The organism is Pseudomonas sp. GW822-FHT02D10, assembly GCF_058802345.1.
In genome coordinates this window covers 115,344-230,686 of record NZ_JBXAOB010000006.1, presented here as the reverse complement: position 1 = coordinate 230,686, position 115,343 = coordinate 115,344, and the positions used below count along the sequence as shown (strand labels likewise).

At 53.8% G+C, this 115,343-nt stretch carries 94 protein-coding genes, 1 tRNA gene and 11 pseudogenes (2 of these 106 cut by a window edge); 51 read left to right on the top strand and 55 right to left on the bottom strand.

What is annotated here, in order from left to right; genetic code table 11:
- Positions 1-1,350, bottom strand: partial view of a polysaccharide biosynthesis tyrosine autokinase gene (locus tag AC1RPZ_RS12620; protein WP_493137345.1) — the 5' portion only. It extends 879 nt beyond the left edge of the window; the window shows 1,350 of its 2,229 coding nt (coding positions 1-1,350); it begins with the start codon at positions 1,348-1,350; its stop codon lies beyond the left edge, outside the window.
- Positions 1,351-1,393: 43 nt separating this feature from the next.
- Entirely contained in the window at positions 1,394-1,834 is a 441-nt protein-coding gene (locus AC1RPZ_RS12615; RefSeq protein ID WP_493137343.1) for a low molecular weight protein-tyrosine-phosphatase, read from the bottom strand.
- A gap of 499 nt (positions 1,835-2,333) precedes the next feature.
- Here AC1RPZ_RS12615 and galU point away from each other — a divergent pair, with 499 nt between their 5' ends.
- The gene (galU, locus tag AC1RPZ_RS12610; RefSeq protein WP_493137341.1) at positions 2,334-3,167 is read left to right on the top strand and encodes a UTP--glucose-1-phosphate uridylyltransferase GalU; all 834 of its coding nucleotides are present in this window, start codon (positions 2,334-2,336) and stop codon (positions 3,165-3,167) included.
- Positions 3,168-3,239: 72 nt separating this feature from the next.
- Positions 3,240-3,758, top strand: a complete 519-nt coding sequence (locus tag AC1RPZ_RS12605) for a hypothetical protein (protein WP_493137340.1) — start codon at positions 3,240-3,242, stop codon at positions 3,756-3,758.
- 275 nt (positions 3,759-4,033) lie between these two features.
- Here the strand turns inward: AC1RPZ_RS12605 and AC1RPZ_RS12600 are convergent, their stop codons facing one another.
- Together AC1RPZ_RS12600 and AC1RPZ_RS12595 are read right to left on the bottom strand one after the other, a co-directional pair.
- Positions 4,034-4,795 (bottom strand): SGNH/GDSL hydrolase family protein, encoded by a 762-nt coding sequence (locus AC1RPZ_RS12600; protein ID WP_493137339.1) that lies wholly within the window; start codon positions 4,793-4,795, stop codon positions 4,034-4,036.
- Positions 4,792-5,865 carry an acyltransferase family protein gene (locus AC1RPZ_RS12595; protein WP_493137337.1) on the bottom strand — a complete coding sequence of 358 codons (1,074 nt, stop codon included), beginning with the start codon at positions 5,863-5,865 and terminating at the stop codon, positions 4,792-4,794. The genes AC1RPZ_RS12600 and AC1RPZ_RS12595 overlap by 4 nt, the downstream gene beginning before the upstream one ends.
- A gap of 1,376 nt (positions 5,866-7,241) precedes the next feature.
- Between AC1RPZ_RS12595 and AC1RPZ_RS12590 the strand changes: the two genes are divergently transcribed.
- Both AC1RPZ_RS12590 and AC1RPZ_RS12585 read left to right on the top strand, forming a co-directional pair.
- Entirely contained in the window at positions 7,242-8,321 is a 1,080-nt protein-coding gene (locus tag AC1RPZ_RS12590; protein WP_493137336.1) for an O-antigen ligase family protein, read from the top strand.
- 41 nt (positions 8,322-8,362) lie between these two features.
- Positions 8,363-9,409 carry a glycoside hydrolase family 99-like domain-containing protein gene (locus AC1RPZ_RS12585; RefSeq protein WP_493137335.1) on the top strand — a complete coding sequence of 349 codons (1,047 nt, stop codon included), beginning with the start codon at positions 8,363-8,365 and terminating at the stop codon, positions 9,407-9,409.
- A gap of 171 nt (positions 9,410-9,580) precedes the next feature.
- Here the strand turns inward: AC1RPZ_RS12585 and AC1RPZ_RS12580 are convergent.
- A pseudogene (locus AC1RPZ_RS12580) lies at positions 9,581-9,664 on the bottom strand (hypothetical protein); the annotation flags it as partial.
- Between the two features lie 707 nt (positions 9,665-10,371).
- Here AC1RPZ_RS12580 and AC1RPZ_RS12575 point away from each other — a divergent pair.
- A pseudogene (locus AC1RPZ_RS12575) lies at positions 10,372-11,329 on the top strand (IS481 family transposase).
- A gap of 55 nt (positions 11,330-11,384) precedes the next feature.
- Here AC1RPZ_RS12575 and AC1RPZ_RS12570 read toward each other — a convergent pair.
- From AC1RPZ_RS12570 to AC1RPZ_RS12560, 3 genes are all read right to left on the bottom strand, one after another.
- Positions 11,385-12,476, bottom strand: coding sequence for an acyltransferase family protein (locus AC1RPZ_RS12570; protein WP_493137334.1), 1,092 nt, complete (start codon positions 12,474-12,476; stop codon positions 11,385-11,387).
- An 804-nt stretch (positions 12,477-13,280) separates the two neighbouring features.
- Positions 13,281-13,910, bottom strand: coding sequence for a hypothetical protein (locus tag AC1RPZ_RS12565; protein ID WP_493137333.1), 630 nt, complete (start codon positions 13,908-13,910; stop codon positions 13,281-13,283).
- Between the two features lie 102 nt (positions 13,911-14,012).
- Positions 14,013-14,381: a hypothetical protein gene (locus AC1RPZ_RS12560; RefSeq protein WP_493137332.1), complete on the bottom strand. Its 369-nt coding sequence runs from the start codon at positions 14,379-14,381 to the stop codon at positions 14,013-14,015.
- A 631-nt stretch (positions 14,382-15,012) separates the two neighbouring features.
- Here AC1RPZ_RS12560 and bcsQ point away from each other — a divergent pair.
- Genes bcsQ through AC1RPZ_RS12515 form a run of 9 tightly spaced genes read left to right on the top strand, consistent with a single transcriptional unit; the run spans position 15,013 to position 29,416 of the window.
- Positions 15,013-15,861 (top strand): cellulose biosynthesis protein BcsQ, encoded by an 849-nt coding sequence (bcsQ, locus tag AC1RPZ_RS12555; RefSeq protein WP_493137331.1) that lies wholly within the window; start codon positions 15,013-15,015, stop codon positions 15,859-15,861.
- Complete coding sequence (gene bcsA, locus AC1RPZ_RS12550; RefSeq protein WP_493137330.1) at positions 15,858-18,089, top strand: UDP-forming cellulose synthase catalytic subunit; 2,232 nt, start codon at positions 15,858-15,860, stop codon at positions 18,087-18,089. Before bcsQ ends, bcsA begins: the two co-directional genes overlap by 4 nt.
- Positions 18,086-20,389, top strand: coding sequence for a cellulose biosynthesis cyclic di-GMP-binding regulatory protein BcsB (gene bcsB, locus AC1RPZ_RS12545; RefSeq protein WP_493137329.1), 2,304 nt, complete (start codon positions 18,086-18,088; stop codon positions 20,387-20,389). Before bcsA ends, bcsB begins: the two co-directional genes overlap by 4 nt.
- 7 nt (positions 20,390-20,396) lie before the next feature.
- Positions 20,397-21,638, top strand: a complete 1,242-nt coding sequence (gene bcsZ / locus AC1RPZ_RS12540; RefSeq protein ID WP_493137328.1) for a cellulose synthase complex periplasmic endoglucanase BcsZ — start codon at positions 20,397-20,399, stop codon at positions 21,636-21,638.
- Complete coding sequence (locus AC1RPZ_RS12535; protein WP_493137327.1) at positions 21,614-25,477, top strand: cellulose biosynthesis protein BcsC; 3,864 nt, start codon at positions 21,614-21,616, stop codon at positions 25,475-25,477. The genes bcsZ and AC1RPZ_RS12535 overlap by 25 nt, the downstream gene beginning before the upstream one ends.
- A gap of 17 nt (positions 25,478-25,494) precedes the next feature.
- Positions 25,495-26,163, top strand: a complete 669-nt coding sequence (locus AC1RPZ_RS12530) for an SGNH/GDSL hydrolase family protein (RefSeq protein ID WP_493137326.1) — start codon at positions 25,495-25,497, stop codon at positions 26,161-26,163.
- Positions 26,160-26,834 carry an alginate O-acetyltransferase AlgF gene (locus AC1RPZ_RS12525; protein ID WP_493137325.1) on the top strand — a complete coding sequence of 225 codons (675 nt, stop codon included), beginning with the start codon at positions 26,160-26,162 and terminating at the stop codon, positions 26,832-26,834. Before AC1RPZ_RS12530 ends, AC1RPZ_RS12525 begins: the two co-directional genes overlap by 4 nt.
- Before the next feature lie 18 nt (positions 26,835-26,852).
- Positions 26,853-28,262, top strand: coding sequence for an MBOAT family O-acyltransferase (locus tag AC1RPZ_RS12520; RefSeq protein WP_493137324.1), 1,410 nt, complete (start codon positions 26,853-26,855; stop codon positions 28,260-28,262).
- Entirely contained in the window at positions 28,262-29,416 is a 1,155-nt protein-coding gene (locus tag AC1RPZ_RS12515) for an alginate O-acetyltransferase AlgX-related protein (protein ID WP_493137323.1), read from the top strand. The genes AC1RPZ_RS12520 and AC1RPZ_RS12515 overlap by 1 nt, the downstream gene beginning before the upstream one ends.
- 39 nt (positions 29,417-29,455) lie before the next feature.
- Here AC1RPZ_RS12515 and AC1RPZ_RS12510 read toward each other — a convergent pair.
- Positions 29,456-29,650, bottom strand: a pseudogene (locus tag AC1RPZ_RS12510) (MFS transporter); the annotation flags it as partial.
- Positions 29,651-30,612: 962 nt separating this feature from the next.
- Here AC1RPZ_RS12510 and AC1RPZ_RS12505 point away from each other — a divergent pair.
- A pseudogene (locus AC1RPZ_RS12505) lies at positions 30,613-31,114 on the top strand (tyrosine-type recombinase/integrase); the annotation flags it as partial.
- A 352-nt stretch (positions 31,115-31,466) separates the two neighbouring features.
- Positions 31,467-31,675 (top strand): annotated as a pseudogene (locus AC1RPZ_RS12500) (site-specific integrase); the annotation flags it as partial.
- A 2-nt stretch (positions 31,676-31,677) separates the two neighbouring features.
- On the opposite strand, the gene AC1RPZ_RS12495 reads toward AC1RPZ_RS12500, so the two are convergent.
- The 4 genes from AC1RPZ_RS12495 to AC1RPZ_RS12480 all read right to left on the bottom strand — a co-directional run bounded on the left by AC1RPZ_RS12495 (position 31,678) and on the right by AC1RPZ_RS12480 (position 38,285).
- Positions 31,678-32,529, bottom strand: a complete 852-nt coding sequence (locus tag AC1RPZ_RS12495; RefSeq protein ID WP_493137322.1) for an SDR family oxidoreductase — start codon at positions 32,527-32,529, stop codon at positions 31,678-31,680.
- A gap of 155 nt (positions 32,530-32,684) precedes the next feature.
- The gene (gene fabF, locus AC1RPZ_RS12490; protein ID WP_493137321.1) at positions 32,685-33,983 is read right to left on the bottom strand and encodes a beta-ketoacyl-ACP synthase II; all 1,299 of its coding nucleotides are present in this window, start codon (positions 33,981-33,983) and stop codon (positions 32,685-32,687) included.
- A gap of 46 nt (positions 33,984-34,029) precedes the next feature.
- Entirely contained in the window at positions 34,030-37,179 is a 3,150-nt protein-coding gene (locus AC1RPZ_RS12485) for an efflux RND transporter permease subunit (RefSeq protein ID WP_493137319.1), read from the bottom strand.
- The gene (locus tag AC1RPZ_RS12480) at positions 37,176-38,285 is read right to left on the bottom strand and encodes an efflux RND transporter periplasmic adaptor subunit (RefSeq protein ID WP_493137318.1); all 1,110 of its coding nucleotides are present in this window, start codon (positions 38,283-38,285) and stop codon (positions 37,176-37,178) included. Before AC1RPZ_RS12480 ends, AC1RPZ_RS12485 begins: the two co-directional genes overlap by 4 nt.
- Positions 38,286-38,505: 220 nt before the next feature.
- Between AC1RPZ_RS12480 and AC1RPZ_RS12475 the strand changes: the two genes are divergently transcribed.
- Complete coding sequence (locus AC1RPZ_RS12475; protein ID WP_493137316.1) at positions 38,506-39,966, top strand: efflux transporter outer membrane subunit; 1,461 nt, start codon at positions 38,506-38,508, stop codon at positions 39,964-39,966.
- A 44-nt stretch (positions 39,967-40,010) separates the two neighbouring features.
- Positions 40,011-40,796, top strand: coding sequence for an SDR family NAD(P)-dependent oxidoreductase (locus AC1RPZ_RS12470; RefSeq protein WP_493137315.1), 786 nt, complete (start codon positions 40,011-40,013; stop codon positions 40,794-40,796).
- Positions 40,797-40,907: 111 nt separating this feature from the next.
- Here the strand turns inward: AC1RPZ_RS12470 and AC1RPZ_RS12465 are convergent, their stop codons facing one another.
- The 3 genes from AC1RPZ_RS12465 to AC1RPZ_RS12455 form a co-directional block, all read right to left on the bottom strand.
- Positions 40,908-42,179 (bottom strand): OmpP1/FadL family transporter, encoded by a 1,272-nt coding sequence (locus AC1RPZ_RS12465; protein ID WP_493137314.1) that lies wholly within the window; start codon positions 42,177-42,179, stop codon positions 40,908-40,910.
- Positions 42,180-42,375: 196 nt separating this feature from the next.
- A complete protein-coding gene (locus tag AC1RPZ_RS12460) occupies positions 42,376-42,996 on the bottom strand; it encodes a TetR/AcrR family transcriptional regulator (protein ID WP_493137313.1) in 621 nt (206 codons plus the stop codon).
- A gap of 136 nt (positions 42,997-43,132) precedes the next feature.
- Complete coding sequence (locus AC1RPZ_RS12455) at positions 43,133-43,540, bottom strand: winged helix-turn-helix transcriptional regulator (protein ID WP_493137311.1); 408 nt, start codon at positions 43,538-43,540, stop codon at positions 43,133-43,135.
- A gap of 101 nt (positions 43,541-43,641) precedes the next feature.
- Here AC1RPZ_RS12455 and AC1RPZ_RS12450 point away from each other — a divergent pair, with 101 nt between their 5' ends.
- Positions 43,642-44,391: an NADPH-dependent F420 reductase gene (locus AC1RPZ_RS12450; protein ID WP_493137310.1), complete on the top strand. Its 750-nt coding sequence runs from the start codon at positions 43,642-43,644 to the stop codon at positions 44,389-44,391.
- A gap of 368 nt (positions 44,392-44,759) precedes the next feature.
- Here AC1RPZ_RS12450 and AC1RPZ_RS12445 read toward each other — a convergent pair.
- The 9 genes from AC1RPZ_RS12445 to thrS form a co-directional block, all read right to left on the bottom strand.
- Positions 44,760-44,836: transfer RNA gene (locus AC1RPZ_RS12445), tRNA-Pro, on the bottom strand.
- Positions 44,837-44,925: 89 nt separating this feature from the next.
- Positions 44,926-45,282, bottom strand: a complete 357-nt coding sequence (locus tag AC1RPZ_RS12440) for a MerR family transcriptional regulator (protein ID WP_003179985.1) — start codon at positions 45,280-45,282, stop codon at positions 44,926-44,928.
- Positions 45,263-45,565 (bottom strand): integration host factor subunit alpha, encoded by a 303-nt coding sequence (gene ihfA / locus AC1RPZ_RS12435; RefSeq protein ID WP_002553164.1) that lies wholly within the window; start codon positions 45,563-45,565, stop codon positions 45,263-45,265. Before ihfA ends, AC1RPZ_RS12440 begins: the two co-directional genes overlap by 20 nt.
- 3 nt (positions 45,566-45,568) lie before the next feature.
- Positions 45,569-47,947 (bottom strand): phenylalanine--tRNA ligase subunit beta, encoded by a 2,379-nt coding sequence (pheT, locus tag AC1RPZ_RS12430; RefSeq protein ID WP_493137309.1) that lies wholly within the window; start codon positions 47,945-47,947, stop codon positions 45,569-45,571.
- 26 nt (positions 47,948-47,973) lie between these two features.
- Positions 47,974-48,990 carry a phenylalanine--tRNA ligase subunit alpha gene (gene pheS / locus AC1RPZ_RS12425; RefSeq protein ID WP_007905876.1) on the bottom strand — a complete coding sequence of 339 codons (1,017 nt, stop codon included), beginning with the start codon at positions 48,988-48,990 and terminating at the stop codon, positions 47,974-47,976.
- 109 nt (positions 48,991-49,099) lie between these two features.
- Positions 49,100-49,456, bottom strand: a complete 357-nt coding sequence (gene rplT, locus AC1RPZ_RS12420; protein ID WP_007905879.1) for a 50S ribosomal protein L20 — start codon at positions 49,454-49,456, stop codon at positions 49,100-49,102.
- 27 nt (positions 49,457-49,483) lie between these two features.
- The gene (rpmI, locus tag AC1RPZ_RS12415; RefSeq protein ID WP_008145659.1) at positions 49,484-49,678 is read right to left on the bottom strand and encodes a 50S ribosomal protein L35; all 195 of its coding nucleotides are present in this window, start codon (positions 49,676-49,678) and stop codon (positions 49,484-49,486) included.
- Positions 49,679-49,738: 60 nt separating this feature from the next.
- Positions 49,739-50,290: a translation initiation factor IF-3 gene (infC, locus tag AC1RPZ_RS12410; RefSeq protein WP_173860028.1), complete on the bottom strand. Its 552-nt coding sequence runs from the start codon at positions 50,288-50,290 to the stop codon at positions 49,739-49,741.
- Entirely contained in the window at positions 50,290-52,212 is a 1,923-nt protein-coding gene (thrS, locus tag AC1RPZ_RS12405; RefSeq protein ID WP_493137308.1) for a threonine--tRNA ligase, read from the bottom strand. The genes infC and thrS overlap by 1 nt, the downstream gene beginning before the upstream one ends.
- A 385-nt stretch (positions 52,213-52,597) precedes the next feature.
- Here thrS and AC1RPZ_RS12400 point away from each other — a divergent pair, with 385 nt between their 5' ends.
- Together AC1RPZ_RS12400 and AC1RPZ_RS12395 are read left to right on the top strand one after the other, a co-directional pair.
- Positions 52,598-52,897, top strand: coding sequence for a hypothetical protein (locus AC1RPZ_RS12400; protein WP_493137307.1), 300 nt, complete (start codon positions 52,598-52,600; stop codon positions 52,895-52,897).
- Positions 52,898-53,190: 293 nt separating this feature from the next.
- Complete coding sequence (locus AC1RPZ_RS12395; protein ID WP_003179963.1) at positions 53,191-53,403, top strand: cold-shock protein; 213 nt, start codon at positions 53,191-53,193, stop codon at positions 53,401-53,403.
- Positions 53,404-53,475: 72 nt separating this feature from the next.
- Here AC1RPZ_RS12395 and AC1RPZ_RS12390 read toward each other — a convergent pair whose 3' ends face one another.
- A complete protein-coding gene (locus tag AC1RPZ_RS12390) occupies positions 53,476-53,790 on the bottom strand; it encodes an I78 family peptidase inhibitor (protein WP_493137306.1) in 315 nt (104 codons plus the stop codon).
- A 163-nt stretch (positions 53,791-53,953) separates the two neighbouring features.
- Complete coding sequence (locus tag AC1RPZ_RS12385) at positions 53,954-54,259, bottom strand: hypothetical protein (protein ID WP_054598288.1); 306 nt, start codon at positions 54,257-54,259, stop codon at positions 53,954-53,956.
- Positions 54,260-54,387: 128 nt separating this feature from the next.
- Here AC1RPZ_RS12385 and AC1RPZ_RS12380 point away from each other — a divergent pair, with 128 nt between their 5' ends.
- On the top strand, positions 54,388-54,600 hold the full coding sequence (locus AC1RPZ_RS12380) for a hypothetical protein (protein WP_493137305.1): 213 nt from the start codon (positions 54,388-54,390) through the stop codon (positions 54,598-54,600).
- Positions 54,601-54,633: 33 nt separating this feature from the next.
- Here AC1RPZ_RS12380 and AC1RPZ_RS12375 read toward each other — a convergent pair whose 3' ends face one another.
- From AC1RPZ_RS12375 to AC1RPZ_RS12340, 8 genes are all read right to left on the bottom strand, one after another.
- Complete coding sequence (locus AC1RPZ_RS12375; protein ID WP_493137304.1) at positions 54,634-55,662, bottom strand: nucleoside hydrolase; 1,029 nt, start codon at positions 55,660-55,662, stop codon at positions 54,634-54,636.
- A gap of 60 nt (positions 55,663-55,722) precedes the next feature.
- Positions 55,723-56,127: a D-ribose pyranase gene (gene rbsD / locus AC1RPZ_RS12370; RefSeq protein ID WP_493137302.1), complete on the bottom strand. Its 405-nt coding sequence runs from the start codon at positions 56,125-56,127 to the stop codon at positions 55,723-55,725.
- Entirely contained in the window at positions 56,124-57,041 is a 918-nt protein-coding gene (rbsK, locus tag AC1RPZ_RS12365; protein WP_493137301.1) for a ribokinase, read from the bottom strand. Before rbsK ends, rbsD begins: the two co-directional genes overlap by 4 nt.
- A 23-nt stretch (positions 57,042-57,064) precedes the next feature.
- The gene (locus AC1RPZ_RS12360) at positions 57,065-58,084 is read right to left on the bottom strand and encodes a LacI family DNA-binding transcriptional regulator (protein ID WP_493137300.1); all 1,020 of its coding nucleotides are present in this window, start codon (positions 58,082-58,084) and stop codon (positions 57,065-57,067) included.
- 3 nt (positions 58,085-58,087) lie between these two features.
- On the bottom strand, positions 58,088-59,065 hold the full coding sequence (locus AC1RPZ_RS12355; protein WP_493137299.1) for an ABC transporter permease: 978 nt from the start codon (positions 59,063-59,065) through the stop codon (positions 58,088-58,090).
- A complete protein-coding gene (locus tag AC1RPZ_RS12350; RefSeq protein ID WP_493137297.1) occupies positions 59,062-60,615 on the bottom strand; it encodes a sugar ABC transporter ATP-binding protein in 1,554 nt (517 codons plus the stop codon). Before AC1RPZ_RS12350 ends, AC1RPZ_RS12355 begins: the two co-directional genes overlap by 4 nt.
- A 57-nt stretch (positions 60,616-60,672) precedes the next feature.
- Complete coding sequence (locus tag AC1RPZ_RS12345) at positions 60,673-61,626, bottom strand: sugar ABC transporter substrate-binding protein (protein ID WP_493137296.1); 954 nt, start codon at positions 61,624-61,626, stop codon at positions 60,673-60,675.
- A 232-nt stretch (positions 61,627-61,858) separates the two neighbouring features.
- Complete coding sequence (locus AC1RPZ_RS12340) at positions 61,859-62,314, bottom strand: hypothetical protein (RefSeq protein ID WP_493137294.1); 456 nt, start codon at positions 62,312-62,314, stop codon at positions 61,859-61,861.
- A 349-nt stretch (positions 62,315-62,663) separates the two neighbouring features.
- Here AC1RPZ_RS12340 and AC1RPZ_RS12335 point away from each other — a divergent pair.
- The 13 genes and pseudogenes from AC1RPZ_RS12335 to AC1RPZ_RS12275 all read left to right on the top strand — a co-directional run.
- Positions 62,664-63,269, top strand: a pseudogene (locus AC1RPZ_RS12335) (asparaginase); the annotation flags it as partial.
- A 92-nt stretch (positions 63,270-63,361) separates the two neighbouring features.
- Positions 63,362-64,519 (top strand): tyrosine-type recombinase/integrase, encoded by a 1,158-nt coding sequence (locus tag AC1RPZ_RS12330; RefSeq protein ID WP_493137293.1) that lies wholly within the window; start codon positions 63,362-63,364, stop codon positions 64,517-64,519.
- Positions 64,512-66,632, top strand: coding sequence for a hypothetical protein (locus AC1RPZ_RS12325; RefSeq protein WP_493137292.1), 2,121 nt, complete (start codon positions 64,512-64,514; stop codon positions 66,630-66,632). The genes AC1RPZ_RS12330 and AC1RPZ_RS12325 overlap by 8 nt, the downstream gene beginning before the upstream one ends.
- Before the next feature lie 9 nt (positions 66,633-66,641).
- Positions 66,642-68,546, top strand: a complete 1,905-nt coding sequence (locus AC1RPZ_RS12320) for a site-specific integrase (RefSeq protein ID WP_493137291.1) — start codon at positions 66,642-66,644, stop codon at positions 68,544-68,546.
- Between the two features lie 2 nt (positions 68,547-68,548).
- Positions 68,549-69,115: a hypothetical protein gene (locus AC1RPZ_RS12315; protein ID WP_493137290.1), complete on the top strand. Its 567-nt coding sequence runs from the start codon at positions 68,549-68,551 to the stop codon at positions 69,113-69,115.
- A gap of 642 nt (positions 69,116-69,757) precedes the next feature.
- Positions 69,758-70,408, top strand: coding sequence for a hypothetical protein (locus AC1RPZ_RS12310; RefSeq protein WP_493137288.1), 651 nt, complete (start codon positions 69,758-69,760; stop codon positions 70,406-70,408).
- A 633-nt stretch (positions 70,409-71,041) separates the two neighbouring features.
- Positions 71,042-72,166, top strand: a complete 1,125-nt coding sequence (locus AC1RPZ_RS12305) for a ParA family protein (RefSeq protein ID WP_493137287.1) — start codon at positions 71,042-71,044, stop codon at positions 72,164-72,166.
- Positions 72,167-72,574: 408 nt separating this feature from the next.
- Complete coding sequence (locus tag AC1RPZ_RS12300; RefSeq protein WP_493137286.1) at positions 72,575-73,528, top strand: hypothetical protein; 954 nt, start codon at positions 72,575-72,577, stop codon at positions 73,526-73,528.
- Positions 73,528-73,971 (top strand): hypothetical protein, encoded by a 444-nt coding sequence (locus AC1RPZ_RS12295; protein WP_493137285.1) that lies wholly within the window; start codon positions 73,528-73,530, stop codon positions 73,969-73,971. Before AC1RPZ_RS12300 ends, AC1RPZ_RS12295 begins: the two co-directional genes overlap by 1 nt.
- A gap of 2 nt (positions 73,972-73,973) precedes the next feature.
- Positions 73,974-76,112: a hypothetical protein gene (locus tag AC1RPZ_RS12290; RefSeq protein ID WP_493137284.1), complete on the top strand. Its 2,139-nt coding sequence runs from the start codon at positions 73,974-73,976 to the stop codon at positions 76,110-76,112.
- Positions 76,096-76,479 carry a hypothetical protein gene (locus AC1RPZ_RS12285; protein ID WP_493137283.1) on the top strand — a complete coding sequence of 128 codons (384 nt, stop codon included), beginning with the start codon at positions 76,096-76,098 and terminating at the stop codon, positions 76,477-76,479. The genes AC1RPZ_RS12290 and AC1RPZ_RS12285 overlap by 17 nt, the downstream gene beginning before the upstream one ends.
- 39 nt (positions 76,480-76,518) lie before the next feature.
- Positions 76,519-76,710, top strand: coding sequence for an antitoxin Xre/MbcA/ParS toxin-binding domain-containing protein (locus AC1RPZ_RS12280; protein ID WP_493137282.1), 192 nt, complete (start codon positions 76,519-76,521; stop codon positions 76,708-76,710).
- 37 nt (positions 76,711-76,747) lie between these two features.
- Positions 76,748-76,894 carry a hypothetical protein gene (locus tag AC1RPZ_RS12275; RefSeq protein ID WP_493137484.1) on the top strand — a complete coding sequence of 49 codons (147 nt, stop codon included), beginning with the start codon at positions 76,748-76,750 and terminating at the stop codon, positions 76,892-76,894.
- On the opposite strand, the pseudogene AC1RPZ_RS12270 reads toward AC1RPZ_RS12275, so the two are convergent.
- Positions 76,870-77,184, bottom strand: a pseudogene (locus AC1RPZ_RS12270) (5'-nucleotidase); the annotation flags it as partial. The gene AC1RPZ_RS12275 and the pseudogene AC1RPZ_RS12270 sit on opposite strands and share 25 nt — an antisense overlap.
- Before the next feature lie 196 nt (positions 77,185-77,380).
- Between AC1RPZ_RS12270 and AC1RPZ_RS12265 the strand changes: the two are divergent.
- The 5 genes from AC1RPZ_RS12265 to AC1RPZ_RS12245 all read left to right on the top strand — a co-directional run bounded on the left by AC1RPZ_RS12265 (position 77,381) and on the right by AC1RPZ_RS12245 (position 82,071).
- Positions 77,381-77,842, top strand: a complete 462-nt coding sequence (locus tag AC1RPZ_RS12265; RefSeq protein WP_493137281.1) for a hypothetical protein — start codon at positions 77,381-77,383, stop codon at positions 77,840-77,842.
- A gap of 18 nt (positions 77,843-77,860) precedes the next feature.
- Entirely contained in the window at positions 77,861-78,097 is a 237-nt protein-coding gene (locus AC1RPZ_RS12260) for a hypothetical protein (RefSeq protein ID WP_493137280.1), read from the top strand.
- A gap of 284 nt (positions 78,098-78,381) precedes the next feature.
- Positions 78,382-79,587, top strand: a complete 1,206-nt coding sequence (locus AC1RPZ_RS12255) for an ABC-three component system protein (protein WP_493137279.1) — start codon at positions 78,382-78,384, stop codon at positions 79,585-79,587.
- A complete protein-coding gene (locus AC1RPZ_RS12250; RefSeq protein ID WP_493137278.1) occupies positions 79,584-80,090 on the top strand; it encodes a three component ABC system middle component in 507 nt (168 codons plus the stop codon). Before AC1RPZ_RS12255 ends, AC1RPZ_RS12250 begins: the two co-directional genes overlap by 4 nt.
- A complete protein-coding gene (locus AC1RPZ_RS12245; protein WP_493137277.1) occupies positions 80,074-82,071 on the top strand; it encodes a DUF3732 domain-containing protein in 1,998 nt (665 codons plus the stop codon). The genes AC1RPZ_RS12250 and AC1RPZ_RS12245 overlap by 17 nt, the downstream gene beginning before the upstream one ends.
- 390 nt (positions 82,072-82,461) lie before the next feature.
- Here AC1RPZ_RS12245 and AC1RPZ_RS12240 read toward each other — a convergent pair whose 3' ends face one another.
- Positions 82,462-83,343: a hypothetical protein gene (locus AC1RPZ_RS12240; RefSeq protein WP_493137276.1), complete on the bottom strand. Its 882-nt coding sequence runs from the start codon at positions 83,341-83,343 to the stop codon at positions 82,462-82,464.
- Between the two features lie 88 nt (positions 83,344-83,431).
- Between AC1RPZ_RS12240 and AC1RPZ_RS12235 the strand changes: the two genes are divergently transcribed.
- Together AC1RPZ_RS12235 and AC1RPZ_RS12230 are read left to right on the top strand one after the other, a co-directional pair.
- On the top strand, positions 83,432-84,520 hold the full coding sequence (locus AC1RPZ_RS12235) for a helix-turn-helix transcriptional regulator (protein ID WP_493137275.1): 1,089 nt from the start codon (positions 83,432-83,434) through the stop codon (positions 84,518-84,520).
- A 124-nt stretch (positions 84,521-84,644) separates the two neighbouring features.
- Complete coding sequence (locus tag AC1RPZ_RS12230) at positions 84,645-84,827, top strand: hypothetical protein (RefSeq protein ID WP_493137274.1); 183 nt, start codon at positions 84,645-84,647, stop codon at positions 84,825-84,827.
- A gap of 116 nt (positions 84,828-84,943) precedes the next feature.
- On the opposite strand, the gene AC1RPZ_RS12225 is transcribed toward AC1RPZ_RS12230, so the two are convergent.
- The 3 genes from AC1RPZ_RS12225 to AC1RPZ_RS12215 are packed head-to-tail and all read right to left on the bottom strand — an operon-like array spanning position 84,944 to position 88,052.
- Positions 84,944-86,230 carry a DNA-processing protein DprA gene (locus AC1RPZ_RS12225; RefSeq protein WP_493137273.1) on the bottom strand — a complete coding sequence of 429 codons (1,287 nt, stop codon included), beginning with the start codon at positions 86,228-86,230 and terminating at the stop codon, positions 84,944-84,946.
- Positions 86,194-87,450: an HAD family hydrolase gene (locus AC1RPZ_RS12220; protein ID WP_493137272.1), complete on the bottom strand. Its 1,257-nt coding sequence runs from the start codon at positions 87,448-87,450 to the stop codon at positions 86,194-86,196. Before AC1RPZ_RS12220 ends, AC1RPZ_RS12225 begins: the two co-directional genes overlap by 37 nt.
- A gap of 35 nt (positions 87,451-87,485) precedes the next feature.
- Positions 87,486-88,052: a reverse transcriptase domain-containing protein gene (locus AC1RPZ_RS12215; RefSeq protein ID WP_493137476.1), complete on the bottom strand. Its 567-nt coding sequence runs from the start codon at positions 88,050-88,052 to the stop codon at positions 87,486-87,488.
- A 643-nt stretch (positions 88,053-88,695) separates the two neighbouring features.
- Between AC1RPZ_RS12215 and AC1RPZ_RS12210 the strand changes: the two genes are divergently transcribed.
- On the top strand, positions 88,696-88,905 hold the full coding sequence (locus AC1RPZ_RS12210; protein WP_493137271.1) for a hypothetical protein: 210 nt from the start codon (positions 88,696-88,698) through the stop codon (positions 88,903-88,905).
- 291 nt (positions 88,906-89,196) lie between these two features.
- On the opposite strand, the pseudogene AC1RPZ_RS12205 reads toward AC1RPZ_RS12210, so the two are convergent.
- The 8 genes and pseudogenes from AC1RPZ_RS12205 to AC1RPZ_RS12170 all read right to left on the bottom strand — a co-directional run.
- Positions 89,197-89,715 (bottom strand): annotated as a pseudogene (locus AC1RPZ_RS12205) (methyl-accepting chemotaxis protein); the annotation flags it as partial.
- A 339-nt stretch (positions 89,716-90,054) separates the two neighbouring features.
- Positions 90,055-90,255, bottom strand: a pseudogene (locus AC1RPZ_RS12200) (HAMP domain-containing protein); the annotation flags it as partial.
- A gap of 1,313 nt (positions 90,256-91,568) precedes the next feature.
- Positions 91,569-92,333: a hydroxypyruvate isomerase family protein gene (locus tag AC1RPZ_RS12195; RefSeq protein WP_493137270.1), complete on the bottom strand. Its 765-nt coding sequence runs from the start codon at positions 92,331-92,333 to the stop codon at positions 91,569-91,571.
- Between the two features lie 80 nt (positions 92,334-92,413).
- Positions 92,414-94,816, bottom strand: a complete 2,403-nt coding sequence (locus AC1RPZ_RS12190; RefSeq protein ID WP_493137269.1) for an efflux RND transporter permease subunit — start codon at positions 94,814-94,816, stop codon at positions 92,414-92,416.
- The gene (locus AC1RPZ_RS12185) at positions 94,813-95,937 is read right to left on the bottom strand and encodes a WD40/YVTN/BNR-like repeat-containing protein (RefSeq protein WP_493137268.1); all 1,125 of its coding nucleotides are present in this window, start codon (positions 95,935-95,937) and stop codon (positions 94,813-94,815) included. The genes AC1RPZ_RS12190 and AC1RPZ_RS12185 overlap by 4 nt, the downstream gene beginning before the upstream one ends.
- 88 nt (positions 95,938-96,025) lie before the next feature.
- On the bottom strand, positions 96,026-97,378 hold the full coding sequence (locus AC1RPZ_RS12180) for a DUF1329 domain-containing protein (protein WP_247255591.1): 1,353 nt from the start codon (positions 97,376-97,378) through the stop codon (positions 96,026-96,028).
- Between the two features lie 23 nt (positions 97,379-97,401).
- Positions 97,402-99,054 (bottom strand): DUF1302 domain-containing protein, encoded by a 1,653-nt coding sequence (locus AC1RPZ_RS12175; protein WP_493137267.1) that lies wholly within the window; start codon positions 99,052-99,054, stop codon positions 97,402-97,404.
- A 107-nt stretch (positions 99,055-99,161) separates the two neighbouring features.
- The gene (locus tag AC1RPZ_RS12170; RefSeq protein ID WP_493137266.1) at positions 99,162-99,578 is read right to left on the bottom strand and encodes a GlcG/HbpS family heme-binding protein; all 417 of its coding nucleotides are present in this window, start codon (positions 99,576-99,578) and stop codon (positions 99,162-99,164) included.
- A 436-nt stretch (positions 99,579-100,014) separates the two neighbouring features.
- Here AC1RPZ_RS12170 and AC1RPZ_RS12165 point away from each other — a divergent pair, with 436 nt between their 5' ends.
- Complete coding sequence (locus tag AC1RPZ_RS12165) at positions 100,015-100,701, top strand: GntR family transcriptional regulator (protein WP_116264904.1); 687 nt, start codon at positions 100,015-100,017, stop codon at positions 100,699-100,701.
- Between the two features lie 139 nt (positions 100,702-100,840).
- On the opposite strand, the gene AC1RPZ_RS12160 is transcribed toward AC1RPZ_RS12165, so the two are convergent.
- From AC1RPZ_RS12160 to AC1RPZ_RS12150, 3 genes are all read right to left on the bottom strand, one after another.
- Entirely contained in the window at positions 100,841-102,478 is a 1,638-nt protein-coding gene (locus AC1RPZ_RS12160) for a bifunctional 3-(3-hydroxy-phenyl)propionate/3-hydroxycinnamic acid hydroxylase (protein ID WP_493137265.1), read from the bottom strand.
- A 124-nt stretch (positions 102,479-102,602) separates the two neighbouring features.
- The gene (locus AC1RPZ_RS12155; RefSeq protein ID WP_223545249.1) at positions 102,603-103,163 is read right to left on the bottom strand and encodes a VOC family protein; all 561 of its coding nucleotides are present in this window, start codon (positions 103,161-103,163) and stop codon (positions 102,603-102,605) included.
- A gap of 40 nt (positions 103,164-103,203) precedes the next feature.
- Positions 103,204-104,055 carry a fumarylacetoacetate hydrolase family protein gene (locus tag AC1RPZ_RS12150; RefSeq protein WP_493137264.1) on the bottom strand — a complete coding sequence of 284 codons (852 nt, stop codon included), beginning with the start codon at positions 104,053-104,055 and terminating at the stop codon, positions 103,204-103,206.
- Between the two features lie 126 nt (positions 104,056-104,181).
- On the opposite strand from AC1RPZ_RS12150, the gene AC1RPZ_RS12145 reads away from it, so the two are divergent.
- The 4 genes from AC1RPZ_RS12145 to AC1RPZ_RS12130 all read left to right on the top strand — a co-directional run bounded on the left by AC1RPZ_RS12145 (position 104,182) and on the right by AC1RPZ_RS12130 (position 107,188).
- Complete coding sequence (locus tag AC1RPZ_RS12145; RefSeq protein WP_493137263.1) at positions 104,182-104,763, top strand: amino acid synthesis family protein; 582 nt, start codon at positions 104,182-104,184, stop codon at positions 104,761-104,763.
- A gap of 69 nt (positions 104,764-104,832) precedes the next feature.
- A complete protein-coding gene (locus AC1RPZ_RS12140) occupies positions 104,833-105,948 on the top strand; it encodes an alcohol dehydrogenase catalytic domain-containing protein (RefSeq protein ID WP_493137262.1) in 1,116 nt (371 codons plus the stop codon).
- Between the two features lie 86 nt (positions 105,949-106,034).
- Entirely contained in the window at positions 106,035-106,586 is a 552-nt protein-coding gene (locus AC1RPZ_RS12135) for a cupin domain-containing protein (RefSeq protein ID WP_493137261.1), read from the top strand.
- A 35-nt stretch (positions 106,587-106,621) separates the two neighbouring features.
- On the top strand, positions 106,622-107,188 hold the full coding sequence (locus AC1RPZ_RS12130) for an NADPH-dependent FMN reductase (protein WP_493137260.1): 567 nt from the start codon (positions 106,622-106,624) through the stop codon (positions 107,186-107,188).
- A 353-nt stretch (positions 107,189-107,541) separates the two neighbouring features.
- Here AC1RPZ_RS12130 and AC1RPZ_RS12125 read toward each other — a convergent pair whose 3' ends face one another.
- From AC1RPZ_RS12125 to pdxR, 4 genes and pseudogenes are all read right to left on the bottom strand, one after another.
- On the bottom strand, positions 107,542-107,919 hold the full coding sequence (locus tag AC1RPZ_RS12125) for a UvrD-helicase domain-containing protein (protein ID WP_493137259.1): 378 nt from the start codon (positions 107,917-107,919) through the stop codon (positions 107,542-107,544).
- A 220-nt stretch (positions 107,920-108,139) separates the two neighbouring features.
- Positions 108,140-108,682, bottom strand: a pseudogene (locus AC1RPZ_RS12120) (methyl-accepting chemotaxis protein); the annotation flags it as partial.
- A 315-nt stretch (positions 108,683-108,997) separates the two neighbouring features.
- Positions 108,998-109,966 (bottom strand): annotated as a pseudogene (locus AC1RPZ_RS12115) (PDC sensor domain-containing protein); the annotation flags it as partial.
- An 837-nt stretch (positions 109,967-110,803) separates the two neighbouring features.
- Positions 110,804-112,303, bottom strand: a complete 1,500-nt coding sequence (gene pdxR, locus AC1RPZ_RS12110) for a MocR-like pyridoxine biosynthesis transcription factor PdxR (RefSeq protein WP_493137258.1) — start codon at positions 112,301-112,303, stop codon at positions 110,804-110,806.
- Positions 112,304-112,412: 109 nt separating this feature from the next.
- On the opposite strand from pdxR, the gene AC1RPZ_RS12105 reads away from it, so the two are divergent.
- The 3 genes in view from AC1RPZ_RS12105 to AC1RPZ_RS12095 are tightly spaced (at most 40 nt apart) and all read left to right on the top strand, a layout consistent with a single transcriptional unit that may run on beyond the window.
- Positions 112,413-113,861 carry a gamma-aminobutyraldehyde dehydrogenase gene (locus AC1RPZ_RS12105; RefSeq protein ID WP_493137257.1) on the top strand — a complete coding sequence of 483 codons (1,449 nt, stop codon included), beginning with the start codon at positions 112,413-112,415 and terminating at the stop codon, positions 113,859-113,861.
- A 40-nt stretch (positions 113,862-113,901) separates the two neighbouring features.
- Positions 113,902-115,035 carry a phosphotransferase gene (locus tag AC1RPZ_RS12100; RefSeq protein WP_493137256.1) on the top strand — a complete coding sequence of 378 codons (1,134 nt, stop codon included), beginning with the start codon at positions 113,902-113,904 and terminating at the stop codon, positions 115,033-115,035.
- On the top strand, positions 115,032-115,343 hold the 5' portion of the coding sequence (locus AC1RPZ_RS12095; protein WP_493137255.1) for a hypothetical protein. Its footprint extends 129 nt past the window's final position; 312 of the gene's 441 nt are visible here — the first part of the coding sequence; the start codon lies at positions 115,032-115,034; the stop codon falls past the right edge of the window. Before AC1RPZ_RS12100 ends, AC1RPZ_RS12095 begins: the two co-directional genes overlap by 4 nt.

The window sequence follows — 115,343 nt, the reverse complement described above, 5'->3', positions numbered from 1 at the left end:
CAAGGTCGCCACCAACACTATCAGTATTTTTTTAGGTTTGACTGGCTTGGTTCGATCAACATCTGCGCTATCGATCAATCGTACGTTACCGACTGTACCAGCACGCATAACGTCCAGTTCTTGCGATCGATTCAATAACTGGGTGTATATTTCTGTTCCCACTCGAACGTCACGGGTCAAACTTAGCAGTTCCTGCTGGGTTGACGGAAGGCTTTGTACTTTCTTTGCTAATCCATTTTGTTTGTTAGTCAGTTCCCCAAGCTGGGTCATCAGTGCTCTGTACGCCGGATGCTCATGGGTGAATTTCCGATCCATCTCAGCTTGTTTCAATTTAAGCTCGGATATATTCGTATCAAGCGAAACAATCTGGTCAAGAATAGCCTTGGTTTCCAAGGTAATGTCTACTGACTTGCTACGCGTCTGGTAGGCATTGAGCGCATCTTCAGATTTTTCTAGATCTTTGCGGACTTTAGGTAGCTGTTCATTCAAGAAGCCGAGACTTTTGGCCGCTTCGGCAGACGTACGTTCAATATTTTGACGAACATAAATATCGGCAATCTCGTTTAATGTCTTAATCGCCAAGTCAGGATCTTCACTTTCTAGCGAAAGGCCAATGATTCCGGACTCTTTACCTTTCTCGGAAATATCCAGGGCATCTTGATAGTCAAGAATACTCGTTAGGCGCGGATTACATACAATGACGAACTTAGTCCCCGGATTCGCCCGAATGCCTTCTATCTTTACGCTGACGTCATTATTCGAGTAAAGGTCGCCGACTTTACTTTCAGCTATTTTGTCACCGTCCTCATTCAGGACCGTATAACTGCCATCATCCCCCACTATGAGTGCCAACTTGGTACCGAGCAGAGCGTCAGGCAGTTGTAATTTTGATATTTTCAGAGACTCGCCGCCCCAAGCAAAACCACTGAGAGGGAGCAATGGATCAGCCACGGTGTCAGGATTCTTTTTGGCATAACGTCGTGCTATAAAACGCCCAACTATTGGGAAGTAATTTGGCCGCACGGTAATATTCAAACTTAAGCTATCAATCGCCTCTCCAATAATCGAACGCGATTTTATAAGTTCGATTTCTGTAACGGACGGAGACTCCTTGCCCAGAATACTGCTGATATCCGAGAAGCCCAACAAGTCATTCTTCTTGGCCTCCACTTGCACCAATGCATTCGCTTGATATACAGGGGTCGCCAATATCGCATAGGAAGCGCCCACGACCATAAAGGCCCCGGTAATCGCAGCAATCAACGATTTGTGGTCGACTACCGCGCCAAAAAGCCCCAGCAGATCCATCTCGTCATTATCAATATCTTGGGTTATCTGCGATTGCTGCATAATTCGATTTCTTTGTCATTTCTGCTATTTTGGGGAATGGCTATCAGCGTTCGAGACGCAGCGCCCATGCGTGTACGGCTTCTTTAATCAAAGTATAGGCATGCACAAAAGCCGGTTTTCCTTGACGGTAAGGGTCACTAATTTCACGGTCATCTTGCCATTTACCCAGCAGAAAAATTTTGCCCCGTGCCTCGGGTGCAATATTGAGCACAACATTCAGTTGATGTTGCTCCATAACCAGAATCAGGTCTGACTCATTGACGGACTGCGGGGTTAGTTGAGTGGCTTTGTGATCTCTTGGGACGTGACCATGTTCCTCGAGAACGAGACGCGCTGTCGGCTCAATGGGGCTGTCAACCAACGCGGCAAGACCGGCAGAGCTGACCTCGGCTTTGGAGCGAACAAGCGCTTCGCGCAGTAAATTTTCTGCGGTAGGGCTGCGGCAAATGTTACCTATGCAAACGATCAAAATTTTTTCTAACATGGCACCCTCCCCATCTCGTCAACATTGGCGGTGATGAAGCATATGCCAAATACACTCAGACTCTTCCCCGGCACCCAATAGTGCTCTATCCATCTCTCATGCCTATGATTGTCTCGGGTGTGAAGCGCGATCACCTTCATCTTCCAGGAACTCGATGCTCATGAGAGCAGCGCGAGGCTCTACGATGTTGAAAATCTTAACTGCGAACACACGACAACATCAATCTTTAAATACCGAACGAGTATTTATTGCCACACTCTGCAAATTCAATCTACCCATAAAGTCAGACATAAAATAACATTTTATAAATATTCAGACGTAAAATAGCATTTGTGGCTTTCCGCATGCTGCACAGCATAGATTATGGTATCTGTTACACGCATTCAGAATCAGATATAAAATTCGAAGTAAGCAGCGCTACGCAATGCAACAGCATTAGAGCGCCTTCATTTTTTTGCGATTATTAACAACTCTATATCGTGTTTTCAAAGGACGTCCCATGATCCGTAAATGCCTGTTCCCTGCTGCTGGCTATGGCACTCGCTTTCTGCCTGCCACAAAGGCCATGCCCAAGGAAATGCTGCCTGTTGTGAATAAACCTCTGATCCAGTACGCCGTAGAGGAAGCACGGGACGCGGGTCTTCAGCATATGGCTATTGTGACCGGTCGTGGCAAACGGGCATTAGAGGATCACTTCGATATCAGTTACGAACTGGAACATCAGATTCGCGGTAGCGAAAAGGAGAAGTTTCTGACGGGCACCCGCGAGTTGATGGAGGCTTGCACCTTCTCTTACACCCGTCAGGTGGAGATGAAGGGGCTTGGGCATGCCATCCTCTCCGGTCAGCCGTTGATTGGTGATGAGCCGTTTGCGGTGGTACTGGCTGACGACCTGTGTTTGAACCTTGAAGGCGATGGCGTGCTGGCTCAGATGATCGCTCTCTATAAGCAGTTCCGTTGTTCGATCGTGGCGATCCAGGAAGTACCCCATGATCAGACGCACAAATACGGGGTCATTGCCGGCGAGCAGATTCACGATGGCATTTATCGGGTCAGCAGCATGGTTGAAAAGCCAAAGCCGGAAGACGCGCCGTCCAATTTGGCCATTATTGGCCGTTATATTCTGACGCCCGATATCTTTGACTTGATTGCCGACACGGCGCCCGGCAAAGGTGGTGAAATCCAGATCACCGATGCGTTGATGAAACAGGCACAAAGTGGCTTAGTGTTGGCTTACAAATTCAAAGGTCATCGTTTTGACTGCGGCGACGCGGAAGGTTATGTCGACGCAACCAATTTCTGCTTTGAGCACTTGTATCAGAACGGCCTGTAGATTGACTATCACCGCTCTTGGGCGCCGCTTCTCGAAGCGGCCGTGAGCTCTATTCTGCGATGGCATACCACTATGAACACTTCCAAATCATCGATCGATGAGACCCATGACTCACTGGGCCCTTTTGCACTGGATGAGGACGGCGCTTTCCGTACAAGCGGTCATTATTCCGAGAGGCTCATACACGGCAATATCGTTTTGGGACAGGCGTTCAGCAAGGGAAATAGCGGCTTGATGGCCTGGTTAGAGACATCCGAGCGCCCTCCCTCGCCAGAATCCCCACAACCGAGGTTGTTGGTGGAACGCATTGGACTATTTCCTTCTTCCGGGGAAATTCGACGCGCGGTCATCCATCCTTTTTCCATCCTGGCGCACCTCAAGGATCTGTACATCAATGAAGCGTTAGACGTGGACGAGAGCAACGGTCTGAACCTGACGTTCACCGAGTGGCGCGTCAAGATAAGCCTCTCAATAACTGAGCCGGTCATCCTGTTAAATGTTGAAAGCCGTGGTGATGTTGCACTGATGCATTCGAAAACTGCGGAACTACTGAAGGAAATTGAAAAACGGAATAGTTGCGAGCACTATTAAGCACCGGTTTCCTCCGTATAGGAACTAATACACTGCAAACGAAATAAAATAACTATCGACTCCTTCCTTCGAGTCGTTAATTATGTATAAAGAAAGATGCCCTACAATTGTTTTCACACAAGGTGGCCTTACAGAGAGAACCGCGCCATGAGCTTTCGAATTGCCGAAAAAAACGTTTGCGATCCATAAATTCCACCTTCTAAGTAGTGGGCTTTATGTTTACCGTGGCATCCCGGGCATGCAGTTACAGGGCTGCAGGAGTTCGTAGCCTTCTACTAAGGATTCACGTGTTTATATAGCGCAAACAGCCGTTCAGCATACAGGCTCTGACCATAATCATTGGGGTGCCAGCGCACACCCTCCGAAGTACCAGCGCCATGGGCCGCTGGAATAGCCGCGATATCGGCAACCGAGGCGTAAGGCACCCGCTCTTCTGCGGCCACCGCCGCCATCGCCCGGTCTACGGCTCCGGTCCAGCCGTTGTAGTGGCCGGCACTATCCTGAAGGGTTAATGACCAAGGCCCTACGGCAATGACACTTGGCTGACTGGGCATGGCCCTGACTGCTTCGATCAGTTTCTTGTAATCCTCATGCAGGCGCTGAGCACCTTGGGCTGGGTCCTCGTGTTCACCCAGTTGAATGACCACGAGGTTCGGCTCGGTGGAGGCTACTGTATCAAGAGCCTGGAGCCGCTGCGCGACCGCCCCGCTGCCCCCGGCAGTGTGATAGCACGTGACCGTCGGCTGGCCCCGGGCAAGACTGATTTTTCGACTCAAAAGACTCGCGTAGTCACTTTGCCGGGAAGAGGCGGCCATACCGCTCAAATGAGACCAGCCCAGATGCTGAATGGTCCAATCGTTGAAGCCGTGCAAGGTGATACTGTCGCCTATGAACAATATCCGATAGGCCTGCCCGTCATCGGGGCCACAGTCCAATACGGGGTCCAGCTGGGACGGTGGTGTAGCGGCCTGAAGCGAGGCGCAGACAAATAGCGTACAGCCAATGAGGCCACGCAAGCATCTTGCAAAGTCATTCATTCAAACCCCTTGACCTGTTTTTTCATACCCGCCGAACCGTTGAAGTATTGCTTGACGTAGCGATTCAGCCTTTCCGTTAGTGGACTCTCCACGAACCTGTACATGAATGCACCCACTCCGATTGCAATCGCAATGCTGCCAAGCACTGAAAGTAAAGGATAGATCAGCCCAACGCGTTTGAATAACACAGGCGATACGGGAGCGGTCAAAGGATGGAACAGGTAAATTGAGTAGGACGCTGCTCCAAGGAACACTAACCAACGGGAAACAGAAAGACGCAGCGTCTTTTCTAGACTGGCACAGCCATACACGGCCAGAAAGGACGCGATACCGTAGGTGATGCTGTTTCCGTACTCGGGAAACCGCGGAAAGAAGAGATAACACAGCGATATCATGACAACAGCGATAGCGCTGTTCCTGCCCATCAGCATACCCCGCTGCAGCAACCGGGCAGTGATCATTCCCCAGAGGAAATTCAGCACGATGGGATCAGCATAAAATGCCAGCGCGGTATGCCATGCATCGGTTTTGAAAATGGAGGCAATCGCCAAGCCGACCAGCAAAGGAGCTGTGAACTTGATGGCATCGATCCGGACCAACAAGGATAAGGTGAAGATTGCGTAGAAAAGCATCTCGAACAGCAAGGTCCAGCCCACAGCGAGGAGCGGACGGATTTCGCCATCGACGTTAACAGCCGGGACGAAGAAGTAGGATTTGACAATGTAGGCCCAATCCACCTGAGCATGTAAAACCAGCCCGGCTGCGCCCAGCAGGGTCACCAGCTTAATGGTGGTGGCGAACCAATAGAGAGGGGCGATGCGAACAATCCGTCGGATCGAGAAAAGCTTCCACGCTCCCTCAACTCCCTGCAGCTTTTGCGCAGCGACCATCATTACGAAGCCACTGATTACAAAAAAAAGTGGCACGCCATTGGCGCCCAGGTTGTAGCTGAGGGTATCAGGGTCGAGGCGCTCCTTGGAGTAGAAAGCGGAGTGGCAAATAACAACACCCAATGCGGCAATGAAGCGCAGCACCTGGATCAATTCATATTTGCCAGTCGTTACGCTCATCATTTGACTTCTTCTCACTGCCATATTAGAACCTCAAGATATCTCTCTGCTGCCTGGCCGAATGAGTTTGCCTTTGACGAATCACGCAACTCCAGGCAAAAGGGCTGGCCCAAATATGCAGCATGAAGCGGTCCGACGCCCCCGCCCACTGGAATCAACCGACACTTTATAACAACGTTACGACAGATCGGTACCAACCTGGAAAATGCCATTTTATATCAATGTAAAATCATGGAGAAAAATTTACAAAGTTGCAAATAATTAAAATGATTGAACATACACACCCACGAACTTGGCGCCTCACCTAACGTAGCGCAAGCCCATTAGCACAGGCATTGGGGCTGCAATGATGATCTACGATGCAAACGGAATAAGCCTGAAGCGAAACCTAACAATGCCTTCCGCACTGGAAGTGCGCTTCACACTCAATTTATCCAACGCACAACCATGCAGTTAAAAATACTCCTGCTCACACTACTTTCATGCCTGACACTTATTACGATATGCCTCCCGCTCCCCCTTGCCCCTAAGGCCCCGTCCCATGATCGGAACCAGCGCACCGACTGCCTTTGAGGCAAACGATATGCATCGCCCTAATCACCAGCGACAATTTAAACTCGACAAAAAATAACAATCAACCAAGCTAATTATTAGCGAAAATCAAGACCTTATAGCTCACTAACAAGCCTCCAAGTGACTGAAATACCCCGACGCCACCTGACAACGCATCCCTTGCGTTATTTTGGCGTTATAAATATCCACTTGAACCATCAAAAATATTTCTATATTTTCTACTGAGATCATGGTTCCTAAGCCCTATTACCATAACCAGCCCTATAGGAATAACGACTTTGCCCTACCATTCCTGATCAGCTAGGTTAGAGATATTTGCTCGCCATCGCTATTGCCATCAGTAAAATGGTAAGAACCCTAGAACCCAGCATTTTTAACCATAAAAACCTACAAACATATAAACTATCCTTCGACGCAAACTCGCAGCCAACTTCATAAACCCTCAAGAGCTTCGCAGTTAAATGTTATATTTGTTAGCCTTTATGGGCCTTGCACTGATATTATATTTCTTTCGCACATCAGTACTATTAATACCAATTTGGACCACCTTAACCCCTAAGGCACTCCTATTGCTTGATACCCCCTCAATACCTGCAATTAGCATATACAAATTTTATTGCCTGGCACTCATACTTTCCTATTTTATACGAGTCATGTGCCACAGAAAAAGAAAAGTATATAAGAAGCCTTTCAGCAGAGCCTTCATGGCTTTGTTGGCCTCATCCATAATTTCAGTAATGCTAAACATAACATCCAACAACGCCGGCATTCTAACACTTACAGCCCTTTTCATAGAGGTTATAATGCCCACAACAATTTTTTGTCACTATCTCAGCCAACTTCCCCCGCACAAACTAAACAGCCTAATTAAAAAGTATATTGTTTTTTACTGCATGCTAGCGCTTTACGGAACACTGTGCTACTTAATAGGGCACAATCCATATATTGACCTAATTCAATCAACGAATCACACCAACAGAATTCTAGCTCAAACTTATGAGGAAACACTTCGTGGAGCTCGAGCACAAGGTACAATATCACACCCAATCACTTATGGTGCGCTACTAGCGATCACATTACTCACGTACTACACTGTAAAACTAAATAATAAAAAAATGGCATTATTAGACTATATCAAAATCACCACTACAACAGCCATCATTGTATCTGGAATACTATTCACAAACTCCAGAAGCCCACTAATATTATTTATAGTACCCGTTGCTATATTTGCAACAATGCAAGGTTTCGTTAAAGCCTTCAAAAGCGTTATAGGAATAACCTTGGTTTTCGTGATTGCTTTTTCGGCATCTGAAGTAGTCAGAGACAAGGTATATTCCGTCGTTAATATTTTCAACCCTGAAGTTGGCGAAGACATGAAGGGTTCTGATTTGGCGATGCGCGGCGGACAACTGGCTGTAGCAACCAAATACTTCTTCACATCCCCAATATGGGGCCTCGGATTAGATGCAACAAGAAACATTATCTCATCAGGCAAAGAGCCAGACCTTTACAACTCTGAGAGCATCATATTTAGATTACTCATCGATCAAGGATCTCTTGGAATCATAAGCTATGCTTTATTCTTTACAGTCATATATAGAAAAACAGCACAACATATTTCAAATATAGCATCAAGGCGCATGTATTTAGGAACAATAATTGGATATATGATTTTCATCATATCTACCGGATTCGTAGACACATTACACAACACGATATTTATGCTATGTATTACTTACTATATATTTAAAGCGGATCACATTTCTTCCCGGCTTAGCCTGATAGCCAAAACAGCTCAGCTGGATAAGTCAGAAGAAAAACAATTGAATCAATTACCAATTGATTCAAGTTCAGGCTCATGGACACGCGCACAGCCTTAGCTAATTATTACAACTCTTCGAGTTACTTAGGGGATATAAATTTGAAATCTCTACTAATTGCGTCTCTGTGGGCGTCTACTTTACTAGCGGGGCCAGCTACAGCGGCTGATGTTGGCGTTTTTTACTACCCAGGCTGGAATAGACCAAATATTGATGGATGGGAAAAAATAAAATCTCACCCTGAAAGAGAACCCCTTCTAGGATGGTACAAAGAGGGCTCTGACAACATCACGAAAACGCAAATTATGTGGATGGAAAAATATGGAATTAATTTCATTGCATACGACTGGTATTGGGATAAAGGAACTGGAGTAAAGAACAGGACATATGCGATAGATTCTTTTATCCGCAGCTCACAACAGTCAACCGTAGAATTCTCCCTACTTTGGGCAAACCATACAGAAACGCCCGAAAGCTATGAGCAGTACGACGAGATCGTAGGTTATTGGATTGACCACTATTTCAAAAATAAAAACTACAAAACTATAGATGGAAAACCAGTGGTTTTTATTTTTTCCGCTGAAATGTTTGCCAAGGATTCACAAAAGTTTGGTGCGACCCCCAAAGAGCTTTTAAACAGAGCCAGATTAGCAGCACAAAAAGCAGGCTTGAAGGGTATCTATTTTGTTGGCTCAGCAGGCGCAGACAAGACTTCAATAACTCAAGAATTACCAGATCAAACATATGATGCCTTGAGCGCATATAACTACCAAAATTCGGCATCTCCAAACCTAGCAGAAAGGAAGCTCTCGACAAGCTATCAAGAGCTTTCCGATGGATATGCTCAGAACTGGAATTTTATCTTAGAAAACAGCAGGCTTCCGTATATTTTACCACTTACATCTGGATGGGATAAAACGCCTTGGGGAGGGAGTTCGGACCCTCTACACGATAAATCAAGCAGTACCCCCGAGCAATTTGCCGAACACTTAAAGCAGGCAAAACAATTAATTTCCAAAAAACCTGAAAAAACCTTGAATACCGTTGTCATCTGCTGCTGGAATGAATTCGGTGAAGGTTCTTATATTGAGCCCACCAAAAAATTTGGATTTAAATACCTTGAGCAAATCAAAAACATACTGAAGTAATTCACACAATCAACCTCTAAACATGAGATCAGAAATACGCTGTATGCTAAACGTATCTATCGAATGTTCTGGGGAGGCGAGTCAAAAGGCGCTACGCCATCGCGGGCGCCAATCAATCATTTTGGAGGCAGGCCAGTACATACGCCTGTATGCACCCTCAAGGTAGCACGATCACTTATGGTCCCAGACGGATATCGAAAATAGTTTTTCCCGTTTCGCCAGTGAGTTCGATGGCGGCTGTATTGCCCATGCTGGTGGAGCCGGGCACGCTCGCTCCCACTACCGGCACCACAAATACTTCTCGCGATATGCATCTGGCGAGCATCAGCAACAACATCACCCGATGCTTTTCATTATCAGCGAGATCAAGCGCTTTCTCCGTACTAAATTTGGTGTCGAGTCAGTCAGGGCCTGCTCAACAGCCTGCTGCTTTTTCAGTGCCTGGCGGGCCTGCGCTGCATCATAAGCGATCCATAAACCCCACTTCTTAGAAGGTGGGGTTTTAAATAAACCCCATTCAAACCTGCCCTCTTCTCGGCCTTTCTAGCTATAGTTAGAAGTTCTTTTGATGTAGCACAAAATTTTGCTGCTTCCTTAGTCAGCCTGTCCGGAGAAAATATAAAAATCATTGGCTTTTAAAAAATTTTTTGTATTTGAAGTGATGGACAATCCAGCAATTGACAATCTCGTCAAATTGCTCTCGACTTTCCGGGGTATTTTGATGGGCTGCCCACAATAGAGCAAACTCGAAATTTCACCACTAGAGAATTTAATCCAAAACTACCCAACAGTGGTTTTCTTTCCGGGTATAGTTTTATCTTTTCTCAGGCGACTATATTTTACCTATCCCAATCAGGTCATTAAAAACCTCCAGCGCCCGCGGAGTAAGCGGCAAAAGTGGTTAGGTGTTCAGTCTCGGAGAGTCATGGTGCATCCTTAACAATCGAGCAAGAGGGTGCATTATGGAAGGGCGTCTTCATGGTTCAGCCCGAACAACGCCGCGAATTCGAGCCGAGCTCCAAGCGTCGCAAGAGTCTAATCGCAAGCTTGCAGCCCGTTACAGACTGAACGTAAAAAACGTATCCAAATGGCGCCCGCGGTCAACAACCAAGGACTCGCGTATGGGGCCAGCCCTGCCGTGTAGCGCAAAACTGACACCGTCTGAAGAGGAAATGGTGGTTGAGTTCCGTCGACGGACAATGCTGCGGACGACATGTTGGGGCATCTTCATGAGTGCCTTCCCCAGTTAGCCGCAGCGCCTTGCATCGTTGCCTAGTGCGTCACGGGATCAGCCAGATCCCCAAGAACACCAACGTGACCAAACGCAACAAGTTCGCACCGACTGAGATGGGTTATCTGCACATCGACAGCTCTGAGCTGTCGCTGGAGAGTGGTAAACAACACATGTTCGTTGCCATCGACCGGGTGACCAACTTCACCTATGTCGCGCTTTTCGATGCCGCAACGAAACGCAACGGCGCAACGTTTTTGCGTCAGGCTATTGAAGCATTTCTGTACCGGATCCATACCGTCCTGACTGACAACGGCGCAGCGTTTACCGAGCAGCCAAGGTATCGAAGCGGCGCCACCAACCGCTTCGGGGGACACATCTTTGATCGTGTTTGCTACGAGCACAACATCAAACACCGTCTAACCAAACCTTACCATCCTTGGACCAACGGCCAAGTCGAACGAATGAATCGAACGATAAAAGAGGCGACGGTCAAGGCGTTTCATTACCCCGATTTTGATACTCTGAAGGCCCACGTATTGGCTTTCGTGATGGCCTACAACTTCGCTAGGCATCTAAAGGCTTTGCGATGGCGTCCCCCTTTCAAGGTGATCTGTGAGGCCTGGACTCAAAATCCAGGCTGCTTCACAATTAATCCGCACCATCTCATTCCGGGACCGAACACCTAGCGATAAGTAGGCGCATTAAGCAGTTAGCAAATTTCTCAAGGTTACACCGTGTACGTTATTCAGCATTATTGGGATGTAGCTTTCTCAATGCAACAGGCTTAGTTTCTTTGCTACCTGTAAGAATGAATGGCTTCTCAATTAACAGGAAGGTGGCTGTGGAAATTGCGGATACTGCGATTAACACGACTGGTAGCAAAGCTATATATGCCCATTGATTGGCTTTGTCGAAATCAAACAGATTAGTCGTGGAAAATATCAGATACAGAAATAGCCCGTGCGTTAAGTATACGCTGTAGCTTACCTCCCCTAGAGCTTTAAGGCCGCGACTCTTAAGTAATCCAAACAGATCGTTACCGAGGCAAATTATCGCAAACGACACCCCAAGCGTGATCATCTGGATTATTGAATACTCTTCATTGATCGTCATTGCGACTATTACGAAGAAGATCGCAACAACAGAAAGGAACCTGCTATTAATTCTGGTCAGCGCTAGAGGGTAGTGCACCTTTATAAGTACTGGCAAGAACCCTATAAAGAACAGCAAAAACAGCTTTAGCTTTATTATTCCAACGTATGTACCAGCGAGTGCAATCGCTACAATTGCCAGTGACATAAGGGTATATCGACCATACAGTCTTTGGTTGGTGACAGATGCTATCAAAGGTAGTAGTAAGTAAAAAATCCACTCGTAACCTAGTGTCCAATGGGCCCCTGCTGTCATGCGAATGCTTTCAGAGAAGCCATTGAATGATGAACCGATAAAAATCAACCATTTGAAAATCTCTTTGGCTAACTGGCTTGATTCAACGAATGTGAAATTCGTCTTGAACAAAGTAATCAAAAATACTGAAAGGATGACAAATATGTACAGCGGCATAATTCTTCGTATTCTTGATTTTAATAAACCCTGCCAGTTTGGATTTTTTTTGTAAGCTTTACCAAAGAACAGAAAACCCGTTATCATAAAAAATAGTGATACAGGAACTGCCCCCATATTGTTCAGGACATCACTTTCTGGACGCCCCCAAAACCCATTGATTTTCCAGTAGTAGGTCGCAATGAAGTGATGACAAACAACTGATGTCGCGAGTAGTCCGCGCATGGCATCGATTGGCGATGACCTTTCCAGCACTTGATTTGTGAGCATACTGGAATTTCTCAATACTCTCTCAAGCATCCAGATTGAGGCTGCGTAGAGCAATAGAGTGCATATTGTAATATTCATCATTCTATCATCATACTTAAATTTGGTTGTTCTGGGCGAGAACTGCTCGGCAGTTTAAAACCCAAACAACACTTAATTGTTTAGGGGCTAGCTTTTCTAGCTTCGTGCAAAATAGTCTATTTACCGAGTTAATGCACTTGTTTTGACCACCTTTTAGAGGCGGTATTATCACAACCGACCCACCCCCTCCAACAATACATCATGACTAAAAATAACAGTTATAATACCACGACTTACTGCCTACCTCAGTGGCGAACAAGTATAGAGAAAAGCTTAGTGCGTACATTATATCTCAGGGAACTAGAGTGCCGTTCTTGAAACAACCTTTTTGCGGTCTTGGCTACACTTTCTCTGTCATTCAGCACTCGAAGCACGGGGCAACGCCCAAAAAAACGGTCCTCAGTCCAGAAGAACAGATCGAACTAAACCGCCGAATGCACCTAAGTCATCATCAGACGGCGCAATGGCCGTCGCGCCCAATTGATCCTGCTAACCGCCCAGGACTGTTCACGGATAGCGTACGCTCGCTGGATCGGTTTCTCTCTTCCCGCAATCACCTGCTGGTATCCGCGATTTCAAGGTCTGCGGTAGTACCGCTTGCTCGACAAGCCAAGTTGGGGACACAAAACGTCCTTGCCGACTGACGCCAGGTGTCTTGTTCTTGAATGGATCGCTCAGCCGCAAATCGCGCCAGACTTAATGACGCTGTCGGTCATTCATACCGCGCTACAGCTGTGACGAAACCGGAGCCCCACGCCAATAGGGCTGCTTAACAGCCTTCTCTGCCCCCGAAAGAGACACCGCGAGAGCGTTCAAAAACCCCTCCGCGGTATATTTCGGAATGCTCGCACTCAATACAATAACCGCAAACCCCAGCACCACGGCCGGCAGGGGAATTTTGCTGATGTTCTTTTTCTCCAGCCTGTAAAGAAATACGCAGGCCGCCGCTGACCCCACAAGCGCTCCGGCAATGGCTTCTGACAAAGGATGGATAGCGACTCCGATATAATGGACGCTGAACCACCAGGTCGACAGCAGCCCCGCGCCCAGCGCGAGCCATCGAAGGCGGTGGTCTATCTGTCGAAACAGTAAACTCAGCACCACGGTCGATACCAGGCAGGCGTTCATCGCGTGGCCGCTGATAACGGCAATGTCCAGGCTTTCCAGGCCGATTCCCCAGCCCTTGAACAACACTTTGCTCAGGCCAACGACGAAATAGGCGGCGAGCAATACACCTAGCCATAAAAAGGCGACCTTTTTTGATGCTGTGCACCACAGCCAACCGGCGACGACCAGGGCTGCCGGGAGCATGACGGTGATGCCGGCGTATTGAGCGATGTACAGTTTTGACTCCAATCTACCTCCTCGAATACGTCCTGCAGTGCCGGACAGAGCCTGAACCTCCTCGCGTGTTCCAGGTGTTTACGACACTGAGAACGCGCTCGGTCAATATAACGCTCAGCGATCCAATAAGCACTTCAAACGGCCCTCTAGAACAGCCGCCGAATAACTCGCCACATCCATCGCCAGCGCTTCCTCCACCAGCGCCTCCAGCAAGGCAGCTTGCGCCTCGAAGCGCAGACTGCGCTCAAGCTTTCGCGCAGCGTGCATCTGATCAAATAACACATGAGTCACTTGATAAGGCGTGCTGATTTTCAGGCGTGCGAGCCAGATGGGAACTTTTTTTGCCGTTTTACGTTGCCGGTTATCCACGACGCCCGTCGTCTTCCCCGCAGAGGTGTTTTTTGAAACGGCCACTGTGTCTTCAAACACATCGGTCAATTTCTTTAATACATAGCCGAGAATCAAATCATCGAAGACTTCCAAAACTGACGCTCCTTCGCTTCGGAAATCATTTTTCCGCTAAATACACCCATTTCCTATCATCACATTACACCTCATACGATGTAGTTATTCGACGCATTCTAACATTCACATTTTTTCCGAATAACATAACGCCTTGATAACATTCGGATGAACGTTAACAACCGCCGCTGACCTTTTATAACAATCATTGACACCCAAACGCAGACATCCGAGATTAGTGGCACTCTGCCAACGTCAAGACGACGCATCAACTTATCAAGTTAATGAAATGCTGAGTTCCTGAGTTATTTCATTTCTGGTACGACGCATGAAATATGTAGACGATATTACGAAACTCTTTACACGTTTTGGCGCCAGCGCGGGAATCTATCAGGAAATACAACCGAACTATAAAATCTTTAAAGATGATCTGGTTACACCTACGGTGCCAGTGACCGAGCAAGAACAGGCAGTGGCATTGTCTCCCCTAACGCCCATTACCCCAGTGTTTCTGGTTGACGAGCCGACACCTCCCTTATTGATTGGCACGCCGGTCGAGCCTGCGAAGAGTGTCCTCATAACGCTACCTGCGCCGAAGTCCGCCCCCCTGACCGAATCACCTGCGGGTTCTGCAACGGGTGACCGTCAGCGATTGAGCGATCTGTTGCGCGAACTCAACCAGGTTCGTAGAGACGGCCTGCCAGAAGCTGCTCGCGAGCGGACCAAGGCGAAGGTCATCGTTATCGTTTCGGCGAACGGTGGGGTGGGTAAAAGCACCGTCGCAGCCGGTCTTGCGAAAACACTTCGATGCCCTGGCGGGCGAACCATCGCCATTGATCTGGACCCTCAGAGCGCCCTGTCCAGCCACTTGGGTATCACCAAACAGGTTCCTGGGCTGATCCAGCTGAAACAGCAGGACGCAGACTGGCGTACCCATTTTCTGCGGGGCTATGGCGACAGTGAGTGCCTGCCCTTCGGCACTGGCGACGTGAATGATCGTCGATTGCTCAAGCAGCTGATGATTGAAGATCCTGACTGGTTGAATCAGCACCTTGCGTCGATGAACCTTGGCGAAAACGACACCGTGATCCTGGATACCCCTTCGGGTGCGACCGTCTATTCGCAACAGGCACTCGATGCCGCCGATCTGGTGCTGGTGGTGACAGTGGCTGACGCGGCCTCCTACCTGGCACTGGACACCATGACACGGTGGCTGGAAACCAGCCGACGACATGCGCAACGGCACAGGTATGTGCTCAACCAACAGGATGACTTGCGTTCGTTCAGCCGGGACATGGACGTGCTGTTTCAGCGACGACTCAGGACTGACCTGATCGGTACGGTTCGTCTCGATCACCAGCTCAACGAATCGCTGGCCTATGGTCGAGACCCACTGCAGTACTCGCCCGACAGCATTGGCTGTCAGGACATTCTTTCGCTCTCACGCGCGGTCCATGCCCTGCTTTTCCCGAATGCCTGCGGCCAGCAGGTTACGCCATGACCGTACAGCTGAATCGGCTACCCGCAAATACGTGGTGGTTGCAGGTTCTACTGGATACTTTCCAGGCGCGCTTCAGTCGATGGCCCCTGCGCTGCCGTCAAGGCCTGAAGATCTCAGCCAGACTGATTGCGGGGTTATTTGTGCTGGGTATCCTCAGCGCGCCTCTGGATCTGTATTCCCAGGCAGCGTTTGCCGCAACCTGTTTCACCACCAGCCTGATCATCCGCAGGAAAGCCGGTCGCCTGGCGATCCTGACCCTGGTCACTCTCTCGCTGATCGCTTCGTTTCGCTACATGTACTGGCGCCTGACCGACACCCTGGGCTTCGACAACTGGCAGGATGCGGTATTTGGCTACGGGCTGGTGCTGGCGGAGCTTTATGCCTTGCTCGTCCTTGTGTTCGGCTATGTGCAGACCGCCTGGCCGCTGCACCGCACACCGCAGTTTCTGCAACAGGCGCCCGATCAATGGCCGACGGTAGACGTCTTCATTCCCACCTATAACGAAGCGTTGAGCATCGTGAAACTGGTGGTGCTCGCTGCCCAGGCCATCGACTGGCCCGAGGGCAAGCTGCAGGTGCACGTGCTCGACGACGGACGTCGGGAGGAGTTCAAGGTTTTCTGCGAGCAAATCGGCGTCAACTACATCACCCGCGACAACAATCAGCATGCCAAGGCCGGCAACCTCAACGAGGCGCTCAAAGTCACTGATGGCGAGTTTATCGCCATATTCGACGCCGACCACGTGCCCACCCGTTCCTTCCTGCAGATCACCATGGGCTGGTTTATCAAGGACTCGAACCTGGCGCTGCTGCAAACGCCTCACTTCTTCTATTCACCCGATCCGTTCGAAAAGAACCTCGATACCTTTCGCTCGGTACCCAATGAAGGTGAGCTGTTCTACGGCCTGGTGCAGGACGGCAATGACCTCTGGAACGCGACGTTTTTCTGTGGATCCTGCGCGGTCATCCGGCGTACTCACTTGCTGGAAGTCGGCGGTATCGCCACCGAAACCGTGACAGAGGATGCGCACACGGCGCTCAAGCTCAATCGCCGTGGTTTCAATACCGCCTACCTCGCCATTCCACAGGCAGCAGGGCTCGCCACCGAAAGCCTTTCCCGGCATATCAGCCAGCGCATACGCTGGGCGCGGGGCATGGCGCAGATTTTTCGGACCGACAATCCGCTGTTTGGCAAAGGACTGAATCTGGGGCAGCGCATCTGCTACCTCAACGCCATGATGCACTTTTTCTACAGCCTGCCTCGCCTGGTGTTCTTGACCGCTCCCTTGGCTTACCTGATTTTCGACGCGCAGATTTTCCATGCCTCGGCGTTGATGGTCACGGTCTATGTGCTGCCGCATATTTTCCATTCCAGCCTGACCAACTCCAGCATCCAGGGCCGCTTTCGTCATTCATTCTGGAACGAGGTGTATGAGTCGGTTTTGGCCTGGTACATCATGCGGCCGGTGCTGTCCGCCCTGATCAGCCCTTCGCTGGGTAAATTCAACGTGACCGACAAGGGCGGCACCATCGAGAAGGACTATTTCGACTGGAAACTCGCGCGGCCTTACATCGTCCTGCTGACCTTGAACATGATCGGCCTGGCGACCGGCCTGGTGAAACTGATAGGGAGCGATTCGGCCGAGGCCACGACCCTGATGATCAACCTGGCCTGGACCTTGTACAACATCATCATTGTCAGCACCACCGTGGCGGTGGCCAGTGAGTCCTCTCAAGTGCGCTCCGAACCCAGGGTGCCCGCTGATCTGCCCGTGCGCATCTATCGCGAAGACGGCACCTCGTTCGAGTGCACAACCCTGGATTTCTCACAGAACGGCGTGGGCTTGAAACTGCCACCGCAGGTTCAGCTCAGCACCCATGAGAAGCTGCGGTTCTGCATTCTGCGCACGCCCCCTTCAAGCCTCTTTCCCGCAACAACGGTATTCAGCAACGCCAGCATGGCGGGCGTGCGATTCGATGCCTTGTCCCTGCGCCAGCAAAGTGAACTGGTGCGACTGACATTTTCACGGGCCGACACCTGGGCCAACACCTGGGGTAACGGCCGCCTCGACGCTCCTTTGGCGGCGTTGCGGGAGGTCAGCAGCATTGGCTTACGCGCCATCCTCCAGTTGTTCGTTGCAACCCTAAAGGACGGCCAGGCGCTGCTGCGCAAACGCTCGGACGCTCCATCACCTATCGACTCCACCGCGGACACGCAACGATCTTGAAGCCTTCCACTCGCCGGACCTTTCTTCCTCGTCGCTCACTCATGCTGATCGCCTGCTCTCTACTGAGCTGGAACGACTATGCCTTGAGTGCTGCCGCCCAAATCAGCGCCACAGACCCGGCGGTGATGCCGGTTGCGCCGTTGTCCGGGACCGACGCCCCGACCAACAGCTACACCCGTACCCTCAAGGAGCTGGGCAAAAGCTACTCGATGAGCCTCAAGGGTGTGGAGGCAACGGACAGTGTGAACTTCAATGTGCGCGCCGATGAAGTCGTGACGTCAGCGGACGTCACGCTGCAGTACAGCTACTCCCCGGCGCTGTTGGCCGACCTTTCGCAGATCAACGTGCTGATCAACGATCAAGTGGCCGCCAGCCTGCCCCTCCCGAAGGAGGAGGCCGGTAAGTTGCAGACCCGGACCGTGCAGATTCCGCCGCAGATGATCACCGAATTCAACCGGCTCAGCCTGCAGTTCATCGGTCACTACACGATGCAATGCGAAGACCCTTTGCACTCCAGCCTTTGGGCCAGGATCGGCAACGAGAGCCAGTTGAGCCTCCGGGTGTCCTCGATTAAACAACCCAACGAGCTGTCCGCACTGCCGCTGCCGTTGTTTGATCGTCGGGACGCGTTGCCCTTGAAGCTGCCCTTCGTGTTCGATTCTAGCCCTGGCGGTCCGGAGCTTGAGGCCGCCGGCATCCTGTCTTCCTGGTTTGGCGCCCTGGCCAGCTACCGCGGCGCAACCTTCCCTGCCAGCCTCACGAGCCTGCCGGCCAAAGGCAACGCCGTGGTGTTTGTCAGCGGTAGCAAATCAACAACCTTGAGTGGCTTGCAGATCAAAGAGGCCACAGGGCCGACATTGACACTCGTGAGCAACCCGAATGATGCACAGGGCAAGCTGTTGATCGTTTCCGGGCACGATGGCGCCGACCTCAAGATCGCCGCGACAGCACTGGCCCTCGGCGGCTCAGCCTTTTCCGGGCAGAGCGTGGTGATCGACCGGATCGACTCGCTCAAGCCACGCCAACCGTACGACGCGCCAAACTGGCTGCCCTCCGATCGTCCGGTTCGTCTGGGTGAACTGGCCAAGCCTGCTGAACTCAATGCGTCGGGTTACAACCCTGGACAAATGACGGTTGCACTGCGCTTGCCACCCGACCTGTTCAACTGGCGTGAGCCAGGCGCGCAACTTGACCTGAAATACCGCTATACACCCCAACCGGTCTCCACCAATTCCTCGTTACTGGTCAACTTCAACGACACCTTTATCAAGTCGATCGAGCTGCCTTCGATCGAGAAACTCGGCAATAGCGACAGCCTGCTGGCAATGCTCAAAACCGACGACAGCCTGGCCCGCACGTCGCACATGCTGTTGCCGCTCAATTCGGTAGCGCTGCAATCGCGCCTACAATTTCGTTTCATGTATGACTACATCAAACAGGGCGAATGCCGCGACATCATCATCGACAACATGCGCGGTGTGATCGATCCGGATTCGACCCTGGACCTCAGCCAGTACGATCACTTCATGGCGATGCCTAACCTCGGGGTGTTCAAGGACAGTGGTTTCCCGTTCACTCGCATGGCTGACCTTTCTGAAACTTCGGTGATCCTGCCCAATGATCCGGGCGCTGCCGATCTGAGTGCCTACCTGACCCTTCTAGGCCGCTTCGGCGACTCCACCGGCTACCCGGCCACCGGCGTGAAGGTGGTCCACGCCGACCAGCTCGCCGAGCAACGCGACAGAGACTTGCTGGTGCTCGCCTCGGGCGACAATCAACCGCTGCTGGAGCAATGGCAAAACCTTCTGCCGGCCAGGGGCGAAAAGTCCGAGCAATATTTTGAATTGTCTGACCTGCCCTTGCGCCTGCGTAACTGGATCAGCCCGGATGCGAAAGCCAATCTGCGTGAAGCGCGCAACAGCTTCAGGTTTTCCGCTGAGGACGGCAGTGCTTATCTGACCGGATTCGAATCGCCGCTCAAGAGCGGGCGCAGTGTGGTGTTTATCGCCAGTGCAAGGCCCAGCGGCCTGGCCGATGTGACCGACGCCCTGCTCAGCAGCGAAGAAAACGCCCACGAGCTGCAAGGCAGCCTGGTGGTGGTCAGGGGCAAGCACGTCGAATCGCTGGTCGCCGAACAGGATTACTACGTCGGGCATTTGGGCCCATTGCGCCATCTGCAGTGGTACCTCTCGCAAAGTGTATTGGCGCTCATGCTGTCCACCCTCATCGGGGTCCTGCTGCTTGCCTCAATTGCCTACTTGACCCTGCGCCAAAGGGCCAAACGTCGTCTTGGCCATTAAGCCGCACATGCCTGCGTCGTCCACGAACGCCCGGGATGCTTCACCTCGTCAGTGCCTGCGCGGTAACGCGCGCAGGTTGAGCGCTGTGCTCACGCTCGCCCTGCTGGCACCTGCGATAGCCGCCGGAAAATCCTGTGAGACGCCGGCCTGGCCACTGTGGCAAACCTATGCAACGCGCTTCGTCCAAGCCGACGGCCGGGTTCTGGAATCCAGCCTGGAGAACAATCACAGCACCTCTGAAGGGCAGTCCTACGCCATGCTCTTCGCACTGATCGGCAACGATCAGCCACGCTTTGACATACTGTGGCGCTGGACCTTGGCCAACCTCGCCAGCTCCGCCATCACTACACGCCTGCCGGGCTGGTTATGGGGGCAAGGCACGGACGGTCAATGGCGCCTGCAAGACGCTAACTCGGCCGCCGACGCCGACCTGTGGTTCGCCTACGCCCTGCTCGAAGCGGCACGCCTGTGGCATCGGCCGGACTATCACGAAGACGCCCTGCAACTGATGGCGACGATCGAAGCGCAATTGGTCGTCAGTCTGCCTGGGCTGGGGTCGATGGTATTGCCTGGGCCGCAGGGCTTCGTCCAGCCGGATGATCTCTGGCGTCTGAATCCCAGCTACCTGCCACTGCCGCTGTTACGGCGGCTGGCCAAGGAAGCGCCGTCCGGGCCCTGGCAAGCGATTGCCGACAACACCGCGACGATGATTGGCCAATCAAGCCCTCAGGGTTTCATCCCTGACTGGGTCGGTTATCAAGGGACTTCAGCGCAATCGGGTGTCTTCGTGACCGACCCGATCAAGGGCGAAACGGGCAGTTACGACGCCATTCGCGTGTACCTCTGGCTGGGCATGAACGGCGCCACCGAGCCGTTGGCGGCGCCCCTGCTCAAACGGCTGGACGGTATGGCCCGCAGCACTGGGGCGACGGGTGTCCCCCCGGAAACAGTCCAGGTTCTCCAGGGCAGTGTTCAGGGTCAGAGCCCTTTCGGATTCTGGGCTGCATTGATTCCGTACCTTCAGGCCAAGGGGCAACCCAGGTTGGCCAATCAGCAACGACGCCGCGTGGAACACGCCTTGCGCGAGGCGCTGGCCAAACCTGATGCCAACGCTGGTCCGCCCCGTTACTACGACTTCATGCTCAGCCTGTTCGCACTCGGCTGGGCCGATAAACATTATCGATTCCGGGAAGACGGAACGCTGAAACTCTCCTGGGAGACCGCATGCACGCGCACCATCGCACGCTAGCCATCGCCGTCATAAGCGCATGGACGGCCTCTGCTGCCCACGCTCAAAGTCCGACGCCACAGACGTTACTCGTCGAGCAAGGGCATTACTGGCAGTTGCACAACAACCCTCAACGCGCGGCGGAAGTCTGGCAGAAAGTCCTGTTGCTGGACCCGGTCCAGGTTGACGCACTGTATGGCCTGGGCTTGATCGGCGTTCAGTCGGGCAAGCCACAACAGGCGCAGCAAAACCTCGCGCGCCTGCAGGCGATCCAGCCACCGCCTCGGCAGGCACTGCAATTGGCGCAGGACATCGCCCTGGCACAACCGCTGAACCAGCAACGTCTGGAAGAGGCTCGCCGCCTCGCCGATGCCGGCGAACGCGACAAGGCGACCACCGTGTTTCGCGCACTGTTCGATGGCCATCCACCTCAAGGCACGATCGGCCGCGAGTATTACAACAACCTTGCCTTCAATCAGGCTGACTGGTCTGAGGCGCGAAGCGGATTTCAGCGCCTGCAACGCGAAATGCCCAACGACTCGATCGTCGCGCTGTTTTACGCCAAGCATCTCGTACGCCATGAAGACAGCCGGGCCGAGGGCATTCACGCCTTGGCCGGGCTGACCCAGCGTACCGACATTGCCGGTGATGCCGATGAAAGCTGGCGCCTGGCGCTGACCTGGATCGGCCCGCCCAACGCCACGCAAATGCCGTTGTTCGAGACGTACCTCAAGACGCATCCGGATGACGTGGAGATCCGGGCGCAGATGAACAAGGGCAAGCAAAAGGTGGCAACAACGGGCAGCAAGCAATGGCAGCCGCCCGCTGAAGTGGCGCGCGGCCTGAAGGCACTCAAAGAAGGCGATCAGTCCACCGCCGAACAGGCCTTCCAGGCGCGCTTGAATACCCGACCCGATGATGCCGACGCGTTGGGTGGCCTCGGGGTTATCCGCCAGCAACAACACCGATTGGCCGAAGCGGAAAAGCTCCTGGGTCAGGCCACGCGACAGCGCGACGGCAGCCACTGGCAAGCAGCACTGAACGAAGTGCGCTACTGGTCTGCGTTGCAGCAGGCCCGTGACGCCCAGGCCAAAGGCCAGACAGCCCAGGCACAGGCCTTGGTGAACCAGGCGCTGCGTCTGACCCCAAACGGGGTGGACGCTCGCCTCGCCCTGGCCGATATTCAGACCAGCGCGGGCCAGCTCGATGACGCTCAGCGCAGCTATCGCCAGGTGCTGAGCCTGCGCCGCGACGACCCTCAAGCACAGGAAGGGCTGGTCAACGTTCTGCTCAAGAGCGGCAAGAGCGATGAAGCCCTGCAACTGATCAACACCCTGCCAGCCACCGGACAGGCAAAGATCGGCCAGTCAGGACGCCTGCAAGCCTTGCGCGCGACGCAACTGGCCGCGCTCGCCGAACAACGCAACGACCTGCCCGCTGCGCGCAACGCCTTGCAGGATGCGCTGCGCTACGAACCGGAGAACATCTGGACACGTTTCGCCCTGGCTCGCCTGAACCTGGCGATGAGCGAACCGCAAAAGGCTCGGGACCTGATCAACGCCATGCTCCAGGCCCACCCCGACAATGCCGATGCGCTGTACGTCAGCGCCTTGCTGTCGGTGCAGATGGGTGAGTGGAAAGCCGCACAGGCAACCCTGGGACGCTTGCGCCCCGACCAACGCACCCCGGACATGGAAGCGCTGGCCGCTGATGTCAGCCTCAACCTGCAACTCAGCCAGGCGATCGAATTGGGCAAGCGCGGACAACGCCAGGAAGCCCTGACCTTGCTGCAGCGCATTCAGCCGATGGCCAACAACAGTCCAGACCGCACGGCGAGTCTGGCCTCGGCCTATGTCGACATCGGCGACCCGACCCGTGCACTGACCCTCATGCGCGGCCAGTTGCAACAGACCACCGCGCCCTCGGCGGACTTCATCCTGCAATACGCCGCTGTCCTGCTTAAATCCAGAGAAGACGCACAGGTCAACGCGATTCTGCGCGACCTTCAGAACAGGCCCTTAAACGCGCCGGCTCGCAAGCGTTTCGACGACCTGCTCTATCTCTATCGCATCCGTCAGGCTGACCAGCTGCGTGAACGAGGCGATCTGGCCAGCGCCTACGACACGCTGGCGCCTGCACTGGCGCAACGTCCCGGTGACAGCGCTGGCGTCGCGGCCCTGGCACGGATGTACTCGGCCAACGGCGACACGGCAAAAGCCCTCGAACTCTACAAACCACTGTTACAGCACCAGCCAAACGACCCGCAACTGCTGCTGGGTGCTGCCGACGCGGCGGTGCTGGCACGTGACACTGCATTTGCCGAACAGGCACTGCAACAGCTGCTCAAGACTGAATCCGGCAACCCTCAAACATTGATGGAGGCCGCACGCCTCTACCAGAACATGGGCAAGACCGGCACAGCGGCCGATCTGCTGCGCAAAGCAGTGGCCATCGAACAGAGCGAGAAACGCAGAAGCCAGGGCGGCCAACTGGCAGGTTCGACGGTGGCGCCCAACCCCTTTGCGGGGGTGTCGGGTCAACGTGGCGAGGTCAGTCGCGACACCTTGCTGGCAGCGATCCCGCCACCGGCTCAGGAGATGCCGATCACCGTGAAGTCTCACGCCCCCCTTGGCATCGACGCGTTCCCAAGGCCGCAACAGGCGAGCAATCCATTCGAGTCGCAGCTGCCGCGAGCAGCACTGGTGAGTGAGGACATCAGCCCCGCGCAACTGGCGCTGAATAAAATCCTTCAGGAGCGCAGCCCATACGTCACCCAGGGCGCGAGCATTCGCAGCAACAACAGTGAGTCGGGACTGAGCAAACTGACCGATATTGAAACACCGCTGGAGATCAATATCCCGCTGGATGAAAGCCGCGTCGCCCTGCGCGTGACGCCCGTCTCGCTGAACGCCGGCAGTGCCAACACCGAGGCGCTGCAGCGTTTCGGTAGCGGTGCGCAGAGCGACGGCGCCGGTTCGCAAAAAGCCCAGGGTGTCGGCCTTGCCGTGGCCATTCAAAGGCCCGCAGATGGGCTCAAAGCCGATCTCGGCACCACCCCGCTCGGCTTCAAATACAGCACCGCCACGGGCGGCATCAGCGTTGATCGCCCCGTGAGCGATACCTCTAATGTCCGTTACGGCGTGAGCATTTCCCGGCGTCCGGTGACTGACAGCATCACCTCGTTTGCCGGTACCACAGACAAACGCAGCGGTCAGTCCTGGGGCGGCGTGAGCGCCAACGGCGGGCGTGGCCAGTTGAGCTATGACGACAACGAAGTCGGCGCCTATGGCTACGCCTCCTGGCACCAGCTCATGGGCAACCATGTCGAGTCCAACAACCGCAGTGAACTGGGCAGCGGTGTCTACTGGTACCTGCAAAATGCAGCGGACAGCAAGCTGACCGCCGGCCTGAGCATCACCGGCATAAGCTACGCCAACAATCAGGACTATTTCACCTACGGCCACGGTGGCTATTTCAGCCCGCAGACGTTCTTCGCCCTGAGCGTTCCGGTGACCTGGGCACAACGCACCGGGCGCTTGACCTATCAAGTCAAAACGTCGGTCGGCGTGCAGCATTTCGAGCAGGACAGCGCCGACTATTTCCCTACCGACAAAGCCCTGCAGGCGGCCTCGGGCAAGCGCTACGCAGGGCAAAACAAAACCGGGATCGGCTACAGCCTCGCAGGGGCGGCTGAATACAAGGTCGCTTCGAACTTCCTGCTGGGCGCCAGTCTGGGCCTGGACAACGCCCGCGACTACCAACAACTCAGCGGTGCTCTGTCTTTGCGCTACCAGTTCGAGGACATCAGCGGCCCCATGAACCTGCCGGTCAGCCCCTATACCTCGCCTTATTCCAACTGATCATTCTGGAGCTTTCGATGCCCACTTCTGCCCTTACCGGTCTGACTCTCCTTATCCTTGGGGAGAGCCACATGAGCCTCTCGGACCATTTGCTGGAGCCGCTGCACGACAACCTCACTCGCCAAGGCGCCCAGGTTCACTCCATCGGTGCCTGCGGCGCCAGCGCCAGCGACTGGCTGATCAGCAAAAAGGTCGACTGCGGTGCCGAGCGCAAAGGCAACGACAAGATCGTGATCAAGGGGCGCGAGGCAACCACCACACCGATCCAGGACCTGATCGCCGCCGACAAACCCGACCTGGTGGTACTGGTTATCGGCGACACCATGGCGTCCTATGACAAACCGGTGTTTCCAAAGGCCTGGGCATGGCAAAGCGTCACCAGCCTGGCCAAGGCCATCGCCGCCACTGGGACCCGTTGCGCCTGGGTTGGCCCGGCCTGGGGCAAGGCCGGTGGCATGTACCAGAAGAATGATGCCCGCACCCAGTTGATGTCCCAGTTTCTGGCCGCGAACGTGGCGCCTTGCACCTACATCGATTCGCTGACGTTCTCCAAACCCGGGCAGTGGATCACCACCGACGGGCAGCACTTCACCGTCGCCGGTTATCAAGCATGGGGCACTGCGATCGGCGGTGCATTGGTCAAACTGCCCGCCGACCGCGTCAGCAGCACAGGAGTCGGCAAATGACCCAATCAGCACGTGGCTGGGCGCTGCTCACGCTCTTGATGCTGAGCCTGCACGCCCAGGCCGCCGAGATTGCCCTGTACCCGACGGGCCCGGACCAGGACTCGGCCTTTCTGCGCTTTATCAACGCCGCCGACCGACCGCTGCAACTGCTGGCCGAAGGCTCTCGGGCAAGCCTCAGACTCGAAGGCCCGAATGCCGTGTCCGACTACCTGCCAGTGCCCGCCAACCAGCCGATCAAGGGCACCCTGGAACGCAACGGCAAAAGCCAGACGCTGGACATCCAGGTGGCGGCGGGCGAGTTCGCCAGCGTGATCGCATTGCCAGACAGCGCACAAGGTATCCGTCAGGTCGTCATCCGTGAGCAACCCGACGACTTCAATAGCCTGAGGGCCTCACTGGCGTTTATCAGCGTCGATCCAGGTTGCACCCAGGCCGGTTTGCGCGCAGCGGGGAAGAACGCCGACCTGTTCAAGGATGTGGCCAACGGCAGCGTGCAACGTCGAACGATCAACCCGGTCAGCCTTTCGGTTCAATTGGTCTGCGCCCAAACCGACGTCGGTGCCCCGCTCAACCTGGGCCAGCTCAAGGCCGGCGAGCGCTACAGCGTTGTGCTGCTGCCTGGCGCAAATGGCCCGTACCTGTTGCTCGCGACTGACGTCCTGGCGCACTAATCGGATCGCGCCACCATCATGGTTTTTGCCTCTCTCGAGTTTCTGACGTTGTTCCTGCCGCTGTTCTTGTGCAGCTATGCAGTGTGCCCAGCCGCCGGGCGCAACGTCACATTACTGATCGGCAGCTGGCTGTTCTATGGCTGGTTGAGCCCTCGGTTCCTCGCAGTGCACGTGGTGCTGACGATCACGGCGTGGGCCGGCGGCTTGCTGATTGACGCCTTGCGGGAAGAAGGTAAGGGCCGCGTGCGGCTACTCGCGACATTGATCGTGCTCAACACGGCGGTGCTGTGCTGGTACAAGTACGCCAACATCGTCGCCGGCACGTTGATCGATGCCGTCACCTGGTATGGCGCCATGCCGCTGGACTGGCAGCGGGTCATCATGCCGGCCGGGCTATCGTTTATCGTATTGCAGGCGATTTCCTATCTGGTGGATGTACACCGCCGCACCGTGCCGGTCGAACGCAGCTTCATTAATTACGCCACCTATATTTCGATGTTCGGCCACTCGGTCGCCGGCCCCATCATTCGCTATGACTGGGTTCGCCGTGAGCTGAATCAGCGTGACTTCAACCTGCAGAATTTCTCGCTGGGCGCACGCCGGTTCATGGTCGGGATGTGCATGAAGGTCCTGGTGGCCGACACCCTGTCGCCGGTGGTCGATGTGGCGTTCAATTTGCCGAACCCTGGCTTCGCCGACGCCTGGGTTGGCTGCCTTGCCTACTCCTTGCAACTGTTCTTCGACTTCGCCGGCTACAGCGCCATGGCCATTGGTCTGGGTTTGATGCTGGGCTTCAACTTTCCCGAGAACTTCGACCGTCCCTATCTGGCCAACAGCATTCAGGACTTCTGGCGTCGTTGGCACCTGTCACTGTCCAGCTGGTTACGTGACTATCTGTATATTCCGCTGGGCGGCAATCGCAAAGGCACCTGGAAAACCTATCGCAATCTGTTCCTGATCATGGCCATCGCCGGCCTCTGGCACGGTGGCGATAGCTGGAATTATCTGCTGTGGGGCTGTGCCCATGGCCTCGCGTTATGCGTTGATCGTGCCTGGAGCCGTTCCACCCTGCCCCCTGTACCGCCGGTGCTGTCCCATGGACTGACACTGCTGTTCGTATGCCTGGCCTGGACGCTGTTCCGCGCCCCCGACTTTCACAGCGCGCTGCGCTTGTATGCCGGACAATTCGGCCTGCAGGGCATCGCCCTTGGTGATGAACTTTCCGCGACCCTGCGCCCGATACACGGCCTTGCGGGCCTCCTCGGTGTGCTCGGTGTCGTCGCACCGCTGCTGCACCCTTACTGTGAGAAACGACTGGGCAGCCTGGAGCTCTACGCCGCCGCCCTTTGGCCCATCGCCGGTTTCATGCTGTCGTTCGCACTGATCGCCAGTCGCGAAACCGTACCTTTCCTGTACTTTCAATTCTGATGACGACCCCAGAGAACACCACTCCCTCCACTCAGCCAGATGATCTGGCTGCACGCAGCAGTCGGTTGGCAGGCGTTGTGCTGCTGATATTCCTGTTCGTCGGGCTGCTGTCCTCTGGCCGATTGATCGTTTCGGGGCAGATCTCGTTGTTACCCGATAAATTGCTGACCACGCAGATTTTTGACGGCGACATCACCCATTGGATCGCCAAGGAACTCTCGAAAGCTCACTTCCCCACCACTTTCGCCGAGCTGGAGCGCGGTGCCAGTTGGCTGCTGCTCAGCGACACGGGTCCAAGGGTTCGCTCGGGTTGTCCTGACTGGCTGTTTTTGGCCGATGAACTCGAGGTCAATCATCAAGCACAGCGCAATGCCGATGCCAAAGTCCAGGCCGTGATTGATCTGAAACAGCAGCTCTCCCGACGTGGAATCAGCCTGCTGGTCGTCATCGTTCCAGACAAGAGCCGCATCGCGTCTGCGCAACGTTGCTCATTGCACCGCCCAGCCTCTCTCGAAGGGCGCATCCAGGCCTGGACCTCGAAGCTGGATGTTGGGGGTGTGTCGAATCTGGACCTCACCGTTGCGCTAACCCCATTGGGGGCCAATGCCTACTTACGCACCGATACGCATTGGAGCGAGTTCGGCGCCGAGGCTGCGGCCAATGCCATCGCGCAGCGCCTGAAGCCCCTGGGCATCACTGCAATGCCACTCAGGTCGTTCAACGAAAGTCATGCCCTGCTCACGGTTCGGCCTGGCGATCTGGTCCATCTGGCGGGCATCGACTGGCTGCCGCTCAAATGGCAACCAGCGCCCGAAATGGTCTCCCAAACAACCATCAGCGAACTTCCCGTTGTGGCAGCCGACAGCCCTGACAACGAGGGAGATCTCTTTGGCGATGCCAACCTACCCAACACCGCGCTCATCGGGACCTCATTCTCGCGCAACTCCAACTTCGCGGGGTTCCTGCAGCAGGCACTGGGCGCCCCCGTGGGTAACTTCGCCAAAGACGGCGGAGCGTTCTCTGGCGCCGCAAACAGCTACCTCAACAACCCTGCCTTCAAAGAAACGCCGCCAAGACAAATCATCTGGGAGATCCCGGAGCGGGACTTGCAGTCGGCTTACACCGACCCCATTGCGTATCGCTCGTTGCACTAGGCCAGTCAGTTAAGCGCTGGGTGTCCTCAAAAGATCGCAGCCTGCGGCAGCGCCTACAAGTTTTGCGTACAGAGGCGTCGTGTCCGCTACTAGTGTTGCCAGAATTCCTTGACTGAAATCTATATGCAGCCCCCATAAGGCGACACCGAGTAGGACCACGTCGACGGACTCGGCATAGGCCAACACCACATCAGCAAGCATCAGCAGCACCAAACCGACACCGAGCAACGCTGTAATGAACTCAGTTGTACCGGGCCAGGTTTGAAAACGGAAGGAACGGAACAGCGGGGCAACACTCAACTGCCGCTGCAAGCGACCTTCTGGGCCGCGTGCTTCGGTATGCTGGTCGATCGCTTCGGGCATGCCGTGGATGATGAGTTACGAGGCGGATAGGCGCGCATATTCAGAATCCAGCACCACCTGATTGCTGTTGTTAACGAATGAAAGCCCGTAGCTCATTATGCAAACCTTATGACCATCAAACGCATGGTTCCGCGAGCGGCGAGACTGGAGGCAAACGTTCGGGTGACTGCGCCGTCGAGCTCGGTGATATCTGCGGTATTGAAATCAACTCTCTCGGCCAAACCGTTCGCCGTCTCGAGGGACTTACCGATGTCCAGCCAATGCACGGGATCAGGCGGCGGCGTGTTGATCGGCACAGGCTGAGTCGCCTGGTACAGGCGCTGGCCCAGCCGCACCATGTCCTCAGCGATGTAAGTCTTCTCCGGGTCGTACAGCAGGATGTCGTCCAGCTTGTCGAGCTGCTCCTGCAGGTCGTCGATCTTGCCGATCTTGTCCAGCAAATCCTTGCCGAGGTCGGTCTCATTAATCTGGCCACTAATCATGTCCAGTATCGGCCCAGCATCAGAGCTCGACTGCCCCATAACACTGATACCGATCGGATACCAAGGTCCGATGTTGCCGATCCGATCCACCAGGCGCGCCCAGAAAAAGAGGGTCACGCCAGCGCGTAGGCCCAGCATCGTGTAATCGCTTTGCGGGGATGACAGATCCGTCAGCTTGGTAGCCATCTCCAAGCTGGTGGTCGGGCTGTACCAAATCTCCGTCCGCTGGGTGTCCTCGGCGCCCGCCGGGAAACCCCACTTCAGGTAGATGCCGAAGATCAGCGGGCTCGCGTTCAAGTACGAGACTGCCGGGGGCAGTCCTTCCTTGCCTTTCAGATTCGTCAGGTTCAGTTCCTGATTCCGCCGGGGTTTGGCGGTCGGCATGATAAGGCGGGAGTTAAGAATGGTGATGAAAGGCTGGTAGTGCTGAACAGCGTGGCCATGTCCATCGTTGACGGTCAACGCGGGCGGCATCGGGATCTAGTCTTTCCATATGGGAAGCCAGACCAGTTTGGACCGACAGCAGTTCACCGGATGAATGAAACAGCCTGGAAGAAGGCCCGGGTGCGAGCAGCAGCAAAGTGGAAAGAAAGGCACCAGTCACCAGTCACCAGTACACCCCGGGGTCCGTTCGATCAGGGTTCACGACCTAAAACACACCTTTGGCAGAAGGCTGCGTGCAGCAGGTGTGACACTGGAAGACCGAAAGGCATTACTTGGACACAAGAACGGCAGCATTACGAGCCACTATTCTACCGCAGAGCTCGGGCAACTGATCGAAGCGGCCAACAAAGTGTCAGCCACCGACTCGCGAGGGCCGGCACTGACCAGACTCAGGAGAAAAACGGGATGATTCCCCGCAAAAGTCCCTACGCGTAAAAAAGCCGAACTGGCTAGAGTTCGGCTAAGTTACTGATAAATATGGTCGGGACGGAGTGATTCGAACACTCGCCCCCTAGCACCCCATCTCCTTTTTCATACTTCTTGAAAGCTTCCAACATCTTACTCTGGATTCTTCCAAGCTAGTGTTTACTTGAGCTCCAGCGGTGTTCTGCTCTACGAGAGTCCAGTAACGTCCATCAACAGCCGACGTTTTTGTGGGGGGAAAAGTAGGGGGAACTCATTTTATGGCCAAATTCACCATCAAAGAACTCGAGTCGCTGATTCCCAACGATGCCGCCCGAATCCTCCGGGAGGATGGCAGCGACTCAGAGTGGTGCTTTCCCAACAAGCAGGATGATGGGCATGTGGACATAAAGTGGTGAGCAAACAAGTGGGTGACCGCCAGGCCCAGTTCAAAAACCGCAAGGCCCTCTCCAGACGGCGTAAGGACAATATCCTGGTCCTTGCCGACGGCCAGAACGGCGACTCGACGCCACATGACCTGCGCCGTACGGGCGCGACCATGATGCAGCGTCAGAGCGCCTTTAGCGCACGTTCGACGCTGATAGCAAGCGGCGTGGTTGGCCTCCCGATAAGTTCAGCCAAGGCGCGCTCGTTGCCGTAGAGAGCCCCCAGGGAGGCGCTGACGTCATAGGAAGCCAATGCTGCGGCAAGCCCCTTCGGCAAGCCAACACCTTCGAGCGCGGCGGCGTAGTCGGCTACCGGGAGGTTGCGGTAAGGGATGTTCTTGCCGGTCTGCTTCGAGATTTCCGCCGCCAGATCAGCCAGCGTCCAAGAGGTATCGCCAACCAGTTCGTAGGTAGCGTTTTCATGGCCGTCAGCAGTCAACACCACTGCGGCGGCTTCGGCCAGATCCTCGCGTGTCGCTGACGAAATCCGGCCTTCGCCTGCACTACCGAACAGCGCGCCATTAGCCAGCGCCACACCAGCGAAACCTGTGTAGTTTTCTGTGTACCAACCATTGCGCAACAACGTGTAGGAAAGTCCGGACGCCTTGAGGGTAGCCTCGGTTGAGCGGTGCTCGTCGGCAAGTGCCAGCACGGACGAGTCAGCGTGCAACACGCTGGTATAGACAATGCGCTTGATGCCGACCCTCTTCGCCGCCGCAATGACGTTGGCGTGCTGCGCCGCGCGCTGACCGATTTCGCTGGAGGAGATCAACAGCAAGGTTTCCACTCCGGACAACGCCGCATCCAGCGTCTCGGTCTTGGAATAGTCGAACGCCCTTGCCGCAACGCCCAGCGCTTCTGCCTGTTCTGGCTTGCGCACCAGGGCAAGAATGCTGCTCGTGGCGGTTCGCTGCTTGAGGTTCTCGATGACGATGCGGCCCAGTTGGCCGGTGGCTCCAGTAACGGCAATGCTCATGAGGTCACTCCTTGGTGAACGGAAGGGTTGAAGAAATAGCCATGATCGACTGTAGGATTCAGGGTGCGTTGCGGGCAACGTAGGCCTCTGGCCGCTACTCATCGATTGCCTCCTGGTAGCGCCAGGTTTGATGGATCTAGTCCGTCATTTGAGCGTCACACTTCAGACTCAGACTCCCAACGGCGAAACAGCACGCTGGCGTTAACACCGCCGAAACCGAACCCATTTGAGAGCGCATGCGTGATCGACAACTGCCGAGCGTTGAGTGCGACCAGATCAAGGCCGCCGGCCGCCTCATCGGGATGATCGAGATTCAGCGTGGGCGGCACCACCTGGTCGCGAAGCGCTAGTACGGTGAACACCGCTTCAATGCCTCCGGCCGCTCCCAGCAGATGCCCGGTGGCGGACTTGGTCGAGCTGATCGCGACGCTAGAGTCGCTCCCGAATACCGAACGAATCGCTGCCAGTTCGCCTTTGTCACCGACCTGCGTGGAGGTCGCATGTGCATTGATATGCTGAACATCGGCAGGACTCACAGCCGCCTGGCGCAGTGCCTGTTCCATGGCGCGGCGTGCACCGCTGCCGTCCTCCGGACCCGCCGTCAAGTGATAGGCATCGGCGCTGGTGCCGTAACCGACCAGTTCCGCCAGTGGTTTGGCTCCACGAGCCAACGCATGCTCCAGTGACTCAATCACCAGTAACCCGGCACCTTCGGACATGACGAAGCCGTCACGGTCGCGATCAAAGGGACGTGAAGCCTGCTGTGGGTACTCGGCAAAGCCAGTTGATAGCGCGCGGGCCGCCGCAAAACAACCCAGGGTTACACGGTCTATCGCTGCTTCGGTACCGCCGCATATGGCGATATCCGCCTCACCACTTCTGATGATTCTGGCCGCATCGCCGATGGCTTGTACCCCAGCAGCACAGGCCGTTACCGGAGCGCCGAGCGGCCCTTTGAATCCGTTCCGAATGGATACGTGCCCGGCCGCCATGTTGGCGAGAAAAGACGGCGCAGTGAATGGCGACAATCGGCGAGGACCACGCGCATCGGTGGTGCGGACAGCGTCGGCGATCGCGCCAAAGCCACCCACGCCCGATGCAATGATCGTGGCGGTCCGCTCCTGGTCTGTGACATCTGTCGGATGCCAGCCTGCCTGCTCCAGAGCTTCGTGTGCTGCCACAAGTGCAAACTCGATGAAGCGATCCATCTTCTTGCGATCCTTGGCCGAGATGATGCGCTCCGGGTCGTAACCCGCGATGGCATCATCTTCTAGAGACGGCACCTGGCCGCCTACTGCAACGCCCGTACCCTCAGTAATATCGCCAGGCAGGTTACGGATGCCAGAACGCCCAGCCAGCAGTCTCTTCCAGACTTCTTCTACTCCGCACCCCAGAGGCCCGACAATTCCGACGCCCGTGACCACGATTCGCTTTTGACCTTCGAGATTAATCATTGAACCCTCTTCATTTTTCAGTCGACGCCCACGCTATGGCCTATGGCTAAAGCTTTGTGGTGAGGTGAACGGCGAGAGGACGGGATGGTGTCCTATCCACTAGGCTTGCTTGCTTATTCGCTGTTTCGGTTTGACCCGTATTGTCAGGACGGATCTTGAACCAGATGGCGTACATCGCCGGCAGGAACACCAGCGTCATGATGGTGCCGACGAACGTGCCTCCGATCAGCGTGTAGGCCAGCGTCCCCCAGAAGACGGAATGGGTCAGCGGGATGAACGCCAGGATTGCCGCGAGTGCTGTCAGCAGTACCGGGCGGGCACGCTGTACCGTGGCTTCGACCACTGCGTGAAACGGGTCCAAGCCTTCTTGGGCGTTGTGATGGATCTGCCCGATCAGAATCAGCGTATTGCGCATCAAAATGCCCGACAGCGCGATCAGACCGACCAGGGCGTTGATACCAAACGGCTGCTGGAAGATCAGCAGCGTTGGCACCACGCCAATCAATCCCAGCGGCGAGGTGAAGAACACCATGATCATTGCCGAGATAGAACGCACCTGGACAATGATGATCAGCAGCGTCAGGGCAATCATGATCGGAAACAACGGCAAAATCGCTTTACCGGCCTTCCCCGATTCCTCGATCGCACCCGCCTGCTCAATCCGGTACCCGCCAGGCAGCTTGTCTATGATCGGCTGCAGCTCCTTCATGATCACGTTCGAGACGTCCGGTGGCTGCAAGCCTTCGGCAATGTCGCCGCGTACGGTGATAGTCGGTGTGCGGTCACGGCGCCTAAGGATCGGATCCTCCATACGCACATCCACCTCTCCGACCTGGGACAGAGGGATACGCTGACCCGCCGCGCCCACCAATGTGAAGCCTTCAATCCGGGCGGGATCGAGCCGGATGTCACCCGCGGCGCGACCAACCACCTGCACCGAGCGAATATCCTCACGAACCGCCGTGATCGGCACTCCGGCCAGCAGGAATTGCAACTGCTGGGCGACTGCACTGGATGTCAGTCCAACCGCCTGCAAGCGATCCTGATCCAAGCTGAAATGCAGCGTCGGCGTCAGAGGGCCCCAGTCGCTGTTGACCGTCCTCATCATCGGGCTGGCTTGCATGACATCTTGTACACGACCCGCAAGCTCGCGCAGCTTCGTCGGGCCAGGCCCCATCACCCGGTAGGCCACCGGGAATGGCGAATACGGACCAAACACAATTTGAGATGCCCTGACTCGGGCCTCTGGGGCGAGGCCTGCAGCGACCGCTTCGCGAAGACGGAACTTGAGGGTTTCACGTGCCTCCTGACTGTCCGTCAGCACCACGATCTTGGCGAACGATGGATCGGGCAGTTCTGGCGCCATCGCCAGGAAGAAACGCGGCGCGCCCTGCCCAATATAGGCCGTGACGATTTTTGCCTCTTCCTGCTGTTGCAGCCAGGCCTCGACCTTTGCAGCAGTGGCACTGGTCTGCTCGATGGAGGTTCCGTAGGGCATTTGCACCTCGACCATCACCTCGGGACGGTCCGAGGTCGGGAAGAACTGCTTCTTCACCAGGCTCATGCCCAGAACTGCCACGAAAAACAGCGTGATAACCGTGCCGGCCACCAGCCATTTGCGAGCGATGACGCGTGTCAGAACCCGGCGGAAGCGGTTGTAACGGGGGGTGTTGTAGATAGCCGCATGCCCACCCTCGACCTTCTTGATGTCTGGCAACAACTTCACTCCCAGGTAAGGGGTGAAAGCCACCGCGACGACCCAGGAAGCGATCAGAGCAATGCCGACGATCCAGAACATGTTGCTGGTGTACTCGCCGGCAGTGGACTGGGCGAAACCGTTGGGCATGAAGCCAATCGCCGTTACCAGTGTACCGGAGAGCATCGGCGCGGCCGTATGACTCCAGGCATACGCGGAGGCTTTGATTCGGTCGTAGCCCTCTTCCATTTTCACTACCATCATTTCGATAGCAATGATCGCGTCGTCCACCAGCAGTCCCAGCGCCAGAATCAACGAGCCGAGGGTAATACGGTCAAAGTTCTTTCCGGTGGCCGCCATCACCACAAACACTATCGCCAGCGTCAACGGTACCGCCGCTGCGACCACGAGGCCTACCCGCCAGCCCATGCTGAGAAAGCAAACAAGCATCACCACAAGCAGCGCGACAAAAAATTTGACCATGAACTCGCCAACGGCCGAGTCAATGTTCACGGCTTGATCAGTGACCTTGGTCAGCGTCATGCCCAGTGGCATGCCTTCATTTATCTTCGTCGTTTCGCTGTCCAGCGCCTTGCCCAGGTCCAGGCCATTCCAGCCCTCGCGCATTATGACCCCCAGCAACAAGGCCTCTTCGCCGTTATTGCGCACCAGGAAGGTGGCAGGGTCTTCGTAGCCTCGTTCAACCGTCGCCACGTCCGAGAGCTTCAACGTGTGCCCCTGAATCGCCAGGGGCGTGTCACGAATTTTCTCCAATTTATCGAAAGCGCCATCCACCCGCAGGAAAACCTGCGGCCCGTTGGTTTCGATGGAACCGGCGGGTGTGAGCACGTTCTGGCTATTCAGCGCGGCGAAGATGTCCTGGGGAGAAACGCCCAAGGTGGCCAGTCGGTCATGGGAGAAGGACACAAAAATGCGCTCGGCTTGCTCACCGATGATGTTGACCTTCTTCACGCCCGGCACATGCAACAGTTGTTGGCGCAACGACTCAGCATTACGCACCAACAGTCGCTGCGGCTCGCCTTTGGCTTTGAGGGCGAAAAGCGCAAACGTCACGTCCGAATACTCGTCGTTGACCAATGGCCCGATCACACCCGCCGGTAGCTTGGTGGCTTCGTCGTCGAGCTTTTTGCGCGCCTGATAAAACTCTTCCTGCACCTGTGAGGGTGGCGTGCGGTCCAGCAACGACACCATGGTGAAAGCGAGACCGGGCCGCGTATAGGTTTCCGTGCGGTCGTACCATTTCAGTTCTTGCAGGCGTTTTTCAAGTGGCTCTGCTACCTGATCCTGCATCTCCTGCGCCGTGGCGCCCGGCCACGCGGTAATGACCGTCAACTGCTTGACCGTAAACGGAGGATCTTCCGCACGCCCCAGCTGGAAGAACGCCAGGGTGCCTGCAACGGCAATCAGGAAGATCAGAAACACCGTGATAGATCGCTCACGAACGGCGATCGCGGAAAGATTGAAGCGACCCTCGCTCATGGACGCCCCCCGGCAACTTTTTCGTCATCCTGTTGAGGCAATTTCACCTCTTCACCTTCGCGCAACAGATGTGCGCCTAACGCTACGATCTGCTCGCCGACTTTGAGGTCGCCCGCGACTCGCACTGTGTCGTCGCTCAAACCCAGGACTTGTACAGGTCGCCAGGCCACCTTCGCCGGTGTACCGGTGATGACCCACACGCCAGTGCCTTGGCCTGGGTCATAAACGGAAGCGATCGGTACTTGCAGCCCCTGCCCTTGCGTGACGCCTTCAGCGATCCGAAGCGTGACAGTCGAGCCTATCGGTGCATTGGCCAGCGCGCCCTCAAGCACATACCGCGCCTCGAAGGTGCGTGTCATGCGGTCGGCCGAGTCAGACAGCAGCCTCAGCTTCGCTGTAACAGCGTCCGTGGTATTGCCATAAAGCGTTGCCTGCGCAGTAGATCCTGCTGCGGGGCGCAACGTCTCGGGCAGGTGCACGATGGCTTCGCGCTGCCCTGCCCGCGCCAGTCGAACCACGGGCTGTCCCGGGCTGACAACTTGTCCGGGCTCGGCGAGCGTCTCCACCACCACGCCGTCGGAATCCGCAAGCAGCACCGCATAACCAGAAGCATTACGGGCAACGTCAGCCTGCGCTTCAGCGGCGCTAAGCTGCGCCTTTGCGGAATCAGCAGCGGCTTTGATCTGGTCGTAGGCCGATGCAGAAATAGCGCCAGCGGCGACCAGGTCGCGGTATCGCGCCTCGTCATCTGCTGTCTGCTTGGCTCGGGCCCGAGCGGCTATGACCGACTCTTGCTGTGCTCGCGCCTGCAATCCTAGGTCGATTGGGTCGAGGCGCATGAGTGGCTGACCACGTTTAACGGTCTGACCGGTGTCGACCAAGCGCTCAAGTATCTTGCCTGACACCCGAAAGCCCAGGTCGCCCTGCACACGGGCAGCCACCACGCCCGTGAAAGAACGTGAGGTGTCGGAGGAACCCTGAACCGTTCCAGGCCTTACCAGAGGAGCGTGCGTGCGTGGATCGTCAACGGTGGATGAGTCGCCACATGCCGTCAGGACGAGAGGCAACAAGCAAGCGGCAATGGGGAAAGGTCGAAGCCGGCGCATAGGTTCCCTTACTTAAACAAATAGGACAGGCGTCATATTCTCAGTCGAGTAACCATATCCGTCAATGGTCACTAATTATAAAGTGCTAAGTTCCTCAACCTCAGCAGTGGAATCGCCGAATACACTGAGCCCATTTCGAACTTGGCTGAACGAGCGTCGATTGACAGAAAGTGACCATAACGTAATATGGTCACAAGCATGCTCAATTGAAGGAACCTCAATGCCTCCCCTCCGTCCCGTTGCTCTCTTGGTGAGCGCCAGCTTGATGACAGGTTGCGCGGTCGGTCCGGACTATCACCGTCCGGACGCCCCGCTTTCGGACCGTTACTTGGGTCAGCCTTCTGTCGAACAGAGGCCTGGGGCGACGCCTGCCAGGCTTGTCGCCTGGTGGGAAGGCTTCGGTGATCCACTGCTAACCGACTTCGTCTCCAAGGCACTTGAGCAGAACCTGGATCTGGCGCAGGCGTCGGCGCGAGTAACGCAGGCACGGGCAGGACTAGGCGCCGCAAATGCCTCTTTATTACCCTCGGGAAACATCAGCGGCCAAGCCGCGCGTTCCTACCAGTCAATCGAGACCCCACTCGGCCAGGTGTTGAACTCAACGCTTGGCTATGATCGGTACGGAAGTTCCTACGAGGTCAACCTCGATGCTGGCTGGGAGGTGGACGTCTTTGGCGGACTGCGACGCGGACGCGAGGCTGCACTGGCCGAGTACCAGGCTTCCGAGGCAGGTGTCGCTGCCACACGACTGGCCATCGCCGCGCAGACCGCCGATATCTACATCACTATCCGCGGATTGCAGACCCGGTTGGACATTGCGAACCGACAAGTCAAAACGCAGCAGGAGCTACTAGAGAAAGTCCAATTGCTCTACAGCAAGGGCCTCGCCGCCAACTATCAGGTTCGTCAGACTGAGGGGGCACTATCGCAGGTCCAAGCGACAGTACCGGCCCTGCAGACCGGCCTGGATGCTGCCATGAATGCACTGGATGTCATGCTCGGCACGCCGCCAGGCACTCACCGCACGCAATTGGCAAATATGGGGAACATTCCTGTAGCGCCGCAGATAAAGGCCACGGGAACGCCGGCCGATCTGCTGCGCCGCAGGCCAGATCTCATTGTTGCTGAGCGCCATCTCGCAGCCTCAAACGCACGCATCGGGGAGGCGATTGCTGAGTACTACCCGAAATTCTCCCTTAGCGCATTGCTGGGCAGTGCCACGGCTGTATCCGCAGGCAACCTTTTCACCGGCGGTGCCAGCCAGTCGGCGGGCGTATTGGGACTGCGCTGGAGACTCTTCGACTTCGGTCGCATAAACGCCCAAATCGACCAAGCCAAGGGACAGGAAGCCGAAACCCTGGCCGCTTACCGTCAGTCTGTGCTGCGCGCCACCGAGGATGTCGAGAACGCGTTCTCCTCACTAGTAAATCGGGAAGCTCAAGCAACCACCCTCACCGGGGGAGAGGCGTCTCTGACACAGGCTCGCCAATCGTCGTTCATTGCCTATGAAAAAGGCACGGCCAGTCTGATCGATGTCCTGCACGCTGACGAAACGATGCTGCAGGCTTCCGATGCCCGGGCGCAAGCGCGAACGGAATCGGCACGAGCGGCGGTGGCGGCATTCAAGTCGCTAGGTGGTGGCTGGCAACCTCCTGAAGCCCAGCCTGTTGCGACACGATGACCTAACCAGGCGAGCTCAATAGAAACCAACCGGAGTACAGCGAAATGAAATCGAACGAGAATTCCTGGGTGCTCATCACAGGCGCATCAAGCGGATTTGGCGAGGAGTTTGCCCGGCAATACGCAGCGCAGGGAAAATCGCTAGTCCTGGTAGCAAGAAGGCTGAGTAAGCTCGAAGCACTATCGGCGGATTTGCGCGAACGTTTCGGTGTTGATGTGATTGTCGAACAAGTAGACCTGTCCTCGATCCCGGCGATCATCAAACTGCATGAGCGACTCCGCGAACGCAATATAGTGATCGATGTGCTCATCAACAATGCGGGTCATGGATTGCAGGGGCCTTTCCTGGATCAGCCTCTGGACCACTCACTGACCATGATTGATCTGGATATCGCCAGCCTGACAGCCCTGACACACCTTTTCGCGGCCGACATGCGAGCCCGCAAACGTGGGCAAATCCTGATGGTCGCCAGCTTGCTGTCGTTCCAGGGCGTGAAGAATTTCGCCGTTTACTCTGCCGCGAAAGCCTATGTTCTTCGCTTCTCTGATGCGCTTCATCGTGAACTGAAAAATGACGGCGTCGTCGTTACCGCACTTTGCCCTGGAATGTCAGATACCGGATTTGCAGAAAGTGCCAAACAACGGATCACACCGGCCTTGAAAATGGTGATGATGCAGCCTCAACCCGTCGTGCGTGCAGGCATCCGTGCGCTGCAAGCCGGACGCATGAGCGTGGTGCCGGGTTTTGGCAACAAGGCCATCACCGTCTTGACGTGGGCCACGCCACGTCGGTTTCATCAGAGCTTGATGGCGCAGGTGATGGGAGTCTGAGGGGGCGACAAAGAGGCCTTTTACCTCAGGGGAAAGGCCCGAGATGTGTTCTTAAAGGTCGGGAGGCAACGCGTGCTCCCGACAGGACATTTATCGTGTAACAGCACTCAATTAGAAGCGGTAACTAACAGAAGTACCGAGCCCGCTCGCACTGTTCTTATATTTGGCACTGTATGCACCTCTGGTCGGCGAGGTGTCGTTGACCTGCACGCTCTCTTCCCACAGGTAAGAGTAAGCAACATCGATCGTGACATTATCCGCCGGCGTCCAGCCAGCACCGAAGCTGACAACCTTCCGGTCGCCCGTAGGAATGCGCGGTCCACGATTGGTGTTATTGGTCGGTGACTGATCGACCGAAAAGCCTGCGCGAAGTACCCATTGGTTGTTCAGTTGATATGCCGCACCGATAGCATGAGCCCACGTATCGTGCCAATTCTGTTCTTCGGTAATGGTGCCCAGCGCACCGCTCAACGCAGGGGGTAAACCTGTGTTCTCGATGGTTAACGCTTTGAAGCGACTCCAGCGAGTCCAGGTACTCCCCACGTATAGGGTCCAGTCGTTATTAAGCTGATGAGTCACCGAGAAATCCACTGACTCCGGAGTATCCACATCCAGCGAAGCGTCATAACTGCGGCCGCTGCCCCCCAACACGCTAAAGATGCCGTCAGTGACCTTGGTCTTGGCATCCAATTGATAACTGACCTTGGAATGGTAGGTCATGCCCAAACGGGTTCGGTCTGTAGCCTGCACCAAGATACCGGCGTTAAAACCCAGGGCAGTGTCGTCACCCGTGCTTTTGAGTTTTCCGTCATTGCGACCAGGGCTAAGCGGATTGAGCACCATACCGGAAATTTCACCACCGATACGGTTGATGGTCGGACCGAACCCGATCGAAACTTTGTCGTTGAAGGCATAGCTGACAGTGGGCTGGAACGTAAGGGTCGTGACTTCGCTTTTGTTGGCGTAGTAACGCCCGGCGAAACCGCTGCCATAGTCAGTCATCAGACCGAAAGGCACATAAAAACCTACACCGAACGCCCAATGCTCATCGATCGGTTTGACGTAGTAACCCATAGGCACGGTGGTGGTGGGCACCATGTCGCCGTCTTCCTGGCCGCCGAATGTACTGCGGGTCTGGCTTATGTCGGACTTGGCGAAAAGAGTCGCAGCCCCCACGCTGACCTGTTCCCTTTTCAAGCGAGACATGCCCGCAGGGTTACCGAAGACCGTACTCGCATCTTCAGCGGCGGAAGAACGACCGGCAAACCCGGCCCCCATCCCACTGATGCTTTGTTCATTGAGAGCGAAGCCGCTTGCAAAAACGTTTGAGGATGCGAGCACGACAGCAAGGCCAAATGGGGACTTGAGCACTATTTTTTTCATTGTTTGGACTCTATGGGTATCACTGAGATGAAGCATTAGAAGCGATGGACCACCATATTTATTCATGTGACCATATCAGTCAATGGTCACACAACAGATAAATAAAATGCCCTTCGACGGATGGAAGAAGGGCAAAGTGAAAAGCCGTTTGGGATCTGACGCGTACCGCCGTATGCGATAAACCTTTAGCCAAAGGTCAAGGCATGAGGCTACGCAAGATGAGATTGGAGGTAAGCGTGGGCGCCTCCTCGACGAAATCGAGGTTGTACTGCAGCAGCAAAGGGTTGACGAATGGCCGCAGCGCGAGATGTATCGCTTCTACTGTCTCGTCCAGCGGAGTCTTGCGTTCAAATTCGCCAATCTCTCGCCCCTCTCGCACGATTTGCAACACGAAGCGTTTGATCTGTGCGTCATAAGCCTGCGAACTGGGCCAGCTTTCCGACGCCGCGAACGCTGCAATGTCATAGAGTTTTCGGTCGTTAAAAAACAGATTCACACCTGTGGCGATCACCGTTTTGACCAAACGTCGAAAGCGCTCCGTCGGCGACAGGTCTTCTACATTGATAGCCTGCTCCACAGCCGCGACGATTTCTGCCAGACAATTTGCGCAGATGGCTTCACCGATCGCCTGCTTGGAATCAAAAAATTTGTAGATGTAGGCCTTGGAAAACCCGATGGCCTTGGCCAGGTCGGAAACCGTGGTTTTGCCATAGCCGTATTGACTGAAGTGTTCGTTGGCCGCTGCGACAATTTGATCGCGAATCTCGTGATCGATTGGGCCACGGGGGCTAGGCGAAGATATTGATGGCTGATTCATGGGAATAGCTTACTCACCCTATCGAGGACTTACAAATTGTGACCGATGGCATATATAGTCACAAATCGAACATTCGGAAACCACAGCTGATCAGATTTGAAACGAGCTGACGTTTTGAGTAGTCCAACATGGCGCATTAGCGTTCCAACAGCTCATTGTCGCTAACGCTAGACAGCTTTATCCCCTTTGCCTCGTGCTGATGACGAAGCTCAGCCCAGTCTATAAGGGCAGTCATAGCCGGGCCGAGTGCATGACCCAGCACCGTTAGCGCGTACTCCACCCGCGGCGGCACCTCTGGGTATACGGTACGCTGAACGATGTCGTCATGCTGAAGCCCTTTCAATTGCTGAATGAGCATCTTCTGCGTGACATCGGGAATGAGCTTCTCCAGTTCGGAGAACCGAAGCGGCCGGCCTTTAGCGGCCATCAACTCATTGATGATCACAATTTTCCATTTGCCCTCCAAAACGCGAAGCGTAGCGTTTATAGCGGCAGACCAGGCCTGCCGTCGTAAAGGGTTCTCACATTCCCACTTACGCGCCATCGATACTTACCTTTTGGTGGGTTACAGACTAAATCGTCGGTTCTTGCGGATACTGCAGTGCTGATACTAACGTATCCGGACTTTGAATCTCTGGAGGCATTATGAAAATCGCGATCGTTGGTATTGGATCTATCGGCGGAACCCTTGCCCGAAAGCTTGTCACTGCTGGCCACGAGGTCAGCGTCGCCAACTCTCGCGGAACAGACTCGGTAAGCACTTTTGCCAAGGAAGCGGGTGCTATTGCTTGCGATCTGAACGATGTCTTCGACGGCGCCGATACTGTGATTGTTTCCATCCCCCAACCGGCCATGGCAGCTCTTCCTAAGAACCTGCTGGCCGCATTGCCATCTTCGGTTCCAGTGATCGACACGAGTAATTACTACCCAGGCCTGAGAGACGAGCGCATCGCTGCTTTGGAAAATGGTCAAACGGAGAGCGTCTGGGTTAGCGAGCAGCTTGGCCGACCGGTGATCAAGGCATTCAATAATATTCTGGCTTATTCGCTAGAGAATCTTGGTAAGCCAAAAGGTGCGGAAAACCGTCTGGGAGTCGCCGTTGCTGGTGACGATGCAAATCATAAGCGTGTCGTGATGCAACTTGTCAATGAAGTTGGATTCGAGCCAGTCGACAGTGGCAGCCTGGAGGACTCATGGCGTCAACAACCCTGTACGCCAGCGTACTGCTGCGATTACACCGCTGATGAGATGCGTCCCGTGTTGAATGCCGCAGTCAAGGGAGTCGCAGCGCAGAAGCGAGAGGCGTTCAATGCGCAACTCTCTGCCCTGTTCGCCAAAAATCCCTCTCATCATGACGTAGTTGAATTTAATCGGAGCTTCAACACGGCAAGCTGAATTCGTCGTCACCGATCTAACCAGAAGCCACGCTTGCCAGAGCTTGGCACGCTACTGACTTATTGGAAGACAGTATCTGATAGTGCTTCTGTGCTGAGTGCCGACTTAGCTCGCCGATATTGCCGCCTGCCCATAGGTATCCGCTGCCTTTAATACCGGCGGTTCTCGGCCAGAGGTGGTCTGTTACGTATCCGCGCGGATCTCCCCGATACCGCAGCAGCCGATCATAAAAAAGAACCGAAAACGCGCAAATTGCGTCCTTGATATCCATCGAAGATTCCACCCAGAGCCAGTGGTTTTGTGGGGGTAAAAACGCAAAATAATAAAAAGGGGTCGCGAAATAAAATCTCGCAACCCCTTGAATTATATGGTCGGGACGGAGTGATTCGAACACTCGACCCCTAGCACCCCATGCTAGTGCGCTACCGGACTGCGCTACGCCCCGACTAGGCGTGAAACTTGTTCCTTATCTCGAGGAACGCTCAAGAATATATCGCAAGCTTTTGAAAACTGGAAGTATTTAAAAGCAGGAATTTATTTCTTGAGTACTACCAGAACATCCTCCAGTTCGGCGATCATCTGGCGGATCATTTGCTTGTATTGGGTGGTGTCGTCTTTGGCTTCATCGCCGGAAAGGCGCAGGCGCGCTCCGCCGATGGTGAACCCCTGGTCGTACAGCAACGCGCGGATCTGCCGGATCATCAGCACATCCTGACGCTGATAGTACCGGCGGTTTCCGCGGCGCTTGACGGGGTTGAGTTGAGGAAACTCCTGCTCCCAGTAGCGCAGCACGTGCGGTTTTACCGCACAAAGCTCGCTGACTTCACCAATGGTGAAGTAGCGTTTGCCTGGGATGACGGGGAGCTCGTCGTTATGACTTGGTTCCAGCATAAGCCTCAACTCGGGCCTTCAACTTCTGCCCTGGACGAAAGGTGACCACACGGCGAGCCGTGATCGGGATTTCTTCTCCCGTTTTCGGATTGCGGCCAGGCCGCTGGCGTTTGTCCCGAAGGTCGAAATTGCCGAAACCTGACAATTTGACTTGTTCGTTGTCTTCAAGAGCGTGCCTGATTTCTTCAAAGAACAGTTCGACCAATTCCTTGGCCTCCCGTTTATTCAGGCCCAGCTCTTCATACAGACGTTCCGCCATCTCAGCTTTCGTCAAAGCCCCCATACGTCACTTCCTTAACGTGGCGTTCAACCTTTGTTCGAGCGAGGTGAGGATGTTTTGCGTCGTGGTATTCACCTCATCGTCATTAAGAGTGCGCGATGGATGCTGCCAGGTCAAGCCAACTGCAAGGCTTTTTCTATGCGGATCAATACCTTTACCCTGATACACGTCAAATAGCCTGAGGTCCGTCAGCCATTCGCCTGCATTTTCACGGATTACGTCCAGTACGGCACTGGCTGTAACGTCTTTGTCGGCCAGCAGCGCAAGGTCACGACGCACTTCAGGAAAGCGTGACAACTCGCTGAATTCAGGCATTTTGCCCAATGCCACTTCGGCCAGAACCAGCTCGAAAACGAAGACCGGACGATCGAGACCGAGGGTTTTCGACAATTCAGGGTGGATAGCGCCGACGTAACCGACCAGGCGACCATCACGCTCGATGCGCGCGGTTTGACCCGGGTGCAACGCAGGGTGGCTGCCCGGTACAAACGTGAACGTGTCCAGTGCACCGGCAAAGCCCAGCACTGCTTCCACGTCGGCTTTGACGTCGAAGAAGTCCACGGTATCGCGACCTTGTGCCCAGCCTTCAGGCAGACGGCTACCGCACACCACACCGGCCAGCATCGGCTCTTGCTTCAGGCCTTCCAACTGACCGACAAAGCGCAGGCCGCTTTCGAACAGGCGGACGCGATCCTGCTGACGGTTCAGGTTGTGCTGAAGCGCCTTGACCAGACCAGGCCACAGGGACGAGCGCATGGCGGCCATGTCGTTCGAAATCGGATTGGCCAGCAACAAAGGCTCGACGCCTGGGCTGAACAGCTCGAACTGTTTCGGATCGATGAAGCTGTAGGTGATCGCTTCCTGGTAACCACGGGCCACGAGCAGACGACGCAGCTCAGGCAGTTCGCTACGCGCTTCAGCCTTGGCTTGCGGCGCCAGACGGGCTTGCGGGTAGCGAACCGGCAGACGGTTGTAGCCGTACAGACGGGCCAACTCTTCAATCAGGTCGACTTCCAGGCTGATATCGAAGCGATGGCTTGGTACTTCTACACGCCACTGCCCTGCCCCGTCCGCGGAAATCTTCAGACCCAAAGCGCTGAGCAGTCGCTCGACTTCGGCCGAATCCATTTCCATACCCAGCATCTGGGTGATGCGCTGGGCACGCAGAGTGACCGGTGCAATCGACGGCAGGTGCTGCTCGCTGACGGTTTCGATAATCGGACCCGCTTCGCCGCCGGTGATTTCCAGCAGCAGGCCAGTGGCGCGCTCCATGGCTTCACGGGCCAGTTGCCAGTCCACGCCACGCTCGTAGCGGTGTGAGGCATCGGTGTGCAGGCCATAAGAACGAGCCTTGCCAGCGACAGCAATCTGATCGAAGAACGCGCTTTCCAGGAATACATCGCGAGTGGTCGCGGAAACACCGCTGTGCTCGCCACCCATCACACCGGCAATCGCCAGGGCACGAGAGTGGTCGGCAATCACCAGCGTATCGCTACGCAGGCTGACTTCCTGACCGTCGAGCAGAACCAGCTTCTCGCCTTCTTCGGCCATACGCACGCGGATGCCGCCATTGATTTCGGCGAGATCGAACGCATGCAACGGTTGACCTAGCTCCAACATCACGTAGTTGGTGATGTCGACGGCAGCGTCGATGCTGCGCACGTCGGCACGGCGCAGGCGCTCAACCATCCACAGCGGTGTAGGCTTGGACAGGTCGACGTTGCGGATCACGCGACCCAGGTAACGCGGGCAAGCGGCGGGTGCCAGAACCTCAACCGAACGCACTTCATCGTGTGCGGCTGGCACGATCGCAACGACCGGGCGGGTGACTTCGGCAGCGTAGAGCGCACCGACTTCACGGGCCAGACCGACCAGGGACAGGCAGTCGCCACGGTTCGGGGTCAGGTCGACCTCGATGCTGGCGTCGTCCAGGCTCAGGTACTCACGAATGTCCTGACCAACCGGCGCATCGGCCGGCAATTCCATCAGGCCGTCGTTGCCTTCACCGACCTGCAGCTCGGCTTGCGAGCACAACATGCCGTTGGACTCGACGCCGCGCAGCTTCGCCTTCTTGATTTTGAAGTCGCCTGGCAGTTCGGCACCGATCATGGCGAACGGGATCTTCAGGCCGGGGCGCACGTTTGGCGCACCGCATACCACCTGGAAGGTCTCCGCACCATTGCTGACCTGGCAAACGCGCAGCTTGTCGGCATCCGGGTGCTGCTCGGTGCTCAGCACCTCGCCCACGACCACGCCACTGAATTCACCGGCGGCCGGCGTAACGCTATCGACCTCAAGACCGGCCATCGACAGACGAGCAACCAGCTCGTCGCGACTTACCTGCGGGCTTACCCAGCCGCGCAGCCATTGTTCACTGAATTTCATCCTGCTCTCCTAAGAATTCGTTACGACTAGCGAAATTGCGCGAGGAACCGCAAGTCGTTGTCGAAGAACAGACGCAAGTCGTTCACGCCGTAACGCAGCATGGCTAGACGCTCAACGCCCATGCCGAAGGCAAAGCCCGAGAACTCTTCCGGGTCGATCCCGGACATACGCAGCACGTTCGGGTGAACCATGCCGCAGCCCATGACTTCCAGCCAGCCAGTCTGCTTGCAGACGCGGCAGCCTTTACCGCTGCACATCACGCACTCCATGTCGACTTCGGCGGATGGCTCGGTGAACGGGAAATACGAAGGACGGAAACGCACGGCCAGTTCTTTTTCGAAGAACACGCGCAGGAACTCTTCGATGGTGCCTTTCAGGTCGGCGAAGTTGATGTCGCGGTCGACCAGCAGGCCTTCGACCTGGTGGAACATCGGCGAGTGGGTGATATCGGAGTCGCTACGGTACACACGGCCTGGGCAGACGATGCGGATCGGCGGTTGTTTCGATTCCATGGTGCGGACCTGTACCGGCGAGGTATGGGTGCGCAACAACATGTTGGCATTGAAATAGAAGGTGTCATGCATCGACCGGGCCGGGTGATGGCCTGGGATGTTGAGCGCCTCGAAGTTGTGATAGTCGTCTTCGACCTCAGGACCTTCGGCAATGCCGTAGCCAATATGAGTGAAGAACTGTTCGATACGTTCCAGAGTGCGGGTAACCGGATGCAGACCACCCGAGGTCTGACCACGGCCAGGCAGGGTCACGTCAATGGACTCGGCGGACAGTTTGGCGGCCAGATCGGCCTCTTCAAACAGTGCCTTGCGCGCATTGAGAACCTCTGTGACACGCTCCTTGGCAACGTTGATCAGAGCACCGACCTGCGGACGCTCCTCTGCCGGCAAATTCCCCAGGGTCTTCATCACCTGAGTCAATTCACCCTTTTTGCCAAGGTAGTGAACCCGGATTTGCTCCAGGGCATTGATATCTTCAGCGCTTTGCACAGCCTCTAGTGCTTGAGAGACCAGCGCATCCAGGTTTTCCATGTACAGACTCCAGATACAAAATAGGGGAAGAGCTTGAAGGCTCTTCCCCTATTTATGACGTTTAACACCTGACCCCACAGAGGTGAGGCCGGGTGACTGTCGGGGGTACTTAAGCCAAGGTGGCTTTAGCTTTCTCGACAATCGCAGCAAACGCCGCTTTTTCGTTCACTGCCAGATCAGCCAGAACCTTACGGTCGATCTCGATGGACGCTTTTTTCAGGCCGGCGATGAAACGGCTGTAGGACAGACCGTTGATACGTGCACCAGCGTTGATACGAGCGATCCACAGAGCGCGGAACTGACGTTTTTTCTGACGACGGTCACGGTAGGCGTATTGGCCTGCCTTGATTACCGCTTGCTTGGCAACACGGAATACGCGCGAACGAGCGCCGTAGTAGCCTTTAGCAAGTTTCAGAATTTTTTTGTGACGTTTACGGGCAATGACGCCACGCTTTACACGAGCCATGAGTTACTTCCTCTATTCTTGACTAAATTAACGAAGGCGCAGCATGCGCTCGACTTTTGCCACGTCACACGGTGCCAGCAAGCTGCTACCGCGCAGTTGACGCTTACGCTTGGTCGACATTTTAGTCAGGATGTGGCTCTTGAAAGCGTGCTTGTGCTTGATACCGTTAGCAGTTTTCAGAAACCGCTTAGCAGCACCACTTTTAGTTTTCATCTTTGGCATGTTCGGATACTCCGCATTCAGTTGATAAACATAATCGCAAGGCCTGCCGTGCCCTGTTGATTACTTCTTCTTTTTCGGGGCGATGACCATGATCAGCTGGCGTCCTTCCATCTTAGGATGCTGTTCGACCGAACCGTACTCGAGCAGGTCACCTTCAACCCGCTTGAGGAGTTCCATCCCCAGCTCCTGGTGGGCCATCTCACGGCCGCGGAATCGCAAGGATACCTTGGCCCTGTCCCCGTCACTCAGGAAACGTACCAGGTTGCGCAGTTTTACCTGGTAATCCCCTTCCTCCGTCCCTGGACGAAACTTGATTTCTTTAACCTGAATCTGCTTCTGGTTCTTTTTCGCTGCAGCAATCTGCTTCTTCTTTTCGAAGATCGATTTGCCGTAATCCATCACACGGCAAACCGGTGGGATTGCGTCGGCGGAAATTTCCACCAGATCCAGTTTGGCTTCTTCAGCAATACGAAGCGCTTCATCAATCGAGACGATGCCAATCTGCTCGCCGTCAGCGCCAATTAACCGAACCTCGCGTGCCGAGATATTCTCGTTGATCGGGGCTTTCGGTGCAGCTCGTTTATCTTGTCTCATTTCACGCTTAATAATAATTACTCCGAATCTGGGCGACCACGCCGGGAAACCGCTTGCGCGAGGAACTCAGCGAACTGGGCGACGGGCATCGAGCCCAGGTCAGCACCTTCACGAGTACGCACAGCGACAGTCTGCATCTCGACTTCCCGATCTCCAATAACCAAGAGATAGGGAACCTTGAGCAAAGTATGCTCGCGGATTTTAAAGCCGATCTTTTCATTTCTCAAGTCAGACTTGGCACGAAAACCGCTTTGGTTGAGAGTTTTTTCAACTTCAGCGGCAAAATCTGCCTGTTTATCAGTGATATTCATGATCACTGCCTGAGTCGGAGCCAGCCACGCAGGGAACGCGCCCTCGTAATGCTCGATCAGAATCCCGACGAAACGCTCGAAGGAACCAAGGATCGCCCGGTGCAACATTACCGGGTGCTTGCGACTGTTGTCTTCGGAGACGTATTCGGCTCCCAGACGGATCGGCAGGTTAAAATCGAGCTGCAAGGTACCACATTGCCAGACGCGACCAAGGCAATCTTTTAGCGAGAACTCGATTTTCGGACCGTAGAAAGCACCCTCGCCCGGCTGAAGATCGTACGGCAGGCCGGCATTATCAAGGGCTGCAGCCAGCGCGGATTCTGCGCGATCCCACAACTCATCGGAGCCGACACGTTTTTCCGGACGAGTGGACAGCTTCATTTCGACGTCGGTAAAGCCGAAATCGGCGTAGACATCCATGGTCAGCTTGATGAACGCTGCGGATTCGGACTGCATCTGCTCTTCAGTACAGAAGATGTGAGCATCGTCCTGGGTGAACGCACGCACACGCATGATGCCGTGCAACGCACCGGACGGCTCGTTACGGTGGCAAGCACCGAACTCGGCCAGACGCATCGGCAGTTCACGGTAGCTTTTCAGGCCCTGATTGAACACTTGCACGTGGCAAGGGCAGTTCATCGGCTTGATCGCATAGTCGCGGTTTTCCGACTGCGTGGTGAACATGTTCTCGGCGTAGTTGGCCCAGTGCCCGGATTTCTCCCACAAGCCACGGTCAACCACTTGCGGAGTCTTGATCTCCAGATAGCCGTTTTCACGCTGAACCTGGCGCATGTACTGCTCGAGCACCTGGTACAGGGTCCAGCCGTTCGGGTGCCAGAAAACCATGCCCGGCGCTTCTTCCTGGGTATGGAACAGGCCGAGACGCTTGCCGATCTTGCGATGGTCGCGCTTTTCGGCTTCTTCGATACGCTGGATGTAAGCGGCCAGTTGCTTCTTGTCAGCCCAGGCTGTGCCGTAAACGCGCTGCAATTGCTCGTTTTTGGCATCGCCGCGCCAGTAGGCGCCGGACAGCTTGGTCAGCTTGAAGGATTTCAGGAAGCGGGTGTTCGGCACGTGCGGACCGCGGCACATGTCGACGTATTCTTCGTGATAGTACAGGCCCATGGCCTGCTCGTTCGGCATGTCTTCGACCAGGCGCAACTTGTAGTCTTCGCCACGGCTGGTGAACACGTCGATCACTTCGGCGCGCGGAGTGACTTTCTTGATGACGTCGTAATCTTTTTCGATCAGCAGATGCATGCGCTGTTCGATGGCCGCCAGGTCGTCCGGAGTGAAGGGACGCTCATAGGCGATGTCGTAATAGAAACCTTCATCGATGACCGGACCGATCACCATTTTCGCCGTCGGGTACAGCTGCTTGACCGCGTGGCCAATCAGGTGGGCGCAAGAGTGGCGAATGATCTCCAGCCCCTCTTCATCCTTTGGCGTGATGATTTGCAGGGTCGCGTCGCTGTCGATGACATCGCTGGCGTCAACCAGTTTGCCGTTGACCTTACCGGCCACAGTGGCCTTGGCCAGACCGGCACCAATGGATGCGGCGACCTCGGCTACGGAAACCGGATGATCGAAGGAACGTTGACTGCCGTCGGGAAGAGTAATAGTGGGCATGGCGCCTCCTCTCCTAGTGGTGACCCCTACCAAAGGTCACGTGGGTTGGGATGAGCAGCCAGTACGCGATTCAGTCCAGGCCATTCAATAATGAACGCCTGCCTTACAGCGGCAGGAGCCTTGCGGCCAACCGGAATCCGAACCAGAGTGACTGGAGATCAAATCAGGGTTATTCGGGCATTGGCCGCCACTGGAGAACAGATCATCCAGAGCCTGAAAATACCCGAGCGCTGGATCCTAGCACAGATGAACGGTCATCGCCGCGACCTTGTTTCGGGAACGCCGAATTCAGGGCTTTTGCATCAAAAAGTGAACTTGAGATGTACGGTCGACCTCAAATAGGCTGAGAATCGCCACACTTTATTGACCCCAAGGAGTTCCTGTCATGCGTCTTATCCGCCTTATCGCCCTCGCCTCCCCACTGATAATGCTGCTCCCGCTGAGCGCGCAGGCTGCCTGGCCTGCCGGGGTTCGCGAAAGCTATATGAAGGATTGCGTTTCCGCCGCCAGCCAGAACATCGACCAGAAGTCCGCCGAAATGCATTGCGCCTGTGGCGCGGACAAGCTGAACGAGAAGTTCACGACCGCAGAGATCAGCGAGCTGATGAGCAAGACGAAACAGCCGAGTGCGGAGCTGCGAACCAAGGCACTGGACGCTATTCAGGAATGCAGAGTCAAGAAATAAGCCGCTGCGGGGCTAAAAACAACGGTCCTGGCGAGTAGAAAACAGCTGAAAAGCCACTATTCCAGACAAATTACGCAGCTTTTACAGCTTTTTTTACAGGGCGCTTATTTGGCCACAACCCTTTTAAACCGGGGCTTTCAGCCATATACAGCGACAAAGAACAGACGATACGAAGGCAAACAGCACGTCCGGGGGGCTCCCAAATCGAACATTTCGACTATGATACCCCGGTGTGCCCAGTTGGCCTGAGCAGCACAGTACTACTGAAAATATATGTTTCTTGGAGATACACCATGTCTAATCGCCAAACCGGCACCGTTAAATGGTTCAACGATGAAAAAGGCTTCGGCTTCATCACTCCTCAAGGTGGCGGTGACGACCTGTTCGTACACTTCAAAGCTATCGAAAGCGACGGTTTCAAAAGCCTGAAAGAAGGCCAAACCGTTTCCTTCGTGGCTGAGAAAGGCCAAAAGGGTATGCAAGCTGCTCAAGTTCGCCCAGAGTAATTTCCAGGCGCACTAAAAAAACCCCGTCCATGTGACGGGGTTTTTTATGGACGCAACAAAAGCCTGACGCGATCAGCCGCAGTTGACGCGGGTAATCACCAGGTTGGCGTCGGTATTGAGGTTCAGGCGATCCGAACGGTATTCCAGAGTGATCATGTCGTTCGGCCTGAGGACTCGTGCAGTCTGCGACCCGGAGCGCGTGCGGGCCTGTTCCAGCAACTCTGGCGAAGCCTTTTTGCCAATAACGAATTCGGCAGCCTTTGCCTCACAACGGCCGCTACCGGCCTCGGCTATCACAGGGTCTTTTGCCGACTCGGAGGTACTGCTGCAACCCGTCAACATGACAGCGGCCAGCAAAGTACCCAATGACGCGAGCTTCCAAGGCATGACGCCTCCTTTTCAATAGTTGAGCTGAATTCGTGCGACAGCCGTTTTGATGTTTGGTTTCATGGTCACTGCCATCCCCCGCCTTCAAAACCTTCAAGCACGTAAGTTTGCCTGAGCTATCAAGCGCTGTTCAGCGCGCAATCGTGACTGAATATGAGCAGGTTCAGTAGATATCGATGTAGTCGAAGGGTGGTTTCGGCCAGTTCTGCTTCAACGCGTTGAATATCTGCATGACCCAGACCTCATCACTGGCGGCAACCATCCCTACATACCCAGAGCCCTTGGCCCACGTCTCAAGGCGGAACAGCAGCCCGTCGATATCCGTTCCGCCGACGACACCCGACGAAATGTAGGCAATACCTGATTTGGTGACCCGCAACTGGGTGTGCGTATCGTCGCTGGCAGACGCCAGCAGTTGGCGCACAGCCTCAAGCGTCAAGCCGTCCGGGGTGTTCAAATCGATCTGCACAGCACTTTCCTTGAAATCGACAAAGCCCAAGTGTCGCATAGCCCTCCGTTCATGCCTAAGTCGGAGTGCCAAAAGCTGCGCAAGGTGGTTAACTCAACACACAGACCTCCCGACCTTGCGAGACACTCATGACCACCGTGACCATCGACGCCGATATCAAAGTCAGCTGGCCCCAAGGCCACAGCTCTTACAGCCCCAGCAGCCCGGAAGAGCTGGCGATCATTGGCATAGACCTGCTGGTCAAGGACCTGGGCACGAAAGCCGCTCAACGCTTCATCGAGCAGGTATTCGAGAAATACCCCATTGACGACATGGGCGTGCCGCACACAGAAAGGGAGTAAAACCCCGCTGGCTGGCACCTGCGGGGACAAGGCTTACTTGAGACGAGCGAGACGCGCCGTCAACAAGTCGAAGAAGCCTTGGGCATCGCCGCTCTCGACCCAGAATGCATTCTTCGGGGCTTTCAGACCGTCGTACCAGTCAACAATGGTCTGGCCGAAAGTTGGCCCTTCGCGACTGTCGACGACTACATTCACCGCACGACCGGTAAACAGCTCAGGCTTGAGCAGGTACGCGATCACCGTAGCGTCATGCACCGGGCCACCTGGAATACCGTAGTGCTCCATGTCGCCTTTGACGTATTCGCTGAGAATATCGCCCACCAGTTTGCTGGCGTTGTTGTTCAGCGCGGCAATCTGCTTCAGGCGAGCCTCACTGGTCAGAATCTTGTGAGTGACGTCCAGCGGCAGATAGGTCAGCTTGACGCCGCTCTTGAGGACCACTTCAGCCGCCTGCGGGTCAGCGAACAGGTTGAACTCAGCAACCGGGGTAATGTTGCCACCATTGAAGTGCGCGCCGCCCATGATCACCACTTCCTTGATGCCCTGGGTGATTTCCGGATCCTGAATCAGCGCCAACGCCAGGTTGGTCTGCGGCCCGAGCATCGCGATAGTGATGCTGTGTGGCTTGGCCGCGCGCAAGGTGTCGATCAGGTAATTGACCGCATTGCCTTTGGCCAGGCCTTTCTTCGGCTCATGCACCGTGACACCCGATAGGCCTTCCTTGCCGTGAATATTCTCGGCATAGATCGGCGTGCGCACCAGTGGTTTCGGTGCGCCCGCATAGACCGGCACTTCTTCGCGCCCTGCCCACTCGCGGGCCAGCCGCGCATTACGCGAGGTTTTGTCCAGCCGCACGTTACCGGCAACGGTGGTGAGCGCGCGGATGTTCAGTTCTTCGGGCGACGCCAGTGCAAACAGCAGCGCCACCACATCGTCGGCACCCGGATCGGTGTCGATGATCAGATCAATCTTTTCCGCCGCGTGGGCGCCTGTAGCGGTGAGCAAGGACAAAAGCAGCAGACTCCGGATCAGGTGATGCAGTCTTTGAGCATAGCGGTGCATGGCGCACTCCTTGTGCATGGGCAAATCGGTCCTGGATAAATCGAATTGAGGTACAGCGAACTAGAACGTCACCCCTGCAACCAGCACGATATTGCAGTACGGCTGACATTCGCCCGTACGAACAATCGCCCGCGCCTGTCGGCTAAGGAGCTTGAACTCGTCATGACTCAGCAACCGCCGCTGGCCCATCGCAGCCTTGGCCATCAGCTCGTCGATCGCCTGCAGCACCGGCGGCTGCTTGAGCAGGATTTCTTCGGCCAGCACATGGCTTTCCACCTGCATTTCACTGAGCACGACGTTCAAGGTACTGACAAAGTCCGGAATGCCTTGGGTCAACGCCAGGTCGATCAACTCAACCCCGGGCGGCACGGGCAGACCGGCATCGCCAATCACCAGCATGTCGCCATGGCCCAGAGAAGCAATCAGCCGCGACAACGCGATATTGAGCAAAGGTGTTTTTTTCATGGTGCTTTAAAAGCCTGTACGTCTGACAAGAAAGGAATCGAGGGTTGCGCACCGGCCCGCGTCACCGACAAGGCTGCCGCGACCTGACCAAAACGAATCGCCTCGGCTTCGCTTTTGCCAGAGGCCAATGCCGCTGCAAATCCGCCGACAAAGGTGTCACCGGCCGCCGTGGTGTCGACTGCCTTGACCTTGGGCGCCGGAAAATGCTCAACGCTCTGCCCGTTGGCGAACAGTGAACCCTGGCGCCCCAAGGTAATGATGACCTTGCCGGCACCGGCGGCGATCAATCGGCTCGCGGCCAGCTCGGCGCTCTCCAGAGAGTCCACCGGCAAGCCGCTCAGGGCCGATGCTTCGCTTTCATTGGGGATCAGATAATCGATCGACGGATACCAATCAGCCGGCAATGGGCCGGTAGCCGGCGCCGGATTCAGGATCACCGTTTTGCCCAGCTCACGACCACGCTTGAGGGCATAACCAACCGTGTCCATCGGCACTTCGAGCTGACAGATGATCACGTCGGCGGCCATTAGCACCGCATCGAAGCCGGCAACCACGTCGGGCGTCAGCAGACCGTTGGCACCCGCAACGATGACAATCGCATTCTGACTATTGTCATCGACCACAATCAGCGCCACGCCGCTGGAACCCTCGACCGACGTCAGCGCCTGACAATCGATCTGTTCTGCCAGCAACGCAATGCGCAGCTGCCCACCATAAGCATCTTCTCCCACACAACCGATCATCGACACCTGCGCACCGAGCCGGGCAGACGCGACCGCCTGATTAGCGCCCTTGCCGCCCGACACGGTGGCAAACGACTCGCCACGCAGCGTTTCTCCGGCATGCGGCAACCGCTGAGCGCGGGTCACCAGATCCATGTTCAGACTGCCTACAACCACTACTTTTGCTGGCATACATCCCTACTCATCAATTCGCTTCAGCGGTATTGGTCGAATACGCCGGCCAGCGGCGCGGTCGACTCTCGCATGACAATGCTGGGCGTCACGATCCGCTGATCGGTCGCCAGTTCAGGCGTCGCGATCCGTCGCAACAGTACCTCCGCAGCCATTTCGCCAAGCTGCAGGATCGACTGGCCGACCGTGGTCAGCGCCGGATAGACATAACGGCTCATCTGAATATCGTCGAAACCGATGACCGACAGCTCGCTCGGCACCCGGATATTGCGCTCGGCAGCCGCCCGCAATACGCCGATACCGATCATGTCGTTGCCGGCAAAAATCGCGCTGGGCGGGTTCTTTTCCAGCAAGATTGTGGCTGCGTTGTAACCGCCGGTGCTGGTGAAATCGCTTTCGAGTATCCGCTCTCTCGGCACTTCGACGCCTGTCTCCTTCAAGGCCCGGCAATAACCTGCCAGACGCATCTGCGCCACACTGGTATGTGCCGGACCGCCGATAGTGGCGATGTCACGATGGCCCAGCTCGAGCAAATGCCGGGTCGCAAGATAAGCACCGTATTCGTGATCGATACGCACCAGGTCCGCATCGAGCCCCTCCAACCCACGGTCGACGATCACCATCGGCGTACGCACGCCAGCCAGCCCTTGCGCCAATCCGCTATCGCCCCCTGCGGACGCGACAATCAGCCCGTCGATGCGTTTTTCCAGCAACACGCGCAGGTAACTGCGCTGTTTGTCTGGATTGTCGTCGGAGTTGCAGAGGATCACGCAGTAGCCATTACGCTCGCAGTAATCCTCGATACCACGGGCCAACTCCGCGAAGTACGGGTTGAGGCTGTTGGGCACCAACAGGCCGATGGTCGCCGTGGTCTTCGCTTTCAGTGAGCGCGCGACGGCGCTGGGCACGTAGTCCAGACTCTTGATCGCCGCCTCGACCTTGAGCCGGACTTCGTCACTGACCGGCCGGGTCTTGTTCACCACGTGGGAAACCGTGGTGTAGGAAATCCCCGCGAGCGCTGCTACATCCTTGATCGTTGCCATGATTCAGCTCCGTCGACTTGCACGTTGGCTGCGGTAGGTGTCCAGCACCACCGCAACCACGATCACCGCGCCGGTGATGATGCGTTTGGTCGGTTCGGTTGCACCGATCTGTGCCAGTCCGGCAGCCAGTACGGAAATAATCAAAACACCAAAGAAAGTGCTGATGACCGAACCGCGACCGCCCATCAGGCTGGTGCCACCGATCACCACGGCAGCGATGACTTGCAACTCCAGGCCGGAACCGGCATTCGGGTCCGCCGCTTCCAGGCGCGAGATCTGGAACAGCGCGGCAATACCCGCCAGCAATCCCATCAGACTGAACACCAGAATCTTGTAGGGTTTTGGGTTGATACCCGCCAGACGCACGGCCTCCTCGTTGGTGCCGATACCGATCAGGTAGCGACCGAACACGGTGCGGGTCAACACCGCCTGAGCGATGAAGATGACCAGCAATGCGATGAGGAACGACGGAGAAATACCAAAGGCAATCGGATTGGACAGCCAGGCAAAGGCATCACCGATGTAGGCGGTGCGCGAGCCGGTCATTTGATAGGCAACGCCGCGAGCCATCTCCAGCACACCCAACGAAACAATGAACGACGGAATGCGCCAGGCCACGGTGATCGAACCGGTGATGGTCCCGGCCAGTGCAGCAGCGGCCATACCCAGCAGCGCCGCCGGCAAGACACTCCAGCCCCAGCCGAGGATCGCCACGCTGACGGTCGAGGCTGCCAATGCCAGCACCGAACCTACCGAGAGGTCGATGCCGCCGATGATCAACACGAACGTCATGCCGACCGCCAGCACCATCAGGTCCGGAATCTGGTTGGCCAGGGTGCTGAAGGTATCGTAAGAGAGGAAATGGCTGCTCAAGACCGAGAACAGCGCAATCATCGCCAGCAAGGCACCGGCCAGGCCCAGATAGGTACCGAGGCCGTAAAAATTGCCACTACGTTTGCCAGCAGACAGTGCAGTTATCATGGGAGATCCCTAGGCGCCGCTTCATGGAGCAACGCATCACGTTTTTGGTAGCCGGCAAAAGCGGCGGCAAGCAAATCATCCTGAGTCCAGCTGCCGCGCTCGAAAGTGTCGATCAAGCGTCCGGCCGACAACACGCCAATACGGTCGCAGATCAACATCAGCTCGCGCAGATCACTGGAGACCACCACCAGCGCCTTGCCCTGGCGCGTCAACTCGCCAAGCAACGCGTAAATATCAAATTTTGCACCGACATCGATACCGCGAGTCGGCTCATCGAACAACAGCACCGAACACTCACGTTCAAGCCAGCGGCCGATCACCACCTTCTGTTGATTGCCACCCGACAGCTCGCTAACCAGCTGCGCAGGACTGGAGCTGCGAATGCGCATGGCGTCGATCTGACGCTGCGCCAGCGCCATCTCGTCACCCGGGTTGACGATGCCGCCACTGGAGATCACCGGCATATTGCCCAGGGCAATGTTGGCGCTGATCGACTGAGTCAGCAGCAGGCCTTCGCCTTTGCGATCCTCGGTGATCAGGGCAATGCCATGACCGACCGCATCGGCGGGCGAACGAATGCTCACCACTTGCGCCGGTGAACCAAGCGCGACTGTGCCGCTGTCTGCCGCATCGGCGCCGAAGATCAGGCGCAGCAGTTCCGTGCGCCCTGCCCCGATCAAACCGGAAATCCCGAAAATTTCGCCGCTGCGCACCTCGAAAGACACATCGCGAACCTTGTCCGAACGGCTCAGCCCTTTGACGGTCAGGGCTGGAGCACCGATTTTCCGTGGGCCGAGGTCGATGTGCTCACCCAACTCGCGGCCAACCATCAAGTTGACCAGTTGCTCGCTGTTGTAGTTGGCCATGGGTTCGACGCAGACCAGATTACCGTCACGCAACACGGCAATCCGCTGAGCAACCCTCGCCAATTCTTCCAGGCGATGAGAAATGTAAATGATCGCCACGCCACGGGCTTGCAGGCGGGTGATTTGCTCAAAGAGCATCTCGACTTCACGGGCCGTCAGCATCGCGGTCGGCTCATCGAGAATCAGTACATGGCAGTCACCGATCAGGTTGCGAGCGATCTCGACCATTTGCTGATGACCGATTCCCAACTCACCGACCAGCGTGTCCGGATCGATCGCATCGAGCCCGACCTGAGCCATGGCTGCGATTGCCGCTTTGCGCAGCTGCTTGCGACTGATCCATCCGCCATTGCTGGGCAGGTTATCGAGAAACAGGTTTTCGGCGACGGACAAGGTCGGCAGCAGATTGAGCTCCTGCATGACCATGCGAATGCCCAGCTCTTCAGCCTGGGTTCGGCTCCCGGGACGGTAATCGCGCCCCTGGAACTGCATCTGGCCGGTGGTCGGCGTGACCAGCCCGCCAATGATTTTCGACAGCGTGCTTTTGCCAGCACCGTTCTCGCCGGTCAACGCCAGCACTTCACCACGCATCAGCGTCAGGTCAATGCCGGTCAACACCGGTTGCGCATACGTCTTGCCGATACCGCTGACCGAAAGGACCGCGTTCGGGGCACAAACTGACATAAAAAACTCTCCATGCGCTCGCCCTTGCAAGCGAGCGCCGTTGTGTCGCCAGAATGACTACTGGGTAACCAGCTCAACCGGAGTTTCGATGACGCCGTTGGTGCCGCTGTCGACCTTTTCGCCCTTGAGCATTTTCAGCGCGGTTTCGATGCCGAACACCGCTTGTTTGGCTGCAAACTGATCGGCAGTCGCCAATACGCGGCCGTCCTTGAGCATCGGCTTGATGGCATTGATGTTGTCGTAACCCACCACTTTCACCTTGCCCGCCTTGCCTGCTGCGCGCACCGCAGAAACGGCACCGACCGCCATGCTGTCGTTACCTGTCAGCAGCGCCTTGATTTCGGGGTATTCGCTCAGCATCGACGAGGCAACCTGGTTGCCCTTGTTAATTTCCCAGTCACCGGATTGCAGGGACACGACCTTGATCTGCGCCGCTTCCATCGCGTCCTTGAAACCTGCGGTGCGTGCCTGGGCGTTGGTGGTGGTGGAAACGCCTTCGATGATGCCGACTTCGTCACCGGCCTTCAGTTGCCTGGCGAGGTACTCGCCCACCAGACGCGCACCTTTGCGGTTGTCCGGACCTACGAAGGGCACACTGAGGTTTTTGCTTTTGAGCACAGCCGGGTCGAGCTGGTTATCAATGTTGATGACGGTGATACCCGCGTCGATGGCTTTCTTGATCACCGGCACCATCGCTTTCGAGTCCGCTGGCGCGATCACCAGCGCATTGACCTTGGAGACGATCATCTGCTCGACTATGCGGATCTGGTTGGCGGTGTCGGTTTCGTCCTTGATCCCATTGGAGATCAGCTCGAAATCGCCGGGATGTTCTTTCTGGTAAGCCTTGGCGCCATCTTCCATGGTCAGGAAGAATTCGTTGGCCAGGGACTTCATGACCAGCGCGACTTTAGGTTTTTCAGTGTCGGCGAAGGCCGAAGAGAGAGGCAAAGCAGCGGATGCGGCAGCCAGCATAGCGACAGCGAGAAGACGTCCAGCGAATGGCAGCTTCATGAGTTCACTCCGTTCTTATGATTATTGTGAGCAACGCTTGCACTGCATACGCTTCAAATCCGTTCACCTGCGCTCTGATACGTGGGAACGAGGATCGCCGTGCCAACTGAGTCACCGTCGACAGGGCCGCGCAAACGTTTGCGTAGACCAAACTATGCGAACCCTGCTGACATTTGTCAACGCCCAGAAAAAACCGTTTTGTGGGCCGGTTGGCAAAAGCCGACCATGCACGTCAGGCTGTCGTATTGACCATCGATCCGCTGCTGGAGCCCTTGGCCAGTTCCTTGACCAGATTGCCGGCCACCTCCATTAGCGCACCATTGGTATTAGCGATCTGCCCCTGAATCGCCATGACCGCTGTGGTCTTGGCTTCCGGCGTCGGATAAGACGCTGCCTGGGCCGCAGCCAATTGCTGCTGTTGCTGACACAGTTGCTCTTGCAGCTCCTTCATGCGCTGGAGCAGGACCTTCACCGTGACGCTGGCGTTACCGCCGTCATCCGCTTTGGTCTGCGTGTCCGGGCTCTGCCCGATTGAGCCTGCCCTGACTTGCTTGCTGTCACCTTCCTTGCCACCCACCGGTTGCGTCATGGCGTCTGCCGTCGCATCGCTCGATGCGTTGACGGTAGCAAGCGACTTGCCGTCAATGGTGATGCCTCCAGCGTTTGGAAAACCGACAGTAATGGACATATGAGCTCCTGCACAAAAAGTGATCCTTAGCGAATCATCGACCTCTGGGCGTTTTTCTTTAGCGCTGATGCCCTGTCAAAAATGCAGGAATTTTCGACTCGCACTGTAGGCATTTTCGGACAGCCGAACATTTCCCTTGCACATGTTCGGAAACCCGGACGGCAATCGTCTTGAGCGCAGCCATCGCCCAACAATAAGTTGATATAAATCATAATGTTAAGAGAATTTTCAATCCGAAGTATGACTGGTACAGATTCTGCTCTTACTGGGTACCCCGGCATACAGATCTGCTTGGGGTGTTTCTAGATGAACCTGCATCAGCACCGTCATCACTATTAGAGAGAAAATAATGAAATCTGCCTTCAATACCTTTGTTCCGGGCGCTTTGGCCCTCCTGCTCCTCCTCCCGACCGCACTGCAAGCAAAAGAAGTCGAAACCCAACAGAAGTTGGCACACGTGGTCGTCCTCGCTACCGGCGGCACGATTGCCGGTGCTGGCGCCAGCTCAGCCAACAGCGCGACGTACCAGGCTGCGAAAGTCGGGATCGAACAATTGATCGCCGGTATCCCTGAACTGAGCCAATTGGCCAATGTTCGCGGCGAGCAAGTGATGCAAATCGCCTCCGAGAGCATTACCAACGAAAACCTGCTGCAACTGGGCCGCCGCGTGGCCGAACTGGCCGACAGCAAGGACGTCGATGGCATCGTTATCACTCACGGCACCGACACCCTGGAAGAGACCGCCTACTTCCTGAACCTGGTGGAAAAAACCGACAAGCCAATCATCGTTGTTGGTTCGATGCGCCCAGGCACCGCGATGTCGGCTGATGGCATGCTCAACCTGTACAACGCTGTCGCCGTAGCGAGCAGCAAAGATGCTCGCGGCAAAGGCGTGCTGGTGACCATGAACGACGAAATTCAGTCGGGTCGTGATGTCAGCAAAATGATCAACCTTTATCTGTAGGCGCCTCACTTTCCCCGTGATGTTGACAAGCTAGAAATGCCTTCCTACGCTGAATAGACACATCATATATGGGGGATTCCCCAATGTTGATCAGACGAGTGAATGGGATTCAATGGGCTGGTGGCAGTCTCGACAGTTACGCCATCCTTGAGTCTGGTGCACTGGATAACCAGTCAATAGTTGTCCCGCCTACCCTTTATTTGCTTGATCTAGCCAAACGTGGCCGAAGCGAGCACACGATAAAAGCAAATGCCGACGATTTAAAACTCTTATTTGAAACGCTCAAAAGATTCGATATCGACTGGAAGGATCTTACAGATAACGAAATGTCTGGTTACTTGGAGAAAATCCTTCAAAACGAACACAATCTTAGTAACGACTCAATAGACCGCCATATTTCTACGGCAAAAAATTTCTACAATACCTCCTTCAAAAATGGCCTATTAAGCGCCGAAAAAAACTTCACATTTAACTATGTAATGTCTCACAACCTCCGTCATCAAGGTGAAGGCAACGGAAGTCCAAAATTCAACCTCCGGCAACAGTATCTGAGCAAAAAACTTTTCAACTTGATACTAGCACACGTACAATCACGAAATAATTTCGTGCGAGAACGAAATGAACTGGTTTTACTGTTCGGTTATCACTGCGGACTAAGAACAAGCGAAGTCACCTCACCAGATAACTTACAAACACAAAACCTGATTGAAAAACTCAGCGAAGCCGATGCAACTGAACATCTAACCATAACAATCCCGATAATCGGTAAGGGAAGTAAAGTCAGGTACGTTTTAGTCAATCCATACATGGTTAATAAAATACGAAGATTTCTGTACGGAGCGCGCGCTCAATTACCCGCAGGTAGTTTACTGTGTTCCGTTAAAGGTGAGCCCCTTTCAGAATCCCATGCCACCCGTTTATTCAAAACTACGCGCGACATCGCACTGCCCGAACTAAAAAAAGAGATTCAGGATGCTTATACGAACACACCTGATCAATACACCGTATCTTTTAAATCGATAAAGCTAACAGTCTTTCATTCTCTTAGGCATACGTTTGCCACAAACCTTGTAGATTATTGCTATAAGAACGGGATTGACCCATACCAATACATTGCCGAACAATTGGGACACGAGAGAGAAGAAACAACTAAAGAATATATCACTTTTGAGGCAAATATATTCAGCAGGGATAAAGCAAGAAATAAACTCAACTCACACATGGAGCCGGATGATGAATAGCAATAGTAGCTTAGGGCTCACTCGAGATCCCGCGCCTGAGTCTGATGAGTTCACGGCGTGCTTTCGTTATAAAACAGATTCCGGTGCCGATGCGACCAAGAGCCTACACATCCCTGAAAAACTCAGGGCTTTCCCAATATGCATGATAACTCTTGAATATTTTAAAACATTTGAGAACTACCCCTCCCAAACAATATTCAACAAGCTATTCTTCGCTGACAGCTTCACAAACTTTATTGCAGAGAATTACGACACCAAGGAACAACTTCCACAAAACGTCGTAACTCTTTTTACTAAATCAAGCTTTTTTTATGCCAAACCAAGCTCATTGAGACAGGTGTGCTCTTGCCTTCGTACAATACTGCATTGGGGTGTTGCGCAAGAAACCTTCACAAGACTATCAGAAACTGACCGCCGCTCCTACCTTGCTATATTAAAAGACATTCCCTCCATACCTTTATCTACGGAAACTGATGAACCCCGCCTAGCCCTATCACAATTGATCGAGGGTTACGAAGTTGACGACTTCGACTTGCTCGATTCTTTAAATCACTTTTGCTGGCACTTCCTAAAAATTTTGCAACGTCACCGCGAATTGTTAAAAGTTGATAAGAGTGTTTCTGAAACACTTGACGCAATTAGCAAAATTGATAACGGGGCAATTGATATTGCGACTTGGACAAGCACAACAGCAGATCTTTCAAAGTACCGAACAATTTTTGACGCCGTTGTTAAAACCAAAGATCTAACCATCAAAGAACGTATGCTTTTTTCCTGTAATAGCTACCGTGATAGCTTGGTTAAAGCCAACACGCTCAGCAGTGCGACGCAGCTCGAAGAAGCCCTTTCAAAATGTACTTGGATGGATGGCTCACTTAGACAATTTGGCGACCCGACAAAAGGGAAGATCTATGCAACGTTTCTCGACATGGATTTTAAGCAATTGATAGCGCCGTTACCCGTAGAAGAAATTTGCCTCCGGTGGGTAATGGCAGCAGATCGAATTCAAAGCGCCGGGCAACAAGGTATCAAAAGAAGCGATGTCCTAATAACTCCGACTCACTGCACTGTGGCATACACTAAAAAAAGAAGCGGAAAAGCCATCAGATGCTCTACGGCATACCCAAAAAAATCCTGGCAATATAAAACGTACGCTTATTACACTGAATTAAGAAGAGTGACTGACAGTTACTTCCCCAATGATATTCATAATTCATTTTGGCTGTACAAATCCCCATTCAAGCAACATCAACATATTGGTTCAAGAAATTATCGCCTCCTTGTACTGTCCTGCCTACCCTATTCACACCTGCATCAAGAAATTATAACACGCGAACCAAAAACGATTCCATTCATAAGACTTTTAACTAAAGTACTGAATAGAGGTACAGGCCATCCAAAGCATTATTTAATCCCTGATTCATATCCGGGCAGCGTAAAAAAAACAGAAGCATCCGACGATATCGCATTCAAAATCTGCCCTGGGGCAATTGCGCAATCACGAGCAATTGTAGACGACGATAGCGTACCGACAAATACTCCTTATGATCGCTATGCAAAAGAAGTTGTCGACGCTGATAGCACGGCCCACAGCGTTAACACAAAGGAGTTCATTTACAAAGCGCGAAGCGAGACCATACATAGAAAAGCCAAACGCTCTTCCTTTTCTAAAGCGGTTAATGCACTGCAGGAACATGATGCGAGAAGGCTGCTAGCAATGCTCAGCGACACCAAATACCTATCATTGAAACAAATAAAAGAATTCTTGGGCTGGCCCACAGGTTACTTCAGCGCCACGAAAATTTCAGAATTCAACGAATTAGTCAGCGCAGCGGAAAAGAAAGGTTACAAGTGCACACCGTTCGGAACACTATTTGAAGACAAGAGTGGAAAAAAAATAATTATCAAAAGTCCTGTTACCGTTGCATTGATGTTGTCTTATAAAGAAGCATGTGATGAAGCCGCTGACGAAGCCGATAACGATGAGCAAGCCCTGGCACTAAGTCTTCAGTCGAGTCATATATCAATTATGCTTGAATCATTTGACAGCAAGATGTTGAAGGAAGGACACAATCTACATTTAGGTCATGAATTCCCAAAAGCTTCGATATGAGAGATTATCATGTCTGACAGAACCGAAGCCCAACATTATGTTATCAACCAACTTGGTAGCGATTATTTTTTCGTTAAAGATGCAAAAAGCGAAGCGCCCCGAAAAATAAATTTTAATTGGCAGTGCAGTATCGAAAAACGTGTCTGGGCACAAAACACCTTCTTACTTTCCTCAAACTTTTTGAGTACAAATCGTTCAGGCCCTTTGGATGTGCGAAGCTGCAGTGCGTCGGTTGTTGACGCGGTGCTTCTCAAAAAACTGTGCGAATACTGGGAAAAAAATTTTCCAACAAAACCTTTATGGAACTGGAACAGATCTGAAGTCAAAGAAATGGTGCGCAGCATTATGATCAGAGACTTCTTACCCGGCGGTGATCCGATTCTGTACGCTGCGGGCAATCTTAACCACTTCTGTTCTTGGTTATCTCTCTCTCATGAAGCTTACCTTGATGGTCGAATCATCGACGGAATAAGTTTCAAAACAACATCACACTTTAAAAAGGAAGTGATGGATCCTTTAATGACGTATTTGGATTCGGAATACGCTGAATGGGTGTACGGTGGATCGTATGGCTCAATCTCTCCCGCGATTGCGTCGTTATTGCTTGCTCACTCGATTCAAATTCTTGAGTCTGACAAACTTATTATAGCCCAATGTCTTTTTAGAGCATGGAGAAAATACCCTACTGGCATTCATTCGATTTTTCGCCAGTTTAACAGAAAACACATTGACATCCTCGAACGCGAGTATATTTATAACGCCAAACAAAGTGAACTCCCACGAAAACTAAAGATTGCATTGCTCGAAGAACTGAAAGCTTCTGGAATATCGTTACCTACCAATCTGCCTTGGGCTTCTTATGATGAATTTTCCGATTTTTGCCGTTTATCCATCCAGGCGTGCATGGTAATACTCTTAACGCTAACTGGTCATCGAGTCGGCGAATTACTGTCCGTTCATTCCTTTGATTGGGAGGTAAAAGGCGACGAAATAATTGTCAGAGAAGAAATAGAGAAAACGTTAAGTGACCTAAGAGTCCCCAGATACTTCCATAGTCTCGCCGCAAAAGCTGTCAAAGCAATATGGAGTTTGAGCTTTGTCGATTCCGACAAACACCTTGTACCACTGCATCACAAGGCATGGTCTTCAGGACTTGCCTTCGCCATTATGCATGGAGAGGATATAGATGATTGGCTTAAGGTCAATGGAGAGCTCACCGCGAATACTTTAAGGCAGTGGCTTGATGACTACTTTGAAAATTCATTTCTCGCTGCTTACCCAGAAGTCAAAGCAGAACACCCTGGAATCAGTCCTCATCAATTTCGCCACTCGTGGGCCGAATTTTCAATTAGGCGCTTCGATCATAATGTTCAAGCTCAGGTACGTGAATATTTTCTACATAAAAGTAAAAGAGCAACACGCCGGTACACTGACAAAAAGCTATCCGAATCTGTTCAGTATTCAATAGAACATGAATACCTAGGCGAAGTTATACATCAAATCATTTCCGATCGTTTTGGCGATGAATATAAAGGCCCAGCCTATCGAAGAATCATTAAAACATTGAGCAAGGTAGAAAGCCTTGACCCCTCCGACCTTGAAGCGCTTGTCGAATCTGTATGTAGCAGTATTGAAAGTTATATTGCGTTTGAATGGGGCTGCTGCTTGTTATTAAAAAACAGCAAGCAAGATGCCAAATGCCATGACAGCTTTACCGGATTGCCGGAGCCAAAAATCTATGCGAGCGCTGAGCGTTGCACAACCTGCCCAAATCTAGGGACAAATTCACTCCAAAGAAATAATCTCGCCAGGATTGCTATTAACCATTCGTACATTGCAAAGCATCACCCAGTGCTTGCGATAGGAAAATTGAGTCAGAATGTCGTTAACCAGATTAGCCGTCTTTTGGACTAACTATGAAATTTGACCTTGATAACTTCAAAAAGCCAACCCCTGCTGCGGATACTACCTGTCTTTATCAGACGGGTGTCGCAAGGAAATTACACGCCAAAATCCTAGAGGAACATCAACATATTTCGCTTCTCATCCAGAAAGGTTCTGTTCTTACTATCAAGGAAAGGCATATTGTCGCGAGACAAATTGCATTGTCATGTGGGGTTAACCCAAGCACATTAACACCTCGACGACAGCCCGGGCTCGTTGCGCTCATTGACACATTGAACGAAGACTTAGAGATTCAATGGAAAAGTGCCACGGCAAAAAAAAGCCATAGTGGTCGTAAAAATACAAAAAAAGAATTAATTGAAGAAAATACGTTTCTAAAAGCCGAGAACGAAAGGTTGTCGAACTTACAACTTGCAGGCGCAATGACGGCGGCCATTGAAAGCATGCTAACCGAGGAAACTCGCCTTCAGGCCAATACTATCCGACAACTGAAATCTGAAATATTAAGACTGAACAAAGTAATAGATAACCAAGCAGAACTTCAACAAAAAATGCTCTACAATGTTAATAAGCCTTGAAATGCGACTTAGCCCGTACACTAAAATCAACCGCAACTTCCTCCACGCCGGGTAAGAGACGACATAAGCAGTGTTCAATGAGGCACCATCCTCACAGCTGTTCAGGCTTTTCTCCAACCTGATAGCCAGTAGGCTAAATGCCATAACCCCAGGACTGCTTCTCGGGTAGACCAGACACGATCTACTGGGAACGATGCCTTCCAGAGTGAATCTGTCTCCCTTCCTGATTGAAAGGTTAGACATTTGTTAGCAATCTGAGTACCCGTCCACTTCGTAATCTTCGGCGTCTGTGCCTTGGGAGCAAAGTAGCCCTCAAGCTTCCGAAGGGACAATCTCAGATTAGCGAACAGAGCACAAAGCACAGACGTAACAGAAGCAGCGAAATTTAATGCAACCTGTCCAACTCAATTATACATTAAAAACAACACTTACTAAAAATCAAACAATATATCAATAAGTCGAAATTCACCCGCAAGCCACTGAAATATAACATATTTTATTAAAAACCCGAATTTCACATTTATTAATTAAATAAATTATCAAGATAAGCATCTTGACCACACTTAAATACCGACAAACTGCACTTGCAATTCTCCAAGCCTCTATTATTCTCTGGACATTGCTCACGCTAGGTACATCGTCATGGATAATGTCGAATCGATGATTTTTCAGAACAAAGAGCCATCCTACACAAGATGCTCTCGTCTATTTTTTGCTGAGCATGATGCAGTCAGCAGAGAGGATGGGGAGTTAGTGTATTCGATTTACTCTACTCTCCAGCATCGCACTATAAATCTTGAGCTCCGAGAGCAACCCGGCGTGCAGCGCTTCGCAGTCTTATGGGATAGGGATGGCGTAGACAACAGGGTATTCGAAACAATCGAGCGCGCGATAATTGAACAAGTTCTTTCACCTATATCAATTATCCATTACACAGAAGGCTGCTTGTCGATTATCCTTACTCAAGACCACCATATCAAAAACTTACAAGAATTCATTGATACCTGGCAAGATATCGCAGGCTATACCATATGGGAAGACTGGACGTTATCATGCTTCGAAGGCAGGGACTTAACTCACCTTATGGAGGGGCGCATCCTTCGAGAATATGCGAAGAATATTTTATCCGCTGAGGATCTAGGTATTGTTGATTACAACTATGATATGTTTTTATATAAAGAAAGCTGGTCACAAGAACCCATAACTGACTCTGAACAACCTGGAGCAAATTGGTCGCAAGTAAAATTAAATTTTTCTGACAATCCCGGCGAGGATGATGAAAACCCATTTTAATTCTCCTCTCAATTCCTATCCCGATGAGATAACACCCCTTAAAATTCGAAGTCCCGCCCCCTCTTATATTTGCGACTAGTGAGGTGTGAAATTAACACTCATAAACAAAAATTAGCTATGGCGCAAAGGTTATTAAAAACCCTATCAGATACTGAACTGGAACATCAGCTCGGCCACCGTTCCGACATGAGTACATTGGCTTATCTGGACTTAAAAACACTGAAAGCCACACTCCCCCCAAAGACTAAAGGTAATGCTGATACTCAATGAACATCAACCTTTCAGAGTTTATCCAGCAGATAGCGGAATTTTCTTTGACAACAAAACGAACGCCGATACTTTGCTGGATCAGCTGGAACCATAGGTGGGCGAGTACCACGCCCCCTTTTTTTTCAAGAGTGCTTCGGCGCGTCGCTTTTCAAACCCTATTAAACTCTGGGAAATGATTAGCCGCTGCCTCACTTCCGAGCCTCTAAGGTGGCCTGAAGTTGCTGGGGCGTCTGCTGAAATTACCCCGGCTCCAAACCCTCAATTATGCCCACGGCGCGATTGAGCGGAGCTATGCTCATAGTTTTTCCACACCTTGGGTTTAGATAATCTTCACGCATCGACAGATTTCGCAGGTGAGCCAAGATGAACAACAAGCAACGGAAGCTCCTAAAAAAGGTACGCGAGAATGGCAACGTCAGTGTAAACCTCGCTGCTAATTGGGCCCATGTTGAGCAACGTACTTGGCGGGCATGGGAAGCAGGTGATGATAAAGACACGGCGCGCTCTCCCTCCCCCGCCGCGTTGTGGAGTTTCTTTGCCCGCTCCGGGCTCAAAGTGTGCGACCTAAAGGATGAAGCTGAGCGTTTGCCACGCGGCGTGGCCTTTTCTATTTCAAGTTACAAAGGTGGGGTTGGCAAAACTCCGATAACCCTCAATGTTGCAGCCTGCTTGATCGAACTCGGATTCCGTGTCGCGATAGTGACTGACGACTTGGTCTATCGCTGCGCATGTGAAGACAAGGAGCAACCGAAGCCAGGCAGCTTGGTCAGCAAAATTGACTTTTATGATGAACTCGACCTGATTACCTTCCCTCCCGCAGTCAAGCAACGGCGCAGGGAGGTGCGTGAGCAGTTAGCCAGCCTGCAACCGCACGAGGAGGCGATCTTCCGCACGCATCATGCTGAGGCGCTTGAAGCTCTGGATCGCAAACTGGGAGCTACTGAAAAGCTCAAAGAACTCATCGCTCGATACGATTATGTTCTGATTGATATGAATGGTGCTACGGAGCTGATACGGCGGCTCTCCAGCCTAGTCGCCATCATCATAGACACGAACTGCTGGATGTCCGTGCGCAGTGCCAAAAGATTTGCGTCCGCTTTGCGTCAGATCAAATGCCGCGAAACGACGCCCAGCTATTTTGGCCTGCTAACCCATTGTGACGTGGGCGGCGTGAGCAGGGAGCTAGAAGAGTTCATTGGCGATCACGTTACGGTAGATAATACGCAAAGCGAACGGCTGGAGGCGGCGAGACACGCAAGCTGCCGACCCCGTGAGCGCGTACTTGAGCAGATCGAGGCACTCGACTTCCCGCATCTCAGAACTGAATTAACCAATGCTTACAGCATCGCGACTGATATGTACGAACAAAATTCCAGCGACCCACAAGAATGTGCCTACTTCGATTCCCTCTTGGACTTCGCTCCAAAATCCCACGCTGCCCGCGAAATTCGTCGACTCACTGACGAACTGATCAACTGGCGCCTATAGGATTGCGCGATTACGGAGCCCTCAGATTCGACTCGCTCAGAAACTCCAGGCGTTTTCCGCTAGAGTGCATCAGCTCAGCATGCAGGTTCTTATGGCCTTTGATCATTGCCAAAAGCGGACGACGATCAATGCGATCTTGAGCCATATTTGCCACTCCCTGATATCAATAGTCGATGGGGTGGAACCTTTTGCGGATGGGGCCCAGTCGATCTCACAGCTTGGGATTTAGTACTGTAATTATGCACTCGTAACAGTGGCTATCAATACAGCACTGTATTCATGACCAGTTAAGTTAGTTATCAATTTTCCTATAAATCGTAGACCTGCCTCTGGCCATTTGATAGCGTCGCATAACGCGGTGCCCAGCACCCTTATGCGATATCCGAGGTCGACTGTCGCTCCTCGGAAATGGAACTAATCGATACGCGTGGTAGGGCAGGCGAGCTTTTGATTATCACAACAATGGGGCCTTTCAACGGAACGACTTGGGAGGCGACGCTTCAGCTCGTCTTGAAGGCAAAATTCGGGACTGACGGATACCAGCACGTCCCGGCTACGCCAGGTGATTTCGGTATCGAGGGCTTTACCAAGCATACAGGGCTTGCCTTCCAGTGCTATTGCCCAGACACGCACTACGAGCGCAAAGAGCTCAACAAGAAGCAGCAGGACAAGATTACAAAAGACCTCAAGAAGCTGAAGGATAACCAAACCAGCCTTCTGGGGATTCTCGGCGGTACCAAAATCAAAGACTGGTACTTCATCACGCCCGAAATTGCCCACAACGCCCTCCTGACCCATGCTCAGAAAAAACAGGATGAAGTCAGAGCCTGGGAACTGCCCCATTTGGACGAGAACTTCACGGTGCTCGTTCAGGACATTGGGTTCTACACCCAGGAAATAAACCAGCACCGTATAACAGCCGGAATACCAATCTCCATAGGCCAGGACAAGCAGTCCATTCCCAAGGTTAACGGCAGCCCAACCGCCTACGACGAAAACCTGCAGCGTAAGACTCAACTGCGCATGTCCGACAAGGGTGAGCGCGCGACCGCCGCCCTGCTCTCCAAAACCAAGGACTCTTTCCTGGATCACGACAGCTTCTTCCAGACGCTGTACGAAAAAGCGCCTCAGACATATTTTCAGGTCGCGAAAACCCTCAATGGCTTTGAGGAAAACGTGGATGAATGGAGCCTGACCGCCTCCGGCCACCCTGACGATCTGGTTAAAATGGTCAAGGAGCGTCTATCTGATCGGCTACTGGGCGATGAGCAGCTGCTGATCGATGGAACACTCACGGACGACATAGTGCGCAGAACAGTCGCCCGTTGGCTCGCGGTCTGCCAACTGGACTTCTATAGCTGATGGCAACAATCAACTTCACCGTAAGACCGATGCCGGTTTTGACCGAACTCAGACCGATGTACAAGATCAGCCAGGCATTGCTGATCCTCTCGATCTGTGGGCACGGCAGCAAATGCAGCCTGGTCAAACTGCACCTTATGCACTGGGCGATGAAAACGCCTCGACGCATGGAAACGTTGATACTTGCTGCACAACTTGGCCAAATCAGCCTTCCCGTCTGGGGATTCGACCCCGCGCTGTCCATCGCCCTGCAGCTCGCCTTCAGAGACGGGCTAATCGAGCCTACGTCGAATGGCTTCAAGCTTTTGCCCAAAGGGGCACAGCTGGTTAAAGACATCATGAGCGATAAAACCGTCATGACCGATGAGAAAGCTGCGCTTTCGAAAATTGGCAGGAAGATCACAGAAGGTATGGTCAAGACCATATCCAAGGAATGGGAATAGCCTTGTTTATCAAACGTATCAAAATCGCAATCGAAACCACCGACGGCCCATTTGGCTTTATCGCGAAATTCGATCGTAACCTCAACATCATCCGTGGTCGGAACTCATCGGGCAAAAGCAGCATCGTCCATAGCATTCTCTACGCGCTAGGCATGGAAGAGTTGCTGGGCGCCCAGAACGGGGCAGCACTGACCTATGTCCTGAAGGATCATGTCGAGTTTGAGGACGTGAAGTACCCGATCATACGCTCCAAGGTCATGATGGAGCTGGAATCACTAGGCAAGACGATCACCGTTACCCGCAAGATCAAGGAGGACGGCGTCAACCCCAAGCTGGTCGAAATTCAGGAGTGCGCCGTTCTCAGTGAAGGGCAATCCGGGCCAGTCATCTATCGATTCCTCCATGACGGCGGGAGCGCCCAGATCAGAGAAGGCTTCTACACCTACCTGGAAAACTTCCTTGGGCTCAAGCTGCCCATGGTGCCCCATACGAACGGCAAGCAGGTTAAGCTGTACTTGCAATACATTTTCGCGGCGATGGTCATTGAGCAAAAGCGTGGCTGGACGGACTATATCGCCAACCTCCCCTACTTCGGGGTAAAAGAAGCCCGGATCAAGATCGTCGACTTCCTGGTTGGCACCAATGTGTTTGAGATGGACGCCAACCGTGCGCGGCTGGATCATGAGTCGCAGGAGCTGCACACCGCTTGGCAAGATGCATATCGGACAATAAACAGCGACGCCCTGAAAAACTCGATGAAGGTTCTGAACCTGCCGAAGAACCCGGTGTTGGAGTTCCTGCCTGAGAGCGTGACTTACCAAAAGTCCACACTTCAGGGCCTAGTTGGGCTGGATCAGTTCAAAAGCAACCAGATCCACGCTCTTCAGAAGCTGGCTCAGGATGAGGCAAAGTGGAAAGACACTCTGCCTGACGAAACCCTGAAACTCATTGAATATGAAAGTTCGACGCTTCAAGAGCTGACCGTCGCATACGAGACCAGCATTGGGGAGTTGACGCTGCATCGAGCAGCGCGAAACGCCAATGCCATCCACCAACGGCAAGCGGAAGAGGAGCTCTCGAAGAATCAGGCGGCTCAGAAGCTCATCAAATACGGCGCCTCACTCAAACTCGATGTGGCCAACGACGTCTGCCCGGCGTGCCATCAGAATATCGGCCACTCCCTGACTGACCTCCATGAAAGCACTCCGCACATGGATATCGAGACCAACATCGATTATCTGAAATCGCAGATCAAGATGCTGGAGCGAGATACTGCTGGTATCGAGCAGTCGGTCAAAGAAACCACCGTGGTCGGCGAAGAACTGGCCAAGCGGATCAATATTTCCAAGGCCAAACTGCGTGCACTCAAATCTGACCTCACCACAAATGCCGTCGTGTCGAAGGCTAATCTGCGCCAGCAGCTTCAGATTGAGATGAGCGTCGAAGAAATCTCGCAGTTTGCTCAACGTAACGAAGAGCAATTGGAAACCCTCTTCCAGCTATCAGCCCAGTTCAAGCTCAACCAAGAAGCCAGAGCCGCTTTACCAAAAGAGCATTACTCTGAAGTCGATCTCGCGAAATACGAATATTTCGGGAAAGTGTTCAGATCGAACGTAAGTTCATTTGATTATCACAGTGCTTCAGTGACCGACATCAGATTCAACGTGGAAAACCTGCTGCCAGAACTGGATAAAATCGAGCTCAGAGAAATCTACAAAAAGGACTTTGCCGAAGTGAAGAGCGCCTCGGTTACCAGCACTTCCAAAAGCAGTTCCAACATCGCGCGCGAATCCAGTGCTAGTGACTTCGTCCGTCTGATCTGGAGTTACATCCTGACGCTCTACGAAACCTCGGCCAACTTCACGGTGAAAGGCAATCATCCGGGCTTCATATTGATGGATGAGCCAGGGCAACATTCCATGGCGACGAAAAGCCAGCTCGCGTTGCTTCAGAAACTGTCTGCCCAGAAGAACCTTCAGAGCATCGTCGCAGCGTCGTTCGATGACAGTGAAGCGGCGTACCGTGAAGCAACCCACAACGTTGAGTTCAACCTCATTCGACTCGGTGATAAGGCCATTGTGCCGAACGGGGATACGGTGGTGCTGGGGGCTGAAGTGTCTCGGGGTGCTGGCGAATCCTGATGATCCGGTTCGAGTGACATCGCAGCCTGGCAAAGACAACGTCAACCGGATCTGGGCCATTCAGCTCGACAATGAACCTGTCCGCTCAGTTGTCACCATCCCCTTCATTGCCGTCTCGCTTGGACGGCTTAGTATCATGCCCCTGATGGTCGCCATTTTTACTATTTTCGTAGCCTACGGTTTCTGGGAAAACAGCGCCAACCATCGAAGCTTTCACGGGTCGAACTACCACCTGGGCTGGATCGCGCTCAACTTATTTGTCAGCTATCGCTACATGATTAAGCCAATATTGAGCACCATTCGCGGCATCAAGGCGTTTCGTGAATACTGCGCCAAGGCCCCTGCATCAACCACGACTGTCAGCTAAAACTGAAAAGACACCGGCGAGCCACCCAAGGGCCACAAAATGAATTACGTTGAGCTGATCCGACGCCAAGCCGAGCAGGTCTTTGGCAACAAAGCAAAAGCAGATATTTGGCTGAATCGGCCGACGGCAAAATTCGGTGGTTCCACTCCGCTGGAGCATGCTCACAGCGAAGCTGGATATCTAGAGGTCAACGATGCGCTTGAACGAATAAGCCATGGGTACTCCTTCTGAGCATGGATATCCACCTTCCAATGTCAGAGGACTAGACATGATCGTTTTCGATCTCAATCAGAACGACGGCGAAGCTCTACTCCGGCACGTTGAAGAATTCAGGCCACAGTCCAGCTACGTTCGCGAAACGCTCGAACTACGTGATGCGTTGCTCGAATTCGCCCTGGTCATCCCAAGTCCGTAGTGCTCGATAGTCTTCAATACGCGCAACCCGGTATCCAGATCATTCCGAGAAAGAAGGATGACCTCTACAAGCGGATCCGCAGGATCGGCGCTTAGGTCATTTACCGACAGCAAACGCTTGATGAAAGGGAACGCCATCCCTTTTGGAAGCGGGACATGGAGGTTTTCTTGCTGAAATTTGCGGTGCTCCTCATCTCCCTGGCTCTGAAACACGGCATCCGACGCCACCAAGTCGAAAACGGCGCTGGAAGCCACGCCTATTAGCAAACGATTTTTTAGGTTATAGGGCATTCTTATCACTCATCTAAAAATCAGGTTTGCCAGGGTTAATGCAATCTTCCTCATTTAAGCAGCCTCTCGCTCATGCGCAGGTCTTAAATGGCCGTTTTGTATATATGACACTTAGCACTTGTCAATTGAATGTCTCTTGTTAAATAAAAACGTACCATGCTAGCCTGCTCATACAAGAAAAAAAAGAGGTTACACAATGGAATCTTACAGCATTCACGTTGAGCATTTAGAAAATACGAAAGTGGCTTTTGTGGTCTTCAATGACCTATGTGAAGTTCCGCAGTCAGTGCGTGAGTGCAGATTTCAAACTATCGGCTGGATATTGTATGTGTTCGACAAGATGCGAGCTCTCGTAGATGAGTGGGACGAAATTATCCGTGAAAGCAATGTTTCCGATGCGATGAGAAATCTGGCGTCATTGGACTGGGAGACTGCGTGTGCTCTTGTGCGAGCTGAAACTTGGCGGGAGCGTTTCAACCTTATTTGGCCGCTATTGAGCTATCAAGAGCAAGCACTTGCACTCGCGTACGACTATGACGATGAGGAAAATAAAAATTATTGGCCTGGCTTTGACTCGTTCAACCTGATGTTTCACGATTTTATGCGGAAATCTCCACTCCGGAATCGTAGGAAAGCATGCACCGAAGCAAACTGCTAATAAAATGAGGATCTGATCATGCCTACCTTCTCCGTCGATGTTCGTCTATTACAAACTAATGCCGGGCGCGTGTTAGAAACAGAGCACACCACAGAAAAAAAAGAGTCGATCATGCGATCGATTGTTCAAGGTATTGGTTTGCTCTATCACATGGCCGACGAAGTTGCCCACTCAAACCCCTACCCCATGCTCCAATCGTCGAATGAGATCCATGACGGCCTGGGTCTCTATCCGCCCTCGCCAGGGGCCTCCTGATTCGCAGGTTTTGGGGGAAGTAATTGCCTTACTGGGCCAAGCAGCTCTCAGCTTCGATCAGCTGTATGCGGTCGAAGTGTCCAATTTGCGGGAAGCTACACGCCTACAGCTATCTCTTGAGGGCCTTTCGAACAACGCTCTTCTTCACATTCGCCCATCTAACGCCCTCAAAGTTATGGCCAAATGACATCTTCGCCGGTACATTCCTTTACCCGTTGCGCCATGGAAAGAGGAATGGGGGCTCGGCCCCGCCGTTACACGGGTATGGACTAAGAGATAGAAGGATGAAGGATCCAGATGCTAGCCCCAGCGCAGCGGGGTATGGCTACCAGTACGAACGCGCGCTGTACCGCATCTTCACGGCACCCAATGCGCAGACCCGGTTTGGCATTGAAACGGCTGATGATGTTGAAGAGATCAGCCAGACAGCGACAGGTTCTCGGCGTGTGTCAGAACAAGCGAAGCTCTCTGTCCAACCTCGCAAAAACCCGCTGCAAGACAGCAGTAAAAACCTGTGGAAGACACTCCGCATCTGGTTGAACGGGTTAGCGGCTGCTCGGAAGGAGCATGAGGAGTTGCAATTCCTCCTCGTCACGAACCGACTGCTTAAGAAAGGCACGCTTGCCATGCGGCTTTCTGATGCCTCTTTAAAGCAGGAAGTCGCAGACGCGGTCGTTGCACTGCGAACCCATGCCAGCGGCATGACAGGCAAGCCAGGCGAGATCGCTCGAGATGTCATCGCGTACTCGGACGCCGACTTGGCATTTCTGATCGAGCACATGTCCATTGAGGACGGCCAGCACAATGCCCAGATGAAGCAGCGTGTGATCGCATCCCTTCACCTTCCCGAGGATGCGGTGGCGAATGCTGAGGACATCTACCATGGTCTGGTCGGTTTATTGTTCGACCGTTGCCAGGAGACCTGGGTAGCCCGAAAGCCTTTCTGGACGACTGCTCAGCCGTATTACAACAAGCGCCAAACGCTCGTTGAGGCGTTCATGAATGGCCCTTGGGAACCTCTGCCCTTCGAGAAAACCGAGTTCGCACAGTGGGCCGAGAAGATCGATCCCGCTGACATGCTCTTCGTGGAGCAGCTCAACCAAATCAACATGCCAAAAGAACTGCTGATGAAGCAATTCAGCTTCTTCTGTGCCGCCTACTCCGAGCGCATCCGCCTTCTGGAATCAGGTGGAGTTCTGCTCAGGGACTTCGATTCAGCTGAGCGTGTGCTCAGTGATCGCTGGGAGTCAATTAACGATCGCCACCAGCTGGACAACATGAAGTCGTTGAATCACTACGACATCGCTGATTACAGAGCTGTGATGGTCAGAACATTGTTTCCAGACACCTTTCCCATGAAGGTCGGACGTGTGAACTCCACGGCTCAGTACCTGTTCAGCGGCACCTATCACAGGATGGCAAATGCCGATGGGACACATTCGCCTATCCATTGGCACCGTGACGCGCCGGCCTCGGAGGAGGAATCATGAGTGACGCATATTTGGATCGTCAATTGATCCATAACTCGTCTTTGGCCTGCTTCCTGCTGACGCATTTTATTGGCGAATACCAAGAGGCAGGGCTTGGGCAAACCCCGGATCTACCGAAACTGATGTTGGTGCTGCCTATGGTGTGGAGTCAGCGCTCACGCGAAGCGTTGAGCAAGCGCACCAGCCGCTCCACCCTGGGTGCAGTGCTCAGGGAGACCCCAGTGTTGAAAATTGATCTGCAGCGAAGGGTGTCCGCCCATGCGGCTACCACCCTGCAAGGCCTCAATCTCGCCGTCTCCTCTCGTCTGGTTGGAAAACTCGGCACCAAGGGGAGCGAGACAAGCTTCCAAGTACTGGTCGATCGTTGGCCACGAGGCGTAAAGAACACCATTCCTGCGCCCATGCTGCAGACCACTGAAAGACTGGCTAAGTGGTTTGCCACCGACACGACAGAAAACCTGTACAAGCTCTTGTTTGGGATTCCCAATGAAATTCACGATTGACGCTGTCATCCTCTGGCCTCGCTGCCCTGGCTTGGAGCCACGAGTAATTCCATTTGAAGATGGGAAGATCAACATCATTTACGGATTGAGCGGCACCGGAAAATCGTCAATTGTTCACATCATTGACTACGTGCTGGGCGCGACCAAGTGCCAGATCCCAATCGGCATCATCCGCGACACGGTCGAGTGGTTCGGGATGAAGATCCGTCTTCACGATACCACCTACATCGTCGCGCGACGCACTCCAGGAAGCTCCCAAGGCTCCAGCGAGCTCTCCATGGTGGAGGTCGACGATGATCACATCCCGGACTCCGTTTACCGTACCCACTCCTTGGGGCAGTACAAAGCCGCCTTTGATGGCATGGTTCGGGTCAGTGACCTCCCCCACTCCGATGAGGAAGAGCCGTCCAGCTTTGATCGCCGCAGCTCCTATCGCGACATGGCTGCGTTCAACTTCCTGCCTCAGCACATCGTGGCAAACCCCAACACCCTGTTCTTCAAAACTGACTCATTTGCTCACAAGGAGCGCCTGACGCGAGCCATGCCTTATGCGCTCGGCATGGTGGATGCAAACTACATCATGAATGAGCGGCGTCGGGATGAAGCGCAGCGCGAACAGGATCGGCTACGTAAGCAGCTAGCAGTCCACGATGCGGCCAAGGCGAGCCATTACGCTGACGTCGACCAACTATTTGATCGCTGCATTCAGCTGGGTTTGCTTGAGCGCACAAATACCCAGGGCGCTCAGAAAGTCGAACTGCTCAAGAAGGTCGTCATCGCTACCCATGAAGGGCGGCTTGAGCAGACACTCCTGGAACCTCAACGACTACATATCTCAGAAAAGCTGAAGGCGGTCATCGAGGAAGTCGGGAAGCAACAAGGTATCGTTGACGAATTTGATGCCCAGATCGATGGCTTCGACCACCTGGCTCGTAACAGCAAGCAGTTCGTCGCGGCCATTGATACTGAGAAGTCCCATGTCATTGGTCTTGATTGGCTCAAGCAGAGCGTCTCTGACGGTGGACACTGCGTGGCCTGCGGCTCGTTCACAAACGCCCTGCCTATGGTGATCGAGAACCTGGAAGAGAAGGTCAACAAGGTTACCCGGATTTCGGACGCGCTCAAGGACAACCCCGTAGTCGACAAGCAACTGGCTACGCTTAAACGGCAGCGCGCCAAAGAGGAGCGTGAGCTGTCTCGTTTGATGCGAGAGCAGGCTCGCTTGATCCAAGAGGATGAGCGCACACGAAACGCCATTGGCCAGATTTACTATGTGGCGGGCGAGATCAGCCGGCTGATCAAACAACTGGATGGCTCTGAAGCAGACGAGGGTCTGACAAAGCGCATGACAGAGCTGGAAAGCCTGATTCGGCATTACAACTTCCAGATGTCATTGACCGACATGGCTGAGCAAGAGCGGAAGGTGGATGCCCAGTTGGCCCCGATGTTCGAGGACTATGCGGATCAATTCGGCTTGAACGGAACGCCTGGCGCTCAGATTTATCTCGATAGGAAAGAGCTCACGCTTCGCTTCGATTCTCACAGCCAGCGGGATTTCCTTTGGGAGATCGGCAGTGGTGCTAACTGGATGGGTTACCACATCGCGACGTTCCTCGGTATTCATGAATACCTGTCGAAGGAAGAGAATCGCAAGCTCCCGCCTTTCAGCTTCATCGTGATCGACCAGCCGAGCCAAGTCTATTTCCCAAGTAACACCGGTGGCATCAACGCATTGGATGCAGGTTTCGAAGCGGTGAATCAAGCCCGGCCAGCGGATGTCGTTGCCACGCGCCGAATCTTCGAAGTACTGGCTGAAGGCCTCAAGCGTGCGGGTCATTTCATCCAGATCATTGTCCTTGAACATGCGGGCCCGGACATTTGGGGGCAGGTCGCTGACACCGTGCCCGTGGCGGCCTGGGAGACCAAGGACGATGGGCTCATCCCCGCCCACTGGATCCACCGACACAATGACTTAGCGTAGTTACGCCTGGCCAGTTGTGCTGCTGAGGTACAACTGGCCGCAGCGTCTGCCTACTACGCGGCCTATTTCGATCGGGCCTTCGCGAGCATGGCTTCGAGCTCCGCGATCAGTTCGTCGACATCGACCTCTACGCCCCCCCGGGTTGAGCAACTGCTCCACAATCTCTGGGTTGTAACACTCCCCGATGTCAGCATGTCCTGGAAGCCACATTCCGCCGGCGCCAATGATCACACTCGTACGCTGCAACTCCAGGAGAACGCCATCGACCTCACCTGCGGCCAGGCGCGGCGATCGTTCGCTGAGTAGCGCCCTCAGCGTTGCGTCCAACACGCCATGTCCAATGATTTCGATGATCAGCGCTTTGATGTCAGGCAACGTTTTCATGCTTGTTCAGGCTGCTACGGTGCCGAGATCGTACCCAACCATGAATAGCGCCATTTCGATCCGACGCAGCGCGCCTGCACCGCCGCCGTGGAACGGGCTGGTAGCCGCCGAGTGGTGGGCCAATGCCTGGCTCAAGATCCAGCTCGCACGCATGTTCCAAATCGCGTGATGGTTCCCACGTCGCAAGCCTGGGAATTTGAATGCGTCACCCTTGCTTGGATTGCGACGCTTTGGGACGGCGGCATTCTCGCCCTCCCTCGCAGGAGCCCAAGGGAAACGCAGACCACCGGGAAGAGCGCGGAGGCCCTTTTCCTCACAAAAGATGACTACGAGCATGCCCAGCGCAGCTGCTACGCGGCTGTCGTAAATGATGAAGTCCTGGCTGATCAGCGAATACACCTTGGTCATGCCCGCGTTGAAGCGAAGACTTTTCTGGAATTGAGGACTGTCGAGATCCCCACTACGTAGCACCTGAGCAACCTGTGTGACCGTATTGGCCAAGCCTTTCTGATTGAGCTCAAGCCACTGATTGTTGCGAGCCGACACCCCACCCCAGGACATCGTAGCTTTCGTTCCTCGCAGCATGGTGGCATCGCAGTTCGCCACACTAAGATCAGCGCTCAGCGCATTCAATGCATTCATGTTGCTAGTGGCACAACTGCCAGCGCTCACCTTCAGGTGCGGGACTCCGGGGTGCTGCCATTCGTACTGTTGGTAAGCGTCGTACAGGTCAGCGAACTGCCAGTGCTTACCCGTTTTCCGGTTGACGTACGCATGCTTGAGCTGCTGATTCGAACCGAGGTGCTGGGCAAGCCACTCGATGAAGGCTTTAACTTCAGCGCGTTGCTTGTATGCGGGATAGGTGCGACCGGTCACTTTGGTACTCATAAGCGCTCCAGGGAAATGTCCGAGATTCGTTGCTGGCAAAGCGATACTGCAGCACCATAGGGACACTTTTTGTCCCTGAGTACATGATGTGAGCGAAATTAAGTCGAAAGATTTGCGCCGCAGAACGCTGACGAAGATTTTGCACCGTGCGAGAACTCCGCTCACGACAGAGGAATTGCACGCCCTGCAAACTGAATGGGCCGAACAAATCCCTCACATCAAAACCACCTTGCGTGATCTGCGAGCCTTGGCCAAAGATGAGCAGGTCGTCGGTGAGAAACCCAAAGGTCAAAAGTCATTTCAATGGAGGTTGCACAGGAATGTGAGCCTCGACCTGGTACTAACGCCGACCGAGTCGATGACCCTACTCGCGATACTGCAGCATTCCGAACGCTTCGGCGTCAAGCTTGTGACCGAGCAGTTGGTCAAGCTGCGTGACTATGCGTTGGGCGTCATCACTCGGAACTCAAAGCAAGATCTGATTGCACAAGGCCGCATCACGTCCGGAACGCGATTCATGACCCTCCTCCCTGGCGACTACGACCCAGCCCACCTGGGCATCATTCAAGCCGCTTTGTTAGATGGCCATAGCCTCAGCATGGTGTACAAGCCGCGTGATGCCGAGGACGCGGAATGCACCTATGTGCTGAAGCCCCTTGCGCTCTCATTCCAGGATTCCAATATTTACCTCTCTGCTTACGTCGAGTCAGAGCAATGGCCAAGCGGCGAATCACCTGAGCCAGGAGCTTCGCGTGGAAAATACAGCAGCAATGGCCCTGGAATGACCTGTGTCCTGACGCTGCATCGCGTGGTCAGTGTTAACACGAGCTTCTTGAACATTCCCGAGCCGAAAAATTACCGGTTCGATTCATTCGCTGTGCAGAAAGACCTCATGACTGTACACGGCAAGGATGCGATCGATCTCGTGCTGAGGTTGGAGCCGAATCTCTTGAACCGGCTTACTGAAAATCGCCTGAGCGAAACACAGGAGATCGAACCCGCCGAAGCAGGGGCGATCTTGAAGTGCTCCGTCCAAGATACCCAAGGGTTGCGCCTGTTCCTGATGAGTAACGCTGACGAGATCGAAGTGCTGCGGCCTGACTATCTGCGCGAGCACATCCGCAAAACGCTGAGTAAGGCACTCCGCATGTACGACGAGGAGAAGGAGACTGCATAGCGTCATCCCGAATACCCGTGAATGAGTGGAAGCCTAAATCCCTATATCGCTTTCCAGCACAAGCATCTGGAGCGGCTCAGCGGGCTGGTTGGCAAGGTATGCATCAGTCCATGGAAAAGGTACTGTGCCAGCAACTGAACGGGAGCGATTTAATCCGCACGCCTATGCCTGCAAAAAGGGCTTGATCAAAAAACAACTGCCGCAAATGGAGTCGTTGGGTGGTGATCCGCTCTGTAGCCAGGTCTTCGCCATCGGAGGACTCACTTATGAAGGCGAGCAAGTGTTGCTTGAAGCCATCGGCCAGTAGGAGCCTGTCGATTACCATCTGCGCGAACTGCTAAGCCGTCTAGGAGATGACCACCTTGAGACTCTTTGGACGAAAGCACTCAGACGAGGGCAACGCTCACTGATCTTGAGCCAGTCCTACAGCAGCTTCTGCTGGACGGTAAGGTCTGCTCTAGGCTCAGGAGTAATATCGACCTTGCTAGGGTCGCTGGAGACCTCTGGTGTTTCACCTCGGTGCTCGGGGCTCACAGGCTCAGATCTCTTCCCATCGTCCTTGTTTTGAGAGTCGGACTGGTCGCGAAGAATGTCTTCCGCCGGCGCGACAAGGAAGTGAAGTTCATCTGGGCTGCTTTCGGGCAGGTCGTATCCCTGAGGCAGCAAGGATGCTTGTCCTCTGCCCTCCTCCCCAACAAGCGCTATTTCCCCTACCGAGTCCTCAAGCACACCTACAGGCTCGGAGACCAGTTGGGGATAGTCGCCCTTTGCACGCAAAACTATTACTTTTGAAAGCCTACTGATGTGACATTTGAGCAAATTGGCACGGTCGATGTCCGCGCCCGAATTCGCAATCATCAGATTCGCCTGGATCTTCGGTTCATTGGCCTGCTCGTCTGCAGCGGTAGGGTACGGCACAGCCAACCAACGCTCGTAGTCCAGCGCAGCCCTGGAGGCGTGGAGGCTGCCTCCCTTGAGGTCGGATTGGATCATCACGACGCCTTGGGATAAACCAGCTTGTGTACGATCGCGCTTCACGAACTGGGTGGGCAGAGCTCCCTGCCCAAATCGATACTCGGAAACTAAAGCGCCTCCGCTGTTCAGTATTTCTTCGGCCAGCTTTCGATGCTGCGACGGAGCAACGGTCTGCAACCCGTGAGCCAGCACCGCGACGGTGTGTCCACCAGCCTCGATGGCCGCTCGATGAGCAATCCCGTCGCATCCCAGAGCCAGCCCACTCACTACGCTCCAACGCTGGCCGCAAAAAAAATCAGTGATTCGGCGAGTGATCATCTCGCCATGTTTCGTAGGCTGTCGGGTGCCAATGATCGCCACGGACTTTTCAGGGGTTTGAAATAGAGTGCCCTTGACGAAAAGGATAAAGGGATCGTCTTTAGTGGCGGAAAGCAAAGCTGGATAGCCTTCATCCAGAGCACTGATGATGTACGCACCTGCCTTCTCAGCCGCGTCGCATTGCTTCTGCGCAAGCTCTTGAGCCTGCTCCCATGAACTGGGGACAGCAACAGCCTTGGCTATCGCAGGTATTCTCTGCGATAGCTCAATGATTGGAGCAGACTCTAAACTATGAGATACAACCCGTCGAAGAGTCGCAGGGCCCACCCCGGACAGCATGGATAAGGCGAGCATTTTTTGGGTTGAAGGCGAAATCGTGATCATTGGGTATTGATGGCCTTTGTCAGAGAAAGACACGTAACCTGCCTGGCCCCAGCTGCCATTAAATATTTCCTAGCATAAATGAGTGAAGCCCCTGTGGTGGCGACGTCATCAATGACTACCACATGCTTATTCTCGTAGCCAGATTCTGCTATGACCTCCAAGTGATTCATAACGTTCTCAATCCTCTGCTGCTTGGTCAGGCCCTCGCCATGGTGAGAGAGCACCCCCTCACGATATCGCATGAGGTCAGGGGTGAACGATAACCCGGCGTTCACTAGTGGTCTCTGAGCATGGACAGTCGATAGCTGGGTCAGCATGGCCTCCAAACGCCTGGTTCTGCCCGGTTTTGCGGGAACAACGGTGACTACGAGAGAATTACCGAAGCTGAGATGCGGGTTTCTCCGCACCAAATTTTGGAGAAAAGCGCCTATGGCCGCTACCCAGTAATCAGGAACGACCAAGGCATTCTTCATGGCGTGGATATCGTTAGTAACCTGATGCCAATTCGCACGATGCTGCGCCTGTGTAGAGAAATGCCGTCCTAAATAATGGATCTCGTGCTTCGCTCCCTCGTGATCGAACGCGCCGAACTTCTCCAGGCGCGCAAAGGGATGGCGGTTCGGAATGGGCGCGCACGCTGTCTGCTGCAGCCGCTCAGCCACAGGCAGGTAGAACACGTGGGAGTCTAGCGTGGTCTGTAAATCGGCAGCGTTACTAATAATTGCGTCAGGCATTCTCTCTAAGGCCTTCCAATCATCTCTGCGACGAGGGGCTGGAGTCCGTGGCCAAGTAGTTGTGTCAAGAACGACCTGGCAGCCTGCATCATAGGCGGCTCGTATATCCACGGGGGAATCCCCAACCATCCAAACAACCCGGGGATCAGGAACGTTGAATCGTGCCATCACCCCGCGAATGCCCTCCCCGCTGGGCTTGGGTTGGGCTGTATCCTCGAAGGCTATGAGGAAATCCCAGGCCAGCCCAGGATAGGCGATACTTAGAAGAGTTTCGGCGTAATGCCTGGGCGACCTCGTGAAAACACCAATCCGCACTCCGGGGTATCTTGCTCGCAGAATTATGATGGTGAAAGCAGAGTAAACCACTCGGCCAGGATTCAGATTGTAAGCGGCACGTAGATCATCCACATACTGCTGCGACTGCCTACCCAAAAACTGCTGACCACGGAACCTCTGCTCTAGGTCACCGGTACGGATGAGCGTGTCATCCAGATCAAAAATCAAAAGCTGAACCGCCATACTGTCATCCTTGATACGTTGCGATTTTTAGACAACTAGCACGGATGAAAAGCGTCAGCAACATCAATTTGCCACCAATTCGTCCAGTTCATAATTCCGAAGCGCCCACTAGAGCAGGAAACGTCTTGGGCTACCCTTTGAACGCTCACCACCTCAGACAACGCGCGAGAACATGCGAGAACGTGAGCCTCTGGTGAAGTTGCATTGCAGGGATGGACATGCCCCAACGGTCGACAAGAACGATGCTGGGTGGTGAATAGAGCCGTTAACCACAACGCGTTACTGTGGCTTGGGCCATTGTTTGGCCTCTTCACCGCATTCTTTGGATTCTTTGGTTGGGGCGTTCCCTTGGTCGCAGCTACCCTACGGCCATCTTCCATAACACCCGCCTGAAGCCATTTGCAGATAAGCCCGAGCAGGCGCTGGTCTGCAATCCGGTGTCCCAGAAACATCAGCATCCATTCATGGTCGATCTCATCAAAGAACGACGTGATATCCGCATCCAATATCCAGTTCACCTTCTGGCCCTTCAACGCGATCGTCAACGCATCCAGCGCATCGTGCTGGCTACGTCCCGGCCGAAACCCATACGAGAATCCCAGAAAGTCCTCACGAAAGTGTAGGCTCAGCTGTTTCTGGTGCAGTTGCAGGAACGGTTGGCCAAGTTCGGTTTATCGCTCAATGCCTCGAAAACACGACTGATTGAGTTCGGTTGTTTTGCTGCAAGAAATCGTAGGAAGCGAGGTTTAGGTAAACCGCAGGCCTTTGACTTCCTGGGCTTCACACACTGCTGTAGTACCAACAGAAACGGTGGATTTCAAATACTGCGACTGACGGTCAAGAAGCGAATGCGTGCGACGCTGCTGGCTATTCGGGATGAGCCGAAACGCCGACGTGATGAGCCTGTTCAGGTCGTGGGTCAGTGGCTTAACCGAGTGTGTTGGCACCAACGCTGAATTGACCTTCGTGCCGAAGCAAGCCTGCCCCAACTCCAATCGGCAGAAATCCAGCACAGGAAATGGTTCGCTAGGTATCAAACCGGGTCAGTGGCATCTCGGTAACTGGATCTATTCGGCGTCGGCGCCAACACGCTAAGGAACTACAGATGCTAAATCCCGTCCAGCCGCTGCGCTACGACCTCCAGATGCCCTATTTATCAAGGAAGCAGTAACCTCCGATGCCAGGCAGCTCGAACGGGAATAGCACCCGCCTGCTACGCTGTTTTCATTTCACGGAGGAAATACGATGTTGAACGGAGACCTGCTCCCTTCCCTACTCTTCAAGATAAATCAAAACCAACTCGCCCGAGAGGCAGCCATTATGGAAATCACCCTTTGGGTAGAACAGCGTGGTTCCGGTGAGGTTGGAGGCAACGTGCGTGGAGTGTTGGAGACGATCACCAAAAACGAAGAGTTCATCAATATGGCGCTTGCAGTGCTGATGACACCTGAGTGATCGGGTCGCCCCCTCACCATGGATTATGCGAGTCGAGTAAGTGGATCAGTCGTGGTTCAATTGAGGTCAAGTGCTTCAAGTAAAGCTCAAGTCACCGACAACTTGAAGCCCCACAAAGCTGCTTCGCCACCTAATGTGTGGCTTTGCGAGATCGTTACGCAGCGGCAATGCACTCGCACCAGCGTGCCAGACAATGCCTGGCATGAGCTTGTCGAGGCCAATTAGAAGTACACCGGCGCTAAAAATAGTACAAAAATGAAAATCACCATCGGCAATGCGAGTAATGAAGAATCAAACTCTGAATTGAGCAACCAGGTCGCACTGCTGTTCGGAGAGTGAACGCAGGGTCGAACCTGACTCCAACGCCTTCTTAGCTGCTGTGGCGACTTGATCCGTAATTTGCCCCATCCCAGTTATCGTGAAATTGATCTCTTCAGCTACCTGGCTTTGCTGCTCTGCTGCTGCAGCAATTTGATTATTCATCTCATTGATGATGTTTACGGACGCCGTGATGCCGAGAAAAGTATGCGCGGCCACCTGAGCTTGCTGTAAACATGATTGAGTGTGGGTATGACTTTCAAGCATTGACTGGGTAACCGACTGACTTCCACCCTGTAAACGCTCGATGATCAATCTAACCTCCTCGGTCGCAAGCTGGGTTTTTTGCGCCAGGCTTCTAACTTCATCAGCCACAACAGCGAAACCACGACCGTGATCTCCCGCACGTGCAGCTTCAATAGCAGCGTTGAGCGCGAGCAAATTGGTTTGTTCAGCGATGGCACGGATCGCAGTTACAACAGCCCCTATATCATTGCTGCTTTCTTCGAGTACTTTCACCGTCTTAACAGAGTTCTCCATGCAAATGGCGAGAGAGTTAATGGCTCCGACAGCGTCCTCCATCGCAACTTTTCCATCACTTACAGCTTGTTCTGCATGCCCCGTAGCTTTTGCAGCATTCATGGCATTTGCTGCAACATCTTGCGAAGATGCTGTCATCTCGTTAATTGCCGTTGCTACCTGCTCTACATCACTCTGCTGACTTAGCATTCCTTGATGTGTTTGTGTAGCCATAGCGACACTGACGGACGTTGAGTCAGCAATCATCCTGGCGGAGTTTATGACCTTAGCAATTAAGCTCTGTAAAGTCTCTAAAAAAACATTAAACTCTTGAGCGATACACCCCAACTCGTCCGCTCGCGAACTACTCAGTCGCCGGGTTAAATCCCCTTCCCCTTTAGCAATATTTTTTATCATTGCAAGCATACTTTGAAGAGGACGAACGATTCCGCGTGCCACGAATCCAACAATCAGGATTCCAAGGCTACTCACCAACAAGCCGACTAATCCCATCGAGCGCGCTTCAGAAATATAATGCTGCTCCAAGAGATCTTTCAATTCGCTAACATTTTTAAAAACGACACTCTCGGGGAGCCGAACCAATAGCGTCCATTTCGTAGAGGTGTTAGCAACAGAGAAACGGATGGCCAGTTGAATCATGCCTTTTTGATCAACACTATAATTCTCATCTGCAGTGCTTAATGTTGAAAATGAGTTAACCAGCCCTTCCCCAAATATTTCGCTAGCAGATCCCCCTATCTTGCTAATCTCACCTGTAAAAGCTACGAAACGGCCGTTGCCAGAAATCAGGGCCATCTCACCCGCGCCCCCATACAATTCACGATTTGCTTTTTCTAGGAGTTTCTGGAGAAACTCCAAATTCAACGATGCACCAGCAATGCCTTTGAATTTACCTTGAGCCATAATTGGAGCGGTAAACGCAGTCAACTGCATGGATTTACCACTAATTGTATAAATGACAGGATCAGTTGCGCAGGCAGAGTGGTTTTCCTTCGGACACAAATAGTATTCACCCTCTCTTACACCTGTAGGCAGTAACGCTTCACTCTCCATAGATTGTAGCTTTGAAAGATTGTATTTTCCGGCTTCAGCGCGAGACCACAAGGGCAAGAAACGCTCTCGCTCACTCACGACACTATCGGCATTACTTTCAAAGAGCCCTGCTGGCTCCCAAGCTATGTATGTTGTGACTAGCGCTGAATTTTGCGCTAGCGCATCAAGAGCAAGATCGCTGAGATAATCTCCTGCTGCACTCAGATCACCGCTTGATTTAGATGCAGCCAGAGCGTTGGCCCTTGCCAGATATTTCGCGACCTCAATTGGTTGATCTAACTGCCGCTGAATTTTACTAATTTGATACTTTGAAAGGCTAAGCAAGTGCTCTTTAACTTCAACCCTTAAAATCTCTTGCGTTTTGCCACCTACCCAACTCTGGGTTTTACCTCCAGAGACCAGTGCATAAATTACTAATACCGCCACAACTGAGAGAATGGCGAATCCTGCATAAAACATAATACTGAATTGAAGAGATTTTATTTTCATTTTTTCTCATCCTCGGTTACGGCTCTGAAAGCGCCATTACTTCCCCCCAAGCACTAGAGCACATAAACTGAATACTTATAACTCTCTATCCGCACACTTTTCGTTCACGAAAATTAATGCGCAAGCTATTCCTTGCCAACCGTTTACGCACCCGTCGTGACCATTGGATCAAGCAAAGCGCGTAACGTTTGGTGCATATCAACCAAATACACTATTGCTGGCGAATGCTCACACCTCTACCAACAACCCATATTGCTTGCTTCTTAAATTGTAAAAAAACGATCAAGCCAGCTTATACCTTCGAGTGTGCCGATAGCAGGTTGATACTCACACCCAACCCATCCCGTATAAGAGTGTGCATTTATCGAATCAAGAACTCTAGGTAGGTTCAAATTACCAATATTAGGCTCATGCCGTCCTGGGTAACCTGCAATCTGTAAATGGTCGGATTGAGGAAGAAGGAGATCGAGGCAAGCAATAGGATCCAGCCGCTCCATCGCAGCATGATAAAGATCCAGAATCAGGCCTAGGCCTTCAAGTCTTTGTGTCCAGCTGACGGCCCCCGCCAGCGTTCGAATAAAATACCCAGGCACTGAAATTTGATTGATGGCCTCAATCACAACCTTTACGTCATGACGGGTGGCCTCCTCGATGGCCCAGTTCATGTTGTCGACAAATTGCCCACTCGATACAGCGTAATTTGTCTGCTCGACCACACCGGATAGCACGTGAAGCAGTGGACTTCCTCCTTCGACGGCATATTCGAGTCCCAGTTTAAAATCCTCACGAAAGTCCCCAGCTTTTCCTGACTGAGCAGCCAGCCCCTTACTGCCAGGTCGAAGTGGTACTGTCGCCAATACCTGTTCAAGGCCTGTGCGACGTAAACTGTTAGCTATTTCTGCTGCGGCCATATCGCGAGGAAAACTGAACTCAACGGCCTCAAAGCCAGCGTCCCGTGCGGCGCTAAATCGATCCTCGAAAGACCATTCAGTGAAGAGCAAGTTGAGATTTGCTGCATATTTGATCATTCAATTAATCAAGCCATTGTGTTTGAGTCGCACCACGAGTGCAGATTCAGCGCTGCTGAATCTGCACTCGTGCTTGGAAATTACGCTGTTACAAGAAAAGATTTTGGCTTGAGCAGAAAGTGCGCCAGTGCTGGAACCAATACCAGCGCGCCCACCATGTTCCAGATGAACATGAACCCGAGCAATATGCCCATATCAGCTTGGAACTTGATAGGTGACAGCACCCAGGTGAGGACGGCAATGCCCAACGTGATCCCGGTCATCACCACCACCTTCCCCGTGGAAAGTAGGGCCAAGTAATAAGCATTCGACAGGCTTGAGCCATTTCGCAAATTACCGAGTGTTACGCTGAGGATGTACAACGCGTAGTCCACACCAATACCCACCCCCAATGCGATCACGGGCAATGTCGCGACCTTGACGCCGATGTTCAGTCCCACCATTAAGGCCTCGCACAGAATGGAGGTAAGCATCAGCGGCAGCACCGTGCACACGACCGCACGCCATGATCTGAACGTAATGAAGCACAGCGCGATAACAGCCGTGTACACCATGAACAGCATCTGCACGTTCGAACGCTTCACGACGATATTTGTGGCCGCTTCGATGCCAGCATTGCCCGCCGCATTGAGGAACTGGATCTGATCCGAGTTATGGGTCGCCGCGAACTGTTCGACTGTCTGAACCACGCTGGTGAGCGTGTCCGCCTTGTGATCCTTCAGATAGACATACACCGTCAGCAGATCGCAATTCTGGTTGAACAGTTCTCGCGGGGCGCGGGTGATAATCGCGTTCAACAGTCCCTGGTTACGGGGTATCTCGTACCAGGTCATGCTGCCTTCATTCATGCCGGCCGCCGCCTGCTTACTCAGTGCCGCTAAAGACGTCGTGGACACCACACCCGGCAACTGCTGAAGCTGCGCTTCCAGCGCATCTACTGACACCAGGGTCTGGTAATTGGCGCAGTAGTATTGGGGCGTTTTCACCATCACTACATACTTGTCGCTACTGGCGGAAAAGTTACTGACCATGAAGCGGTTATCGCTGTTGTAACGCGATTCAGGACGCAATTCCGGTGCCCCGGGATTCAGATCGCCGATCTTCACATGAAGGCTCACCGCAAAGCCCAAAACTCCCAGCATCACGGCGACGATGATTGCTCCACTCGCCCATTTACGTTCTGTGAAACGATCCAGAAAAGCCCAAAATGGATGTCGGGTGTGATGAGCATCTAGCCGCGAGAACTTGTCGTTCGCCGCTTCACGCTGTGCAGCTGCTTTGCTGACACCGGTGTACGACAGCAAAATTGGTAGCAAAATCAGGTTCGTAAAAATCAAAGTCAGAACGCCGATCGTCGCGGCGATAGCCAGATCCTGGATGACCGGAATCTTGATGATCATCAACACGGCAAAACCTACAGCGTCCGCTACCAGCGCCATCAGCCCGGTCAAAAACAACCGGCGAAAGGTGAACCGTGCGGCCACAAGCTTGTCGGCTCCACGCCCGATGTCCTGCATGATGCCATTCATTTTCTGGGCGCCATGACTCAACCCAATCGCAAAAACCAGGAACGGGACTAGGATCGAGTAAGGGTCGAGATCAAAGCCCAGGGTGGGCAGTAATCCCAGCAACCAGACAACCGCGATAATCGAGCACAGCAACACCAACAATGTGCTGCGTACGCATCGGGTGTACCAGAACAGCACGATCCCACAAATCACCAATGTCGCGGCGAAGAACAGCTGCATCTGCCGCATGCCATCAATCAGATCGCCCACCACTTTGGCAAAGCCAGTGATGTGAATTTTGATATTATCGGTTTCGTACTTGGCCCGGATCTGTTCGAGCTGGCCGGAAAGCGCGTTGTAGTCCAGAGGTTTGCCGTCGTCCGATGTGATGTCCTGAAGAGGCAACAGCACGATGCTGGATTTGAAATTGGAGGCTACGAGCCGTCCTACTTCGCCCGACCGATCAACGTTCTGACGAACTTGATCAAGACTTTTGGCAGAACCATCGTAGTCGTCAGGTATGACTGGCCCACCATCGAAACCCTCCTCAGTCACGCCGATCCAACGGGTTGCCGGAGTCCATAGGGACTTCATGTATGAGCGGTCGACGCCGGGGAGTAGAAAAACCTCATCATTGATCTTCTTGACCGTCTCGAGGTAGGCAGCGTCAAAAATGCTGCCTTGTTTGGCCTCAACCGCAATCCTCAAAGTGTTGCCACCCTCCCCCAACTGTCCCCGGTTTTTCAGGTAGTTCTGCACATATGGGTGATCTGTCGGGATCATTTTTTCGAAGGCGGCATTAAGCTTCAGGCTCAATGCCTGATAACCCAGTATCAAACTGAGCAACACGCAAATGCCCAAAATGATGCTGCGATGATTGAATAGAAGCCTTTCAACCAAGGTGCCAGACGAAGGATCGAAAGCATCTGGCTGAGGGATGGTTTGATGCTCCGCAGAACGTGTATAGCTATTCATTGATCGTGCTCCGGCAAGTCCACTGCAACTGCGGACGACAGCATGCCGCGCGCACTACTGATGATCAGGTTGCCGTTCGCGGCTTGTGCCATGCCTGTGAAATAACTGGGTTGAGCAATTTGGAGGACAGCTGCTTTGGCATTGCCATCTGCGAATCGCAACACTCTTCCCGACTCATCGGTGAGCAGCACCGATCCATCGGCAAGACGCAACCCACTGGTCAAAGTGACGGGCTGTAAGGTGTCGAGGGGCTGCCAAGTATCGCCGCGATCCTTAGACTCAAATGCTTTGCCGCGAAGCCCAAATGCCACAATGGAATTGCTGTTTGTCGCTTGGAGCCCGAAGGTCGTTCCCTCGTAAGGTGATGTCAGCGGCTCGAAGGTTTTTCCCTCGTCACTTGACCGCAACAGAGTGCCCTGTTCGCCGGCAATGAAGAGATCCCCTCCCACCCGTTCGATGCTGTAGAGATGCAATCCGTTTGGGTTATCGATACGAGAACGGATCGACTGCCAGCTGAGCCCGCCATCATGGGTGACAAACGCCAGACCGTAAGCGCCCACCACCAGTCCGTTTTTGGCGTCCAGAAAGAGCGTATCGAGCAGCGGTTTGTCGGGGCCATCGTCCACGAGTTGCTGTGCTTGAGCTAAACGCTCTTGCATCTTTTCAGCGTCGTCGGAACCTTCAGTTGCCTGCTTGGCTTCCTGGAGTTCGATTTCGGCCGCTTGGACGCCATCCAGTTGCTTGTTCCAGCTCAGTCCGCCATCTCGAGTGTGTAGAACGACGCCAGCATGCCCGACGGCCCATCCTTCGACATCGTCGATGAACCGAACCTTGACCAGCGTCACGCTGACAGGGGAACCAACTTGTGACCAGCTAACACCATTGTCATCGGAAACAATGATGAACCCGCGCTCGCCCACAGCTACCAAGCGATGCCCCGCCCGCGCAACGCTGAGCATGACCGATTGAGCCGCCATTGAACTGATTATCGATGGCTGCATTGGCAAGCCATCGGTTTGTGCAGATGCTGAAGCGCTCAGGAACGCCGCCACGACCGACGCGCCAAACAACAGTGCCTTGAGCGGAAGACCTGAGTTTAACCTTAGTGTTTGATTACTCATTTGTGAACCTCGATGATGCGTTTCCTTGGACACCGCGTCAGTGACCCAGCGTCCAAGTAACCCATGTGTGAATTAGCTGTTTCGAGGCTCAGCGCACTGACCCTGACGCTACCGAATTACCGGTAAAGAAGTTCTCGGGCTTGCGCGGGATGACGCTATAGGTTTCGCCGTTGAGGCTTTGCACGACGCTGTAAGTCTTGGCTTGCAGGTTGTAGATCACCACCGGTTTCACTACCACTGCCGGGATTGAAGGGACAACGAATGGAAGCACCTGGGAGACGCGCCACAGTTTACCTTCGGCGTCGTAACCATCCACCAGCGAGACCGTCCAACTGTCTTCATCGATGAAGAATTTGCGTTTAGGCACTGCATGGCGCTTGCCCGGTGCAACAGTGGCCTCAAGCTCCCAGACACGATGGAGTTCCCAGCGCACCTTATCTGGATTGAGGTGGTTAGCCACGAAGGCGTCGTCTCGTTTTTCTGCGTTGAACTTGTTGTCGTTGTAAGGGATATACATTTCTTTTTTTCCAACGAGCTTCCAGTCATAGCGATCCGGGTGCCCGATGAAGCCATGTACCTCATCAAAATAGTTAGCCCCCGATGCTACAAAATCGGGTGTGTCATAACCGACAGTGGGAGCACGACGCACTCGCCGTTGGCCTACCAGATACTGCCAAGCCTCTCGCGGCTCCTGCACATTGATGCTGTCGTGTGTCACAAGCGACTCACCCGCTTTAAACGGAGGCTCATTGGTCAAAAAGCGCAACAGCGCATACTGTCCAGACCATTTATCAGCACTACCGTCTTTGTAGTAGTACGGGTACTGCCAATTCTCCACACCACGACTGGCCAGCGTCCGGGTTCCGTCAGCATTACCGATAACGTTGGCATACCCCATCTGAATGGATTCCGCTTCTACCCGCAGCAGGAAATTCCAGATCACCTCATTGCCGGTTTTAGGGATCGGGAATGGGATGCCGCCATAGCAACCCTCCACCGACAGTCCGTTGCTGGTCGTCTTACAGCGGGTCGCATTGGCGAACGTGTTTTGATAAACGCTATCCGGTGCTGCTGCAGTGCGGTGAGTTGGGTAAATATCCAGATGGAAGGTGTCCGGATATTTACCCAACAGCGCCTTCGTACCTTCGCTCAATTTGTCTGCGTACTGCGTAGCGTTTTTGGCAGTGATTTGCAGTACAGGCTTCTCGCCAGGGAATGGATCAGCCGGCATATCGCCGAACTTTGCGCCAGCGACGTCTTTGGTCAGTCCGCCTGCCCAAGCAGGAATGGAGCCATCGGCGTTACCGGCTTTTTCGGCGCCCATTGGAGTCAATGTAGTTTTGAGCTTCGCGGCCTCGTCGGGGGACACCGCTGCGAATACGTTGCTCGCACACATTGAAATAGACAGGGTGGAAAGCAGTAGCAGTTTAATTTTTGTCATTATCAGGGCCGCCTGTTCTTTGCTTAAAAGGTTCGCTGGATCGAGAACGCCACGAAATCTCTATCTTTCATGTTTTGCTGGTAGGTGAACGAGTTGGAGGAGTTGATGACAGGCCCCGCCTCACCAAAGAAATTGGTGTAGCTCAGCGAGGCGTACCATTGCTTCTTGTAATCCGCCTTGAGACCTAGTGTCAGATCCCCGCCATGCTCAGGGCCAAATGCTTGAGGTGTGACTGAAGAGCGCCCGGACGGGTTGTAGCCAAGAGTGATCGGGGCTTGAACGTCGATTCCGGGAAAGACCTGGAAGTATTGAGGTTCAAAGGTAAAACGCAACGCGAAGGCATCGCGCGTGGTGTTGGGATCCAACTGGTCGGCATTTTTGGTCACGCTCAGCCGACGGTTGAATGCCAGCTCTCCGACGAATGAAGCACCGTCCCAGAGTGCCGATCCGCCGTAGACATTGACCATCGACACCTGGGCATGCCAAGAGCGACCAATGGGGTACGCCGGGTTGGAATCGTTGTCGGACTCCAGGCCGGTAATGATGGTGCCGCCAACACCCGCCAACGGCGTGTCGAGCCGGATTGACGTTTCACCGGCAATGTTCGCTTCACCGACCAAGGTGCTGAAACTGGCGCCAAAAACTTTGATGTCCTCGGGGTAAACATTGATGAAGGTGTCATCTGCACCGGGAACCAATGCGGCCGGGCGGAAGTAAAACACCGGGGTCTTTTCATGATATTTGGCGGCATATAGACCGAACTCCCAGTCCTCGATACCGAACTTGAGTTGAGCACCGAACTGACCGGAATTCCTCGCGTCCTTGTCCTTGCCGTGAAGCAAATCCCCAGTTGGAAAGAACACCCGCTCCCCGCCTTCACCAACAAAATCCGCACCACTGAAGTAGCTGCCGGCGGCGGGAAGCCGGGTCTTGTTCCACTCGAATTGGTAGTAGGCACCGACACTGACTTTATCGCTCAGCTGCCAGTTACCGGATACCTGCTTAGTCGGCATCAGAATCTCTTTGAATTGAGACCCCGGCACCGATTGCAGCTTTACGAGATCAACCGTGGATTGCGCATTGGCAATACCGTTGGCACCAAAGAACAGGCTTTCACCGTAGATTTGCGTGAACTGCCCCAACCGCCCGGACAACGAGGTACTGCCGATTTCCTTCGAGCCATAGACGAAGGCATCGAGGATTTCAGTACTCGTTTCATGGACGCGACGAGTGTCACTGGTGAACTGATCGTGATCGACGCTCACGGAGTTGGCGGTGGCCGGTGAGTTGTTATCATTGTCATGGCTGTAGACGTTGTCGTACCAGGACGCTGCGCTGAGGCGGGCCCCGACGTCCTTGTATTTGATGTCTAATTCGGACAAGACATCCAGACGATTGGAGATGAGGCCTCGACTGAAATTTCGGTCGCCATCGTCCAGGTTGGGATTGCTGTTGGAGGTGCCAGGGCCGACCGCAACCTTGCTATCGAGCTTGTTCACCCGCCACGCATTGCTGTACTTGATTGTATTGTCCCAGTTCGCCGAAAGATCGGGATTGCCGGTGTCGATCTGGAAGGCTTGCGATGGCGTTGAGAGGCCCAACAGTACCGTTGCGCTAATCGCGCAGGCGATGCTGGAAACCGGCAACGGGCAGAGCCGCTGGTTGGCTGTTTTCATGGAGATGTTCCTGTTTTTTTGTTTTTGTAAAAGGTCATCCACTCGCAGCATTGGCTGCGAATACATCGGGGTGCTGCATAACGCTCCGAGCACCTTTGTTACCCGCCTTACCGCTCCTGATGCGCGGCCAGCGCTTGCAAGCCAGTCTCCACAAGGACGATGTCCAGCTGAGACTTCAACCCGCTGACAGCAAACCCGCCTACGACCTCGCCCTCGATAACGATTGGAAGCCCCCCTTCGATGGGGAAGACCCCATGGATCATCGAAGCGCCAGATCTGCCTTCGGCGACCATGTCCTCAAAAAACTTCGTCGGTCGGCGCGTGACAGCGGCGCTGCGGGCCTTTTCAATGGCCGTTTGGACAGACGAGACGGATGCGCCATCAAGCTTTCTAAACGTCATGAGGCAGCCCGCCTCATCAACCACAGCCATGGAAACCTTCCAGTTTTCCCGGGTGGCTTTTTCCATGGAGGCCACAAGCATCAATTCGGCGTCAGCCAACTCGAGTACCCGCTTCGTTTTCATCACGCCCCTCTCGAACCTTTGGTTTGTGGTCAGCCTATGCACGAGACATTCATGCATAAAATAATATTTACTGCACTACAAATCACTTTGTGCACAAAACGTAATCCTGGGCAAATTTAAAGTCAAGGAGATTCTCCAACGCATTTGTTTGCTACATGGATAAGGCGAGACAGGAAAAAGGCATCCGAAGCCAACCAGCTGGGGGGATGGTTCAAAGGACGGAAAATTCTGAAATCCACCAGGAGAGGTGGATCTGGGAGGGGTGCAGGCGGGAGCAATAGAGGCTCAGGTGAATTAGAGCTGTTGACTGAGTGGCCAACGATTCTTTGCTTGTGGCTCGGGAAAATTTATGCACAATTCAGGCATTCATCCTTTGCACTAAAGAATGTTTTGCGCATAAAATCGATTTAATGCAAATTCCAGGATGACTCCGACCATGATCACTTCCCCCGGCAGTCCGCTGATCGATGTCGCGTTGACGAAGATGAAAAAAGCGATTGTTTGTTGCGAGCTGGCCCCGGGCGAAAAGCTCAAAGTGGCCGAGCTGTCCAAAACGTATGGACTCAGTAGCTCCCCCATTCGTGAAGCCCTCAATCGACTGACTCAGGACGGTGTCGTCGAAGCCAGCGATAACAAGGGGTTTAGGGTCGCTCCAATTTCCACGACAGACTTTCGCGACATTACTCGATTGCGCTGCCTGCTCGAATGCGAAGCGCTAAGCGATGCCATCCAGTATGGCGACGATGCCTGGGAAGCCGATGTGCTGGGTGCATTTCACCGCCTGAATCTGATTGAGAAAAAACTTGGTAGCGGCGTGCTCGTACTCGATGATGAGTGGTCTATCCGGCATAAGGCTTTCCACTTTGCGCTATTCGCGGCCTGCCCGTCACCGTTGATGTTGAAGATGGTTGACTCCCTGTTCGACAGAGCAGAGCGCTACAGACGCTTCTCAGCGAAGCAGCGGCAGACTCCAAGGCACAAAGGAAATGAGCATCAAGAGTTAATGGATGCTGCGCTTGCACGCGATTCAGACAAAGCGGTGACGCTCTTGCGCAATCACATCCAAGGCACTTTGGGCCGAACTGTCGAAGCTATCGAACGCCAACAAGCCACGCTCCAATAACTAAATCGATAGCCTGTCGCCCCCCCATTCGGGGCGACACTCGATGTTCTGCGCGTCCAATTCAAACTCAAAAAAACCTTCGCATCGCAACTGCTTTCGTGGACAGTGCAATGCGAAGGCTCTACAGCCCCTTGTAGGTTTACACCTGCGCAAACCTGTTTGTCGTGTCGCCCGCTCCGCCGCTACTCTGCCTAGCCTGCTCAGGTTCCTTGCACCACAAGGCAAGCTCCATTCCCTCTAGCAGTTCCATCGCCCAGGCGACAGTGACTGCCCCGCCGTACACGTAGTGATCCGGCCGCACGATGACCACATTGCAGCCTCGACTCTCAAGCCATTGTGTCAGCACGCCGTCGACCTCTTCATAATCATCAACAGTGCGAGCAGCAGTCTGCTGAGGGCTGACCAATCGCACGACCTGAATGGGCAGACCTTTAAGGGATTGGCTACTGCGCAGACATCTCAGTAACGCGCTAGCGTCGAATCCAGGCGCAACCACCACTCGAAAGGATTGCCCGGTAAATTCATCCAGCAGAGCTTTTTTACCCGTATGGTTAATGACCATTGGCTGAGGAAACAGCTCACCGGCAGGAGCGACTTGCGAGACAAAGCCTCGCGACAGCCCAGGAATCAGCGATTGTCTGATCGTACCTCCCGGATTTTCCGTCATCTGCTGGATTAATCGCGTATCCCGGATCGCTGCTCTCTCGTTATCACGCTCACAGATCACTACACCAAATTCTTTGGCTGCCAGGGTGGTTTGGCGGACGTGAGGAATCCGTTCAGTTTGGTAGGTATTCAGGAATGCCGGTGCTGCCAGACCTCCTTTTACCAGCGCGAGCTTCCAGACCAGGTTCAGCGCATCGCGGATTCCCTGACACATGCCTTGAGCCAGGAATGGAGGCGTCATGTGTGCGGCATCCCCTAGAAAGAACACTCGATCGGACTTCCACTGTTCCAAAATCAGTGCATGGAATCGGTAAGCAGAGGCTCGCCATAGCTGATAGTCGCCCTCAGGCAACCAGCGGGAGATCAACTTCTTGATCACTTCGGGCTGGGAAATTTCCGTCGGTTGTTCGTCAGGATTGATCATGAACTCCCAACGCCGATGTTGACCCGGGCCTACGACAAAGGTGCAAGGTCTGGCCAGCTCGCAAAACTGCACGTTCGTCTTTGGCAGGTGCTCACCCGCCCCTTCATTCAGGATTACGTCGACGACGAGCCACGGCTCATCGAATGCGAGATCCTCCATTTTTAACCCTAGACGGGTTCGGATCGGGCTGGTGCCCCCATCACATGCCAAGACATAGTCCGCAGACACAGTGCGCTCAGTTCCATCCTTAGCTTGGATGCGAACATCAGCTTGTACATCTTTGGAGTCAACCGATAAAACCTCTGAGCCGAGTTCTACCGTTACAGACTTGAAGCTCGAAATTTTTTTACGCAGCGCACGCTCTACAGGTGGCTGCGAGAACACGTAGTTTGGTGCCCAACCCAACGGAAATGGAGGTTTGGCGGCATCAATGCGTTTGATCAGCTGAGAACCGGTAGTACGGTACTCAGAGGGACGATAAGGCATGACATGTTCGGCAATGTCATCGGCCAAGCCAATGTTGCCGAAGACACGCATCACCTCGTGGTCAAAGCCCATAGCCCTTGGATTGGTGTACACCGTTTCGGACTTGTCCACGACGAGAGCCTTCAGCCCCCACATGCCGGCGAGATTCGCGCACAGAGCACCGACCGGCCCCATTCCAACAATGATGACATCGTAGTCCATCGTCTACTCCGCTTTTTGTTTTTATCTATCGCAACGTCTGGCCGATGAACCGACTTTCGCACGCTCACCCACCAGACCTCGGCATCCAACATTCAGAAAGGCCCGATGGCCCTCCCCTAAACGACTAACCGATTCGAACCCGTTGCTCTTCGATCCTCGCCCGAATGGAGTCCATCCATTGCTCTCGTGTCTGGAAACCGGGACGACGCTTACACATGGCTTCGGTCTGGGCCAGGATGACTTCAGTCGGCAACTCGAGATCTAGTGGTTCCTTGCAAGGCTGTGCGGTGTAGAACGGCGCATCGACATACATTTCGACGGGATTGCCTTCAGGGTCTTTGAAGTACATCGACCAGGCGTTGCCGTGATCCACCTGAGCAATCCCTTCGATGCCGCTCTTTTTGGCGAATTGATAATAGGCCTTGAGGTCATCCAGAGAGTTCAGCAGAAACGAAAGCTGGTTGATCGGGTTGAATGGTAGGTCGACAGGCTTACCGTCGAAGAGCACAACCTGGTGATGCAATTCGGGGTTCTGCGTCATAAAAAACAACCGATGCCCTGTAGAAGCGACACCTTTGTCACTGACGATGAAGCCCAGGGTACGGCAGTAAAAATCGACCATACGATCAAGGTCTGCGCAAAACACGCCGGTGTGGGTGAAATTGATAGTGGGTAATGCGGGCATATGGAACCTCCGGTTTTTATGATTGTGTAGAGGACAACGCTTAGGCTTCGTCAATAACGCCGTTCGATAGCGTCCCGATCTCCGTGATGATCACTTCAAAAACATCACCGGGTTTCAGGAAAATTGGAGGCTTCCTTTTGAAGCCAATCCCGCTTGGCGTACCGGTTGCCAGAATGTCTCCCGGGTTCCAGGGAAGTGCCTTCGATACATAAGAAATCAAATGGGGAATGTCAAAAGCCAGCTCCGAAAGGCTGCCTTCCTGCAACTGCTCGCCATTGAGTACTCCCCGCACTACCAGCTTACGGTAATCGGGAATTTCTGAAGCCGGAACCAGCCATGGGCCTAGCGCACCGGTTTTCCTGAAGGTCTTGCCCATACCGTACTGGTGCGTATGGAATTGCCAATCGCGCACACTGGCATCGTTGAAGCAGGTGTAACCCGCAACATGATCCATCGCATCCTTCGGATCGATGTGCGCGCCGCCTTTTCCAATCACAACGGCCAACTCTGCTTCGAAATCAAATTGCTCTGATACCTGAGGCCTTACCAATGGCTCTCCATGGGGAAGCAAGGTTTCGGCAAAACGCTGAAAAATGACCGGGAACTCTCCAACCTTTCTACCGGCCTCTTCCGCGTGAGCGACATAGTTAATGCCGACGCAAATGACCTTACCGGGATTCGGTATGACGGCTTCCAACTCGACACTTGAAAAGGGGTAATCGGGCTCAGCTGCGTCCACTATCTGCCGGGCCTCCTGCATCATCGTCGGCTCCGCCAGCAAAGAAGCGAGATCCGGAATCTGTGCAAAGCGACGAGTCAGCTCGACCACCCCATCGCCAGACACTGCTCCGAAATGGGCCTTCCCCTCTTTTCGATACGAAATCAGCTTCATGATCCTCTCCTGTTTTTTGTGCATAAAAACTAACTTCTTGCACCATACATCATTAAATGCATAATGCAAAAGGCCGGTTCAAAAAAATAGCGAGCCACTTGAGGCTCTCGGTTCTGGAGGTTAGGTATGTCGCTTGTGATAGTTCGTAAGGTCAAACTGGACGTCGAAGAAGTATTCCACGAAGGCGGGCCCCGCTCGTCCGTTCCGCTCAGGATTGCAGTGGCCACTGCCGTGGTTACCAATCCTTATGCAGGCCGATACGTCGAAGACCTGTTGCCGTTTATGCAGGAACTGCGAGCTTTGGGTGCAGAGCTGTCGGAGCAACTGATCCATACCCTGGGCGGAGCTCAACACGTACAGGCTTATGGCAAGGGCGCAATCGTTGGTGAAGACGGTGAGTTAGAGCACGGCGCTGTATGGCACGAAGCAGGTGGCTGGGCAATGCGCGAAGCACTAGGTAATCCGAAGGCGATCGTCCCTGCGGCCAAGACTATTGGTGGCCCAGGCTGCCGAGTGATGATCCCATTAGGGCATATCCAAGCTGCATACGTTCGTAGCCATTTCGGTGTTGCTGAGATGACCGTATGGGACGGCCCTCGTCGTGGTGAAATTGCCTTTGGTCTAGCCATGGCTACCGGCGGACGGATACATGCACGTTTGGGCGGTCTAGCTGCCTCCGACGTAAAGGGTGAAGACGGACTGCGTTAGTGCCCCAGATTTGAAGCGTGCTCCAAAGGTTAGGTATTACTACAAAAACAATATGTGTTGGAGAACATCATGACTGCAAAAACTATGCGCGCTGCACGTCTGTACGAAGGCGGCAAACCCATGGTCATCGAGCAAGTTTCTGTACCCGAAATTCGCCCCACCGAGGTGCTGGTCAAGGTGAAGGCATGTGGGATCGTCCCAAACCTCCACAACATTCTCACCAATTGGGTTAAGTGGTTCCCTCAAAATCCGCTGCCGAAACTTCCTGCCATTTTCGGCCTCGATCCATCAGGTGTCGTCCAAGCAGTGGGTGCTCAAGTCTACGACTTCAAGGTCGGCGACCGGGTGTATGTCAACCCTGGCCGACATTGCGGCTCCTGCCGAGCTTGCCGTGCGGGTAACACAATTGCTTGCACCGCCTATACCTTCAACGGCTATTTTGGCTTCACGCCGAAAAGTCCGCGCATGTTCGAAGACTACCCCTACGGCGGCCTTTGCGAGTACATCCCGGCCCCGCAATACAGTCTGGTCAAACTGCCGAACAACATCAGTTTCGAAACCGCCGCGCGCTTAGGCTATCTGGGCACCGCCTACAAGGCTTTGCTCAAGGCCAACGCGGGCCCCGGTAGCACTATCCTAATCAACGGGATCAGCGGCACACTCGGTTTAGGTGCAGTCGCTCTGGCGTTGGCCATGGGGGTACGCAAAATCCTCGGCACTGCGCGCAACCAAGAGCTGTTCCAAAAGGTGAAAGACCTAGCAGCCCCAGGTCGGATCGAAATTCATACCCTTGGTGCGATTCCCACCAATGAATGGGCCTTTGAAGTCACCCACGGCGAAGGCGTCGACGTGGTCATTGATGCCTTGGGCCCTGGGGCTCCCCACGAAAGCCTGACCCAAGCTCTTAAGTCCCTCCATCGTGGTGGTCATTTGGTCAACGTCGGCGCCATCGCTGGAGAAGTCCCCATCGACCTGCACTGGATTATGGACAACGACATTCAGATCAGCGGGTCTGCCTGGTTCACCACTGGTCAAGGACAAGCCATGGCTGACATGGTTGAGTCCGGTGTGCTGGATCTTTCATTTTTTGAAAATACGGCCTTCAAGCTAGAAGACGTCAACAACGCGATTACCGGTATCGAAAACCGTCACGGCGGCTTTAGCAACTACGTCATCTGTCCTTAAAGTAATGTAGCGAGAGGAGCGGCCCCGTAACCTCTCGCTGCCTTTCTCGGCTACATCGCCGTTGTGTTCTTACTGAGTAATTCAAAATGAAAATTAGAAGAATCGTGACCGGCCACGACGAACACGGAAACTCAGTGTTCGTTTCAGACGACTACGCCCCGCGAGCCAAGTCCTTTGCTTCCATACCTGGGCACGCCATGGCGCAGCTATGGACAACAGCAGCAAATCCGGTGAGCACCGAGCAAGTGAGTGATCCCACACTCAGTTATGCGTCACTTATTCCTCCTAAGGGAGGTACCAGCTTAGCGATGTTTGATTTTCCACCAGACTCCATCATGCAAAACCCAATTGGAGGGGCTCAGGCTTTTGAGGAGCTGGGTGCTGCGCTTCCCGGCCTGATCGAAACCTTTGAGCCGGAACATCCGGGTATGCACACCACCGCCACCATTGACTACGGAATAATTCTGGAAGGAGAGATGTGGCTGGAATTGGACAATGGTGAGACTCGGCTTGTAAAGGCTGGAGATATCGTTGTTCAGAATGGGACAAGGCACGCATGGCGTAACAAAAGTGACCGGATTGCCCGGGCCGTTTTTGTGATGATCGGCGCCCCCTTTTCAGAGAATGTTGAAGCGTAATTTCGACTATTTCCCTCCCTCCTCTAAGGGGTCTTATGAGCACTGCACCTTATCGTTTGCTTGGCATATCCGGGAGTCTGCGTTCACAGTCAACGAACACTGCGGTGCTCACGACGCTTGCCGCTCGGCTGCGAACTCGTGCTGCGATGAACATCTTCGCGCTGAATGAGCTTCCCCTATACAACGCTGATCTTGAAGAAACGGTATTGCCGATCTCAGTGACAGCCCTGAAAGAAGCAATCTCACAAGCCGATGGCTTGATCATTTGCTCTCCTGAATACAACTACGGCACATCTGGCGTACTGAAAAATGCGCTGGACTGGGCTTCGCGTCCCGGCTTTCATTCACCGCTAAAAAATAAGCCCGTACTGATCATGACCTCATCGCCCGGGCTACTCGGTGGCGTCCGCGCGCAATCCCAACTGCGTGAAACGCTATCCGCCACGCTTTCCAAAGTGATTTGTTGCCCCCAAATCGTCATTCCTGGCATCAATCAAAAGATCCAGGACGGGAGGTTCATCGACGAACCAACGATTGAATTCATACTCACCGCCATTGACGATTTGATAAGGGAAATTGATCTTGCGCCAAAGCAACGTTAAGTTTGATAGCCGGGGAGGGACTTTCCAAACCGACGGCAAAAGCTGAATACAGCCAAGAGTTTCGCGAAATCCGGAGGCAGCGTTTTAACTGATTAACGGAAAATAGGGACTGAAAACGCCAAAGCTTTGGTCTGATTAAAAACTAACAGTCGCTAACAAAAATCACTTGGTCAGCCAGGTCTCAAGGGTCGCAGAGCCATGTTCAGCTTTTCACTCGTTCAATACTTTGAAGCTGCATCAGTGGGTCTAGCGAAACTGAAAATGCGTTGATGCGCTGATCTGTCCCAGCGCAGTAATATATAGCACTAACCTGTTGCTGCTGACCGAAAACTGACCCAGTAAAGGCTGGTGGGTCAGTTTTCAATCAGCGCCGACACCTCAAAGATCTCTTGGTTCGGATCCCCTACACGGATGACGCATACGTCTGGATCTTGGCGTGGAAACACCCTGCAGAGAATGCTGGCTTGGTCATACGTAGTGTCCTGCATCTCATCAACCAGAATGCAGGGAAAGCGCACGCGTAACGCGTCAGCCACCGCTAGCTCCTCATCGAGCAGCGCGTTAGCTAAAACAAAAATTTCATCGAAACAAAAGTACCCCGTCTTCGCTGCCTGGCTTAAAGCCTTGGACACGCTTTTATAAGTTTTCGTGTCAGGAGAAAAGTGGAACTTTCGGCCTGCAAGGGGATTGTCAAAGTCTACTATCTCGATGCGCAGTTTCTCTACGAACAAATTTTTCTTTTTCAGAATCTGACTTAGCGCAACTCAGTTTTCAGTTGGTCGAGCGATTCAGGATGCCGTTCGAGCTCGGCTATGCAAGCCGCCTAACAGCACTGCCATTACAGAAGAGAACTGATTGTAGAACCTACCCATCTCATCCAACAAACGCTCAATTTTCTGGTTACGACTTCGCTGGAACTCCTCCATTGCACCATCCTATTGGATCATCAGATTAAGCTTGGAAATTTGACATAAGCGCCTTCTGTTCAGTTGCGAGGCGACTAAGGGACTGACTCATGCTAGCAGAGTCTCCAGCCTTAATAGTCAGCGACTGTGCAACGTCTCGTATGGCCGAGATATTTCGACTGACCTCTTCTGACACAGCACTTTGCTCTTCCGCTGCACTCGCAATCTGAAGCGCCATATCACTAATAACCTCTACTCCTTGGTTGATATCCTGGAATTTTTGAACAGTGACCTCAACAGTTTTGACGCTTTCTCCGGCTTGTGTGTGGCTGTCATGTATCGAGGAAACCACGCTTCCAGTACCATATTGTAATTTTTCAATTACCACTTGAATTTCGGCGACTGAGTCTTGAGTACGCTTCGCCAGGTGCCTCACCTCATCGGCTACAACAGCAAACCCTCTACCAGATTCACCAGCTCTTGCAGCCTCGATAGCAGCATTGAGAGCTAATAAGTTTGTCTGTTCAGCTACGGAATTAATTACGTCAAGCACACCACCTATTTTCAAACTGGTTGCAGATAAGCTTTCGGCTTGCTGAACAGCTAGATCAAGTTTAGATGCGAGCTTTGCTATTGATTCGGTTGTTTGGTTTACGGTGGTTTGCCCCTGCCTCGTTGCAGCATCAACTTGTCGCACTGCGTCTGCCGCCAAAGCTGCGTTACGAGCTACGTCTTGAGAGGTTGCGCTCATCTCCTGGGATGCGGCAGCCGCTTGATCAATCTCCCGCAACTGATCTTGCATCCTCGCACTGGTTTGAGTAGCAATGTCGGCTGCATCGCTGGCAGTTTTTCGGGTGCTATCAGCAGAGAGGCTCACTTGTCGGATGATAGGCTGAAGCTTATCCAGAAACTCATTGAAGGCCGTGGTAAGGTTACCAACCTCGTCATTTCGATCGTAATCTACCCGACGCGTTAGATCACCACCGCCGCTAGCTATGTCCTTGAACACGCTTGCTACGCGCAAGATTGGTCGGGTGATCGTACCCGCCATCATCCATAGGATTAGTATACTTAGCAATGCTGCGACCAAACCGACAACAGCCTGTAAAGTGGTTGCCGCTTTGCTTGCCTCACTCAGCTTTTCACGTAGTAAATTAGAGGATGCAAAGAGTAGTGAATCAGGAACTTGGATCACCACTGTCCAATTACCGCCGCCTGAGATAGGGGCAAACGGCGCCATCACCGCTGTCTGGCCTACAGCCTTAACCACCGCAAGCTCTGCATTACCAAGATGCTTAGTGATTTGTTCACCTGTGACCTGATCGACTTGCAGAAATTTCTTCCCGGCAGACAAGGGCTCCCCACTGCGCGCTGCCACTACGCCATCCGCACTGATAAAGGTTATTTTTGACTCACCGCCATAGAGCCTCTGGCTTGAGTCATCGACTATCTTCTGAAGACTACTGAGGCTTAAGTCGATGCAGATTGCACCTAGGCGATTCTCTCCGTCTAGAATCGGAATAGAGACCGTGGACATCAACGTCGTCACACCCTCCGTATTCGTGAATGAATACGGATTTGTCACGCAATCTTTTCCATTCTTCATCGCACATGTGTACCAGAAGGTGCCTGGGGAACCATCATCTGCCATCTCCTTATCGCTCATTATGTAACTAGGCACTTGCGTCGACGCATATGAAGCAAATCGGCCCGATTCGTTACCCCCTGCATCTTTGTCGTTCACGAACGCTGCGTCAGATCCGTCTAGAGCATTGGGTGCGAATCCAATACCTACACCCAACAAGGTAGGATTCGACTTGACTTGATATAGAAGGAGCTCGTTCAAGCCTTTTCTGGTCGATACCGGATCCATATCCAGCTTCTGGCTATATAGACGGTGAAATCTAACCTGCTGCATTAATGCATCACCGAAAATTTGAGCAGATGAAAAGCGCTGACTCACAGCCTGGGCTTGCTCTTTACCCAGTTCCTGCATGTACTGGATAGCGCTATCGCCCAAGGCTTTCGAACTGTATTCATTAGCAAACAGCGCAACATCGTTAATACTTTTAATGGAGAATGAAGCCAGTGCACCAACGGTTCCTAGCATGCACAACCCCGCTAGCCCCGCGATACGGATTTTAATTGATAGGTTGGCCAAAATGTAGATACTCAAGACGGATTGAGATTCACTCGGGAAGGTGTGCGATGCAGTACTAGCTGTAGCTGTTCTTAAAACCAACTTTTGTAGATGGCAGTATCTAAATAACCGGCCACCATGAGATCAGCTGAGTGTGTACGGGCTAACGAGGCAGTACTCAGATCTTCGCTGATGGCCACAAGCTATGACAATCTGTCGCCCGAGCCTACGTCCAATTCTAAAAACTCATTAAGTCCAATTTTTCGCCGCGAACATTGAATTGATACCACGCTGGAAAGCCAGCAACCTGCTTGTATCACCTATTACTGTAGCCGCCTGATGTGCACAGAGGGAGATAGTCTACTTGGGGGCCGTCCTTTCTACAGACCGTATCGAAACCTTCTTCCCCGGTCATATAGTGATGCCAGCAGCCTACGCGCAGGCACCAATACTGCATCACGGCGAGTCACGCTCAGGTGTCCGGACGAAGCATTCGTTGTTGGGCTTAAAAGTCCACGCACCCAATAAGACTGGTGAGTCCCCAATGTCATGGATCCCTCCGCACCGACGCTAACGCGTGGCTAGGTCGTATCCTTGAGCCATTATTTGAACCGCCGCTTCCACTTGATCTGTCGCGATACCGCCATAGCCTAAAACGTAGCCTGCCATCGGACTCTTGCCTTGGTAATAAAGCGATAAATCCCTGAGGGCAACCCCCTTCGAATCACAGAATGAAGTCATCCGGCTTATGTCCACCGGATTGTTGAAACGGGTAGTCAGATGCAGTCCTGCATTCCCTCCGGAGATCTGAATGGAGTCTCTGAAGTGACTATCGAGTGACCGCTTGAGCTCGCGCTGGCGCTCTGCGTAGATGCCCCGCATACGCCTGACATGGCTTGCAAAATATCCCTCTGTTATGAAGTCCGACATTGCGGCCTGAAGGCTCAGCTGCCCGGGGCGAAAAAGTTGGTTGAGTCCACTCGAAAACGACTGCGCCAACGATTGAGGGACGACCAGGTAGCTCATGCGCAACCCCGGGTACATTACCTTGCTGAATGTGCCCAAGTAGATAACCCGCTCGTGGTGGTCAAGACCTTGCAGGGACGGCAGTGGGTTTGTGTCATACCGGAACTCGCTGTCGTAATCGTCCTCGATGATCCAGAAGTTATACCGCCGCGCCAGCTCGATCAGAAGCCTACGCCTTTGCAGGCTCATCGCGCCGCCCATTGGGTATTGGTGCGATGGCGTCGTGAACACCAATTTCGGATGATGTGAAGCTTGGGTGTCTGCAAATGGGAAGTCCTGCAGCCTCAAACCGTCTTCATCCAGCCCTAGGGTTTCGACCTGAAGATCCGCGGCGCGCCAAATCAAAGCAGTGCTCCAGTTGCACGGTTCCTCTATCAATGCGACGTCTTTCGCATCTGCCAACATCAGTGCACACAGATCCAGCGACTGATTCGTGCCCATGGTGATGATTACCTGCTCGGGCGTGCATTTAACCGAGCGGGAAATTTGCAGGTACTCAGCAAGAGCTTGGCGTAAGGGAGCGTAACCGCCGCCGGTGCCATACCCAGTTAGAGCGGAATGTGGTTTTTTTGTGTAGCGATTCTGCATCCGCTGCCACAGGTGGAATGGGAAGTGAAGAGTGTCCGAAATGCCCGGCACGAAAGCTCCTGATTGCTGATTACCTCCATGGGTACTTCGCACCAGGCGCTTAGCTCGTGTGGAGAGGCCACATTCATCAAGATCCCGCTTTTCCGGGTGTGCAGCGGTTAGCTCTCGATGAATCAGTGGGTGTGTATCCGTCACGAATGTCCCACTGCCTTTAGCGGTGGCTATATAGCCTTCGGCGCTTAGCTTGTCGTAAGCGAGTGTCACCGTGATCCGAGATACCCCTAGCTCCAGCGCCAACTGCCGAGTAGAGGGCAGCCGGTGCCCGGCGCCCAAGGCTCCAGACAAAATGGCCTGTTGGAACGCTTTGTAAATCTGCTTCTGGAGCGAGATTTTTGGGTCAGAACGTAAGCTTGGCAGGATCAGTTCCGAAAGCAGATTGGGGTCTAAAGTGGACATACAACCTATTCCCTATTGGACATACCGGATCTAGCCATTCTGTCATAAATTGGCTCAACACGAAGGCACGAACTGCGTGCCTGCTTCGATGTCTCTAAGAGGTTTTATCATGAGCAACCAACCCGTTTTCATCACCGATCTGCTGATCAACGGCCGCGTGGTGCCCGGTCAAGGCAAAGCGGAAACCCTGTTCAACCCCGCGACCGGCAAAGTCCTTGGTGAAGTCAACGAAGCGTCGGAACAACAGGTTGACGAAGCAGTTGCTGCTGCGCGTCAAGCGTTTCCAGCCTGGTCGCAACTTCCCCCAGGCAAGCGGGCCGCGCTGCTTCTGAAGATCGCAGATCGAATCGAGCAGGAAGGTGCTGCTTTCGCAACCATCGAATCCCAGAACGTTGGTAAGCCTTACGAGCGCATGCTTGAGGACGAGATTCCAGGTGTAGTGGACAACATCCGTTTCTTCGCCGGCGCTGCCCGAGTTCTGAGTGGCCTTGCGGCTGGCGAATACGTCCCGAACCACACCAGCATCATCCGTAGGGATCCAGTCGGTGTCGTTGGCGCCATTGCACCTTGGAATTTCCCCCTCGCTATGGCCACTTGGAAGATCTTTGCTCCAATCGCCGTTGGCAACACCGTGGTAATGAAGCCATCTGAGAACACTCCACTCACAGCACTGAAGCTTGGTGCTCTGCTGGCAGAAATGCTGCCACCTGGCGTTGTTAACATCGTGGCAGGTCGTGGTGACACCGTAGGTGCCTACCTTGGTAATCATCCAGGCGTAGCTATGATGTCTCTGACCGGCGATGTAACAACTGGTCAGAAGGTACTTCAAGCCGCAGCCAGTAACCTCAAGCGCACTCACCTGGAGTTGGGCGGTAAAGCTCCAGTAATCGTGATGGCTGACGCGGATCTGGATAAAGTGGTCGACACAGTACGCGCTGCTGGTTTCTACAACGCTGGTCAGGACTGCTGTGCCGCTTGCCGAATCTACGTGCACTCCTCCGTACACGACACCCTGGTCAGCAAGCTTCAAGAAGCTGTGACATCTATTCGCCTGGGTGACACTGATAAGGCAGGAACTGAGTTAGGCCCCCTGGTAAGCCAACGTCAGCGTGACCGCGTTGCTGGTTTCGTCGACCGCGCACGTCAGCAATCACATATCTCCATCGTGACAGGCGGTAAAGCACCGGCTCGCGATGGCTTCTACTACGAACCTACTTTGGTGGTCGGCGCGCGCCAAGAGGACGAAATCGTTCAGCGTGAAGTTTTCGGGCCAGTCGTCTCGGTCACTAAGTTCGATACCGTGGATCAGGTCTTGGAGTGGGCTAACGACAGTCGTTACGGTCTGGCTTCTTCTGTCTGGACACGTGACGCGAAAACAGCCGCCAAAGTAAGTGCCCGACTTCAATATGGTACTACTTGGGTCAATCAACACTTCACTCTGCTGAGCGAAATGCCTCACGGCGGGATGAAAATGTCCGGTTACGGTAAAGATCAGTCAATTTACTGCTTGGAAGACTACACCGTGATCCGTCACGTGATGATGAACTTCGAAGACTGACCACTAACTTTCTAACCTACGTCTTAAACGTTTGGAGCACTTGGCTATTATAGCCGGTGCTTCCATTCGCCCTGAGATTAGCTTTGGCGAGATTATGATGACTCAAAGCAATGTTGCGAAGTCATATAAAAATATGACGACCAGTGTGTCGCCTACCGCACTTGCTGAAATCGACCTACTGGTGAATCAGCATTGGGGTTTACAAAGCAACAGTTCGCGTATCAGCTGTGAACGAGATGAGCTTTTCTTGATCTCCAGCAAACAGGGCGAGCGTTTTATATTGCGGTTATCTAACCCTGCAGATGATCCGGCTGTTATTGACTTGCAAGTGTCTGCATTGGAATGGATCGACAGCCATGCACCTGACCTACCGTTACCGGGTGTTGTGCCCTTGGCTAATGGTTCGTTAGTGGTGAGTGTAGAGGCAGGCGAGAACCCACCAAGAACCGCATGCTTGACGCGTTTTTTGGAAGGGCCGGCTCTGGCCCGTACGCCGACCACCACTAGGCAGCTTCAGAATGTTGGAGTCAGTTTGGCTAAGCTCGGGCTTGCGCTAAAGGATTTCCATCATCCGGGTGCGATCCGTGAACTTGCATGGAATATCCAGCAGGCAGGTAGCTGCCGTGCAATGCTTCCAGATGCCAGCACAACGGTAGATGAGCCGCGCTGGAATCTTGTCCGCCAGGGCCTGGATAACTTTGTCGAGAATGTTCTGGGCAAGCTTGAAAATGTTAGGCATCAGGTCATTCATGCGGACTACAACCCGCACAACATCCTGATGAACCCAAACGATACGGATCTTGTATCCGGGATTCTGGATTTCGGTGACATGGTTTATACCGCTTTGGTGAACGATGTTGCTATTGCCGCCAGCTATCAAACAGCTGGGCCAAACCCGCTTAGTAAAGTGGCAGAGCTGGTCGGTGCTTACCATAGCGTCCTGCCGTTGGAAGACGAAGAAATCGGTCTTCTATATGACTTAATAATTACACGCCTCTGCGTGGCTGTAGCTATTACAGAATTTCGAGCAAGACGATATCCGGAAAATCGTGAATATATTCTAAAAAATACAGGAGTTGCTTGGGAGGGCTTAGAAAGACTGTCCGCCATCCGCCGCGAGGATGCAACTTCCTACCTTCGAAACACCTGCCGCCAATCTGAGAGTGCTATATGAAAACTTACACTATGGTCATTTATTTCACCGGTCGTGGCGAGCCGATTGGTCACGCTCAAGGGGTCGTGCGCTCAAGAGCAAATGGGCTTGTCCTTGCGTCCACTGATGAGAGTGCGTTGGACGACGAAGGCACCCTTCAGGTACCGGCTAAGCATGCCCAGTTCGATACCGTTGTGACTGTGATTGGCGACACCAGCTATGAAAGCGGCAAGGTGTACTTTAAAGGCATTGACAGTGAACTCACGGTTGAAACATCCGTGCCTGGCAAGATCATTTCTCAACCAGATGGCTACGTGACCGGTTCGATC

Bases quoted from the DNA above. Each gene is read 5' to 3' on its own strand.
- AC1RPZ_RS12615 (WP_493137343.1), bottom strand. From the start codon at position 1,834: ATGTTAGAAAAAATTTTGATCGTTTGCATAGGTAACATTTGCCGCAGC.
- galU (WP_493137341.1), top strand. From the start codon at position 2,334: ATGATCCGTAAATGCCTGTTCCCTGCTGCTGGCTATGGCACTCGCTTT.
- AC1RPZ_RS12605 (WP_493137340.1), top strand. From the start codon at position 3,240: ATGAACACTTCCAAATCATCGATCGATGAGACCCATGACTCACTGGGC.
- AC1RPZ_RS12600 (WP_493137339.1), bottom strand. From the start codon at position 4,795: ATGAATGACTTTGCAAGATGCTTGCGTGGCCTCATTGGCTGTACGCTA.
- AC1RPZ_RS12595 (WP_493137337.1), bottom strand. From the start codon at position 5,865: ATGAGCGTAACGACTGGCAAATATGAATTGATCCAGGTGCTGCGCTTC.
- AC1RPZ_RS12590 (WP_493137336.1), top strand. From the start codon at position 7,242: ATGCCCACAACAATTTTTTGTCACTATCTCAGCCAACTTCCCCCGCAC.
- AC1RPZ_RS12570 (WP_493137334.1), bottom strand. From the start codon at position 12,476: ATGCTCACAAATCAAGTGCTGGAAAGGTCATCGCCAATCGATGCCATG.
- bcsA (WP_493137330.1), top strand. From the start codon at position 15,858: ATGACCGTACAGCTGAATCGGCTACCCGCAAATACGTGGTGGTTGCAG.
- bcsZ (WP_493137328.1), top strand. From the start codon at position 20,397: ATGCCTGCGTCGTCCACGAACGCCCGGGATGCTTCACCTCGTCAGTGC.
- AC1RPZ_RS12535 (WP_493137327.1), top strand. From the start codon at position 21,614: ATGCACGCGCACCATCGCACGCTAGCCATCGCCGTCATAAGCGCATGG.
- AC1RPZ_RS12530 (WP_493137326.1), top strand. From the start codon at position 25,495: ATGCCCACTTCTGCCCTTACCGGTCTGACTCTCCTTATCCTTGGGGAG.
- AC1RPZ_RS12525 (WP_493137325.1), top strand. From the start codon at position 26,160: ATGACCCAATCAGCACGTGGCTGGGCGCTGCTCACGCTCTTGATGCTG.
- AC1RPZ_RS12520 (WP_493137324.1), top strand. From the start codon at position 26,853: ATGGTTTTTGCCTCTCTCGAGTTTCTGACGTTGTTCCTGCCGCTGTTC.
- AC1RPZ_RS12515 (WP_493137323.1), top strand. From the start codon at position 28,262: ATGACGACCCCAGAGAACACCACTCCCTCCACTCAGCCAGATGATCTG.
- AC1RPZ_RS12495 (WP_493137322.1), bottom strand. From the start codon at position 32,529: ATGAGCATTGCCGTTACTGGAGCCACCGGCCAACTGGGCCGCATCGTC.
- fabF (WP_493137321.1), bottom strand. From the start codon at position 33,983: ATGATTAATCTCGAAGGTCAAAAGCGAATCGTGGTCACGGGCGTCGGA.
- AC1RPZ_RS12485 (WP_493137319.1), bottom strand. From the start codon at position 37,179: ATGAGCGAGGGTCGCTTCAATCTTTCCGCGATCGCCGTTCGTGAGCGA.
- AC1RPZ_RS12480 (WP_493137318.1), bottom strand. From the start codon at position 38,285: ATGCGCCGGCTTCGACCTTTCCCCATTGCCGCTTGCTTGTTGCCTCTC.
- AC1RPZ_RS12475 (WP_493137316.1), top strand. From the start codon at position 38,506: ATGCCTCCCCTCCGTCCCGTTGCTCTCTTGGTGAGCGCCAGCTTGATG.
- AC1RPZ_RS12470 (WP_493137315.1), top strand. From the start codon at position 40,011: ATGAAATCGAACGAGAATTCCTGGGTGCTCATCACAGGCGCATCAAGC.
- AC1RPZ_RS12465 (WP_493137314.1), bottom strand. From the start codon at position 42,179: ATGAAAAAAATAGTGCTCAAGTCCCCATTTGGCCTTGCTGTCGTGCTC.
- AC1RPZ_RS12460 (WP_493137313.1), bottom strand. From the start codon at position 42,996: ATGAATCAGCCATCAATATCTTCGCCTAGCCCCCGTGGCCCAATCGAT.
- AC1RPZ_RS12455 (WP_493137311.1), bottom strand. From the start codon at position 43,540: ATGGCGCGTAAGTGGGAATGTGAGAACCCTTTACGACGGCAGGCCTGG.
- AC1RPZ_RS12450 (WP_493137310.1), top strand. From the start codon at position 43,642: ATGAAAATCGCGATCGTTGGTATTGGATCTATCGGCGGAACCCTTGCC.
- AC1RPZ_RS12440 (WP_003179985.1), bottom strand. From the start codon at position 45,282: ATGCTGGAACCAAGTCATAACGACGAGCTCCCCGTCATCCCAGGCAAA.
- ihfA (WP_002553164.1), bottom strand. From the start codon at position 45,565: ATGGGGGCTTTGACGAAAGCTGAGATGGCGGAACGTCTGTATGAAGAG.
- pheT (WP_493137309.1), bottom strand. From the start codon at position 47,947: ATGAAATTCAGTGAACAATGGCTGCGCGGCTGGGTAAGCCCGCAGGTA.
- pheS (WP_007905876.1), bottom strand. From the start codon at position 48,990: ATGGAAAACCTGGATGCGCTGGTCTCTCAAGCACTAGAGGCTGTGCAA.
- rplT (WP_007905879.1), bottom strand. From the start codon at position 49,456: ATGGCTCGTGTAAAGCGTGGCGTCATTGCCCGTAAACGTCACAAAAAA.
- rpmI (WP_008145659.1), bottom strand. From the start codon at position 49,678: ATGCCAAAGATGAAAACTAAAAGTGGTGCTGCTAAGCGGTTTCTGAAA.
- thrS (WP_493137308.1), bottom strand. From the start codon at position 52,212: ATGCCCACTATTACTCTTCCCGACGGCAGTCAACGTTCCTTCGATCAT.
- AC1RPZ_RS12400 (WP_493137307.1), top strand. From the start codon at position 52,598: ATGCGTCTTATCCGCCTTATCGCCCTCGCCTCCCCACTGATAATGCTG.
- AC1RPZ_RS12395 (WP_003179963.1), top strand. From the start codon at position 53,191: ATGTCTAATCGCCAAACCGGCACCGTTAAATGGTTCAACGATGAAAAA.
- AC1RPZ_RS12390 (WP_493137306.1), bottom strand. From the start codon at position 53,790: ATGCCTTGGAAGCTCGCGTCATTGGGTACTTTGCTGGCCGCTGTCATG.
- AC1RPZ_RS12380 (WP_493137305.1), top strand. From the start codon at position 54,388: ATGACCACCGTGACCATCGACGCCGATATCAAAGTCAGCTGGCCCCAA.
- AC1RPZ_RS12375 (WP_493137304.1), bottom strand. From the start codon at position 55,662: ATGCACCGCTATGCTCAAAGACTGCATCACCTGATCCGGAGTCTGCTG.
- rbsD (WP_493137302.1), bottom strand. From the start codon at position 56,127: ATGAAAAAAACACCTTTGCTCAATATCGCGTTGTCGCGGCTGATTGCT.
- rbsK (WP_493137301.1), bottom strand. From the start codon at position 57,041: ATGCCAGCAAAAGTAGTGGTTGTAGGCAGTCTGAACATGGATCTGGTG.
- AC1RPZ_RS12360 (WP_493137300.1), bottom strand. From the start codon at position 58,084: ATGGCAACGATCAAGGATGTAGCAGCGCTCGCGGGGATTTCCTACACC.
- AC1RPZ_RS12355 (WP_493137299.1), bottom strand. From the start codon at position 59,065: ATGATAACTGCACTGTCTGCTGGCAAACGTAGTGGCAATTTTTACGGC.
- AC1RPZ_RS12350 (WP_493137297.1), bottom strand. From the start codon at position 60,615: ATGTCAGTTTGTGCCCCGAACGCGGTCCTTTCGGTCAGCGGTATCGGC.
- AC1RPZ_RS12345 (WP_493137296.1), bottom strand. From the start codon at position 61,626: ATGAAGCTGCCATTCGCTGGACGTCTTCTCGCTGTCGCTATGCTGGCT.
- AC1RPZ_RS12340 (WP_493137294.1), bottom strand. From the start codon at position 62,314: ATGTCCATTACTGTCGGTTTTCCAAACGCTGGAGGCATCACCATTGAC.
- AC1RPZ_RS12330 (WP_493137293.1), top strand. From the start codon at position 63,362: ATGTTGATCAGACGAGTGAATGGGATTCAATGGGCTGGTGGCAGTCTC.
- AC1RPZ_RS12325 (WP_493137292.1), top strand. From the start codon at position 64,512: ATGAATAGCAATAGTAGCTTAGGGCTCACTCGAGATCCCGCGCCTGAG.
- AC1RPZ_RS12320 (WP_493137291.1), top strand. From the start codon at position 66,642: ATGTCTGACAGAACCGAAGCCCAACATTATGTTATCAACCAACTTGGT.
- AC1RPZ_RS12315 (WP_493137290.1), top strand. From the start codon at position 68,549: ATGAAATTTGACCTTGATAACTTCAAAAAGCCAACCCCTGCTGCGGAT.
- AC1RPZ_RS12310 (WP_493137288.1), top strand. From the start codon at position 69,758: ATGGATAATGTCGAATCGATGATTTTTCAGAACAAAGAGCCATCCTAC.
- AC1RPZ_RS12305 (WP_493137287.1), top strand. From the start codon at position 71,042: ATGAACAACAAGCAACGGAAGCTCCTAAAAAAGGTACGCGAGAATGGC.
- AC1RPZ_RS12300 (WP_493137286.1), top strand. From the start codon at position 72,575: ATGGAACTAATCGATACGCGTGGTAGGGCAGGCGAGCTTTTGATTATC.
- AC1RPZ_RS12295 (WP_493137285.1), top strand. From the start codon at position 73,528: ATGGCAACAATCAACTTCACCGTAAGACCGATGCCGGTTTTGACCGAA.
- AC1RPZ_RS12280 (WP_493137282.1), top strand. From the start codon at position 76,519: ATGAATTACGTTGAGCTGATCCGACGCCAAGCCGAGCAGGTCTTTGGC.
- AC1RPZ_RS12275 (WP_493137484.1), top strand. From the start codon at position 76,748: ATGATCGTTTTCGATCTCAATCAGAACGACGGCGAAGCTCTACTCCGG.
- AC1RPZ_RS12265 (WP_493137281.1), top strand. From the start codon at position 77,381: ATGGAATCTTACAGCATTCACGTTGAGCATTTAGAAAATACGAAAGTG.
- AC1RPZ_RS12260 (WP_493137280.1), top strand. From the start codon at position 77,861: ATGCCTACCTTCTCCGTCGATGTTCGTCTATTACAAACTAATGCCGGG.
- AC1RPZ_RS12255 (WP_493137279.1), top strand. From the start codon at position 78,382: ATGAAGGATCCAGATGCTAGCCCCAGCGCAGCGGGGTATGGCTACCAG.
- AC1RPZ_RS12250 (WP_493137278.1), top strand. From the start codon at position 79,584: ATGAGTGACGCATATTTGGATCGTCAATTGATCCATAACTCGTCTTTG.
- AC1RPZ_RS12245 (WP_493137277.1), top strand. From the start codon at position 80,074: ATGAAATTCACGATTGACGCTGTCATCCTCTGGCCTCGCTGCCCTGGC.
- AC1RPZ_RS12240 (WP_493137276.1), bottom strand. From the start codon at position 83,343: ATGAGTACCAAAGTGACCGGTCGCACCTATCCCGCATACAAGCAACGC.
- AC1RPZ_RS12220 (WP_493137272.1), bottom strand. From the start codon at position 87,450: ATGGCGGTTCAGCTTTTGATTTTTGATCTGGATGACACGCTCATCCGT.
- AC1RPZ_RS12210 (WP_493137271.1), top strand. From the start codon at position 88,696: ATGTTGAACGGAGACCTGCTCCCTTCCCTACTCTTCAAGATAAATCAA.
- AC1RPZ_RS12195 (WP_493137270.1), bottom strand. From the start codon at position 92,333: ATGATCAAATATGCAGCAAATCTCAACTTGCTCTTCACTGAATGGTCT.
- AC1RPZ_RS12190 (WP_493137269.1), bottom strand. From the start codon at position 94,816: ATGAATAGCTATACACGTTCTGCGGAGCATCAAACCATCCCTCAGCCA.
- AC1RPZ_RS12185 (WP_493137268.1), bottom strand. From the start codon at position 95,937: ATGAGTAATCAAACACTAAGGTTAAACTCAGGTCTTCCGCTCAAGGCA.
- AC1RPZ_RS12180 (WP_247255591.1), bottom strand. From the start codon at position 97,378: ATGACAAAAATTAAACTGCTACTGCTTTCCACCCTGTCTATTTCAATG.
- AC1RPZ_RS12175 (WP_493137267.1), bottom strand. From the start codon at position 99,054: ATGAAAACAGCCAACCAGCGGCTCTGCCCGTTGCCGGTTTCCAGCATC.
- AC1RPZ_RS12170 (WP_493137266.1), bottom strand. From the start codon at position 99,578: ATGAAAACGAAGCGGGTACTCGAGTTGGCTGACGCCGAATTGATGCTT.
- AC1RPZ_RS12165 (WP_116264904.1), top strand. From the start codon at position 100,015: ATGATCACTTCCCCCGGCAGTCCGCTGATCGATGTCGCGTTGACGAAG.
- AC1RPZ_RS12160 (WP_493137265.1), bottom strand. From the start codon at position 102,478: ATGGACTACGATGTCATCATTGTTGGAATGGGGCCGGTCGGTGCTCTG.
- AC1RPZ_RS12155 (WP_223545249.1), bottom strand. From the start codon at position 103,163: ATGCCCGCATTACCCACTATCAATTTCACCCACACCGGCGTGTTTTGC.
- AC1RPZ_RS12150 (WP_493137264.1), bottom strand. From the start codon at position 104,055: ATGAAGCTGATTTCGTATCGAAAAGAGGGGAAGGCCCATTTCGGAGCA.
- AC1RPZ_RS12145 (WP_493137263.1), top strand. From the start codon at position 104,182: ATGTCGCTTGTGATAGTTCGTAAGGTCAAACTGGACGTCGAAGAAGTA.
- AC1RPZ_RS12140 (WP_493137262.1), top strand. From the start codon at position 104,833: ATGACTGCAAAAACTATGCGCGCTGCACGTCTGTACGAAGGCGGCAAA.
- AC1RPZ_RS12135 (WP_493137261.1), top strand. From the start codon at position 106,035: ATGAAAATTAGAAGAATCGTGACCGGCCACGACGAACACGGAAACTCA.
- AC1RPZ_RS12130 (WP_493137260.1), top strand. From the start codon at position 106,622: ATGAGCACTGCACCTTATCGTTTGCTTGGCATATCCGGGAGTCTGCGT.
- pdxR (WP_493137258.1), bottom strand. From the start codon at position 112,303: ATGTCCACTTTAGACCCCAATCTGCTTTCGGAACTGATCCTGCCAAGC.
- AC1RPZ_RS12105 (WP_493137257.1), top strand. From the start codon at position 112,413: ATGAGCAACCAACCCGTTTTCATCACCGATCTGCTGATCAACGGCCGC.